The following is a 99,009-nucleotide window of genomic DNA, read 5'->3' as shown; positions in this document are numbered from 1 at the left end:
TTTCTGCTTGCCGCGGCGCGGCAGCCGGGGCGCTGCCCCGGACCCCGGGATATTTCGGCAAGAAAGAAGCAAGGCAAAGCGGACGCGCGGGAGAGGGGCCGGAAGGGGGCAGGCTCGCCGTGACTTTCGTCGAAGCCGCTCCTGGAGGCTGCCGTGACGTGAAACCCGCCCGAGGGCGGGTTTTCGCGTCTTCATTCCGTCAGGTCGGGAAAGCCCGATTGGGCGAATGGGGTAAGGATGCTTTCGACTGCCTCCGATGATAGCGGCGTGCCGAAGGCACGACCTGGATGCCGCGAAAGACCAGCCCTGCCGGCACGGGGATGCCGGGCCGTGCCTTGCGCAGGCGCCGGGCGCGTCATTCGGCCCGGGGGGATTGGCGTGGGAAACCTCGGTGGACGGGACGGCGCCTTTCAGGGGCGGATAGTGTCGCGAGAATTGCGGCAGCAGAGCCTTCACGACATTCGCCAGTAAGACGGAGCTTGAGCGGGCACGTTCGGCTTAAACCGCGCCGCCGGCAGCTGCTTTCATGATGGCGCGGGCCGGGCCGGGTGCTTGACCGCCGCCGCGGAAACCGCTAGACGGGCGCATCGCTGCCGGTTCCTGTTCTTGCGAAAAGAATCGGTTGCCTTGCGCCGGGCCGTCCGCTATGGGGGCGGCCTGCTCTTGTTTATACGGTTCGACGCTGGCGGTGCGTGGTGTGTCGTCAGCCTCTCAACTTGAACTCCCCGCAAGAGGGATGAGAATGCAAAGCCAGAATATCCGCATCCGGTTGAAGGCGTTCGATTACCGCGTCCTGGATGCCAGCACGCAGGAAATCGTGAACACCGCCAAGCGCACCGGCGCGCAGGTCCGCGGCCCGATTCCGCTGCCCAACAAGATCGAGAAATTCACCGTTCTGCGCGGCCCGCATATCGACAAGAAATCCCGCGACCAGTGGGAAATCCGCACGCATAAGCGCCTGCTGGACATCGTCGACCCGACCCCCCAGACCGTGGACGCCCTGATGAAGCTCGACCTCGCCGCCGGCGTGGATGTCGAGATCAAGGTGTAAGGAGGCCATCATGCTGCGGACTGGTGTTATCGCCAAGAAGCTGGGCATGACCCGGCTGTTCCTGGAAGACGGGCGTCAGGTGCCCGTCACCGTACTGCACGTGGACAACGTGCAGGTCATCGCTCAGCGCACCGCCGAGAAAGACGGCTACGTGGCGCTGCAGCTCGGCGCGGGCGAGGCCAAGGCCAAGCGCACGACCGCCGCGCTGCGCGGCCATTTCGCCAAGGCGAATGTCGCGCCCAAGCGCAAGATCGCGGAATTCCGCGTCTCGCCCGAGAACCTGGTCGAGGTGGGCGAGGAGATCGTCGCCGACCATTACTTCGAAGGCCAGTATGTCGACATCGCCGGCACCTCGATCGGCAAGGGCTTTGCCGGCGCGATGAAGCGGCACAATTTCGGCGGTCTGCGCGCCTCGCACGGCGTGTCGATCAGCCACCGCTCGCATGGCTCGACCGGCCAGTGCCAGGATCCGGGCAAGGTGTTCAAGGGCAAGAAGATGGCCGGTCATCTGGGTGCCGTGCGCGTCACCACCCAGAACCTGCAGGTCGTCAAGACCGATGCCGAGCGTGGCCTGATCATGGTCAAGGGCTCGGTGCCGGGTTCCAAGGGTGGCTGGGTCACGATCAAGGACGCCGTGAAGAAGCCGCTGGCCGAAAACACCGTTTTCCCGGCCGCGACCCGTTCGAAAGCTGCCCAGGCGGAGGCTGCCGCCCCTGCCGAGGCCGCCGCGCCCGAAGGAGACAACTGATGAAACTCGACGTTATCACGCTCGATGCCGGCAAGGCCGGGGACATCGACCTGAGCGATGACATCTTCGGGCTTGAACCGCGTGCGGACATCCTGCACCGCGTCGTGCGCTGGCAGCGTGCGAAGGCGCAGGCGGGCACCCATTCGGTGCTGGGCAAGTCGGATGTCAGCTACTCGACCAAGAAGATCTACCGCCAGAAGGGTACCGGCGGCGCCCGTCACGGTTCCCGCAAGGCGCCGATCTTCCGTCACGGCGGCGTCTACAAGGGCCCGACCCCGCGCAGCCACGCGTTCGACCTGCCCAAGAAGGTCCGCGCGCTTGGCCTGAAGCACGCCCTGTCGGCCAAGGCCGCCGCGGGCGAGCTGGTGGTCGTGGACAGCCTGAACATCGGGGAAGCCAAGACCGCGGCCGTCGCCAAGGCGGTCAAGGAAAACGGCTGGAAGCGCGTCCTGGTGATCGACGGTGCCGAGGTGAACGAGAATTTCGCCCGCGCCGCCCGCAACCTGGAAGGCGTCGATGTGCTGCCCTCGATGGGTGCCAATGTCTATGACATCCTGCGCCGCGATACGCTCGTGCTGACGCGCGCCGGTGTCGAAGCTCTGGAGGCTCGCCTGAAATGAGCGTGAAACCCGAACATTACGACGTGATCGTCAAGCCGGTCATCACCGAAAAGGCCACCCTGGTGGGCGATGCCAACGCCTATGTCTTCCAGGTGGCCAAGGAATCGACCAAGCCGGCGATCAAGCAGGCCGTCGAGGCTCTGTTCAACGTCAAGGTGAAGGCCGTGAACACGACCATCACCAAGGGCAAGACCAAGCGTTTTCGTGGCCGCCCCGGCGTGCGCTCGGACGTGAAGAAGGCCTATGTGACGCTGGAAGCTGGCAACAGCATCGACGTCTCGACCGGCCTCTGATAAGAAGCCTGCGAATCGACGGCCCCGGCAGCGGGGCCGTCGGCATTTGACTGAAACGGACCAGCAACGGTCCAAAGCAACGGAAGACAGAAAGCATGGCACTCAAGTCGTATAAGCCGACGACGCCTGGCCAGCGTGGGCTGGTTCTGATCGACCGTTCGGAGCTTTGGAAAGGGCGCCCGGTCAAATCCCTCACCGAGGGGTTGACCAAGAACGGCGGCCGGAACAACACCGGACGGATCACGATGCGCCGCAAGGGCGGCGGGGCGAAGCGTCTCTATCGCATCGTCGATTTCAAGCGCACCAAGTTCGATGTCCCGGCGACCGTCGAGCGGATCGAATACGACCCGAACCGCACCGCCTTCATCGCGCTGATCAAATATGAAGACGGCGAGCAGGCCTATATCATCGCGCCCCAGCGTCTGGCTGTCGGCGACAAGGTGGTGGCCGGCGCCAAGGTGGACGTGAAGCCCGGCAACGCCATGCCCTTCAGCGGCATGCCGATCGGCACCATCGTCCACAACGTCGAGCTGAAGCCCGGCAAGGGCGGCCAGATCGCCCGTTCGGCGGGCACCTATGCCCAGTTCGTCGGCCGCGACGGCGGCTATGCCCAGATCCGCCTGTCCTCGGGCGAGCTGCGCATGGTGCGCCAGGAATGCATGGCGACGATCGGCGCCGTGTCGAATGCCGACCATTCGAACCAGAACCTCGGCAAGGCCGGCCGCAACCGGCACCTGGGCATCCGCCCGAGCGTGCGCGGCGTGGCCATGAACCCGATCGACCACCCGCATGGTGGCGGTGAAGGCCGGACTTCGGGCGGTCGTCACCCGGTTACTCCCTGGGGCAAGGGCACCAAGGGCAACCGCACCCGCACGAACAAATCGACCGACAAGTATATCCTGCGGTCGCGTCACGCGAAGAAGGGGCGTTAATCCATGGCACGTTCTGTTTGGAAGGGCCCCTTTGTCGATGCTTATGTGCTTCGCAAGGCCGAGAAAGCCCGCGAGTCCGGCAAGTCGGACGTCATCAAGATCTGGTCGCGTCGTTCGACCATTCTGCCGCAATTCGTCGGTCTGACCTTTGGCGTCTACAACGGCCAGAAGCACATCCCGGTCTCGGTGACCGAAGAGATGATCGGCCAGAAGTTCGGTGAATACTCGCCGACGCGGACCTATTACGGTCACGCCGCCGACAAGAAAGCGAAAAGGAAGTAAGCGTCATGGGTAAGGAACAAAATCCGCGCCGCGTGGCGGAGAACGAGGCGTTTGCGAAGACCAAGATGCTTCGCACCTCGCCGCAGAAGCTGAACCTGGTTGCGGCGATGATCCGCGGCAAGAAGGTGGACAAGGCCCTGGCCGACCTGACCTTCTCGTCCAAGCGTATCGCCGGCGATGTCAAGAAATGCCTGCAATCGGCCATCGCCAACGCCGAGAACAACCATAACCTGGACGTCGATAACCTGATCGTCGCCGAGGCCTGGGTCGGCAAGAACCTGGTCATGAAGCGTGGCCGTCCGCGCGCCCGTGGTCGTTACGGCAAGATCATGAAGCCGTTTTCGGAAATCACCATCAAGGTCCGTCAGGTCGAGGCCATCGAAGCCGGGGAGCGCGCGTAATGGGTCAGAAGGTAAACCCCATCGGGATGCGTCTCCAGGTCAACCGCACCTGGGACAGCCGCTGGTATGCGGATGACAAGGATTACGGCAATCTGCTGCTGGAAGACCTGAAGATCCGCGACTTCATCCACAAGGAAGCCAAGCAGGCCGGCGTCAGCCGCGTCATCATCGAGCGCCCGCACAAGAAATGCCGCGTGACGATCTATGCCGCGCGTCCGGGTGTCATCATCGGCAAGAAAGGCGCCGATATCGAGACCCTGCGCAAGAAGCTGGCGAACTACACCGCCTCGGAACTGCACCTCAACATCGTCGAGGTCCGCAAGCCCGAGCTGGATGCCCAGCTGGTGGCCGAATCGATCGCCCAGCAGCTCGAGCGCCGGGTGTCGTTCCGCCGCGCCATGAAGCGCGCGGTGCAGAACGCCATGCGCATGGGCGCCCTGGGCATCCGGGTGAACGTGTCGGGCCGCCTGGGCGGCGCCGAGATCGCCCGGACCGAATGGTACCGCGAAGGCCGGGTGCCGTTGCACACGCTGCGCGCCGATATCGACTATGCGCTGTCGGAAGCCTCGACCCCCTACGGGATCATCGGCGTGAAGGTCTGGATCTTCAAGGGCGAGATCATGGAGCATGATCCGCAGGCCCGCGACCGTCGCGCCACCGAAGCGCAGGACGGCCCCTCGCCCCGCGGCCCGCGCCGTGATCGCGACCGCGACGCGCGCTAAGGAGAAGAAGCAATGCTGCAACCGAAACGGACCAAGTTCCGCAAACAGCACAAGGGCCGCATCCACGGCGAGGCCAAGGGCGGGTTCAACCTGAACTTCGGCTCCTATGCGCTGAAGGCCATCGAGCCCGAGCGCGTCACCGCGCGCCAGATCGAGGCGGCCCGCCGCGCGATCACCCGCCACATGAAGCGTCAGGGCCGGGTCTGGATCCGGATCTTCCCGGACGTGCCGGTTTCCTCGAAACCGACCGAAGTGCGGATGGGTAAGGGCAAGGGCTCGGTGGATTACTGGGCTGCCCGCGTCCATCCCGGCCGGATCATGTTCGAGATCGACGGCGTGAACGACGCCATCGCCCGCGAAGCCCTGCGCCTGGGCGCGCAGAAGCTGCCGGTGCTGACCCGCATCGTCGCGCGCGAAGACTGGTAATTCGCCGCCGCTTCCAGATTGCGCCCCGCCGCGACAGTGGCGGGGCGCTGCATTTCTGGCTTCCTGGGGACAATCGGGGTTGCCAAAATCCGGCCAAGCCTGTATGGGCAGGCCTTCATCATGAAACTCCACCGGAATCAGGGTGGCCCTGCATGGCAGGGGCTCGCCGGTGATGTTGAAAGGAAAAGGCGCATGAAAGCGCAGGAATTGAAAGACAAGACGCCTGACCAGCTGAAGGAACAGCTGCTCGCGCTGAAGAAGGAAGCGTTCAACCTGCGCTTCCAGCAGGCCACCGGCCAGCTCGAATCGACCGCCCGCATGCGCGCCGTCCGCCGCGACGTCGCCCGTGTGAAAACCATTCTGAACCAGAAAGCGGCGCAAGCCGCGGCGTCGAACTAAGGAGCCCGGTCCATGCCCAAACGCATCCTGCAAGGCAAGGTCGTCAGCGACAAGAACGAACAGACCGTGACCGTCCTGGTCGAGCGTCGCTTCAAGCATCCGCTGCTGCACAAGACCGTGCGGTCGTCCAAGAAATACCGCGCGCATGACGCGCAGAACCAGTTCAAGGTCGGTGACATCGTTCGCATCGTCGAATGCGCGCCGATCTCGAAGACCAAGCGCTGGACCGTCCTGACCGAAGCCACCGAAGCTTCGGCCTGAGCGCCAGTTTAATCGATACCCTGGGGCCGGTGCCGCCGGTCCCCAAAGGTCGGGAGTAACCAAATGATCCAGATGCAGACCAATCTGGATGTCGCTGACAACTCCGGCGCACGCCGGGTGCAGTGCATCAAGGTTCTGGGTGGTTCGCACCGTCGCTATGCGTCGGTGGGCGACATCATCGTCGTCTCCGTCAAGGAAGCCATTCCGCGCGGCCGCGTGAAGAAGGGCGATGTCCGCAAGGCCGTCGTCGTACGCACCGCGAAAGAAGTGAAGCGCGAGGACGGCACCTCGATCCGCTTCGACCGCAATGCTGCCGTCATCCTGAACAACCAGGGCGAACCGGTCGGCACCCGTATCTTCGGGCCGGTCGTGCGCGAGCTGCGGGCCAAGAACTTCATGAAGATCATCTCGCTTGCGCCGGAGGTGCTGTGATGGCTGCGAAGCTCAAGAAGGGCGACAAGGTCGTCGTGCTGACCGGCAAGGACAAGGGCAAGCAGGGCGAGATCTCCGCGGTGTTCCCGAAAGAGAACAAGGCGGTCGTTGACGGCGTCAACATCGCGATCCGTCACCAGCGCCAGACCCAGACGAGCCAGGGCGGCCGCGTGGCCAAGGCCATGCCGATCGACCTGTCGAACCTGGCGCTGCTGGACAAGAACGGCAAAGCGACCCGCGTCGGCTTCCGCGTGGAAGACGGCAAGAAGGTCCGTTTCGCCAAGACCACGGGAGACGTGATCTGATGCTGGACCAAGCCAATTACACCCCGCGCCTCAAGTCGCTCTACAAGGACCAGATCCGCGCCACGCTCAAGGAAGAGTTTGGCTACAAGAACGACATGCAGATCCCGCGCCTGGACAAGATCGTCCTGAACATGGGCATCGGCGAGGCCGTCAAGGACACCAAGAAGGTCAAGCAGGGCGCCGAAGAGCTGTCGCTGATCGCTGGTCAGAAGGCCGTCATCACCAAGGCCAAGAAGTCGATCGCCGGCTTCCGCGTCCGGGAAGAGATGCCGCTGGGCTGCAAGGTCACGCTGCGCGGCGACCGGATGTATGAATTCCTGGATCGCCTGATCAACATCGCGCTGCCCCGCGTCCGCGACTTCCGCGGCGTCAAGGGCACGGCTTTCGACGGCCGCGGCAACTATGCCATGGGCCTGAAGGAGCATATCGTGTTCCCGGAAATCAACTTCGACAAGGTCGACGAAGTTCTGGGGATGGACATCATCATCTGCACCACCGCGCGGACCGACGCGGAAGCGAAGTCGCTGCTCAAGGCATTCAACATGCCTTTCAACAGCTGATCGCGGAGGGAAGAAGATATGGCAAAGAAATCCATGGTCGAGCGCGAGAAGAAGCGCGAGCGTCTGGTTCAGAAATACGCCGCCAAGCGCGCCGCGCTGAACGAGATCGTCCACGATCAGTCCCGCCCGATGGAAGAGCGCTTCAAGGCCAGCCTGAAACTGGCTGAACTGCCGCGCAACTCCTCGGCCACGCGTCTGCACAACCGGTGCCAACTGACCGGCCGTCCGCATGCGTATTACCGTAAACTGAAACTGTCGCGGATCATGCTGCGCGAGCTCGGCTCGTTCGGCCAGATCCCCGGCATGGTCAAATCCAGCTGGTAAGGGGGCAATATGTCGATGAACGATCCTCTCGGCGATATGCTGACCCGCATCCGCAACGCGCAGATGCGCGGCAAATCGACCGTCCGCACGCCCGCCTCCAAGCTGCGCGCCTGGGTGCTGGATGTGCTGAAAGCCGAAGGCTACATCCGCGGCTATGAAAAGGTTGAAACCCCCTCGGGCCATACCGAGCTGGAAATCAGCCTGAAATACTACGAAGGCACCCCGGTGATCCGGGAACTGGCGCGGGTGTCCAAGCCCGGCCGCCGGGTCTACGCCTCGGTCAAGGAATTGCCGCAGGTCCGCAACGGCCTGGGCGTCTCCATCGTCTCGACGCCCAAGGGCGTCATGTCTGATGCAGCGGCTCGCAGCGCCAATGTCGGCGGCGAAGTCCTCTGCACCGTGTTCTAAGGAGGGCAGAGATGTCTCGGATTGGTAAGAAGCCGGTCGCCCTCCCCAAGGGCGTGACCGCAGAGATCAAGGGCCAGACCATCGAGGTCAAGGGCCCGAAAGGCAGCCGCAGCTTCACCGCGACCGACGACGTGACGCTGGCCGTCGAGGAGGGCGCCGTCAAGGTGACCCCCCGCGGCCAGTCGAAGCGCGCCCGCCAGCAGTGGGGCATGACCCGCTCGATGGTCGAGAACCTGACCGTCGGCGTCAGCGAAGGCTTCAAGAAAGAGCTGGAAATCCAGGGCGTCGGCTACCGCGCCCAGATGCAGGGCAAGACGCTGAAGCTCTCGCTGGGCTATTCGCATGACGTGAACTTCGAAACGCCGGAAGGCGTGACCATCTCGGCTCCGAAACAGACCGAGATCGTGGTGGAAGGCATCGACCAGCAGCTGGTCGGCCAGGTCGCCGCGAACATCCGCGAGTGGCGTCGCCCCGAGCCCTACAAGGGTAAGGGCATCCGCTACAAGGGTGAGGTCGTCTTCCGCAAGGAAGGCAAGAAGAAGTAAGGGGCGCAAAAATGGCACTGACGAAAAGAGAGCTGTTCCAGAAGCGCCGCCTGCGCGTGCGGAACAAGTTGCGGAAGATCTCGGACGGCCGTCCGCGGCTGTCCGTTCATCGTTCTTCCAAGAACATCAGCGTCCAGGTGATCGACGACGTGAAGGGGGTCACCCTGGCCGCCGCCTCGTCGCTCGAGAAGGATCTGGGCGTGGTCGGCAAGAACAATGTCGAAGCGGCGGCCAAGATCGGCGCCGCGATTGCGGAACGCGCGAAGAAGGCCGGTGTCGAAGAGGTGATCTTCGACCGCGGCGGCTTCCTGTTCCACGGCAAGATCAAGGCGCTTGCCGATGCGGCCCGCGAAGGCGGCCTGAAGTTCTGACGAATGCGGGTGGCGGCTGCGCCACCCCGATGATCCGGGGGCCGTCCGATCCGTCGGCGGCCCACCAGGATTGGCCTCAACGGCGCGGGACGCGCGCCAGCGTAGAAGGAATGCCTTATGGCAGAACGTGAAAACCGTCGGGGTCGCCGCGAAGAGCGCGAGGAAACCCCGGAATTTGCCGACCGTCTGGTCGCGATCAACCGCGTGTCGAAAACCGTCAAGGGCGGTAAGCGTTTCGGCTTCGCCGCCCTGGTGGTCGTCGGCGACCAGCGTGGCCGCGTCGGCTTCGGCAAGGGCAAGGCCAAGGAAGTCCCCGAGGCGATCCGCAAGGCGACCGAACAGGCGAAGCGTTCGCTGGTTCGCGTGCCGCTGCGCGACGGTCGCACCCTGCATCATGACATCGAAGGGCGTCACGGCGCCGGCCGGGTGGTGATGCGGACCGCGGTTCCGGGCACCGGCATCATCGCCGGCGGTCCGATGCGCGCCGTGTTCGAGATGCTGGGCGTCCAGGACGTCGTGGCGAAATCGCTGGGGTCGCAGAACCCCTACAACATGATTCGCGCCACCATCGACGGTCTCAAGAAGGAAGCCTCGCCCCGCAATGTCGCGCAGCGCCGCGGCAAGAAGGTGGCCGAGATCCTGCCGTCCAGCGACAAGCCGGCCGAAGCCGCCGTCGAAGCGTAAGGAGACAGGCATATGGCTAAAACCATCGTCGTCAAGCAGATCGGCTCGCCGATCCGCCGTCCGGCCATCCAGCGCGAAACGCTGAAGGGCCTGGGCCTGAACAAGATGAACCGCACCCGCGAGCTGGAGGATACCCCGGCCGTGCGCGGCATGGTCGCCAAGATCCCGCATCTGGTCACCATCGTGGAAGAGCGCGGCTGATCCCGCCCGCGCCACATTGCATCGCAAACGCCCCGGAGCTTCTCCGGGGCGTTTTGTTTGGCGCATTAACCTTTTGCTAACCGATTTCCCTTAGCCTCCGGCGAAGCAATCCTCGCAGGAATGAGCCCGCCGTGCCGCCGCTGTTTCGCTGCCTGATCTTGGCCTGCATGGTCTTGGCCGATCCTGCGCTCGCAAGCCCTTGGCCGCGCCAGGTGAAAGAGATCTTCCTGGCGCTCTCGGCCGAGCGTGATGCCCGGGGCAACGGCTATGCCGGGCTTTATGGCGAATACGGATTGCGGCGGCGGACGCTGGGATTCGAACTGGGCCGTTCCAGCGCGGGAGAGACCAGCGCGATGATCTGGCTGCAACGCCCGCTTGGCCGGGGCCGCGGGGCGGATCGCTGGGCGCTTTCGCTGGGCAGCGGCGTGATCGAGCGCAACGGGATCTACATGCCGGTCGGGCAGGTCGGCGCGGGCTGGGGCAGGGGATTTGACGCGGTGCCGCTGCTCGACCGGATTCCCGGCGGCGGCTGGCTGGCGGTCGAGGCGCGGGTCAAGGTCGCCGGCAAGCTGAGGGACGAGGCCGAGATCGCCCAGCTGGCCGCCAGCGGTGCCGGGCGGCTGGCCTATCTTACGCCCGAAACCTCGGTCAAGGCCGAGGTGACGCTGGGCTGGCATGCGACCGAGCGGCTGATGCTGATCGGCCAGCTTCGCCTCGAGGATCGCCAGGACAGCGGCTTTTCCAGCAGGCTGGCGGCTTCGGCGGTGCGCGAGCTGTTCGGGCCGGTCAAGCTGGAGCTTGGCGCGATCGGGCCGTTGTCGGGGCAGGGAGAGGCGGCGGTAAAGCTGGGATTCTGGGTCGGCTTCTGATCCCGCGATGGCCGGGATGCGCGGCTCGCCGACGCATGACTGCCGTTGCGGACAATGCGGGCGGGGGCGTCGGATCCGCATGGCTCCCGGTTGGATACGGCTTTCGCACGGCGCCCGCGATAGCGGTCCAGGTGCTTGTGCTGCGGGGCCGGCGCCAGCGCGGATGCGCGGAAAACTTGACCCTTCGCCGACGAGGGGCTAGAAGCCGCCGGTGCCCTAGGGCATCCGACTCAACAAGCAAGAAAAGCCGCGTTCGCCCCCTTTCGCTTCATGGGGCGTTTCCGGCCAGGAGAAGCGACATGAAACTGCATGAACTGCACGACAATCCCGGCGCCAACCGCAAGAAAAAGCGCGTGGCGCGCGGCCCCGGCTCGGGCAAGGGCAAGACTGCCGGCCGCGGCATCAAGGGCCAGACCTCGCGTTCGGGCGTGGCGCTGAACGGCTATGAAGGCGGCCAGATGCCGCTGTATCGCCGCCTGCCCAAGCGCGGCTTCAGCAAGCCGAATCGCTTGGAATTCGCGGTGGTGAACCTGGGCCAGCTGCAAGCCTTCGTCGATGCGGGCAAGCTGGACGCGAAAGCCGCCGTGACCGAGGATGCGCTGGTCGCTGCCGGTGTCATCCGCCGCAAGCTGGACGGTGTGCGCGTGCTGGCCAAGGGCGAAATCAAGGCCGCGCTGGACCTGACCGTCGCCGGCGCGTCGAAAGCCGCCGTCGAGGCCATCGAGAAGGCCGGTGGCAAGATCACCGTCACCCGTCCGGCGAAAGAAGCAGCCACCGAGACTTCTGCGGCCGAATAAGCTGTTGAAGGGCGCGCCCGCGCCCCATAGATAGCTGTCAAGTTTTCCAGGCGCCGCGGGATCGGGAAACGATCCGGCGGCGCTGCCACGAAGGGGCACGAAGCATGGCGTCAGCCGCAGAACAGATGGCCGCGAACCTTTCCTGGGGCGCGCTCGGCAAGGCGACCGAGCTGCGCCAGAGGATCTGGTTCACGCTCGGACTTCTCATCATCTATCGTCTCGGCACCTATATCCCGGTGCCCGGCATCGACGGCGCCGCGCTGCGCAACTTCATGGAACAGGCCCAGGCCGGCATCGGCGGCATCCTGTCCATGTTCACCGGCGGCGCGCTGGGGCGCATGGGCGTCTTTGCGCTCGGCATCATGCCCTATATCTCGGCCTCGATCATCGTGCAGCTGCTGGCCTCGATGGTCCCCGCCCTCGAGCAGCTCAAGAAAGAGGGCGAGCAGGGCCGCAAGAAGATCAACCAATACACCCGCTACGGTACGGTGGCGCTGGCGCTGTTCCAGGCCTGGGGCCTGGCCGTCAGCCTGGAGCATGGCAACCTGGCGCATGAGCCGGGGATGTTCTTCCGCGCCTCGGTGGTCATCACCCTGGTCGGCGGCACCATGTTCCTGATGTGGCTGGGCGAGCAGATCACCGCCCGCGGCATCGGCAACGGCATCTCGCTGATCATCTTCGTCGGCATCGTGGCCGAGATCCCCGGCAGCCTGGCGCAGTTCCTGGCCCAGGGCCGCTCGGGCGCCATCTCGACCCCGGTGATCCTGGGAGTGATCGTCATGGTCGCCGCGGTCATCGCCTTCGTGGTGTTCATGGAGCGCGCGCTGCGCAAGATCCACATCCAGTATCCGCGCCGCCAGGTCGGGATGAAGGTCTATGACGGCCAATCCTCGCACCTGCCGATCAAGGTGAACCCGGCCGGCGTGATCCCGGCGATCTTCGCCAGTTCGCTCCTGCTGCTGCCGGTGACGATCTCGACCTTCTCGGGCAACCAGACCGGCCCGATCATGTCCACGATCCTGGCCTATTTCGGTCCCGGCCAGCCGCTTTACCTGCTGTTCTTTGCGGCGATGATCGTGTTCTTCACCTATTTCTACACCTTCAACGTCAGCTTCAAGACCGAGGACGTGGCCGAGAATCTGAAGAACCAGGGCGGCTTCATCCCCGGCATCCGTCCCGGCAAGCGCACCGAGGATTACCTGACCTATGTGGTGACGCGGGTGCTGGTGATCGGCTCGGCCTATCTGGCCTTTGTCTGCCTTTTGCCCGAGATCATCCGCGACCAGCTGGCGATCCCGTTCTATTTCGGCGGGACTTCGGTGCTGATCGTGGTCAGCGTCGTCATGGACACGATCAACCAGGTGCAAAGCCACTTGCTCGCCCATCAATACGAAGGTTTGATCGAGAAATCGCAACTGCGCGGCAAGCGGGGCAAGGCCGGGGCGGCCAAGCCGCGCAAGGCGCCGGCGCGCCGTTAAGGGGTAAACCCACCAAAAAGGGTAGGAGAGGGACGACGACATGGCGATCAACATCATTCTGCTGGGCCCGCCCGGCGCAGGCAAAGGCACCCAGGCCCGGCGGCTAATCGAGGAGCGCGGCCTCGTCCAGCTCTCCACCGGCGACATGCTGCGCGAGGCCCGCAGCTCGGGCACCGAGATGGGCAAGCGCGTGGCCGAGGTGATGGACCGCGGCGAGCTGGTGACGGACGAGATCGTCATCGGCCTGATCCGCGAAAAGCTGGGGCGGGGCGGCAAGGGCTTCATCTTCGACGGCTTCCCGCGCACCCTGGCCCAGGCCGACGCGCTGCAGGCGTTGATGGCCGAGATGGACCAGCGCATCGACGCCGTGATCGAGATGCGGGTGGACGATGCGGCGCTGGTCGCGCGCATCTCGGGCCGTTTCACCTGCGGCAATTGCGGCGAGGTCTATCACGACGTGACCAAGCCGACGAAAGAGCCGGGCAAATGCGATGTCTGCGGCTCGACCGACCTGCGCCGCCGCGCCGACGACAACGAGGAAAGCCTCAAGACCCGGCTGATGGAATATTACAAGAAGACCTCGCCCCTGATCGGCTATTACTATGTCAAGGGTAACCTGAACCCGGTCGACGGCCTGGCCGAGATCGACGAGGTGGCCGCCCAGGTCGCGAAGGTGCTGGACAGGATCCCGTCCTAGGCTTGACCTTGGGCGACGAATCCCTTAATTCGCAGCATCTCGCAAGAGAATCACCCGGATGTCCTGGGTGTCGCTTCAAGGCCCGGAGGCATGGCTTTCGGGTCTTTGGTTGTGAAAAAAGGTTCCGGTGCTACGGAACCGCAACATGGAAAAGGAAACACGCGTGGCTCGTATTGCTGGCGTCAACATTCCGACCGGGAAACGCGTCCCGATCGCACTGACCTATATCCACGGGATCGGCTCGAAATTCGCCGAAGAGATCGTCACCGCCGTCGGCATCGAGCCCACGCGCCGCGTCAACGAACTGTCGGATGCCGAAGTTCTGAAGATCCGGGAATACATCGACGCCAACTATACCGTCGAGGGCGACCTGCGCCGCGAGACGCAGATGAACATCAAGCGCCTGATGGACCTGGGCTCCTATCGCGGCCTGCGCCACCGTCGCGGCCTGCCGGTCCGCGGTCAGCGCACCCACACCAATGCCCGCACCCGCAAGGGCCCGGCGAAGCCCATCGCCGGCAAGAAGAAGTAAGGGGGAACGGACATGGCACGCGATAAAACCCGCATCAAGCGCAAGGAACGCAAGAACATCGCCACCGGCGTGGCGCATGTGAACTCGTCCTTCAACAACACCAAGATCCTGATCTCGGACGTGCAGGGCAATGCGATCTCCTGGTCGTCGGCCGGCACCATGGGCTTCAAGGGTTCGCGCAAATCGACCCCCTATGCCGCGCAGATGGCCGCCGAAGACGCTGGCAAGAAGGCGCAGGAACACGGCGTCCGCACGCTGGAGGTCGAGGTTCAGGGCCCCGGCTCGGGTCGCGAATCGGCGCTGCGCGCGCTGGCCGCGGTCGGCTTCAACATCACGGCCATCCGTGACGTGACCCCGATCGCGCATAACGGCTGCCGCCCGCCGAAACGCCGCCGGGTCTGATCAGGCAAGATTTTGACGCGTTCCGCGCGGGATTGTCCCGTGCGGGGCGCGCTTTTCGCATTTCACCTCGGGCGTTTCCGGCCACCGGTCATGGGTCGGAAACTGGTATGGAGGCAAACGCATGATCCACAAGAATTGGGCTGAACTGATCAAGCCGACGCAGCTTGAAATCAAGCCGGGCGCCGATTCGTCCCGCGTGGCCACCGTGGTCGCGGAACCGCTGGAGCGCGGCTTCGGCCTGACGCTGGGCAATGCGCTGCGCCGGGTTCTGCTGTCCTCGCTGCAGGGCGCGGCCATCACCTCGGTGCAGATCGACAACGTGCTGCATGAATTCTCATCCGTCCCCGGCGTGCGCGAGGACGTCACCGACATCGTCCTGAACCTCAAGGGCGTCACGCTGAAGATGGACGTCGACGCGCCCAAGCGCCTGACGCTTTCGGCCAAGGGTCCGGGCGAGGTCAAGGCCGGCGACATCCAGGAATCCGCCGGCATCACCATCCTGAACCGCGACCATGTCATCTGCCATCTCGACGAGGGGGCGGAACTGCACATGGAGCTGACCGTCGCCAACGGCAAGGGCTATGTCGCCGCCGACAAGAACCGTCCCGAGGATGCGCCCATCGGCCTGATCCCGATCGACGCCATCTTCTCGCCTGTCAAGCGCGTCAGCTACGAGGTCACCCCCACCCGCGAGGGGCAGGTGCTGGACTATGACAAGCTGACCATGAAGGTCGAGACCGACGGTTCGCTGACCCCGGAAGACGCCGTGGCCTATGCCGCGCGCATCATCCAGGACCAGCTTTCGGTCTTCGTCAACTTCGACGAGCCGGAAACCGCCACCCGCTCGGATGCCGAGGACGGGCTGGAATTCGACCCGCGCCTGCTGAAGAAGGTGGACGAGCTGGAACTGTCGGTGCGTTCGGCGAACTGCCTCAAGAACGACAACATCGTCTATATCGGCGACCTGATCCAGAAGACCGAGGCCGAGATGCTGCGCACGCCGAACTTCGGCCGCAAGTCGCTGAACGAGATCAAGGAAGTGCTCTCGGGCATGGGCCTGCATCTCGGCATGGACGTCGTGGACTGGCCGCCGGAAAACATCGAGGATCTGGCCAAGCGTTTCGACGACCAGTTCTGAGTTTCGGGGGCGGCGACGCCCCCGCAAGACCGGGCATTCCGCCCCAAGGAGAGCGGCCCGCACGCATGGGCTGCCGGACAAAGCAAAAGACGTGAAGGAGAAACATCATGCGTCACGCCCGCGGCTATCGCCGTCTGAACCGCACCCACGAGCACCGCAAGGCGCTTTTCGCCAACATGGCCGGCTCGCTGATCGAGCATGAGCAGATCAAGACCACCCTGCCCAAGGCCAAGGAACTGCGTCCCATCGTCGAGAAGCTGATCACCCTGGCCAAGCGCGGCGATCTGCACGCTCGCCGGCAGGCCGCTGCCCAGCTGAAGCAGGACAGCCATGTCGCGAAACTGTTCGAGGTGCTCGGTGCCCGCTACAAGGACCGGCAGGGCGGCTATGTCCGCATCATGAAGGCCGGCTTCCGCTATGGCGACATGGCCCCGATGGCGATCATCGAATTCGTCGAGCGCGACACCAGCGCCAAGGGCGCCGCCGACCGTGCCCGCCTGGAAGCCGAATCGGCAGCCGACGAATCGTAAGAAACTTAACCCTTTCTTAGGGTTAAGCGATCATTGACGCCCGCAGCCATCGTCATGGCTGCGGGCTTTTTGCAACAGTGCGCAGCCCTTGGCATGGGGGAAGAACGGGAACGTATCCGCTTATTTTCGTCCGATAGTTGTGCCGGTCGTCAGGAAACGCACGGGAATTGCAAGAGGCGGGACGGCTTGCGCCCGGAGGCAAAAGCCGGTTATGCCTTGTCGTGCCGACGGGCTGACCCTACGGCATTCCGAAAAACGTCGCCCGCAAGCACGGTATTGCTTGAATACACTGAGAACTGTGCCATTTTTCGTTGTAACCCGAAGAAAACGCAATCTGTCCAAAAAGTCATGTCGTCTCGCGCGGAAATCAATGCAGCACTCGCCAAGCTGAAAAAGCTTGCTCCGGCGGGCTATTTCATCGGGCTGCACATTCGTTTCGCTGCACCACTGATGCAGTTCCAGACCTATAACAAGGAATGGGCCCAGCGCTATTCCGAACGCGCCTATGCCCTGCGCGACCCCACGATTGCCTGGGGCTTCTCGACCACCGGCGCCTGCCGCTGGAGCGTGCTGCCCATTCCTGACCCGTTTTCGATCCTCCAGGACGCGGCCGATCACGGGCTGCATTACGGTCTGGTCGTGGCGCATGGGCCGATCAAGTCGCGCACCATCGCGGCATTCGCCCATGACAAGCGGGAATTCACGGATGACGAGATCGACGTGATCTCGGCAACGCTACGACGGCTTCACGAGATCACGGAGCCGCCGGAGAGCCTGACGAAGGCTCAGCAAGAGGCCCTTCGGTGTATCGCAGAGGGGGATCGTCATGCAGCGGCGGCTGCCAAGCTTGGTATAACGGAAAGCGCATTCAAGGCACGTCTCATCTCGGCACGCGAACGACTCATGGCGCGCACGACGGCCGAGGCGCTGCAACGGGCCAAGGATTACCGCTTGCTGTAATACGGTTCGTCCGCCGTTGCGGTTTACACCTGGGGGCCACCACCACCACGAACCCCAGGAGAAGACCATGCAGACCACCACACTTTCCTTCGCCAACCTCCACAACCACGGCGAGCTGTTCGCGAACATCTTCCGCGCCCGCAAGCAAAGCTTCATCGTCCAGAAGCGCTGGAACCTGCCCCAGACCGACGACATGGAGTTCGACCAATACGACACGCCCATGAGCCGCTGGGTGGCGATCCATGAAAACGGCCGGGTTCTGGCCGGCGTGCGGCTGACGCCCACCACGGCGCGCTGCGGCATGTATTCCTACATGATCCGTGATGCCCAGCTGAACCTGCTGGGCGGCTCGATCCCGCAGAACCTGCTGGACGAGCCGGCACCGGTCGAGGCCGGAACCTGGGAAGCCAGCCGCCTGTTCGTCGACCACACCATCCCGCAGCGCGAACGCCGCCGGGTGCATTTCAACCTGGTCGCCGAGATGACCAATTCGGCCCGCGAACTGGGCGCCTCGCGACTGGTGTGCCTGGTCGCCTCGACCTGGCCGCGCTGGCTGGTGCCCTGCGGGCTGGACGCGCAGGCCATGGGCCCGGTGGTCTGGATCGACGACGGCTATTTCCAATGCGTCTCGATCAACCTGGCGGCCAAGATGCACTGATGCGGTGCGTTGGGTGGAGGGCCTTTCGCGCGTGATGCGGGCGGCGTAACATGTTGCCCGCATGGCAGACCTATTCGATACCGCGCCCACCTCGGGCGAAGCTGCGCGCCCGGTGGCGCGTCCCCTGGCCGACCGGATCCGTCCGGCCCGGCTGTCCGATGTCATCGGCCAGGACAAGGTGCTTGGCCCCGACGGTCCGCTGGGCGCCATGCTGGGCGCCGGCAGCCTGTCCTCGCTGATCCTCTGGGGTCCGCCGGGGGTTGGCAAGACCACCATCGCCCGGCTTCTGGCGCAGGAAACGGACCTGGCCTTCGTACAGATATCGGCGATCTTTTCCGGCGTGCCGGAACTGCGCAAGGTGTTCGACGCCGCGCGCCTGCGCCGGAGCCAGAGCCGCGGCACGCTGCTGTTCGTCGACGAAATCCACCGCTTCAACAAGGCGCAGCAGGACAGTTTCCTGCCGCATATGGAGGACGGCACCATCACCCTGGTCGGTGCCACCACCGAGAACCCCAGTTTCGAGCTGAACGCCGCGCTTCTGTCCCGTGCCCAGGTCATCGTGCTGGAGCGGCTGGGCCTGGCGGATCTGGAACGCCTGGCGCAGCGCGCCGAGCAGGAACTGGACCGCGCCCTGCCGCTGACCGCCGAGGCCCGCGACCGGCTGCTGGAAATGGCCGATGGCGACGGCCGCGCTTGCCTGAACCTGATCGAGCAGGTGATGGCCTGGAAGGTCAGGGGCAAGCTCGACCCCGACCAGTTGGCGCAGCGGCTGATGCGGCGGGCGGCGAAATACGACAAGTCCGGCGACGAGCATTACAACCTGATTTCGGCCCTGCACAAATCGGTGCGCGGCAGCGACCCGGACGCGGCGCTTTACTGGCTGTCGCGGATGCTGGAGGGGGGCGAAGACCCCCGCTACCTGGCCCGCCGCCTGACCCGCATGGCGATCGAGGATATCGGCCTGGCCGATCCGGCGGCGCAGCGCCATTGCCTGGACGCCTGGGCGCTTTACGAACGCCTGGGCAGCCCCGAGGGCGAGCTGGCCTTGGCGCAGGCCACGATCTACCTGGCGCTGGCGCCCAAGTCGAATGCCGGCTATGCCGCCTACAAGGCGTCGCGCGACCTGGCGCGGCGTTCGGGCAGCCAGATGCCGCCCAAGCATATCCTGAATGCGCCGACCGGGCTGATGTCGGATCAGGGCTATGGCGCCGGCTATCGCTATGACCACGATGCCGAGGACGCCTTTTCGGGCCAGAACTATTTCCCCGACGGCATGAAGCGCCCGGTCTTCTACCTGCCCGTCGAGCGCGGATTCGAGCGCGAGTTGAAAAAGCGCGTTGAATGGTTCGCCGGGCTGCGTCAGAAGCGGCGGGCAGAGGACAAAGCATGAAACACACTTTCCTTCAGGTCGCGCTGGGTGGGGCGATGGGTTCCGCGGCGCGCTACGGGGTCAATATCCTGGCCGGGCGGCTGAGCCCCGGCTTTCCCTTGGGCACGCTGGCCGTGAACGTCGCCGGCTGCCTGGCGATGGGGCTCTTGGCGGCGGCGCTGGCGCATCGGGGTGGCCAGCACCTGGCGCCCTTTCTGCTGACCGGGGTGCTGGGCGGCTTCACCACTTTTTCCGCCTTCGCGCTGGACAGTCTGACGCTGTGGGAACGCGGCGCTGCCGCCGCCGCGCTCGGCTATGTGCTGGGCTCGGTCCTGCTGTCGCTGGCGGCTGTGGTCGCGGGTCTGGCCATCGGCCGGGGGATCTTCGCATGAGCGGCGTGCAGACCATCCGCGTCGGCGCGGACGAGGCCGAGCAGCGCATCGACCGCTGGCTCAAGAAGCGGTTTCCGCAGCTGACCCAGGGCGCGGTCGAGAAATGGTGCCGCACCGGCCAGCTGCGCGTCGACGGCGGCCGGGTCAGGGCCAATACCCGTATCGAGGCCGGGCAGGAGATTCGCGTGCCGCCGCTGCCCGAGGGCGACGCCCCGGCGCCGGCGGCGAAGCCCCGCGTCAAGCAGTCCGATGCCGAGATGATCCAGTCCTGCGTCCTGTGGCGCGACGAGCATGTCATCGCCCTGAACAAGCCGCCGGGCCTGCCCTCGCAGGGCGGCTCGGGGCAGGGCGACCGGCATGTGGACGGGCTGACCGCGGCGCTGATGTTCGGCTACAAGGACCGGCCGAAGCTGGTGCATCGGCTGGACAAGGACACCTCGGGCGTGCTGCTGCTGGCGCGCACCGACCGCATCGCCCGCGCGCTTTCCGAGGCGTTCCGGCACCGGCTGACCCGCAAGATCTACTGGGCCGCCGTGGCGGGCGTGCCGCATCCGCGCATGGGCTCGATCAAATACGGCCTCGTCAAGGCGCCGGGCCGCGGCCGGGGCGGCGAGGGCGAAAAGATGATGGCCGTGCATCCCTCGGCCATTGCCACGACCGAGGGCGCCAAGCGCGCCCATACCGATTATGCCGTGCTGGATGCCCTGGGCGGCCGGGTCAGCTGGGTGGCCATGGTGCCCGTCACCGGCCGTACCCACCAGCTGCGCGCCCATATGGCCGAGATCGGCCATCCCATCGTCGGCGACGGCAAATACGGCGGCTCGGGGCAAGAGAACCTGGGCGACGGCTGGGGCGCCCAGCTGGGTGGAGAGATCAGCCGCAAGCTGCACCTGCATGCGCGCATGATCCGCTTCGAGCATCCGATCACCAAGAAGCTGATCACCGTGACCGCGCCCTTGCCCGATCACATGAGCCGCACCTGGAAGACGCTGGGCTGGTCGGAAAACGACGTGCCCGAAGACCCCTTTGCCGAGACAGCATAGGACGCCATGAGACTGGTCATCTTCGACATCGACGGCACGCTGGTCGACAGCCAGCTCGAGATCACCCAGGCGATGAACCGCGCCATGCAGGGTGCCGGCCTGCCCGAGATGGAGCCGGCCCGCATTCTTTCCATCGTCGGCCTGTCGCTGCCGGTCGCGGTGGCGCGGCTCTTGCCCGGTGCCGGCCCCGAGTTGCACGGGCGGGTCGTCGCCGGCTATCGCGAATCCTTCATCGCCTCGCGCGCGGCGGGGGCGCTGCCGCCGCTTTATCCGGGCGCGCTGGACTGCCTGGACGCGCTGGCCGCGCGGGACGAGCTGCTGTTGGGCATCGCCACCGGCAAGCCGGCGCGGGGGCTGGCGGCGATCCTGGATGCGCATGGGCTGACCCGGCGCTTCATCACCCGGCAATCGGCGGATGGGCATCCCTCCAAGCCGCATCCGGCCATGCTGGAAAGCGCGCTGTCGGAAACCGGCGTGGGCGCCGGGCGGGCGGTGATGGTGGGCGATTCCACCTTCGACATGGAAATGGCGCGGGCGGCCGGCGTCGCCGGCTTTGGCGTCGGCTGGGGCTTTTGCCCGGTCGAGGAATTGCATGCGGCCGGCGCGCATCTGGTCGCGCCCGACTATCCCGCGCTGACCCGCGCGCTGCTGGAGTGGGCCGATGAGTGAATGGAAGGCGCGCCGTTTCTGGGCATCCGTCGCGATCCACGACGAAGCGGACGGCTGGAGCGTCCTTCTGGACGAGCGCCCGCTGCGCACGCCCGGCAAGCAGCCGCTGCGCCTGCCGACCGAGGCGCTGGCCCTGGCCGTGGCCCAGGAATGGCAGGCGGTGCAGGAGGTGATCGACCCCAATGCCATGCCGCTGACCCGCGCGGCCAATTCCGCCATCGAAAAGGTCGTGCCGCAATTCGACGCGGTGGCGGCGATGCTGGGCGATTATGGCGGCACCGACCTGCTGTCCTATCGCGCCGATGCGCCCGAGGCGCTGGTGCGCGCCCAGGCCGAGGGGTGGGATCCGCTGATCGACTGGGCGGCGACCGAATTGCGGGCGCCGCTGCGCATCACCCATGGCGTGATCCCGGTGCCGCAGGATCCGGTCGCGCTGCTGAAATTGCGCGCAGAGGTCGCGGCCCTGGATCCCTTTGGCCTGACGGCCCTGCACGATCTGGTGACTCTGCCCGGCTCGCTGATCCTGGGGCTGGCGGTGATCCGCGGCCGGATTGACGCCGAGACCGCCCATGCCCTGTCCAGGATTGACGAGGAATTTCAGGCACAACGCTGGGGTCGCGATGCCGAAGCCGACGAGGCGGCGGCAGGCCGACTGGCCGCCATGCGCGATTCTGAGCGGTTCTGGCTGCTCAGCCGCGGCTGAGGGGCGCGTTTTGGTTCTTTCTTGACGCACCCGCCGCCATCGGCACAATGCCGCTTATGGGGGTGACGAATGCCCCTTGCTCAAACGGGCTCGCCAACGACCCTTCAGATGGTGCATCCTTGGGCGAGACCCGGAACAACAGTGGGGAAATCAATGAAGAAATCTGTATTCTTCGGCTCTGTGACGGCGGTCGCGCTGGCGGCCTCGGGTGCTTTGGCCGCAGAGGGTGACACGCTGAAGGAGGTCAAGGCCCGCGGCGTGCTGAACTGTGGGGTGAACACCGGCCTGATCGGCTTTGCCGCCCCTGACGCGAGCGGCAACTGGTCGGGCTTCGACGTTGCCTTCTGCAAGGCCGTGGCCGCGGCGGTGCTGGGCGACGCGACCAAGGTGAAATACGTGCCGACCACCGGCCAGACCCGCTTCACGGCGCTTTCCTCGGGCGAGGTGGACCTGCTGGCCCGCAACTCCACCTGGACCTTCCAGCGCGATACCGACCTCAAGCTGGATTTCATCGGCGTGAACTATTACGACGGCCAAGGCTTCATGGTCCGCAAGGATCTGGGCGTCAGCTCGGCCAAGGAGCTGAACGGCGCCACGATCTGCATCCAGACCGGCACCACGACCGAACTGAACCTGGCCGATTACTTCAAGGCCAACAACATGGATTACCAGCCGGTCAACATCGACAGCAATGCCGAGGGCGAACAGCAATACATGGCCGGCGCCTGCGATGCCTATACGACCGACGCCTCGGGCCTGGCCGCGACCCGCGCCAGCTTCGCCGACCCGGAAAACCACATCATCCTGCCCGAGATCATCTCGAAGGAGCCGCTGGGCCCGGCGGTGCGCCATGGCGATAACAACTGGGGCGACATCACGCGCTGGACGCTCTACGCGCTGATCGCGGCCGAGGAATACGGCGTCACCTCGGCCAATATCGACGAACTGGCGAAAAGCTCGAACAACCCCGAGGTCCAGCGCCTGCTGGGAACCACCGACGAGCTGGGCAAGATGATCGGGCTGGACGCCGAATGGGCCAAGCGCGCCATCAAGGCCGGCGGCAACTATGGCGAGATCTTTGCCGCCACCATCGGCGAGCAGACCCCCATCGGGCTGGCGCGCGGGCTGAACGCGCAATGGACCCAGGGCGGCCTGATGTATGCGATGCCCTTCCGGTAATCGCATCTGAACAAGGGCGCGCGGGGGTGCATGCCCCCGCGCGCCCCCGAACGAAAGCCGGCAAGCCAGAGGCCGAAGGCCCGTCATTCAAGCCGGATACAGGGGGTTAATACATGGTCACCTATACGGGGGCGGACAATCCGCCGTTCCGGTTATCGATGCTGATCTATGATCGGCGCTATCGCTCGCTGACCCTGCAAGCCATCGTCTTCATCCTGGTGATGCTGGCGGCGAGTTGGCTGATCGACAACACGCTGCGCAACCTGTCCGCCATGGGCAAGACGCTCAGCTTCGATTTCCTGTTCCGGCGCGCCGGATACGACATTCCGCAGCAGCTGATCCCGTACAATTCCGACGACACCCATCTGCGCGCCACGGTGATCGGGCTGCTGAACACGCTGCTGGTCTCGATCATGGGCTGTATCGCGGCGACGATCCTGGGGGTGATCGTGGGCGTGCTGCGGCTGTCCTCGAACTGGCTGATCGCGCGGCTGATGACGGTCTATGTCGAGATCTTCCGCAACATTCCCCTGTTGCTGTGGATCCTGGTCTGCCTTGCGATCTTCACCGAGGTCATGCCGCCGCCCAATGCCTATCGGGGCGAGAACCCGGCCGCGGAGATGATCCTGTTCGACATGATCGCGCCGACCAACCGCTATACCGCCATCCCCTCGATCGGCATGACCAACCCGCCCGGCACCATCTCGCTGGGGCGCGAGGGGATCAGCTGGGCGCTGATCGCCTATGTCGTGGTCATCGCCGCGGCCTGGACCAGCTGGCGGCTGCTGCGGCGCTGGGCGCAACGGGTGCAGGACCAGACCGGCAAGCGGCCGCGGACCTGGTGGATCAGCCTGGCGATGTTCGCCGTGCCGGTGCTGTTTCTGACCTGGTATTTCGGCCTGCACCTGATCCCGCCGGTGCTGCGCGGCTTCAACTTCGCCGATGGCATCAACCTCGACAACGCCTTCGTGGTGCTGTGGCTGGCGCTGACGCTTTATACCGGCGCCTTCATCGCCGAGATCGTGCGCGCCGGCATTCTGGCCGTCAGCCGCGGCCAGACCGAGGCGGCCTTTGCCCTGGGCCTGCGGCCGCGCCGCACCATGTCGCTGGTGGTGCTGCCGCAGGCGCTGCGGGTGATCGTGCCGCCGCTGATCTCGCAATACCTGAACCTGACCAAGAACAGCTCGCTGGCCATCGCGGTCGGCTACATGGACCTGCGCGGCACGCTGGGCGGCACCACGCTGAACCAGACCGGGCGCGAGATGGAATGCATGGTGCTGATGATGGGCATCTATCTGGCGCTCAGCCTGATCATCTCGGCCGGGATGAATGTCTTCAACGCCCGCGTCAAGCTGAAGGAGCGGTGAGATGAGCGACACGCATTCCGAAACCGTCGCCTATGTCCGCGAGACAATGCTGCCGCCCGAGCCGCCGCCTCTGGCCGAATCCGGCGCGATCAAATGGCTGCGCGAGAACCTGTTCTCGGGGCCGCTGAACATCGCGCTGACCTTTGTCGGGCTGGGCATCGTCTGGCTGGTGGTCAGCACCGTCGGTCCCTGGTTGTCGCATTCGGTCTGGAACGCCGGCAGCATGGCCGAATGCCGCCAGGTCATCGCCGAGACCTGGGGGCAGGGCGCCACCGGCGCCTGTTTCGCCCTGATCAAGCATCGCTGGAACCAGTTCATGTTCGGCTTCTATCCGCAGGCGCTGTACTGGCGTCCGGTGCTGGCTTTCGGTCTGCTGTTCCTGGCGCTGGCGCCGGTGCTGTTTTCCGAAAGCGCCAGGGCGCGGCGCATCGTGCTGGGCCTGTCGATGGCGCTGACCTTCGTCATCGCCATGGTGCTGGGCGCCCCCATGGCGGCGCTGATGGGAATGGCCGTGCTGATGCTGGCCTGGGCCGCGCTGATCGAGACGCGCCCGCAATGGTCGCTGCTGGCCAGCCTGGTCTATCCCTTCATCGCCGTCTGGCTGCTCTGGGGCGGATCGCTGTGGAGCGAGGCGATGGTGCTGGCCGGCTTCGGCCTGGGCTTCGTGGTCTGGCGGCTGCTGGCGGCGCGGTTCGGGTTGCTGGCCTTTGCGCTGGCGGTGGTGGCGGCGGTGGCCTGGTGGCTGCTCTTGGCCGGGCCGCTGGCCTCGATGCTGGCGGGGGTTCTGCCGTTGCGGCTGCGGCCGGTCTCCTCGGACCAGTTCGGCGGCTTCGTGCTGTCGATCACCATCGGCGTCGCCGGCATCGCGCTGTCCTTGCCGCTGGGGGTGATCCTGGCCTTGGCGCGGCGCTCGGACCTGCCGGTGATCAAGCTGTTGGCGGTGATGTTCATCGAGTTCATCCGCGGCGTGCCGCTGATCACGCTCTTGTTCGTGGCCTCGCTGCTGCTGAACTATTTCCTGCCGCCGGGCACGAATTTCGACATCATCCTGCGGGTCATCATCATGGTGACGCTGTTCGCCGCCGCCTATATGGCCGAGGTGATCCGCGGCGGGCTGGCCGCGCTGCCCAAGGGCCAGTACGAGGCAGCCGATGCGCTGGGGCTGGACTACTGGAAGGCGCAGCGGCTGATCGTGCTGCCGCAGGCGCTGAAGATCTCGATCCCCGGCATCGTCTCGACCTTCATCGGCATGTTCAAGGACACCACGCTGGTCGTCTTCGTCGGGCTGTTCGACCCCTTGAAGGCCATGGCCGACACCATCCGCGCAAGCTTTGAATGGAAAGGCGCCTATTGGGAGCCCTATATCTTCGTCGGCGCGATCTTCTTCATCCTCTGCTTCGGCATGTCGCGCTATTCCATGTATCTGGAACGCCGGCTGAAGCGCGACCACCGCTGAGGAGGCGTTCATGACCAGGCAAACCACCGCGATCCCCGCCGCAGGCGACGAGGCCGCCATCGAGATCGTCAAGCTGAACAAATGGTACGGCACCTTCCACGTGCTGCGCGACATCGACCTGGTCGTCAGTCGCGGCGAGCGTATCGTGATCGCCGGGCCTTCGGGTTCGGGCAAATCCACGCTGATCCGCTGCATCAACCGGCTGGAGGAACACCAGGCCGGCAAGATCATCGTCGACGGGACCGAGCTGACCCACGACCTGAAGAATATCGACAAGGTGCGTTCCGAGGTCGGGATGGTGTTTCAGCATTTCAACCTGTTCCCGCATCTGACCATCCTGGAGAACTGCACCCTGGCGCCGATCTGGGTGCGCAAGATCCCCAAGCGCGAGGCCGAGGAGACGGCCATGCATTTCCTGACCAAGGTCAAAATCCCCGAACAGGCGCATAAATATCCCGGCCAGCTGTCGGGCGGCCAGCAACAGCGGGTGGCGATCGCGCGGGCGCTGTGCATGCGGCCGCGGATCATGCTGTTCGACGAGCCGACCTCGGCGCTGGATCCCGAGATGATCAAGGAGGTCTTGGACACGATGATCGAGCTGGCCGAGGACGGCATGACCATGCTCTGCGTCACCCACGAGATGGGCTTTGCCCAGGCGGTGGCGCATCGGGTGATCTTCATGGACCAGGGCCAGATCGTCGAGCAGAACACGCCCAGGGAGTTCTTCAACAATCCCCGCTCGGAGCGCACCAAGCTGTTCCTGTCCCAGATCCTGGGGCACTGAGCGGCGGCACCGCCGCCGCAGGGGGACTTCGCGTCCCCCGTCCGCCGCGGGCGCGGCGGACTCCCCCTGCGGGATATTTCTCCAAGGAAGAATGCGCAGGCGGGGGCCGGTCAGACAGCCGACTTGCGCGACTCCTCGAGATAGATTTCGCGCAGGCGGGTCGCCACCGGGCCGGGGCGGCCGCTGCCCAGCGCCACGCCGTCGACCTCGACCACCGGCATCACGAAGGCCGAGGCCGAGGTGAGGAAGGCCTCGTCCGCGGCCTGCGCCTCGGCGATGGTGAAGGGGCGTTCCTCGATCTGCATCTGCGCCTCGGCGGCATAGCGCAAGAGCGAGGCGCGGGTGATGCCGTGCAGGATGTCGTTGGACAGCGGGCGGGTCACGATCCTGCCGTCCTTGACGATATAGGTGTTGTTCGAGGTGCCTTCGGTCACGAAGCCGTCCTCGGTGAACCAGGCATCGTCGACGCCGCGATGCTTGGCCTCCATCTTGGCCATCGAGGGGTAAAGCAGCTGCACCGTCTTGATGTCGCGCCGGTGCCAGCGCAGGTCGGGGATCGAGATCACCCGGATGCCGGTCTTTGCCTGCGGATTGTCGGCCAGGCCGGGCTTGGACTGGGTGAACATGACCACGGTCTGCGGCGTATCCTCGGGCGGATAGGCGAAGTCGCGGTCGCCGGGATTGCCGCGGGTCACTTGCAGATAGACCATGCCCTCGGTCACGTCGTTCAGCGTCACCAGCTGGCGATGCGCGTGAAGCCATTCGTCGTCGGTCAGCGGATTGCCCATGCCGAGTTCGGCCAGCGAACGGGTCAGCCGCCGCATGTGGCCGGCAAAGTCCAGCAGCCTGCCATCCAGCACGCTGGTCACCTCGTAGACGCCGTCGCCCATCACGAAGCCGCGGTCGAAGATCGACACCTTGGCTTCGGCTTCCGGCAGATAGTCGCCATTCAGATAGACGGTGCGGGTCATGTCGTTTCTCCTGTCCCAGGGCCTGCTAGCGCGGTCCTGCGCCGAAAGCGGCAGGGCGTCAAGATGCGCGGGTTTTCGCAGATGCAAAATCAGCTTGATGCAGTCGCAGCAATTATCTATCAGTTTTGCAGCGCCGCTTGAAACATCCTTACTTGAAAGGCAAGCCATGTCCTTCCGCACGCAACCCGCTGCGCCCGCCCGCCTGAACCGCTGCCAGCTTTTCGGCCCCGGTTCGCGCGAGGCGCTGTTCGAAAAGATGGCCGGTTCGGCCGCCGATGTCATCAACCTGGACCTGGAGGATTCGGTCGCGCCCGACGACAAGGCGCAGGCACGCAGGAACGTGATCCAGGCCATCGGCGACATCGACTGGGGAAGCAAGACCCTGTCGGTCCGCATCAACGGGCTGGACACGCCCTGGTGGTACCGCGACGTGGTGGACCTGCTGGAACAGGCCGGCGAGCGGCTGGACCTGATCATGATCCCCAAGGTCGGCAATGCCGCCGACATTTATGCCGTGGACGCGCTGGTCACCGCCATCGAGGCGGCCAAGGGCCGGCAAAAGCGCATCGGGCTGGAGGTCATCATCGAATCCGCTGCCGGCATCGCCCATGTCGAGGAGATCGCGGCATCCTCGCCCCGCCTGCAGGCGATGAGCCTGGGCGCGGCGGATTTCGCCGCCAGCATGGGCATGGCCACCACCGGCATCGGCGGCACCCAGGAAAACTACTACATGCTGCACGAGGGGGCGAAATACTGGTCCGACCCCTGGCATTGGGCGCAGACCGCCATCGTCGCCGCCTGCCGCACCCATGGCGTGCTGCCGGTGGACGGCCCCTTCGGCGATTTCAGCGATGACGAGGGCTTCCGGGCGCAGGCCCGCCGCTCGGCCACGCTGGGCATGGTCGGGAAATGGGCGATCCATCCCAAGCAGGTGGCGCTGGCCAACGAGGTGTTCTCGCCCAGCGAAAAGGCGGTGACCGAGGCGCGCGAGATCCTGGCCGCGATGGAGGAGGCCAAGCGGACCGGCGCCGGCGCGACGGTATACAAGGGTAGACTGGTTGACATCGCGTCCATCCGTCAGGCACAAGTGATCGTGCGTCAGGCAGAATTGATCGACGCCTGATCGGCAAGGGATACCTGGGCGGCTACGCGGGGAGGCTGGCCGCCATGACAGGGGAGGAGCAACAGGCCCTGCGGCTGCGCGGGGCCTGTTGTCATTCGGGCCGCTCGCCTGATCCTTCGCGGATTGTCATGGAAATCCAATGTCGTCGTCACTGCGTTCCGCGCGGGTTGGCCGGGGTTCAGGCTTGGGCGCCATCCCTGGCCGGGCGCGGTTGCCACGGGATCGGGCGTGCGGTTGTGCCGGGCCGGGTCGGGGGCAGGTCGGGAAGCGGTGATTCGGGCCTGGTCGGAAGGCTGCCGCCCACCAGGGACAGAAGGCGGGCTTACCTGTGGAAGCCGGGCGATTCCCGCGGCCGGCGGCGGGGCCTTTGCCGGGAGCAAGCCCGCAGCAGCTACGGAGCCGGCGGCGCAAGCGCAAGGCCGTCGACCGGAACGTGAGCCTGCCACGCGGCCGGAATGCGCGGCGTCGCGGCCAGCAGGCTTTGCGTATAGGGATGCTGCGGCTGCCCGAGCACCTGGTGGGTCGGGCCGGCCTCGACGATGCGGCCCTTTTCCATCACCAGCACCCGGTCGGTGATCCGGCGCACCACCGACAGGTCGTGGCTGATGAACAGGTAGGACAGGCCGTGGCTGACCCGCAGCCGCGCCAGCAGGTCCAGCACCTGCGCCCGCACCCGCACGTCCAGCGCGCTGACCGCCTCGTCCAGCACGATCAGCCGCGGCCTGATGATCAATGCGCGGGCGATGGCGATGCGCTGGCGCTGGCCGCCGGAAAATTCGTGGATATGCCGGCGCATGGCGTCTCCGGCGATGCCGACCTCGTAAAGCGCCTCGGCCACCTGTTCGCGCCAGTCGCGGGGCAGGCCGGTCAGGTGAAAGGGCTCGGCCACCAGCTGCTCGACCCGCCAGCGCGGATCGAAGCTGCCGAAGGGATCCTGGAACACCGCCTGCATCCGGGCGCGCAGCTCCGGGGCCATGGCGCGGCCGGTGCGGATTTCCTGCCCGTCCAGCAGGATGCGGCCGCCCTGCAGCGGGTCGAGCCCCAGGATGGCCCGCGTCAGCGTGGATTTCCCGCAGCCGGATTCGCCGACCAGCCCGACCGATTCCCCGGCGTCGATGCGGAAACTGACCCCGTCCACCGCCCGCAGGGTTTCGCGCGGCGCGGCCAGGCCGCGGCGGGGCAGGGGATATGCGCGCGCCGCCCCCTCGACCTGCAAGAGCGGCCGCGGCTGCGCCGCGGGCAGCACCAGACGCGGCTGATGGGTCGAGGCGGCGAACAGCGCGCGGGTATAGGGGTGGGCCTGCTCGCGAAACACCGTCTCGGTCGGGCCTTCCTCGACGATCCGGCCCTGCTGCATGACCGTCACGCGGTCGGCGATGCCCGCGACCACCGCAAGGTCGTGGGTGATCAGCAGCAGCGCCATCCCCTCGTCCCGGACCAGCCCCTTGAGCAGGTCGAGGATGCGGGCCTGCGTGGTCACGTCCAGCGCCGTCGTCGGCTCGTCGGCGATCAGCAGGTCGGGGCGCAGCGCGATGGCCAGCGCGATGGCGACGCGCTGGCGCTGGCCGCCCGACAGCTCGTGCGGGTAAAGCGTCAGCGGAAAGCGCGGCGCGGCCAGGCCGACGCGGTCCAGCCGGTCGCGGGCACGCTCCAGCGCCGTCTTGCGGTCCAGGCCCTGGTGGATGCGCAGCACCTCGGCCACCTGGTCGCCGATGGTCATCAGCGGGTTCAGCGCCGTCATCGGCTCCTGGAAGATCATGCCGATGCGCTTGCCGCGGATGCGGCACAGCTCGCGCTCGGGCAGGTCCAGCAGGTTGCGGCCGTCCAGATCCACCCGGCCCTCGGCCCGCATGCCCTCGGGCAGCAGGCCCATGATCGCCAGCGCCGCCATGGACTTGCCCGAGCCGCTTTCGCCGACCAGCCCGGTGATCCGGCCGGGCGGCAGTTGCAGGTCGAGGCCGCGCAGGATCTCATGCGCACCGATCTCGACCGAAAGGCGGCTGGTCTGGATCATGGCGACCTGCGCAATCTGGGGTCCAGCGCGTCGCGCAAGCCGTCGCCCAAGAGGTTCAGCCCCAGCACGGTGACGACGATGGCAAGGCCGGGGATGATGGCGACATGCGGGGCCAGCGCCACCATGGTCTGCGCCTCGGCCAGCATCCGGCCCCAGCTGGGCGTGGGTGGCTGCGCGCCAAGGCCGACATAGGAAAGGCCCGCCTCGGCCAGGATGCCCAGGCTGAACTGGATGGTGCCCTGCACGATCAGCAGGTTGGCGATATTGGGCAGGATGTGCTGGACGCTGATCCGGCTTGCGCCCTTGCCCGCGACCTGCGCGGCGCGAATATAGTCCAGCGTCCAGATCGGCAGCGCCGCGCCGCGGGTGACGCGGGCAAAGACCGGGATGTTGAAGATGCCGATGGCGATGATCGCGTTCAGCGCCGAAGGCCCCAGCGCCGCGGTGATCAGGATGGCGATGACCAGGCTCGGGAAGGCAAAGACCAGGTCGTTGCCGCGCATGACCGCCTCGTCGATCCAGCCGCCGCTGCGTGCCGCGGCCAGCAGACCCAGCGGCACGCCCAGGCCCATGCCGATCCCTACCGCCACCAGCGCCACCGCGATCGAGGTGCGCGCGCCGACCATGATCATCGACAGCATGTCGCGGCCGAAATGGTCGGTGCCCAGCCAATGTTGGCCCGAGGGCGGCAGCAGCTTCTGCGCGATGGCAAGCTGCGTCACGTCCGCCGGCGTCCAGAGGAACGAGACCAGCGCCGCGACCAGCGCCAGCCCGGAAAGCAGCGCGCCCAGGATCAGCGACCACCTCATCGCCGCAGCCTCGGGTCGACCAGCGCATAGGACAGGTCCACCAGGAAGGTGACCAGGATCACCGCCGCGACCAGCACCAGCACCGCGCCCTGCACCACGATCAGGTCGCGCTGGGTGATGGCCTGGAAGATCAGCCGGCCAAGGCCCGGCAGGTAGAAGACATTCTCGATGATGATCGCGCCTGCCAGCAGAAAGGAAAACTGCATGCCCAGGATGGTCAGCACCGGGATCAGCGCATTGCGCAGCGCATGGCGCGACAATGCCTGCCCGGCGCTCAGCCCCTTGGCGCGGGCGGTGCGGATGTAGTCCTGGCCCAGCGTCTCGACCAGGGCCGAGCGCAGCACGCGCGCCAGGATCGCCGCTTGCGGCAGGGCCAGCGCGATGGCGGGCAGCAGCAGCGATTTCAGCGCCGCGGCGGGATGGTCCCAGCCGGGAAAGCCGCCGGCGGGCAGCCATCGCAGCCTGACCGCGAACAGCAGCACCAGCAGCATGGCGAACCAGAAATTCGGCAGCGCGATGCCGACCTGCGTCGCCGCCATGACCGCCGTGTCGCCCGCCCGGCCGCGCCTTGCAGCGGCGAACATGCCGATGGGCAGGGCGATCAGCGCCGCCAGCGCCAGCGCCAGCAGCGCCAGCGGCAGCGAGACCTGCATCCGGTCGAGGATCATCCCGGCCACCGGCGTCTTGTAGGTGAAGCTGTGGCCCAGATCGCCCGTCAGCACCCCGCCCAGCCAGTGCAGGTAGCGCAGCGGCAAGGGCAGATCCAGGCCCATCTGCTGGCGCAGCGCCGCCACCGTCTCGGGCTGGGCGCCGGTGCCCAGCATGAAGCTGGCCGGATCGCCCGGCACCAGCTCGACCACCGAAAAGATCAGCGCCGAGGCCACGAGCAGGCTCAGGCCAAGCGAGATCAGGCGGCGGGTCACATAGCGCAACATGGGGAAACGCTAGTGCGGCGCCGGGGCGCGGTAAAGCGGCCTTTGCGCTCAGGGCACCTCCAGCTTGCCGATCAGCGGCACGTCGTCGTCCAGGCTGACGGTGTGGCGCTCGATCATGCGGTGGACGACGGGCGGCTCCTTGCCGCGATGCAGCTTGTGCAGATCCTCGTAGGTCTGGAAATCGGCCTTGGTGCGGCGCAGGTTGTGGCGCACGTATTCGTCCCAGGTGGCGATGTGATAGCTTTCGGTCCAGCGCTCGGGGTGTTCCAGGTCGCGCAAGAGCGCCCAGTTGCGCGCGCCGTCGCGGCGGCGGATGTTGCGGCGCAAGGCCATCAGCCGCAGGAACTCGGGCACGTCGAGCTGGTCGATCTCGTAGTCGATCATCACCATGATCGGGCCCGAGCGGCCGCGCAGGTCCAGCGCCAGTTCCGGTTCGCGAAAGCGGTTCACCGGGTCCAGGTCCAGCGTGCCGAATTCCGGGATGCGCAGCCAATGGCCCAGCACCGCGCCCAGGAACAGCGGCGCCGAGGCGGCGATCAGCGCCGTCTCCACGTCGTAATTGTTGGCAACCGAGCCCCAGGTCCACGCCCCCGCCGCCATGCCGCCGAAGACCGCGGTCTGGTAAAGCGCCAGCGCGCGGGCCACCACCCAGCGCGGCGTCGAAAGCTGTACGGTGACGTTGAACAGCGACAGCGCCAGCACCCAGCTGGCCCCGGCGGGCAGCATGGCCAGCGCGTGCAGCCAGGTGCTTTCGGTCAGCGCCAGCAGCAGCGCCGAGGCGCCGAAGGCGGCAAAGGCGACGCGGACCACGTTCTCGTTATCCAGCCGCTCGCGCACATGCGGGTTGATCAGCGCCCCGGCGATGGCGCCCAGGCCGAAGCAACCCAAGAGCAGGCCGAACAGCAGCGAGCCGCCCGCGGGGTTCTGCTTGGCCACCAGCGGCAACAGCGCCATGACCACGATGGCCGAAAAGCCGAACAGCGCCCCGCGCGACAGCACCCGCATCAGGTTCGGCGACAGCGCCACATAGCGCAGCCCCGCGCCCACGGCGGCGACGAAGGGCTCGGGCGTGGTGATGCGCGGCGGCGTCACCGGATGCCAGCGCATCAGCGCGCCGAGCAGCGGGATATAGCTTGCCGCATTGACCGCGAAGGCCGCCGCCGCGCCGAAGGCGGCGGTGATGATCCCGCCCACCGCCGGCCCGACCGAGCGCATCAAGTTGAAGCCGACCGAGTTCAGCGACACCGCCGCCGGCAGGTCGTCGCGCGGCACCAGATCCTGCATGCTGGCCTGCCAGGGCGGGTTGTAGATCGCCTGCCCGACCCCGATCAGGAAGGTCAGCGACAAGAGCAGCAGCGGCGTCATCCAGCCCTGCCAGGTCAGCACCGCCAGCAGCACCGAGACCGAGGCCATGAAGACCTGCGCCCCCAGAAGCAGCGTGCGGCGGTCGAAAATGTCGGCCAGCGCCCCCGAAAGCAGCGCAAACAGCATGATCGGCAGCGTATTCGATGCCTGCACCAGCGCGATCAGCGTCGCCGAATCGGTCAGCTGCGTCATCATCCAGGCCGCGCCCACCGCCTGCACCAGCCCGCCGAAGTTCGAGATCAGCGTCGCCGACCACAGCAGCCGGAAATCGCGGTGACGGAACGGGGCAAAGGGGCTTTTGCGGGCTGTTGCTGGCATGATCCGGAAAACCTGGGGCAATGCGGCAAGCTTAGGCAGAGCCCCGCCGGGCCGCAATCCGGCCGGCCGATTCTTGCCGCACCGCTCTGTTATTTCGCCAAACCGCTATATATTCGAATAATCTTCGACAAAATTACATAAACATGAAGAATATATGGCGTGATTGGCCGATTTTTCGCCGGAATCGGGATTTCATTTCTGCACCGGCTGCTATCCTTGCCCTCAACTCGGATTTGGGGGGTGCGCGACGATGAAGATCATTATTCTTGGAGCCGGTGTCCTGGGCGTCACCTCGGCCTGGTATCTGGCCAAGGCCGGGCACGAGGTCACGGTGATCGACCGGCAGGACGGCCCGGCGCTGGAAACCAGCTTTGCCAATGCCGGCGAGATCTCGCCCGGCTATTCCTCGCCCTGGGCGGCGCCGGGCGTGCCGCTGAAGGCGCTGAAATGGATGTTCCAGCGCCATGCGCCGCTGGTGGTCCAGCCCCGGCTGGACTGGCAGCGTGTCTCCTGGATGGCGCGGATGCTGGCGAACTGCACCTCCTCCGCCTATGCCGTCAACAAGAGCCGCATGGTCCGGCTGGCCGAATACAGCCGCGACTGCCTGGGCGAGCTGCGCGCCGAAACCGGCATCCGCTATGACGAGCGCACGCAGGGCACCCTGCAGGTGTTCCGCAAGCAGCAGCAGCTGGACGCCGCCGGCAAGGACATCGAGGTGCTGCGCGCCGATGGCGTGCCCTTCGAGGTTCTGGACCGCGACGGCTGCGTCGCCGCCGAGCCGGGGCTGGCCGGTTCGGCCGAGCGGATCGTCGGCGGGCTGCGCCTGCCGGGCGACGAGACCGGCGATTGCTTCCTTTTCACCAACCGCCTGGCCGAGATGGCGGCGGCGGCGGGCGTCACCTTCCGCTGGGGCGTCGGCATCGAGGCGCTGGAGGCCGAGGGCGGCCGCATCAGCGCCGTGCGCACCGACCAGGGCCGGCTGACCGCGGATCGCTATGTGCTGGCGCTGGGCTCCTATTCGCCGCGCATGGTGCGGCATCTGGGGCTGAAGCTGCCGGTCTATCCGCTCAAGGGCTATTCGCTGACCATCGACATCCAGGACGAAAGCCGCGCCCCGGTCTCGACGGTGATGGACGAGACCTATAAGGTCGCGATCACCCGCCTGGGCGAGCGCATCCGCGTCGGCGGCCTGGCCGAGATCGCCGGCTACGACCTGAGCCTGAACCCGCGGCGCAAGGAAACGCTGGCGAAATCGGTGGGCGAGCTGTTCGGCGGTGCGGGCGATGCGGACAAGGCGCTGTTCTGGACCGGGCTGCGCCCGATGACGCCTGACGGCACGCCCATCGTCGGCGCGACGCCGATCCCGAACCTTTACCTGAACACCGGACATGGCACGCTGGGCTGGACCATGTCGGCGGGCTCGGGGCGGCTGCTGGCCGACCTGATCTCGGGGCGCAAGCCCGACATCGCGGCCGAGGATCTGGGCTATGCCCGCTATCTGCGCGGCGCCAAGGCCGCCGGCCGGCCGGCGCTGCAACCCGCCCGCGCCTGAAAATCGTGGCAAGCATGGAAAAAGGGGGCCTTCCAAAGGCCCCCTTTCTTGCCGTCCGGCGCGGTGTCAGGCCCGCTTGACGAGGCGCAGCACCACCAGCAGGATCACCGCGCCCAGGGTGGCGAAGATGATCGTGCCGAGGATCGGGGCCGAGGCGCTCATGCCCAGGCCGAGCATCGGGAACAGCCAGCCGGCGATCACGGCGCCCAGGATGCCGATGACGATGTTCATCAGCAGCCCCTCGCCGTGGCCCTTGACGATCAGCCCGGCCAGCCAGCCGGCGATCGCGCCGATGATGAGGGTGATAAGCAAGGCGGTCAGGGTCATGAAAGCGTCCTTTCCTTGCGGGTTTGCGGCGCTTGGCCGATCCGTCAAGCCAACGCCCCCGGCCCCGCTGCGGTTCCGAAACCTGCGGATTCGGCCCTGCAAGCGCGGAAAACCGCGCGTTTGGGCAACAGTTCGGTAACGATTGCGCATATCCGCCGGGTCCAAGGCTTGACGGCGCAGAACCGGAAGGGCTGATAGGGGGTTGCAACTCTTGCCCGCCCTCTGCTCGGGTCGGGCGCGTCATCCGACGCAATCTCACAGCTGCCACGGCCGCGTCCCCGGGCGCGGTGCGCTACGAAGGGAAAAACGATGCGCCTTGCTCCGCTTTTGCTGGTGGTGGGCCTTGGCCTTGCCGCCTGTGCGCCTGCCGCCGAAACCCCGGCCGAACCGCCGCCCGATCACGGCGTCTATGGCGCACGGACCGATACCGGCCCCAACGGCGAACCGATCGAGATCAACGCCGTCCGCCCCGCCTATCTGACCGAGCGCAACCGCCGCCAGCGCGTGCCCTATAACGGCCCCGAGGCCGCCGGCACCATCGTCGTCGATCCCTATGCGCGCTTCCTTTATCATGTGCTGGGCAATGGCGAGGCCATGCGCTATGGCGTCGCGGTCGGCCAGGCGGGCAAGAATTTCCAGGGCAGCGCGACCATCGGCCGCAAGCATGCCTGGCCCAGCTGGACCCCCACCGCCAACATGGTCCGCACCCAGCCCGAGCTTTACGGCCCGCTCCGGCACGGGCTGGCCGGCGGGGTGGACAACCCGCTGGGCTCGCGCGCGCTCTATCTCTACAAGGGCGGCCGCGACACCATGTATCGCATCCATGGCACGATGGACCCGTCCTCGATCGGCAAGGCCACTTCGGCCGGCTGCATCCGCCTGTTCAACCAGGACATCATGGACCTGTTCAACGAGATCCCCCGCGGCACCGCGGTCAAGGTCCGCACCCGCGCCGAAAGTCTGGCGCTGGAAGGGCCGCTGGTCGAGCTGCCCAACGGCTACCTGGCCCCGGCAGGCGAGGTGCAGACCGCCGAGGTCCGGGCCGCGCAATAACAGCCGCGTTTGCCGGTCCCGATCCCTGTCCCGCCCCGGCCCGTCCAAGGCCGGGGCATTCTTTTTCTGGCCAGGACCAGCCCGACGTGGCAGATTCCGCCCTGATCCGCCCCGCCTGAAAGGAGAGAGCCCATGGCCAGGCCCGCCGATCCGACCGCCTCCGCCTCGCGCGACCTGGATGCGATTGCCGAGCAGACCCAGACCGCGGCGCTGCGCCTGCTGGACCTGTCCGCGCTGGCCGCCTTGCAGCGCGACTTGCGCGCCATGAAGGCAAGCGAACAGGACGAGGCGGTGCGAAAGGCGCTGGCCCAGGCCATGCGCCGTGCCGCCGCCGAAAAGCGCCGCCGCGCCGAACAGGCCGGGCCGGCCGCGGATGTGACTGCCGAGCCTGCCGCCCCGGAGCCTGCCTCTACGGCGCCGTCCAAGCCCCCGCGCCCGGTGCGGCCGCTGCCCGACAAGGCCGAGAGGAAGCGCATCAAGGAGGCCGAGAGGGCCGAACGCAAGCGGGTGAAGGAGGCCGAGAAGGCCGAGCGCAAGGCCGCGAAACAGGCGGCCAAGGCGGCCGAGAAAGAGGCCGCCCGCGCCGCGCGCAAATCGGCCAAGGCCGAAGCCGACCGGGCGGGAAAGGCCGCCGGTCAGGGCGGCAAGGGCAAGGGCGGCAAGGCCGGAAAAGCCCGGTGAGATTGCAGGCGCGGTTTCCAAGCCGCGCCTTGCCTGCTATTGGAGATCCGACCATTCCATCCGGGTTCACCATGCGCCCTCCGGTTCTGGCCCTTGTCGCCGCCGTATCCGCCGCTTGCCTTGCCGCGCCGGCTTCCGTCCGGGCGGCGGAGGACGCGTTCCACGGTCCGCCGCCGCCCGCGGACCGGATGCGCTGCACGGATGACGGGGCATTTTGCATTTCCGTTGCCAGCTATGTGCCCGATGTCTGCTCTGCCATCGAGCGGACGGCGGGGAAGAACGGGCTCGACCCGCATTTCTTCGCCCGGCTCCTGTGGAAGGAAAGCCTGTTCGAGCCGGGCGCGATCAGCCCGGTCGGCGCTATGGGCATCGCGCAATTCATGCCCGGCACCGCCGAGATGGTCGGGCTGGACGATCCCTTCAACCCGGCCAAGGCCATCGAGGCCTCGGCGCGCTACCTGGCGGCGCTGACTGCGAGCTTCGGCAATGTCGGCCTGGCCGCGGTGGCCTATAACGGCGGCGAGAACCGCGCCGCGCGCTTCGTCTCCCAGGGCGGCGGCCTGCCCTGGGAGACGCAGGATTATGTCCAGGCGATCACCGGCCAGACCGCCTGGATCTGGCGCGACGATCCGCCCCAGCGGCTGGACGTGCGACTGGACAAGGAGCGGCCCTTTCGCGAGGCCTGCATCGAGCTGGCCAGCGCGCGCAAGCTGCGCGAGTTCCAGACCCCCGACCATCCCTGGCCCTGGGGCGTCATCGTCGCCACCCATCCCAGCCAGGCGGGGGCCAGCGCGCAGGTCGCGCGGCTGAACCGGCAGTTGCGGCCGATCCTGGGCGGCAAGCGCGTGAGCTACGTGCACCGCAAGATCTCGGGCGGGCCGAGAAAGCTTTTCACCGCGCAGATCGGCTATTCCTCGAAGTCCGAGGCGTATGCCTTTTGCAACCGCTTGCGCGGCCTGGGCGGGCGCTGCCTGGTGCTGAAGAACTGAAACGCCGCACGGGCGGCGGCGTTTCATGGGTATTTGGGGAACGAAGAAGGCGGGCGCGCAAGGAAGGGGCGGCTATTCCTTCCAATGCACCCGGGTCAGGTCGTTCGCCGGCATGGGGGTATTTTCCCAGAGCCCCTCGATTTCCGCCTTGGCGACGCCGGTCTTGGCCATCTGGAACAGGAAGGCGTTGGCATAGTCGTCGGCCAGGATCTCCTGCGCCCGTTTCAGCAGCGCCGAGCGTTCGGCCGGGTCGGTGGCGGCGTCGAGTTTCGCCATCGTCTCGTCGAAGGCGGGGTTATGGTAGTTGAAGTAATAGTCCTTGCGGGCGTAAATGCCGATGTCCATGGGCTCGACATGGCTGATGACGGTCAGGTCGTAATCGGCGTTCTTGAACACCTGTTCCAGCCATTGCGCCCATTCCATGTTGGTGATCTGCGTCTGGATGCCTATGGCGCGCAGCTTGGCCGCGATGATCTCGCCGCCGCGGCGGGCATAGGGCGTCGGCGGCAGGGCGAGGCGCAGGGTCAGGCCCTCGCCCCCCGCCTCGGCCAGCAGGTTCTTTGCCAGTTCGGGATCGTGTTGCGATTTCCCGGCCAGGTCGACGTAATCGGGATGGTGGGGGGCGAAATGCGTGCCGATCGGCGTGCCATAGCCGAACATGGCGCCGTCGATGATTTCCTGGCGGTCGATGGCATGGGCGATGGCCTTGCGCACCTTGATGTCGGCCAGCGCCGGGTGCTTGTGGTTCATGGCCAGGATCGTCTCGCCCTCGGTGGTGCCGACCAGCACCTTGAAGCGCGGATCGGCCTGCAGCTGCGCCAGGGTTTCCGGGGCGGGATAGATCGGGAAGGCGTCGATATCGCCCGCCATCATCGCCGCGAAGGCGGCGCTGGGATCGGCGATGAAGCGGAAGGTGGCGGTCTTCAGCGCCGGCTTCTCGCCCCAGTAGCCGTCGAAGGCGTCGAGCCGGATATGGTCGCCCTGTCGCCATTCCCCGAACCTGAACGGGCCGGTGCCGACGGGTTTCGTGGCGATGTCGCCGATGCTGGTAGGGTCCACCATCACCGCGTCGCCCCAGGCCATCTTGAAGGGAAAGCCGCCGTCCGGGGCCTTGAGCGTGACGCGGACGGTCAGCGGGTCCAGCGCCTCGACGGTCTCGATGCCCGCGAACAAGGCCTTCTGGGCATTGGTGCTGTCGGGCGCGCGGGCGCGGTCGAGCGAGAAGACCACGTCCTGCGCATCGAAAACGCTGCCGTCGTGGAAGGTCACGCCGGGGCGCAGGTGGAAGGTATAGGTCTGGCCGTCGGCGCTGTCCCAGCTTTCGGCCAGGCCGGGCTTGACGCTGCCGTCGGGCGCGACGCGGGTCAGGCCCTCGAAGACATTGGCATAGACCACCTCGTCGATGGCGGCGGCGGCGCCCCCGGTCGGGTCCAGGTTCGGCGGCTCCAGCACCATGGCCAGCGTGATCCGATCCTGGGCCGCCAGCGCCGGCGTGGCCAGAACAGCCGCCGCGGCGGCGGCCTGCATGAGTTTCGCGAACATCCCTGTCCCCCTTTGGGCTGATCCCTGGGCGCAGCTTCCCGGCAAAACGCCCGGCGATCAAGCCCGCCGCTCGGTCAATTGCTGGGCGAGCCCCGCGAACATCAGCCAGAGCGAACTGAGCAGCAGCCCCCAGCGGGCAAAGCTTTCGGGGTGGAAATCCACCAGCACCGCCCAGACCGAGAATCCCACCCAGGCCGCGGTCACGGGCAGCGAGACCAGCCGCCAGCGTTCGGTCCTGACCGGGTGGATGAACTTGAGATTGGTGAACATGGCGATGGCCAGCGCCACCACCACGGCCAGCGTCAGCCAGAAATCCGGCTTGATGGCGAACAGCACCAGCACCACCATGTTCCAGCAGGCCGGGAAGCCGGCAAAGGAATTGTCGCGGGTCTTCATCCGGGTGTCGGCGAAATAGATCACGCTGCCATAGGTGATGGCGATGATCGCGATCCAGCCGGTCCAGCCGGGCAAGAGCCCCGACATGAACAGCGCATAGGCGGGGATGAAGACATAGGTCAGGTAGTCGATGATCAGGTCCATCAACACGCCGTCATAGGTCGGCCAGTTGGTCTTGACGTGATAGCGCCGCGCCAGGGGGCCGTCGACGCCGTCCACGATCAGCGCGACGACCAGCCAGAAGAACATCTGCGACCACTCGCCCCGGACGGCGGCCAGCAGGGCAAGCATGGACAGGACCGCTCCGGTCGCGGTCAGCAGGTGGACGGCAAGGGCTTTGAGGCGTGGATTCATCCCCTGCTTCTGTCACCGAACGGTCATGACCGCAAGTTCGCGCCGGGTTGCGCCCCGCGCTTTGCCGTGGGGTGATGCAGCGATCTCGGCCGACCTATCCGGCAAATTCCTCGGCCGCGTAGCCTTGCAGGTAAAGCAGCGCGGTCAGGTCGCCGTGGTTGATTCGCAAGCCGACCTGGGCCGCGACCACCGGCTTGGCATGCAGCGCCACGCCCATGCCGGCCAGCTTGAGCATGTCGAGGTCATTGGCGCCGTCGCCCACCGCCAGCACCTCGGCGGGGGTCAGGCCGCGGGCGGCGGTGATGTCGCGCAGCGCCTCGACCTTGGCCTCGCGGCCCAGGATCGGCAGGGCGACATGGCCGGTCAGCACGCCTTCCTCGGCCAGCAGCGTGTTGGCGCGATGTTCGTCGAAGCCGAGGGCGCGGGCGACCGGGCCGGTGAAATCGGTGAACCCGCCCGAGACCAGCGCGGCATAGGCGCCCTGCGCATGCATGGTCGCCACCAGCTGCCGGCCGCCGGGGGCCAGCGTGATGCGATTGTCCAGAACCTCGGCGATGGCCGATTCGCGCAGGCCGGCCAGCAGGCCGACGCGGGCCAGCAGGGCCTCGTGGAAGTTCAGCTCTCCGTTCATGGCGCGGGCGGTGATCTCGGCCACGCGCTCGCCCACGCCGGCGACATCCGCCAGCTCGTCGATGCATTCCTGCTGGATCATGGTCGAATCCATGTCGGCAAGCAGCACCGCCTTGCGGCGGCCGCGGGTGGGCTGGATCGCCAGGTCGAAGCCCTCGGCCTGGAGCCGTTCCCAGATTTGCCAGAAATCCGCCGGCTCGGCGGCGAGGGGAAATTCGGCGGCGATGCCCTGGGCCAGCCAGATGACATGCCCGCCATCCCAGGCGCCGCGGAGCTCGTCGACCAGCGCGGCGGGCAGGTCCGCGCGGCTGGGCGCGGCAAGGATGGTGACGGTGAACATGCTGGCCCCCTTGGCGGTTGTTTCCGCAGCACTAGCCAAAGCGGTGCGGGGGATCAATCAGTCGGATTCATGCCGAAAAACTGTCGCATGCGGGGCTTGCAGTTTTTTCTTGCGGGAATCCTTCGGCGGCGCTAAGCCCATCCGCGGGACACGCCGCCCCAACGCGGCGCTTATAGCTGGAAGGCTAACATCATGGGCAAGACTGCTCCGGCCGCGCGGCCGGCCAATCCGCGCTTTTCCTCGGGCCCCTGCGCCAAGATCCCCCATTTCTCGCTGGACATGCTTGCCGACGCGCCGCTGGGCCGTTCGCATCGTGCCGCCGTGGGCAAGGCCAAGCTGGCCGAGGCCATCGACCTGACCCGCGAGGTGCTGGGCGTGCCGGCGGATTACCGCATCGGCATCGTTCCTGCCTCGGACACCGGCGCCGTCGAGATGGCGCTGTGGTCGCTGCTGGGCGCGCGCAAGGTCGAGATGCTGGCCTGGGAAAGCTTCGGCGAGGGCTGGGTCACCGATGTCGTCAAGCAACTCAAGCTGGATGCGGTGGTCCGCAAGGCCGATTACGGCAAGATCGTGGACTTCGCCGAGGTCGATTTCGACAATGACGTGGTCTTTACCTGGAACGGCACCACCTCGGGCGTGCGGGTGCCGAACGGCGATGCGATCCCCGCGGACCGCGCCGGGCTGACCATCTGCGACGCCACCTCGGCCGCCTTCGCGATGGACCTGCCTTTCGACAAGCTGGATGTGGTGACCTTCAGCTGGCAGAAGGTGCTGGGCGGCGAGGGTGCGCATGGCGTGCTGATCCTGAGCCCGCGCGCCGTCGAGCGGCTGGAAAGCCATACCCCCGCCTGGCCGCTGCCGAAGATCTTCCGCATGACCAAGGGCGGCAAGCTGATCGAGGGCATCTTCAAGGGCGAGACCATCAACACGCCCTCGATGCTTTGCGTCGAGGATTACCTGGTGGCGCTGAAATGGGCGCAATCCATCGGCGGCCGCAAGGCGCTGGTCGCCCGCGCCGAGGCCAATGCCAAGGCCGTGCGCGACTTCATTGCCGGCAAGGATTGGATCGCCGACCTGGCCGAGGATCCGGCCACGGCCTCGACCACCTCGGTCTGCCTGAAATTCACCGATCCGCGTATCAAGGACGGCGCCGCCTTCGCCAAGGCCGTCGCCAAGCGGCTGGAGAAGGAAGGCGTGGCGCTGGATGCCGGCGCCTATCGCGACGCGCCCCCCGGCCTGCGGATCTGGTGCGGTTCGACCGTCGAGACCGGTGATGTCGCGGCGCTGATGCCCTGGATCGAATATGCCTTCGAGGCCGAGATCGAGGCGCAGGCCGTCGAGGCTTGATCTGCCGGACCGGGGCTCTGCCCCGGACCCCGGGATATTTTGACAAGAAAGAAGCCGAGTTGCAGCGCGTGCGGTGCGCTGCCGGCCCCTGCATATCCAGAGGATAGAGAAATGCCCAAGGTTCTTGTTTCGGACAAGCTGTCGGAAACCGCCGTCCAGATCTTTCGCGACCGCGGCGTCGAGGTGGATTACCTGCCGGATGTCGGCAAGGACAAGGAAAAGCTTGCCGAGATCATCGGTCAGTATGACGGGCTCGCGATCCGCTCGGCCACCAAGGTGACGGCGAAGCTCTTGGAGAGCGCCACCAAGCTGAAGGTGATCGGCCGCGCCGGGATCGGGGTCGACAATGTCGATATTCCGGCGGCCTCGAAGAAGGGCGTGATCGTGATGAACACGCCCTTCGGGAACTCGGTCACGACGGCCGAGCATGCCATCGCGCTGATGTTCGCCGTGGCGCGGCAATTGCCCGAGGCCAGCGTCTCGACCCATGAGGGCAAGTGGGAGAAGAACCGCTTCATGGGGGTCGAGGTCTTCAACAAGGTGCTGGGCGTCATCGGGGCGGGCAATATCGGCTCGATCGTCATCGACCGGGCGCTGGGGCTGAAGATGAAGGTGCTGGCCTATGACCCCTTCCTGTCCGAGGAGCGGGCCAAGGAACTGGGCGTGAAGAAGGTCGAGCTGGACGAGTTGCTGGCAAAGGCCGATTTCATCACCCTGCATGTGCCGCTGACCGAGAAGACCAGGAACATCCTGTCGCGCGAGAACCTGGAAAAGACCAAGCAGGGTGTGCGCATCGTCAATGCCGCCCGCGGCGGGTTGATCGACGAGGCGGCGCTGGCCGAGCTGCTGAAATCGGGCCATGTCGCCGGCGCGGCGCTGGACGTCTTCGCCACCGAGCCCGCGACCGAGAGCCCGCTGTTCGGCCTGCCCAATGTGGTGGTGACGCCGCATCTGGGCGCCTCGACCACCGAGGCGCAGGAGAATGTCGCCCTGCAGGTGGCCGAGCAGATGTCGGATTACCTGCTGACCGGCGCGGTGCAGAATGCGCTGAACATGCCCTCGGTCACCGCCGAGGAGGCGGCGGTGATGGGGCCCTGGCTGAAGCTGGCCGGGCATCTGGGCGCCTTCATCGGCCAGATGACCGACGAGCCGATCCAGGCGATCAACGTGCTTTACGACGGCGTCGCCTCCGAGATGAACCTCAAGGCGCTGAACGCCGCGGTGATCGCCGGGGTGATGCAGGCGACGAACCCGGACGTGAACATGGTCTCGGCCCCGGTCATGGCGGCCGAGCGCGGCGTGCAGGTGGCGACCACGACGCAGGGCAAGTCGGGCGTCTTCGACGGCTATATCAAGGCCACCGTGGTCACCGACACCCGCGAGCGGTCCATCGCCGGCACCGTGTTCAGCGACGGCAAGCCGCGCTTCATCCAGATCCGCGGCATCAATGTCGATGCCGAGATCGGCGAGCACATGCTTTATACCCGCAACCGCGACGTGCCGGGCGTCATCGGCGCGCTGGGCATGACGCTGGGCGATCTGGGCGTGAACATCGCGAACTTCACCCTTGGCCGCACCAAGACCGGGGACGATGCCATCGCCATCCTCTATCTCGATGAGCCGCTGAAGCCCGAGGCGCTGGAGGCCCTGCGCGCCACCGGCAAGTTCCTGCAGGTGCGACCGCTGCAATTCGAGGTTTGAACCTGGCAAGCCCCCGGATTAGGTTCCGGGGGTTTCCATTTGCGGGGGCGGCATGCGGACCTATGCCATCGGTGACATTCACGGCCACCTGGAACTGCTGCGCGCCGCGCATGAGCTGATCGCGCGCGACGACGCGGCACATGGCGGCGGCGGCAGGCTGGTCCATGTCGGCGACCTGCAGGACCGCGGCCCGGATTCGCGCGGCGTGGTCGATTACCTGATGCGCGGCCAAGCCGAAGGGTTGCCCTGGATCGTGCTCAAGGGCAATCACGACCGCTTCCTGCCGCGCTTTGCCTGGCAGCCGGAATGGATCGACCCCGGCCTGGCCTCGGGGCGGCACTGGCTGGAGCATCCCTCGCTGGGCGCAGCCGAGACGCTGGCCTCCTATGGCGTCGAGATCCGCGACCATGCCCGCACCCATGCCGATGTGCTGCGCGCCGTGCCCGAGGCGCATCTGCGCTGGCTGGCGGCGCTGCCGCTGTGGCACCTGACCCCGCGGGCGCTTTTCGTCCATGCCGGCATCCGCCCCGGCGTCGACCTGGCCCGGCAGACCGAGCATGACCTGGTCTGGATCCGCAAGGGCTTTCTGGACGATGCCAGCAATCACGGCCTGCTGGTGGTACATGGCCACAGCCCGGTCAAGCGGGTGACGCATTTCGGCAACCGCCTGGCCATCGACACCGGCGCGGCCTATGGCGGGCCGCTGAGCGTGGTGGTCTTCGACGAAACCGGGCTGCATCTGCTGACCGATTCCGGGCGCGAGCCGATTCCCGCCCCCTGAGCCTGGCCCCTGAGCCCGGCCCTGTGGCAGGCCTGCCATTGCGCCGGCGGGAAATGTCTCAAATCCCCGGCATCCATTGACCGCCTGGCGGGAGGGGCCAAATATCAGCCTATGCGCCATGCGTGGCGCGTCAGGAGGTGCGGCGCCGTGCAGTCCCTTTCCGTCATGTTCCAGCTGGCCGGCGCCGTGGCGCTGCTGCTTTTCGGGCTTGGCCTGGTCCGCGACGGGATGGTGCGCGCCTTTGGCGTCCGGCTCAAGATGGCGCTGGGGCGGGGCACGCGCACCGGGTTGCGGGCCTTTGTCTCCGGGCTGGTGGCGACACTGGGCTTGCAAAGCTCGACCGCGACGGCGCTGATGACGGCCTCATTCGTGGATCGCGGCATGATCCGGCCGCGCATGGCCCAGATCGTGCTGCTGGGCGCCAACCTGGGCACGGCGCTGACCGCCTGGATCGTCGCCTCGGGGATCGAGGCGCTGGTGCCGGTGCTGCTGCTGGCCGGCTATGCCATGCGCGGCCAGTCCCGGCGCGGCTGGTCGGGCGGCGGGCTGGCGCTGATCGGCATCGCGCTGATGCTGCTGTCGTTGGGCCTGCTGGGCCATGCGACCGAGCCCCTGCGCGAATCCGCGGCCATGGCAGCCTTTCTGGCCATGCTGGGCAATGCCTGGCCGGTGGCGCTGGCCATCGCGGCGGGGCTGGCGGTGATCTGCTCGTCTTCGCTGGCGGTGGTGATGCTGGTCCTGTCGCTGGCCATGGATCCGGCCCTGACCGTGGTACTGGTGCTGGGCGCCAATCTGGGCGGGGCGATCCCGCCGGTGCTGGCCACGGCCGGACAGGGCATCGCGGCCCGCCGCGTCGCCCTGGGCAACCTGGTCGTGCGCGCCGTCGGCTGCCTTGTCGCGCTGCCCCTGGCGGGCCAAGCGGCGCAGGTGCTGACCGCCGTACCTCTGCCGGAAACCGGGCTGGCGGTCGAGGCGCATCTGGCCTTCAACCTGGCGCTCGCCGCGGCGATCTGGCCTTTTTCGGCGCTGGTCACGCGGCTGACCGGGCTGATCCTGCGTGAAGACGAGACCCCGCCGCCGATCGAGGCGCAGCTGCTGGACGGGCAGGCGCTGGACACCCCGGCCGTGGCTCTGGCTCGCGCCAGCCGGGCGGCGCTGGCCATCGGCGACGTGGTCGAACGGATGCTGCAACAGGCCCGCACCGCCTTTGCCCGTGGCGACGATGCGCCCCTGGCCGAGGTTTCGGTGCTGGAGGAGCGGGTGGACCGCATGCAGCAGGAGGTGAAAAGCTTTCTCTCCCGCCTGGGCCGCGAGGCGGGCGAGGATGAACGGCGCCAGGCCATCACCATCCTGGATTATGTCATCAACCTGGAACATGTCGGCGACATCATCGACAAGGGGCTCGGCCCCGAGATCCGCAAGAAGGCGGCGCTGGCCCTGCGCTTTTCCGACGAGGGCTATCGCGAACTGGACGGGCTGTTCCTGATGACCATAGAGAACCTGCGGCTGGCCCAGACCGTCTTCATGACCCGCGACCGCGACCTGGCGCGGCAGCTGATGGAGGAGAAGGTCGAGATCCGGCGGCTGGAGCGCATGTCCGCGCAGCGCCACCTGATGCGGCTGCGCGAGGGGCGGGCGGACAGCCAGCAGACCTCATCGCTGCACCTGGACATCCTGCGCGACCTGAAGCGGGTGAACGCGCATATCGTCTCGGTCGCGCATCCGATCCTGGACGAGGCCGACCTGCTGATCGAAAGCCGGCTCAAGCGGGGCTGAAGGCCGGATCGGGCGGCGCCATCGCGGTGACGCCGCCGGACCAATCGCGGGCCGCGGTCCTGGCGGAATCCGCCAAGCAATCCGGGGGCCCGGATCGGGTGCATGGCCCGCCGGGCCGGGCGGCGATCATGCATCGCTCCGGCGCGGAAACCATTTCTCCGGCCGGGCGGGCGCAGCGGCGCAAGGCATAGCCCTGGCCCCGGCGTGGCGGGTCTCCAGCGATCCATACGGCCGGCCGGCACCGGTGACGTGCAGGATTCTTCGCCCCGCCCCGCCCCGCCTCGCCGGGTCCGGGGCAGCGGCGCAAGGCCTGGCCGACCCTCGCGCCGCCGTTTCCGGGGGCGGATGCCGTTGGCCTGCCCCCGGCATGGTCCGGCCGCGGCGGCAAGCGGCAGGGCGATCTTGCCGCCAGCGGCGCCTCGGCCGCTTCCACGCCTGGTCGCCGCCCGCCGCAGCCTCGGCTTTCCGCACCCTGCGGGGCTTTGGCGCGCGATGCAGCCGCAAGCTCTTGCAGCGGCTCGGCGGGCTTGCCATGTTCTGTCCGGTTGCGCTGCCCGGAGGACGAGATGAGGACATGGATTGCCGCCCTGGCGCTGATGGCTGCGCCCGTTTCGGCCGAGGTGGTGGGCAAGGTCGGCGTGGACTGGGTCGGCAACGACATCATCATCGAGGCCATCCCCGATCCTCAGGTGCAGGGCGTGACCTGCCACCTGGCCTATTTCGACCGCTCGGTGATCGACCGGCTGAGCCAGGGCAACTGGTTCGAGGATCCGTCGAACTCGGCCATCGAATGCAGCCGGACCGGCCCGGTCACGATCGGCGACATCCGCCGCGGGCCGAAGGGCGAGGACGTGTTCAGCGCCTCGCGCTCGCTGATCTTCAAGTCGCTGCGGATCAAGCGGATCTATGACGAGGAAAACCAGGTGCTGGTCTATCTTGCCCATGCCGACCAGGTGAAGGAAGGCTCGGCCAAGATGTCGATCTCGACCGTGGCGCTGGAGCCGGGCGAGGCATTGCCGGCCCATTGAAGCTGCCGCCTGCCGCGGGGCCGGCGCGGTATCCGCGGAGGCTGTGCGGAAACTCGGAATCCATGAATGTGTCAAGAATGCTTTCCCTCGGGGGGCGCCCGGCGCATCCCCGAGGGGAACGTTTTCACGTCAACCATACCGTAGTAGAATATTGTCCCGAGGCGCTTACCGCCCAACCGAGTTTTCACACAGCCTCCGCGGCAGGCGGCCAGGTGCGCGGGGGGCGTGCGCTCCCGGATCGGCCGCCCCGTTCGTCCGCGCCAAAGATCAGGGTCGCTTTTGCGGAACGCCTGCCGGCTTGGCCGTTCGGATGCCTGGATCGGGCCGGCTGGCTGCGGGCGCGGATGGGCGCTGCCGCGCATGCCCCGGCCCTGGGGCGTCGCGACCCCGGAGCCGCTGCGGACCATGTCCCGGTTTCCGCGCAAGCTTCCGGCCGCCTTGCGGTTTGCGGCCCCACAGGTGGACAGCGCCGTGCGGTGGTTGTAAGAGCCGCGCCAAACAGGAACGGTGAGATGCGGATTCCGTCCAAGAGCGCAAAATACAATCTGGGCCAGGTGGTGCGCCATCGCGAACATCCGTTCCGCGGCGTGGTGTTCGACGTGGACCCGGAATTTTCCAATACCGAGGAATGGTACGAATCCATCCCCGAGGATTCGCGGCCGTCGCGCAACCAGCCCTTTTATCACCTCTATGCCGAAACCGAGGCGACCTATTACGTTGCCTATGTCTCCGAGCAGAACCTGGTCCCGGATCATTCGGGCGAGCCTCTGGAACATCCCGAGGTGACGGAGATGTTCGGCGAGTTTCAGGACGGCCGCTATCCGCTGCAATTCGGGCTGAACTGATTCAGGCCCCCCCGGCGGCAGGAGCGACTTGCGCCGGCGGCTCGGCCACCGGGACGACGAAGGCCAGGAAATTCCGCCGCCCCTCGCGGAAATAGCACAGCGAGGCGGTCAGTTCCTGGATCAGGAACCAGCCGAAGCCGCCCTCGGGCAGCAGCAGGATCGCCTCGGCATCCTGGGGTGCCGGGCCGGTCCAGGGCAGGTCGTGCATGTCGAGGCACGAGGCCGGCAGCGGCCGGCCGTCATCCGTCACCGCGCAGGCGATGCCGCCGACATGGCGCGCGACGCAAAGATGGATCAGCGGCGCATGCGGCCGGCCGCCCAGCCGCACCGCCTCGTATCGGGTGCCGTGTTCGCAGATATTGTTCAGCACCTCGGCCAGCGCCAGCTCCAGCTTGGCGATCACCTCGTCCCCGGCGCTGCCGTCGAATCTTTCGCGCAGAAACAGCAGCGCGGCGCGCACGGTTGCCGGATCGGCGCGAAAGATGCGGTGGAGCATCGGCCGGCGGGGTGGCGGGGGCTGGCGAAGCCGCTTTCCGGCCGGTTCGGGAGACAGGTTCATCTTTCGGGGCCTTCGGGGCGCGCGGCGGGAATGTCTGCGGTCCTGCGGATGGTCAGCACCGTGTCCATCCGCGTCAGGTGAAACACCCGCTCGACATTCGGCGTCAGCCTGGTCAGCGTCAGCTTTCGCCCCGCGGGCATGGCCTTGTAGATGGCGATCACCGCGCCAAGTCCGGAACTGTCCATGAATTCGACCCCGCCCAGGTCCAGCGTCACCTGCGCGCCGCCGCCGGCGATCATGCCGCGCACCCGGTCCTTGAAGGCGGTGGCAATGGTGGCGTCGAGGCGTTTTTCATCGACGCGAATCGTTAGCCCGTCCGGCTGGGGCAGCAATGTCAGTTGCATTCTCGGTTCCGCTGTTTTCCGTGTGCTTGCCCCTGTTCTAGACCGGCAATCGTTACCGGCAGGTAAGCGTCTCACGGATTTCCGTGCAGGAAGACGCGAAAATAGCGCGAAATTTCATAAACCTTGCAGCGGACGCCGGACCAGCCCGAAAACCCGAGGAAGCGGGCTGGTCCCGCCGGTCCAGCCTCTACCGCTGCGCGAAGCCTAGGCCTCGCCTTCCAGCATCCCGTGCAGTTCATAGATCAGGTCCAGCGCCTCGCGGGCGCTGATCGTGTCGGGATTGAGGCTGCGCAGGCGCTCCTCCACCGCCGAGGGCCTGGCCTTGGCCGCCGGCGCGGGCGCCGGGGCGGCGCGGAACAGTGGCAGGTCGTCGAGCAGCGCGGCGGGCTTGCCCGTCCCCTGGCGCTCGCCGCTTTCCAACTGGTGCAGGATGTCGCGGGCGCGTTCCACCACCGCGGGCGGCAGCCCCGCCAGCCGCGCCACCTGCACGCCATAGGAGCGGTCGGCGGCGCCCTTCCTGACCTCGTGCAGGAAGATCACCTCGCCTTCCCATTCGCGCACCGCGACGGTGGCGTTCTCCAAGCCGGGCAGGCGGGCCGAGAGGCTGGTCATCTCGTGGTAATGGGTGGCAAACAGCGCCCGGCAGCGGTTCGTGGCATGCAGGTGCTCCATCACCGCCCAGGCGATCGAAAGCCCGTCCCAGGTCGCGGTGCCGCGCCCGATCTCGTCCAGGATCACCAGCGCATGATCGTCGGCCTGGTTCAGGATCGCCGCCGTTTCGACCATCTCGACCATGAAGGTCGAGCGGCCGCGCGCCAGGTCGTCCGCCGCGCCGACCCGGCTGAAGAGCTGGCTGACCAGGCCGATATGGGCACGGCGGGCGGGCACGAAGCCACCCGCCTGCGCCAGGATGGCGATCAGCGCGTTCTGGCGCAGGAAGGTTGACTTGCCGGCCATGTTCGGGCCGGTCAACAGCCAGATCGCCGGGGTCTCACCCTCGGTCAGGGCGCAGTCGTTGGCGACGAAAGCCTCGCCCTTGCGCTTGAGCGCGCGTTCCACCACCGGATGCCGGCCGCCCTCGATCACGAAGGCGCGGCTGGCATCGACCTCGGGGCGCACCCAGCCCTCGCCCGAGGCGAGATCGGCCAAAGCGGCGGTCAGGTCGATCTCGGCCAGCGCGCGGGCTGCCTGCCCGATGGGGCCGGCCCGGTCCAGGACGGCGCGCGCCAGGCGGGCGAAGATCTCGCGCTCGATCTCCAGCGCCCGGTCGCGGGCGTTGAGGATGCGGGTTTCCAGTTCCGACAGTTCGACCGTGGTGAAGCGGATCTGGTTCGCCGTGGTCTGGCGGTGGATGAAACGCTCGTTCAGCGGCGGGGCCAGCATCCGCTCGGCATGGGTCGAAGTGGTCTCGATAAAGTAGCCCAGCACGTTGTTATGCTTGATCTTGAGGCTCTGGACGCCGGTCTCGGCGATGTAATCGGCCTGCATCCGGGCGATGACGCCGCGGCCCTCGTCGCGCAACCGGCGGGTCTCGTCCAGATCCTCGTCATGGCCCGTCGCGACGAAGCCGCCGTCGCGGGCCAGCAAGGGGGGCTCGGCCACCAGTGCGTCGTCGAGCAGGTCGATCAGGGCGTCATGGCCGGTCAGGTCGTGCGTCGCCTCTGCCAGCACGGTGATCTCGTCGCAGCCCAGCATGGCGGCGATGGCCGCGCCCTGCGTCAGCCCGGCGCGGATCGCGGCCAGGTCGCGCGGCCCGCCGCGCTCCAGCGCCAGCCGCGACAGGGCGCGGTCCATGTCGGGCGCGCGCGACAGCGCCTCGCGCAGGTCGGCGGTCAGGCGCGGGTCGTCCACCAGATATGCGACGGCGGCCTGGCGGGCGTGGATTTCGTCCAGGTCGCGCGACGGCGCGCTGATGCGGCGCTCCAGCAGGCGCGCGCCGCCCGCCGTCACCGTGCGGTCGATGGCGGTCAGCAGCGAGCCCTCGCGCCCGCCCGACAGCGCCTGCGTCAGTTCCAGGTTGCGCCGGGTGGCGGCGTCGATCTGCATGGCGCCGCCAGGCGCCTCGCGCACCGGCGGGCGGATCAGCGGCATCCGGCCCTTTTGCGTCAGCTCCAGGTAATCGGCGATGGCGCCCATGGCGGCCAGTTCCGCGCGGGAGAAGCTGCCGAACCCGTCCAGCGTCTCGACTTGGAACAGCGCGCAAAGCCGGCGCGTGGCGGCGCTGCTGTCGAAGCTGCCGGCGGGCAGTTCGGTCAGCGCCGCACCGGCCTCGGCGGCGATCTCGTCGAGGTTCGAGCCCTCGGCGGCCAGCAATTCGCGCGGGGCGTGGCGGGCGAGTTCGGGGGCCAGCCGTGCCGGCGGACATGGCACGACGCGGAAGGCGCCGGTCGAGATGTCCACCCAGGCCAGCGCCGAATCCTCGCGCACGGTGGCGAAGCTCGCCAGGAAATTGTGCCGCCGCGCCTCCAAGAGCGATTCCTCGGTCAGCGTGCCGGGCGTCACCAGCCGCACCACGTCGCGGGCCACGACCGATTTCGAGCCGCGCTTCCTGGCCTCGGCCGGATCTTCCATCTGCTCGGCGATGGCGACGCGGAAACCCTTGCGGATCAGCGTCAGCAGGTAGGACTCAGCCGCATGGACCGGCACGCCGCACATCGGGATCGGTTCGCCCAGATGCGTGCCGCGCTTGGTCAGCGCGATGTCCAGCGCCGCGGCTGCGGCCACCGCGTCCTCGAAGAACATCTCGTAGAAATCGCCCATGCGATAGAACAGCAGCGCGCCGGGATTGGCCTCGCGGATCGCAAGATACTGCGCCATCATCGGGGTGGGTTGATCGCTCATGTCCAGCCTTGTCGCCTGCGGTCCCGTTCTTCTAGGGGATGCGCGGGCCGATGCAAACAGGATGCAGGCAGGTTGCCGAGGGAGCGCAAGAATCCCGGTGACAGCGGTCCCGTGTTGCGGCATCGTCTGCCGGGAATGCATTCGTGAGGCCGGGCGATGAAATCGTTGATTCTGGGCGCAATCATGCTGCCGTTCGCGGGCGTGGCCGTCGCAGCCTGCCCGGATGTCTCGTTGATGCAGAACGCCGCGCGCGGCTGGATCGCCGGCCAGCGCCTGCCCGACCCGCTGGTGCGCACGCTCGAGGACGGGGCCTGCGCCTATGCCACCTTCCGCAGCGTGCTGGAGGCGGAACTGGGCGCGCCGGTGGGGGTGAAGGTCGGCTTCACCTCGCGCCAGGTGCAGGAACGCTTCGGCGTGACCGAGCCGGTGGCCGGCGCGCTGTTCGCGCCGATGCTGCTGCCGGACGGGGCGCGGCTCAGCCTTGCGGGCAGCCGCGAGCCGTTCTTCGAGGCCGATCTGGTCGTGACCGTGGGCAGTTCCGCGATCATGCAGGCCCGCACCCGCGAAGAGGTGGCGGCGGCGCTGAAGGACGTGCGGCCTTTCATCGAACTGCCCGACCTGGCGCTGCAAAAGGACGTGGTGCCGACCGGACCCCTGATGGTGGCCTATGGCGTGACGCCCTGGCGCGGCGTGCTGGGCCGCGGCATCCCGATTTCCGAATTGCGCGATCCGGTCGCCGATCTGGCGGCGCTGACGGTGAACCTGAAGCTTGACGGCAAGAGCATCGGCACCGGCTCGGGCGAGATGCTGCTGGGCCATCCGCTCGACGTGGTGCTGTGGCTGGTCCAGCAGGGCCGTTACGAGCTGAAGCCGGGCTCGGTGATCTCGCTGGGCTCGCTGGGCGCGCTGCATCCGGCGCAGCCGGGCCACCGGGTCGAGGCCGAATACCGCATCGGCGGCAGGGCCATGAAGGTGGGCCTGGTGCTGGTGCCCTGAGCGGTCGGGGCCGGTCGCGGTTCCCTTGGGTCAACCGCGATAAAAACCTTTGCCAACAGGGGTGTTCCGTCGCAAGACTGTCACGGGGGGCCGCTAGGTGGCATCCAGCCGCCGATGGGGCGTGTTCTGGAACGGAGTTGACCGATGACCATTCAATCGACCGCGGCGGGACTGGCCGCGCTGAGCCTGTTGGCAGGTTCGGGGGCGGCCATGGCGCAGGATCTGGCGGCGCTGGAAGAGGCCGCCAAGGCCGAGGGCATGCTGACCACCATCGCGCTGCCGCATGACTGGTGCAACTATGGCGGCGTGATCGAGGGCTTCAAGGCGAAATACCCCGAGATCCGGTTCAACGAGCTGAACCCCGACGCGGGCTCGGCCGACGAGCTGGAGGCGATCCGCGCCAACAAGGACAACAAGGGACCGCAGGCGCCCGACGTGATCGACGTGGGCCTGTCCTTCGGCCCGCAGGCCAAGGCCGAGGGGCTGATCCAGCCCTACAAGGTCGCCACCTGGGACACGATCCCGGACGATGCCAAGGATGCCGAAGGCTATTGGTATGGCGATTATTACGGCGTGATGGCCTTTGGCGTGAACAGCGACCTGATCGACGAGGTGCCGAAAAGCTGGAAGGATCTGGCCAAGCCGGAATACGCGAATGCCTTCGCGCTGGCGGGCGATCCGCGCGCCTCGGCCCAGGCGATCATCTCGGTCATGGCGGCGGGCATCGCCAATGGCGGCGAGCCGGGCGAGGCATCCGGCCAGAAGGGCATGGAACTGATGGCCGAGGTGCACAAGGCCGGCAATTTCGTGCCCGTCATCGGCAAGTCGGCGACCATTGCCCAGGGCGCGACGCCCATCGTCACTGCCTGGGACTACAACCTGCTTTCCTGGCGCGACAGCCTGAACGGCAACCCGCCGGTCGAGGTGATCATCCCCGAGGACGGCGTGGTCGCGGGCGTCTATGTCCAGGCGATCTCGGCCTATGCGCCGCATCCGAACGCGGCCAAGCTGTGGATGGAATACCTGTATTCGGACGAGGGCCAGCTGGGCTGGCTGAAAGGTTATTGCCACCCGATCCGCTTCAACGACCTGGTCCAGAACGGCAAGGTGCCGCAGGAGCTGCTGGACGCGCTGCCCCCGGCCGAAGCCTATGAGAAAGCGATCTTCCCGACGCTGGAGCAACAGGAGGCCAACAAGAAGGTCGTGACCGAGGGCTGGGACAGCGTCGTCGGCGCGGCGGTTCAGGAATAAGGCGCGGCGGCCCCGCCCGCACCGGCGGGGCCGTCCAGAACGGGCGAGGCGGAATGAGACAGATCGGCTGGAACTGGCTGGGCGTCCTGCCCTTTTTCGCCTTTGCGCTGCTGTTTCTGGTGCTGCCGACGATGAACATCGTCATCGGCGCCTTTCAGAACCCGCAGGGCGAGTTCACGCTGGCCAACCTGGCTGGGCTCGCCTCGCCGCGGATCGTGTCGAGCTTTGCCATCTCGATCAAGATCTCGCTGGCCTCGGCGCTTTTGGGCTGCCTGATCGGCTTTGCCATGGCAGCGGCGGTGGTCATGGGCGGCGTGCCGCGCTGGATCAAGGGGCCGCTGATGACCTTTTCCGGCGTCGCCTCGAACTTCGCCGGCGTGCCGCTGGCCTTTGCCTTCATCGCCACGCTGGGGCGGGTGGGGCTGGTCACGATACTGCTGCGGCAATGGTTCGGCATCAACATCTATGCCATGGGCTTCAACCTGCTCAGCTTCTGGGGCCTGACGCTGACCTACCTTTTCTTCCAGATCCCGTTGATGATCCTGATCATCACCCCGGCGCTGGAGGGCTTGAGGCGCGAATGGCGCGAGGCGGCCGAGGTGCTGGGCGCCTCGACCGGGCAATATTGGCGCATGGTGGCGCTGCCGATCCTGTTCCCGTCGCTTCTGGGCACTTTCGCGCTGCTGTTCGCCAACAGTTTCGGGGCGGTGGCGACGGCCTATGCGCTGACCGGCTCGTCGCTGTCCATCGTGCCGATCATGCTGTTCGCGCAGATCCGCGGCGACGTGCTGCAGGATCCGCATCTGGGCTATGCCATGGCCTTCGGCATGATCGTCGTCACCGGGCTTGCGAACCTGGCCTATGTCGTGATGCGCACCCGCGCCGAAAGGTGGATGCGATGAAACGGGTCTGGTCCTGGGCGGCGCTGGTGGTCGGCGGGCTGTATTTCCTGCTGCCGCTGATCGGCACCATCGAGTTCTCGCTGCGGATGCGGCGCGGGGAATATTCGCTGGACGCCTATCGTTCCGTGCTGTCGGACCCGAATTTCCGCGCCACCTTCAGCTATTCGGTGGCCATGGCGCTGCTGACCATCCTGCTGGGGGTGCTGATCGTGGTGCCGACCGCCTATTGGGTGCGGCTGCGCCTGCCGCGCCTACGCCCGGTGATCGAGTTCATCACCCTGCTGCCGCTGGTCATCCCGGCCATCGTCGTGGTCTTCGGCTATATCCGGCTTTACAACACCAGTTCGGTGCTGCCGCTGACCGGCACGGCGTCGGGCACCAACCTGCTGCTGCTCTGCGGCTATGCCACGCTGGCGCTGCCCTATATGTATCGCGCCGTCGATACCGGGCTGTCCACGCTGGACGTGCGCTCGCTGACCGAGGCCGCGCAATCGCTGGGCGCCGGCTGGGTGCGGATCATCGGCCGGCTGATCCTGCCCAACGTGCTGGGCGCGGTGATGTCGGGCGCCTTTTTGTCCTTCGCCATCGTCATCGGCGAATTCACCATGGCGGCGCTGCTGAACCGCCCGGCCTTCGGCCCCTACATGCAGCTTTTGGGCGCCAACCGCGCCTATGAGCCGGCGGCGCTGGCGGTGATCGCCTTTGCCGTGACCTGGGGTTGCATGGGGGTGATGCAGCTGATCTCCCGCCTGTTCGGCACACGGATTCAACCGACATGAGCTTCCTGACCCTCGACCATCTGCAGAAATCCTTCGGACCGACCCGCGTCGTGCATGACTTCGACCTCGGCGTCGAAAAGGGCGAGTTCGTGTCCTTCCTCGGCCCCTCGGGCTGCGGCAAGACCACGGTGCTGCGCATGGTCGCGGGGTTCGAGACGCCAACGGCGGGCCGGGTGGTGATCGACGGGCGGGACGTGACGCGCCTGCGCCCGAACCAGCGCCAGATCGGCATGGTGTTCCAGTCCTATGCGCTGTTTCCGAACCTGACCGTGGCCGAGAACGTGGGCTTCGGCCTGCGCACCGCCGGCGTGGCGCGCGCCGAACGCGCCGGGCGCGTGGCCGAGATGCTGGCGCTGATCGGCCTGCCCGACCTGGGCGGCCGCTATCCCTGGCAGCTTTCGGGCGGCCAGCAGCAGCGGGTGGCGCTGGCCCGCGCGCTGGCGCCGCGCCCGCGCGTCCTGCTGCTGGACGAGCCCTTGTCGGCGCTGGACGCCAAGATCCGCGTGTCCTTGCGCAACCAGATCCGCGAGATCCAGCAGCAATTGGCCATCACCACCATCTTCGTCACCCATGACCAGGAGGAGGCGCTGTCGATTTCCGACCGCATCGTGGTCATGCACAAGGGCGTGGCCGACCAGACCGGCACGCCGGCGCAGATCTACAACCAACCCGCCACCGATTTCGTCGCCGGCTTCGTCGGCACGCTGAACCGCTTCCCGGCCGAGGTGCTGGACCCCGCCCGCGGCCTCGTCCGCGTCGAGGGGGCCGAGATCGCGCTGGACCGTTCCTTGCCCGCCGGTCCCATCACCCTGGCGGCGCGGCCCGAAAGCCTGCGCATCGCCCCCGAGGGCATCCCGGCCGAGATCGCCGGCGTCGAATTCCTGGGCTCGGTCCAGCGGCTGCGGGCACGGGTGGCGGGACGCGAGGTGGTGCTGGATCGATTCAACGAACCGGGGTCCGAACTGCCCCGGCCGGGCGCGCGGGTGTGCCTGGCGGCATCGCAGGCCGGATGGCTGGTTCTGCCGGGCTGAAGGGCGGGGCCTATTTCCGGTTCTTGCCGCGCATGGCCAGCGCCCGGCGCAGGTGGCCGGGCAGGATGGCGAAGCCCCTGGCATAGCGCAGGAACAGCCGGCGCGGATTGGACAGCATCCGCCACAGCCATTCCAGCTTGATCCGGCGCACCCATCGCGGCGCTCGGCGCTGGTGGCCCGACAGGAAGTCGAGCCCGGCCCCGATCGAGGCGAAGCCCACATCGCCAAGCGCGTCGCGGGCGCGGATGGCGAATATCTCTTGCCGCGGGGCGCCGAGCGCCAGGAAGCACAGCCGCGCGCCCGAGGCGCGGATGCGGACGATGATCCCGGCCGCTTCCTCGCCCATCGGGTCGAAGGGAAAGCCCGGCGCATGGGTCAGCGCCACGCGCAGCCCCGGCACCGCCGCCTGCATGCTGCGCGCGGCCAGTGCCAGCGATTCGTCGTTGCTGCCGATCAGCGCCACCGGCAGGCCGGCCCGCGCCGCCTCGGCGGCCAAGGGCAGCACCAGGTCCGAGCCGGGCGCCAGCGCCACCGGCCGCCCGGCGATGCGCGACAGCCAGACGATGGGGTTGCCGTCGGCGCAGACCAGGTCATGCGCGCCATAGGCGCGGCGAAAGCGGATGTCCTCGCCCAGCCTTTGCAGGTGATCGACGTTGATCGTGGCGATGGCGAAGCCGCGCCCCTCGGCCAGCCGCCGCCGCACCTCGGCCAGCAGTGCGGAAGAATCCCGGCAATTGACGCGGACGGCATTGCCGTCGGGAAAGCTGAAATGCATGATAAGCCCTCGGGTCCGGCCGGAATCGACGGCAGGATGTGTTGGCGGCGAGGGGATTGCAACGTCCTTCGCAGAGCCGGTCGACAAGGCGCGGGACGGGAGTCGGGCCATGCCCATATTCGCCTTCATGGTGCTGGTGACCTGGCCGGTGGTGGTGGCGGTGCTGTTTCAGCGCATGGAACGGGCGCAGGCGGTGATCTGGTCGATCTTTGCCGGCTACCTGCTGCTGCCGCAGCTGATCGAGATCGACCTGCCCGCCTTTCCCGGCCTGAACAAGCACATGGTCCCGGCGCTGGCCGCCGCCGTCATGGTCTATTTCGTCACCAAGGAGCGCGCCCGGAGCGAGCCCCCGCCGCCGCCCATGGGGGCTTGGGTCGTGCTGCTCCTGGCGATGAACTTCGCCTCGCCGATCCTGACGGCGTTGACCAATCCCGACCCGCTGATCGACGGCGTGACCTATCGGCCGGCCATGTCGATCAGCCAGGGCGTGGCCGACCTGATCGTGCAGACGCTGCTGCTGCTGCCCTTCTTCCTGGGCTACAAGCTGCTCTGGAATGCCAGGGGCGCCCAGCTCTGGGCGCGCAGCCTGCTGCTGGGCGTCCTGTGCTATACCGTGCCCATGCTGATCGAACTGCGGATGAGCCCGCAGATCAACGTCTGGGTGTATGGCTTTTTCCAGCACGATTTCGTCCAGACCATCCGCTATGGCGGCTACCGCCCCATCGTCTTCCTGGAACATCCGCTATGGGTGGCGCTGATGACGATGACCGCCTTTCTGGCCGCCATCGCCTTTGCCCGCAACGAACCGACGCGGCGCAACATCCTGATCGCGGTCTACCTGGCCTGCATCGTCTTCCTGTGCAAATCGGCAGGCGCGCTGGTGCAGTCGCTGATGGCGGCGCCGCTGGTGGCTCTGGCGCGGCCGCGCATGATGGTGCTGGCGGCGGCGCTGGTGGCCACCGCCGCCGTCTCCTATCCGACGCTGCGCACCACCCCCTGGATGCCGCTGCAGGGTATCGTCAACCTGGCCATGTCCATCTCGCCCGAGCGGGGGCGCTCGCTCGAGTTCCGGCTAATGAACGAGGAGGAACTGCTGGAGCGCGCGATGGAGCGGCCGGCTTTCGGCTGGGGCGGCTGGGGGCGGTCGCTGTTCTATGACCCCTATAACGGCCGGCTGACCTCGGTGCCGGACGGGCAATGGGTGATCCTGATCGGCGCGCGGGGCATCTTCGGCTACCTGGCGCAGCTTCTGCTGCTGCTGACGCCGATCCTGGCGTTGCTGCGGGCGATGCCGGGCGGCCGGCATCCGCCCCGCAAGGCCGAGATGGTGGTGCTGGGCGCGATCTCGCTGATGCTGGCGATGAACATGCTGGACCTGATTCCCAATGCGACCATGACGCCGCTGACCTGGCTGACCGCCGGGGCGCTGCTGGGCAATGCACGCCGGCTGCGGCAGGGGGTCTCCGATCCGGCCGATCTGCCGGCGGCCCAGCGGATTCTGCCTAAAAAGGCAGGCCTGCGGACGGTTTTATAGGTTGGTCCGAAGCGCCGGATTCGCTATGCCGGATACGCGCGCCAGTTGTTAAGTCATTGCTGCCCGCCGGGGCATTCCACGAGTTCAATGAGGCACCGCATGGTCTTTGACAAACCCGCCGTCGAAGACGGTGATATCGCTATCATCGGCATGGCCGCCCAGTTGCCGGGCGCCGCGGGGGTCGCCGAATACTGGGACAACCTGTGCCGCGGGGTCGAGTCGATCCGGCGCATCCCCGACGCCGAGCTGATCGCGCGGGGCGAGTCGCGGGCGCGGCTGTCGGATCCGAACTATGTGCCTTCGGCCGGCATCCTCGGGCAGTTCGACGAATTCGATGCCGAGTTCTTCGGGCTTTCGCCCAAGGAAGCGGCGATCATGGACCCGCAGCACCGCAAGTTCCTGGAAACCTGCTGGCACGCGCTGGAGGATGCCGCCCACCCGCCCGAGCGTTTCGCCGGCAATATCGGCGTCTGGGCCGGTTGCGGCATGGGCAGCTATTACTATTGGAACGTCTGCTCGAACCGCGACCTGGTCGATGGCGTGGGCCATTTCCTGCTGCGCCATACCGGCAACGACAAGGATTTCCTGTCCACCCGCGTCAGCCATGTCTTCGACCTCAAGGGGCCCAGCATCAGCGTGCAGACCGCCTGTTCCAGCTCGCTGGTGGCGATCCACATGGCCTGCCAGTCGCTCAACTCGGGCGAATGCGACATGGCGCTGGCCGGCGGCGTGACCATCGAGCTGCCGCATGGCCTGGGCTATCTCTACAAGGAGAACGAGATCCTGTCGCCCGACGGCCATTGCCATGCCTTCGACCATCGCGCGCAGGGCACCGTCTTCGGCAGCGGTGCGGCGGTGGTGGCGCTGCGCCGGCTGCGTGATGCGCTGGCCGACGGCGATCACATCTGGGCGGTGATCAAGGGCTCGGCCATCAACAACGACGGCGCCGCCAAGGCGGGCTATCTGGCCCCCAGCGTCGAGGGCCAGGCGCAGGCGGTGGCCGAGGCGCTGGTCATGGCCGGGGTTTCCTCGGACAGCATCGGCTATGTCGAATGCCACGGCACCGGCACGGCGCTGGGCGACCCGATCGAGGTGGCGGCGCTGAACCAGGCCTATGCGCGGGTCTCGGACGGCACGCGGCAGGGGCCGTGCCGCATCGGCTCGGTCAAGACCAATATCGGCCATCTGGATACGGCGGCGGGCAGCGCGGGCCTCATCAAGTCGGCGCTGGCGGTGCATCACGGCAAGATCCCGGCCAGCCTGAACTACGAGGCGCCCAACCCCGCCATCGACTTTGAGGGCGGACCGTTCCAGGTCAACGACCGGCTCAGCGACTGGCCGGTGCCGGGACCGCGCCGGGCCGGGGTGAACTCGCTGGGCGTCGGCGGCACCAATGCGCATGTGATCGTGCAGGAACCGCCGCTGGCCGAGGCTTCGGACGAATCCGACTGGCCCTTCCACATCATCGCCGTCTCGGGCCGCAGCAAGGCGGCGCTGGATGCCAATTCGGCCGCGCTGGCGGGCTGGCTGCAGGCCAATCCGGGCGTGGACATGGCCGACCTGTGCTTTACCCTGACGCAGGGCCGGCGGCAGTTCGACCGCCGGCGCGTGCTGGTCGCGCATGATGCGGCCGAGGCGGCGCGGCTTCTGGCCGATCCCGATCCGCTGCTGGTCTTCGATCACCAGCAGGCGGGCGATCCGGCCGAGGCGGTGTTCATGCTGCCCGGCGGCGGCGCGCAATATGCCGGCATGGCGCGCGGACTCTACCAGACCGAGCCGGTGTTCCGCGAATGGATGGACCGCGGCCTCGACCATATGGCGGCCACGCATGGCACCGACCTGCGCGCGCTCTGGCTGCCCGAGCCGGGCGCCGAGGCCGAGGCGGACCGCCGGCTTCTGCAGCCCTCGCTGCAACTGCCGCTGCTGATGATCACCGAATACGCGCTGGCGCAGCTGTGGATCAGCTGGGGCGTGACGCCGGCGGCGCTGATCGGCCATTCCATGGGCGAGAACACCGCTGCCTGCATCGCCGGCGTGATGAGCTTTCAGGATTGCATCGGCCTGGTGCGCCTGCGCGGGCTGCTGATGGACCGGGTGCCGGCGGGCGGCATGCTGTCGGTGCCGCTTGCGCCCGAGGATTTCGCCGCCGAGCTGGCCGAACTGGAACTGGACCTCGCGGCGGTGAACGGGCCGGGCCTGTCGGTGGTCTCCGGCCCTGACGCGGCGCTGGACCGCTTTGCCGAGCGCATGGCGGCGCGCGAGGTGGAATGCCAGCGCATTGCCATCTCCATCGCCGCGCATTCGCGGCTGCTGGAGCCGGTGCTGGGCGAATTCCGCGCCTATCTCGCCTCGATCCCGCTGAATGCGCCGCAGATCCCGATCATCTCGAACCGCTCGGGCCTGCCGCTGACGGCGGCCGAGGCGACCAGCCCCGACTATTGGGTCGCGCATCTGCGCGGCACCGTGCGCTTTGCCGACGGCATCGCGCATCTGGCGCAGGTGCCGGGGCGGGTGTTCGTCGAGGTCGGGCCGGGCCGGGCCATGCAGGCCATGACCAAGGCGCATCCGGCGGTCGCCGCCAACCAGGTGATCTCGACCCTGCGCCACCGCGACCACGCCACCGGCGACGACAGCTATTTCATGGCTGCGCTGGCGCGGTTCTGGGCCTGCGGCGGGCAGATCGACTGGGATCAGGTCTGGGGCGGTGCCCGGCGCCGGCGCCTGTCGCTGCCGGGCTATGCCTTCCAGCGCAGGCGCTATTTCATCGAGCGTTCGGCCAATGCCGCGGCGGAGACCGCCGAGGAACTGGCCCGGATCGAGGAACCGGCGGACTGGGGCTGGCGCCCGGCCTGGAAGCTGGCATCGCCGAATATCGAGATCGGGCCGCAGGGGCCGGTCGCGCAGGGGCAGCGGAACTGGCTGGTCTTTGCCGACGATCTGGGCCTTGCCGAGCGTGTGATCGATGCGCTGCGGTCCCGCGGCCAGCGCGTCGCGGCGGTCGAGGTGGGCGATACCTTCGCCGATAAGGGCCAAGACCGCTTCACCCTTCCGGTCGAATCCGACCGCGAGGGCTATGAGATGCTGCTGGCCGCGCTGGCCGGGCAGGACATGGTGCCCGACCGCATCCTGCATCTGTGGTCGGTGACGCAGGGGGCGAAGTTCCGTCCCGGCTCCAGCCTGCTCAACAGCCAGTTGGAGCGCGGCTTCTTCGGCCTTTTGCATCTGGCCCAGGCCATCGGCGCCGAACTGCCGGATGCGAAGCTGGAGGTGATCGCCATCTGCAACGACGCGCTGCGCGTCGCCGACGAACCGGCGCCGGTGCCGGAAAAGGCCACCGCCGCCGGGCCGATCCGCGTCATGCCGCATGAGATGCCGAACGTCTCGGGCCGTCTGGTGGATGTGCGTCTGCCGGCGAAGGGGGGCCTGGAGGCGCTGGCCGCCAACCTGCTGGAGGAGGCGCTGGCCCCCTCGGGCGCCGCCGTCGCCGCATGGCGCGACGGGCGCCGCTTTGAGCAAAGCCTTGAAAAGGTCGCGCTGGAGGATGACGGCATGGCCGCCATCCCGCAGGGCGCGGCCTGCCTGATCACCGGCGGCTTCGGCGGCATCGGCCAGGCCATCGCCCGTGAGCTGGCGCAGCGCGGCGGCGCGAAACTGGCGTTGACCACGCGCGGCCGGGTGGATTCGCCGGCCGTCATGGCCTCGGTCCGGCAGTTGGAATCGCTGGGCGCCGAGGTGCTGGCGATCCGCGCCGACGTGACCAGCCCCGAGGACATGGCCCGCGCCGTGGCCGAGACCAAGGCGCGCTTCGGCAGCCTCGACGTGGTGCTGCACGCCGCGGGCGTGATCCGCGACAGCCTGATCGCCGCCAAGACCGACGACGAGGCCTGGGACGTGCTGGCGCCGAAGCTGCTGGGCACCCGCGCGCTGATCGAGGCGCTGGCGGACAATCCCGCCAAGCTGACGGTGCTGTTCTCCTCGACCTCCTCGGTGATCGCGCCGGCGGGGCAGGCGGATTACGTCGCCGCCAACGAATATCTGAACGCGGTGGCACGCTTGGCGCCCGCGGCGCTGGGCCGGGTGGTGGCGGTCAACTGGGGCGTCTGGGCCGATGCCGGCATGGCGGCGCGGGCCATGGGGCTCGACACCGCCTCGGCCGTCGCTGTGCCGCAGGGCCGGCCGCTCTTGGACGAAAGCCTGCCCATGCCGGGCGGGCGCGAGTTCCGCACCGCGCTGAAGATGCAGGACTGGATCATCGGCGGCCACAAGACCGCCCAGGGCCAGGCGCTGATGCCCGGCACCGGCTGGATCGAGCTGATCTCGGAAGCCGCGCTGGAATGCGGGCTGGCCCTGCCGCTGGCGATCCGCGAGTTGGAATTCCGCCGCCCGGTGCTGGTTTTCGATACCGCGCTGGTCAGCACCCGCGTCCTGCCCGAGGGCGATGCCATGCGCGTCGAGATCCTGGACGATCCGCAGGGCGAGCCGAATGTCTCGGCGCTGGTTTTCGGATTGCACGAGGCGGCGCCCGAGCCGCTGGCCGTCGGCGGGCCGTGGGATCGGGACGGGCAGGGCGCGGCGCTGCCTTCGGCGCAGGAAGGCCGGATGGATTTCGGCCCGCGCTGGCAGGTGCTGCGCCGCTATCGCATTGTCGGCGACGAGGGCGTGGCGGAGCTGTCGCTTGCGCCCGAATACGCTGCCGAGGCCGGGGAATGGCTGGCGCATCCGGCGCTTCTGGACATCGCCACCGGCTGGGCCATGCCGCTTATCAAGGGCTGGACGCCCGAGCATCTCTGGGTGCCGATGGGCTATGGTTCGATCCGGCTTTACGCGCCCTTGCCGGCGCAGGTCATCAGCCGCATCCGCAATGCCGGCGAGAACATCGACGCGCAGGGCATGGCGCAATTCGACATCACCCTGGCGGCGGCGGACGGCACGGTCTGCGCCGAGATCAAGGGTTTTGCCCTGCGCAAGCTGGCGGCGGCGATTGCCGCCACGCCGCAGGCACGGGTGCAGCCGCCGTGCAGCCTGTCCCCTGCCGAGCGGCGCTTGCATCACAATATCAGCCAGGGCATCCCGGCCGCCATCGGCCCGGCCATGCTCAGCCGGGCGATCTCGACCGGGCTTTCTCAGGTCTATGTCTCGTCGCTGGACCTGCCGGCGCTGATCGCCGAGGCGGGGGTGGTCGAGGATGCCGCGCCCGCCGAGGGCGGCTTCGAGCGCCCCGACCTCGACAGCGATTTCGTCGAACCGTCGCCGGGCATCCAGGCCGAACTGGCGGCGATCTGGTCCGAACTCCTGGGCATCGCCCAGGTCGGCGCCGCCGACAGCTTCTTCGACCTGGGCGGCCATTCGCTGATCGCGGTGCGCATGTTCGGCCAGCTGCGCAAGGCCTTCGGCGTGGACCTGCCGATCTCGACCCTGTTCGAGGCGCCGACCATCGCCGAATTGGCCGCCCTGGTCGAGGAGCGCACCGGCCCGCGCGAGCTGGTCTCGCCCGACAACGTGCGCGAGCTGCCGGTTTCGGCCCGGCCGCGCTTCCGCTTCCTCGTCGATATGGGCGGGCGGGGCGAGGGCACGCCCTTCTTCATGGTCGCCGGCATGTTCGGCAATATCATGAACCTGCGGCAGCTGGCGCAGCGGCTGGGGCCGGACCGCCGTTTCTGGGGCATCCAGGCGCGCGGCCTCTTGGGCGACGACAAGCCGCATGAGGATTTCACCGAAGCCGCCCGCGACTATATCGAGGAACTGCGCCAGATTCAGCCGGCCGGCCCCTATCTGATCGGCGGTTTCTCGGGTGGCGGGCTGACCGCCTATGAGATGGCGCGGCAGTTGCGCGCGGCGGGCGAGGAGGTGGCGATGCTGGTCATGCTCGACACGCCCTTGCCGCTGCGCGAGCCGGTCAGCCGCAAGGACCGGCTGGCGATCCGCCTGGGCGAATTGCGCGAGGGGGGCGCGGGCTTTCTCTGGAAATGGCTGCGCGACCGCGTCGCCTACGAGTTCCAGCGCCGCAGCAAGGCCAGGGCGGTCGAGGCCGAGGTCGGCTCGGAGGCGACCGGCACCTTCCACGACCTCGCCATCGAGGCGGCTTTCCTGGCGGCGCTGCCCAAGATGCGGCTTTCGGTCTGGGCCGGACCGGTGGCGATGTTCCGCCCGCCGCTCGACCGGCGTTGGAAGGTGACGGGCGGGCGCTGGATCAATTCCGGCCGCGACTATGTGGTCGAGGACAATGGCTGGACGCCCTGGATGCCCGACCTGCGGGTGATCGAGGTGCCGGGCGACCACGATTCCATGGTGCTGGAGCCGAACGTGCGCCGCCTTGCCTCGGTTCTGCGCGAGATCCTGCGCGATGCCGATGCGGACGCCCCGGCAAGGGTCAAGGCGGCGGAGTGACCATGGACCAGGCCGCCACCCCGCCCAGCGTCCATGTCATCGTGCTGAACTGGCGCACGCCAGAGATGTCCTTGCAGGCCGCCGAGGCCGCGTTGCGCGAAATGCAGGGCATCGACGGCGGGCTGACCATCGTGGACAACGATTCCGGCGATGGCAGCTACGAGGCGATGCTGGCCGGGGTGCAGGTGCGCGGCTGGCCTTCGGATCGCGTCGCGGTGGTGCAGTCGGGCTGGAACGGCGGCTTCGGCGCCGGCAACAATCACGGCATCCGGCAGGGTCTGCCGGACGGGCGCCGCGCCGACCTGGTCTATCTGCTGAATTCCGACGCGATTCCGCAGCCCGGCGCGATCCGGGCGCTGGTCGACTATCTGGCTGCGCATCCGCGGGCCGGGATCGCCTGCTCGCGCTTGCGCGGCACCGATGACGTGCCGCATACCACCGCCTTCCGCTTTCCCAGCGCCCTGAGCGAGTTCGAGGCGATGAGCCGCACCGGGCCGATCTCGCGCCTGCTCAGCCGCAAGGTCGTCTCGCTGCCCCAGCCCTTGGTCTCGGGGCGGGTGGACTGGTCGGCGGGGGCGTCGATGATGATCCGCATGGAGGTGCTGGACCGCATCGGGCTCTTCGACGAGGGGTTCTTTCTTTACTACGAGGAAACCGACTTGTGCCGTCGCGCCGCGCTGGCGGGCTGGCAGACCCATTACGTCGTCGAAAGCCTGGTGCTGCATATCGGTTCGGTCAGCACCGGCATGAAGGAATGGCGGCGCGCGCCGGATTACTGGTACGACTCGCGCCGGCGCTATTTCGAGAAACATCATGGGCGGCTGGGTGCGCTTTGGGCCACGGCCGCCCATCTGGGGGGCGCGGGGGTGTTCCGCCTGCGCTGCCTGTTGTCGGGGCGCAAGCCGGACGGGCCGCCGGGCCATCTGGCGCAGCTGATGCGTCACGCCTTTCGTCCGCAACCAAAGCCCGTTCATGTTGAAAAGGGTAAGCCATGACGCAATTTTCCGCGATTCTGGTGGGTAACGAATCCCTCTTGCGCCACGCGGCCGAGACGCTGCTGGCGCGCGGGCATCGCATCCATGCGGTGGTGACGCGCAATCCCGACCTGCGCGACTGGGCGCAGGGCGCCGGTCTTGCGGTCGAGGATCAGGACGCGCCGATGGCCCCCGATGCGCCGCCTGCCGACTGGCTGTTCAGCGTCGCCAACCTGTCGATCCTGCGCCCCGAGATGCTGGCGCGCGGCCGGCTGGGCGCGATCAACTTCCACGACGGGCCGCTGCCGCGGCTGGCGGGGCTGAACGCCCCGGTCTGGGCGATCATCGGTGGCGAGGCGCAGCACGGCGTCACCTGGCACATGATCGAAGGCGGCGTGGACGAGGGCGACATCCTCACCCAGACCCTGTTCGAGATCCGCCCCGACGACACCGCGCTGACCCTGAACGCCCGCTGCTTCGCCCGCGGGGCCGAAAGCTTTGCCGAGGTGGTGGCGCAGCTGGAAGGGGCCGGCCCGCAGCGGGTGAAGCAGGACCTGTCGCAGCGCAGCTATGTCGGCCGCGACAAGCGCCCCGAGGCCGCGGGCGTGATCGATTTTGCCCAGCCGGCGGGGCGCATCTGCGCGCTGGTGCGCGGGCTCGATCATGGCGGCTACTGGAACCCGCTGGCCGAGGCCAAGGTCCGGCTGGCCGATGGCCGGGTGCTGGCAGTCACCGCCTCGGCCGGGACCGAGCCGGCCAGCGCCGCGCCGGGCACCGTGCTGGCCCTTCACGGCGATATCGCCACCATCGCCGCCGCCGATGCGGCGATCCGGCTGGTCTTTCGCGGCGAGCTGCCTCCGGTCGGCACGGTGATCCCGGCGCTGGCCGCCGAGGAGCGCGCGCGGCTGGCCGATCTGGCCGCGCAGGCCGCCAAGCATGACGGCTTCTGGCGCGCGCGGCTGACGCGGATGAACCCGGCGGTGCTGCCGGGCGAGGGCTCGGGCGCGACGCAGCGCCTGCCCCTACTGCCCGGCGCCGGACCCGAGCGCATCGCGCTGGCCGCGGCGCTGCTGGCGCGGCTGGCCGGACAGGCCCAGTTCGACCTGGCGCTGCGGCCGCAGGGCCAGCCCGAGGCGGCGGGCATCGTTGCCGACTGGCAGCCGCTGGCGGTCGAGGCGCCGGGCGAGCGCACGCTGGCCGATCTGGGACAGGCGCTGGCGGCAGAGATCGCCGATCAGGCGAAGCGCGGCTTCTTCATGGCCGACCTGCTGCACCGCGCGCCCGAGCTGCGCGACATGGCCACGCCGGATCTGGCGATCAGCCTGCATGCCGGCGGCCCGGTCAATGGCGCGGCGCTGACCGTGACCCTGGCCGGGGACGGCGCATGGCTGGACCACGACCCGGCCCGCGTCACGCCGGCGCAGGCGCAGCGGCTGGCCCGGGCGCTGGACGGCGGGCTGGCGCTGCCCGGCTCCACGGCGCTGCGCGACATCCCCCTGATGGACGCGGCCGAGCGCGAGGAGCTGCTGGTCGGCCGCAATGCCACGCAGCTGGATGTGCGGCTGGCCTGCATTCACGAGCTGATCGCGGAAAAGGCCGCCGAGAACCCCGATGCGGTGGCGCTGGCTTTCGAGGATCACAGCCTGACCCGCAGCCAGCTGGATCGCGCCGCCAACGCGCTGGCCGAAAAGCTGGTGGCGATGGGCGTCGGCCCGGACCAGCCGGTGGGCCTGTTCGCGAAACGCTCGCCCGAGCTGGTGATCGGCGCGCTGGCGATCTGGAAGGCGGGCGGCGCCTATGTGCCGCTCGACCCGGACTACCCCGCCGACCGCATCGAGCTGTACATCGAGGATTCCGGCGCGCGGGTGGTGTTGGTCCAGGACGGTCTGGCCGAGAGGCTGCCCGCGCATGGCGCGCAGGTGGTGGCCATTCCGACCGACCTGCCGCATGGTCTGGTGGCGGCGCCGGTCAACCAGGCCGGGCCGGAAAACCTGGCCTATCTGATCTACACCTCGGGCTCGACCGGCCGGCCCAAGGGGGTGATGGTCGAGCATCGCAACGTGGCGAACTTCTTCGCCGGCATGGATGTGGTGATCCCGCACCAGCCGGGCGATGCCTGGCTGGCGGTCACGAGCCTGTCCTTCGACATCTCGGTGCTGGAGATCTTCTGGTCGCTGGCGCGGGGGCTGAAACTGGTGATCGCGGGCGAGGAATCGCGGCTCGCCGTCTCCTCGACGCCGGCGCAGCCGCGCCGCGAGCCATCCGGCGGCATGGATTTCAGCCTGTTCTACTGGGGCAATGACGACGGCCCCGGCCCGAAGAAATACCAGCTTTTGCTGGAGGGCGCGCGCTTTGCCGACCAGAACGGCTTCGTCGCGGTCTACACCCCCGAGCGGCATTTCCACGCCTTCGGCGGCCCCTATCCGAACCCGGCGGTTTCCGGCGCGGCGGTGGCGGCGGTGACGAAAAACGTCGCCGTGCGCGCCGGCAGCTGCGTGCTGCCGCTGCATCATCCGGCCCGCGTGGCCGAGGAATGGGCGGTGATCGACAACCTGACCTCGGGCCGGGCGGGGCTGGCCATCGCCTCGGGCTGGCAGCCGGACGATTTCGTGCTGCGCCCGGAAAACGCGCCGCCGAACAACAAGACCGCACTGGCCCAGGGGATCGACCAGCTGCGCCGGCTGTGGCGCGGCGAGGCGGTCGAGTTCCCGCGCAAGGACGGCAGCCTGTTCGGCGTGGTGACGCAGCCGCGTCCGGTGCAAAAGGAACTGCCGCTGTGGATGACCGTCGCCGGCAACCCGGAAACCTGGGTCGAGGCCGGGCGGCTGGGCATGAACGTGCTGACCCATCTGCTGGGGCAAAGTATCGACACGGTCGCGGCGCGGATCAAGGATTACCACGCGGCGCTGCGCGAGGCCGGCCATGACCCGGCGCGCTTTACCGTCACGCTGATGCTGCATACCTGCCTGGCCGAGGATCGCGAGACGGCGCGCGAGATCGCCCGCGAGCCGATGAAGAACTACCTGAAAAGCGCCGCGGCGCTGGTCAAGCAATATGCCTGGGATTTCCCGGCCTTCCGCCGCCCGGCGGGCATGACCAACCCGATGGCCATCGACCTCGGCTCGCTCTCCGAGGAAGAGCTGGACGGCATCCTGGAATTCGCTTTCCTGCGCTATTTCGAGGATTCCGGCCTTTTCGGCTCCATCGAGGACGGCATCGCGCGGGTCGAGCAGCTGAAGGCCATCGGCGTGGGCGAGATCGCCTGCCTGATCGACTATGGCATCGCGCCCGAGCAGGTCATGGCCGGCTTCCCGCTGCTGGCGCGGCTGCGGGCCGAGGTGAACCCGCATGGCGCCGAACCCGAGGACGGCGATTTCTCGATCGCGGCGCAGATCCGGCGCTGGAAGGTGACGCATCTGCAATGCACGCCCAGCATGGCGCGCATCCTGGTCTCGGACCCGCAGGTGGCGGCGGCGATGGCCGGGCTGACATGCGTGATGGTCGGCGGCGAGGCGCTGCCACCCTCGCTGCTGGCCGAGATCAGGGCGGCGACGCGGGCGCGGGTGCTGAACATGTATGGCCCGACCGAGACGACGATCTGGTCCACGGTGGCCGACCTGACCGATGCGGCCGAGGTGACGCTGGGCGGGCCCATCGCCAATACCCAGCTTTACGTGCTGGACGCGGACGGCGTGCCGGTCCCTCCCGGCGCGCAGGGCGAGCTTTGGATCGGCGGCCATGGTGTGACCCGCGGCTATTGGCGGCGCGAGGATCTGACTGCGGCGGCTTTCCGGCCCGATCCCTTCGTGCCCGCGGATCGCGGCGCGCCTTGGGGCGCGCGCATGTATCGCACAGGCGATCTGGTGCGCTGGCGCGAGGATGGCGGCCTCGACTATATCGGCCGGGCCGACCACCAGGTGAAGCTGCGCGGCTTCCGCATCGAGCTGGGCGAGATCGAGGCGCAGCTGGCCGCCCAGCCCGGCGTGCGCGAGGCGGTGGCGCTGGTGCGCGAGGATGCCCCCGGCGACAAGCGGCTGGTGGCCTATGTCACCGGCGCGGGCGAGCTGTGCGAGAAGGGGCTGCGCGAGGCGCTGCTGGCGCATCTGCCGGCGCATATGGTGCCGGGGCGGATCGTGCGGCTGGAAAAGATGCCGCTGACCCCGAACCGCAAGCTCGACCGCAAGCATCTGCCGGTGCCGGGTGCCGTCGCCTCCGCTCCGGTGGCGCCGCCGACCGTCGAGGCCACCACTGCTGTCGCCGCCAACGCCCCGACCGAGGATCTGGCGCAGGCGGTGCAGGCGCTGTGGTCCGAGGTGCTGGGCGTCGAGCAGATCGGCCCGCGCGACAACTTCTTCGCGCTCGGCGGGCATTCGTTGCTGGCGATCCAGCTGCACCGGACCATGCGCGACCGGCTGGCGCTGCCGCGGCTGGGGGTGACGGATATCTTCCGCTTCCCGGTCATGGCGGATTTCCTGAAGCACGTCGCCTCGCTGGCGCCGGCTAGCACGGCTGCCGCCCCGGCGGTGCCCGCGCCTGCACCTGCGCCCACGCCCAAGCCTACGCCGCCAGCGGTGCCCGAGCCGGTTCTGGCGGCCGAGGATGCCATGGCCCGGCGCCGGGCCCTGCGGGCGCAGCTGCGCGGTGGGCGGTGAGCGGGGCGGCGGCGCTCGACGCGCTGGCACGGCGCCTGCTGCCCGCGGGTCATGGCTGCGCGGTGCTGCCGCTGACGGCCGAGCCGGCGCCGCTTTTGCCCGAGGAGGCGGGGGCCATCGCCCGCGCTGTCCCGAAGCGGCGGCGAGAGTTCGCCTTGGGGCGCATGGCGCTGCGCGCGGCGATCCGGCAGGCCGGGCATGACCTGCCGGCGGATCGACCCATCCCGGCGCGTTCCGACCGCCGGCCGGACCTGCCGCCGGGCATCCGCGCCAGTCTGTCGCATGGCGGCGATTACTGCATCGCCATCGCTGCCCCACCCGGCGGGGCCAGCGTCGGGGTCGATCTTGAGCCTTGCGGCCGCGCCCTTCCGGAAGGTCTGGCCGAGACCATCATGCCCTTTCGCCTGAAGGGGGCCGGGGATGCCTTGCTGGCCTTTTGCGCCAAGGAGGCGATGTTCAAGGCGCAATATCCGCTGACAGGTCGAATGCTGGACTTCCGCGCGGTCCCGGTGGTGATCGATGCGCTGCGGTTCCGCGCCTGCATGGGCGACCGGCTGATCGGCGGGCGCTGGGGGCAGGCGGCGGGCTATTGGCTGGCGCTCAGCCTGTGGCGCGGCTGAACAGCGCCGCCAGACGCCGGGCGGATTCGCGGATATCGTGGCGTTCCGTGACGCGGGCGCGGGCCGCGGCGCCCATGCGTTCCAGCGTGGCGTGGTCGGTTTCGGCGGCTTGCAGCATGGTTTCGGCTAGGGCCTCGGCATCGCCGGCGGGGACCAGCCAGCCCTCTTGTCCGGGGCGGACCAGTTCGGGGATGCCGGCGATATAGGTGGCGATCACCGGGCGGGCGCAGGCCATGGCCTCCATGATGACCACCGGCAGGCCCTCGGCGAAGCTGGGCGCGACCAGCGCATGCGCGGCCTCCATGGCGGCGCGCACGCCCGCCTCGTCCTGCCAGCCAAGCAGGCGGACGGCCTGGCCCATGCCCTCGGCGGCGACCAGCGCCTCGATCTGCGGGCGCAATTCGCCATCGCCGACCAGCGACAGGCGCAAGCCGGGGGCGCGGCGCCAGGCCAGGGCGAAGGCGCGGATCAGCAGGCCGAAGCCCTTCTGCTCGGCAAAGCGGCCGACGGCGACCATGTGGAACGGGCCGGGCGGCAGGGGCCGCGGCTGGGTCCAGCGGTCCAGGTCCAGGCCGCAATGCACGACATGGACCTTGTCCCAGTCGCCGGGCCCTGCCCAGCGGCAAAGCTGCGAGCGGCCATAGCTGCTGACGGCGACGCAGAACGCGGCCAGGGCCAGCTTTCCGCCCAGGTCCAGCGCCTGGATGTTGTCGAACTCCTCGGGGCCGTGGACGGTGAAGCTGAAGCGCGGACCGTCCAGCAGGCGCGCATAGGCGGCGACCCTGGCCGAATTGGTGCCAAAATGCGCATGGATATGCGCAAGCCCCAGTTCCCGTGCCCGGCCGGCCACCCGCGCCCCTTCGGCCATATAGATCAGCTGCCGGGCAAGGCTGCTTTCCCCGGCCCGTGCCCGGCGCCGCGCCAGCCGCATGGCGGCGGCGAACTGCGCCGGATTTGCCGCGCCCCGGCCGGCGAGATCGGCCAGAAGCCGGCCGGCCCCGGCCTCCAGCACCCGCTCGGTGCGGGCATGTTCGGCCAGGTCGGCGGGGTCGCTCAGAGCGCCGCTGTCGCCCCGCATGGCGAATCGGTGGATTTCAAGCCCCTGGGCCTCAAGCGCCGCGATTTCCCGCCGGATGAAGCTGTGCGAGGGGCGGGGGTAGGTATTGATCAAATAACCGATTCGCAAGGCGGCGATCCCTTTCCCAAGAAAAAAAGCCCTCGGGCCGCGTTATTGGCCGAGGTTTTCGGCTGGTTGGCGCTTATTTTTGCTGAACAATGGGCGGATATGCCGTATTACCGCAAGACGCACCAAAGTTTGTCTAGCGATTTCCGGTTTCTTTGGCACTATTGACCCGAGGATTTGTACATTTGAGGAGAAAACCTCTGACTGGCATCCTGACCCTTGGTGTCGCAATTGCCTTGGCCAGCGCGCTGATCGGGTTTGCCGCCTTCGATCTGCCGTTCTGGGCCGCGCTGCTGATCTATATCGTCAGCGGAACGGCCGCTATCCTTTTCATCGCCTGGCGGCGTTTCAGGTGCGTCGAGCGGCACGAGATGCAGGCCGAACGCGGCCGCACCGTTCAATAGCCGGTGCAGCGCAGCACCACGCCCACGGTCCTGGCGATGATGGCGACATCGCTGCTGAAGCTCAACTCGGCTGCATAGCGCGCGTCGAAAGTCGCGCGGGCGGCGAAGGTGCTGTCATTGCGGTCCGAGATCTGCCACAGCCCGGTGACACCCGGCCGCAGATGATAGTAATCCGCCCCCGGATAAAGCGGTGCCTGTTCGATCATCATCGGCCGCGGGCCGACGATGCTCATGTCGCCGCGCAGCACGTTCCACAGCTGCGGCAACTCGTCCAGAGAAGTCTTGCGCAAGAAGCGGCCAGTCGAGGTGATGCGCGGATCGTTCTTCAGCTTCTGCGTCAGATCCCATTCCGCCCTGGCCTCGGGATTGGCGGCCAGGTATTCCGCCAGCCGCCGATCTGCATCCTCGACCATGGTGCGCAGCTTCCACAACCGGAAGCTGCGGCCGGACCGGCCGACCCGCAACTGGGTGTAGAAAGGCTTCTCGCCATGCCACAGGATCACCAGCGCCAGGATCAGAACCACCGGCACTACAATCGGCACCGCCAGAAGCACGGCGGTAATGTCCAGCGGCCGCTTGATAAAGCGCGAGTAAAGGGAGCGGGCCCCCAGGGGTTGATTGGTGTTTCCGTTTGCGGCCGTTTGCAGCACCGGGTCGATTGTCTCGATATCGAAATCCGTGGTGTGCCGCATTTCAAAACCCGCCCTCATCACTACACTCGCAGTATAGCTGTGCGTTTGAATAAAACTAGAACGAATTTGGACACTGCCGAAAAGTATAGGTTCGTTTAAAAACAATTGGTTGCAAATGATTTTTGATCGGGAGGGGCCGCCTCTTCCCTGGGTAATCATATTGAGCAAAACCCGAGGATTTTACTGAACGGGCGGCATTCCGGTTGTTGCGGCTTTATATTGGCAACTATCGGTTGAATTGAGTGGATTTCGCCATGCCGGAATGCGATGCTGGGCAAAGGCAATTCGCAATCGAAGGTTGTTGATATGGCGGGTGTGATGCAATTTTTAATTGAAAGCGTCTCGGCTTTCTACATCGGCCACAGCCTGGTCGGCACGACGCTGCCGGGCATGATGCAGGGCCTGCTGGAAGAGCCGGTGGAAATGCAGATCCTCAACGGCGCCCCGCTCGAATGGCAGTGGAAGGAGGCGCATCACGCGCAGGGGGTGAACGGGCGCGAATGGCTGCCCGACCATGCCGTGGACGCCCTGGTCATTACCGAGCGCGTGCCGCTGGCCCCGGCGATGGAATATCACGACAGCCTTGGCTATGCCGCGAAATGGGTCGAACTGGCGCGGCAGTCCAATCCCGGGGTCAAGCCCTATCTCTACCAGACCTGGGATTATATCGACCCGGATTCGACACGGCCGTGGCGCGACCGCATCCTGGCGGACCTGCCGCAATGGCAGTCGATCGCCGATCACGTGAACCTCGACCTGCCCGAGGGGGCCGAGCCGATGCGGCTGGTTCCGGTGGGGCTGGGCATGGTGCGGCTGCACGATGCCGCCGAAGCGGGCAAGGTTCCTGGCGCGACCTCGATCCGCGACTTTTTCGGCGACGACATCCATCCGACCGAGCAGGGCGGGTCTTACTACATCGCCATGATCCATTACGCGACCCTGACCGGCAAAAGCCCGGTCGGGCTGACCAACCGTATTCCCGGCGGCAGCGGTCCCTATCCCCTCGTGCCCAAGGAGCAGGCCGCCGTGCTTCAGGAACTTGCCTGGCAGGTGGTGCAGGAGTTCGCCGCCGACTAGCGGCCGCGCGCCCATTCCTGGCGGTTGCGGCCCAGCCGCACCGCCAGCGCCACGGCGGCATAGGCGGCGAAACCCGGCGGATCGGCGGCGGCCAGCCGGGCGAGTTCCGCCCTGCCGGGGCGGACATGGCCCTGGCGCGGGGGCAGGTCGGGAAACAGCCGGGCGATCTCGGCCACGCCGGCGTCCTGGCGGCGCCGGACCCGGACCAGCGGCCCGAACCCCTCGGCCAGCGGCCATTCATAGGGCTCGTCCACCAGGAAACGCTCGGTTTCCGCGAATTGCAGCCGGGCGAAGGTGTCGTCCGAGATGACCTGCGGGAATGCCCCCCAGCGCGCGCGTCCTGCTTCGTTCACCGCGAAAAGCCCCGCGCCGGTGACGCCTTGGGCCACGAAGGGCAGCTTCTGCCAGAACCGGGCATAGGCGCGCGACACGGCGCTGCGCGCCGGTGCGACCACCAGCCGCCCGCCGGCATAGCGCGGCACGTCCGCGTCCAGCACGCGCATGATTCCCGACAGAAGGCGCGGTCCCATGCGGATGTCGGCGTCCAGATACAGCCGCACGCCCGGCCCGGCGCAGCCGTCGCCGTGGTTCAGCGCGCCGATCTTGCCGCCCTGCGCCAGTTCCTCGACCCGCAGCCGCCAGCCGCGCGCGGCAAAGGCCGACACATGGGCGCGGGCGCGCGCGGCGGTGTCATCGCGGCAGCCGTTGGCGACCAGGATCAGCTCGACCGGGCCGCCATGGTCCTGGCCCAGGACATGATCGAGGCAGGCGTCGATATAGGCGGCCTCGTCATGGGCGGGCAGGATGATGGTGCAGGGGGTCATCGGGTCGGCGCCGGGCTTTCGGACGGGCCGCGGCCGAATCGAGCGGCCCGGCAATCGGGGGCCGCGAATTGCGCGCCGGGGCCGACGGCCGGCGGCAACAGGGGCAAATGGCCGCGCGACGCCGGGAAATGCCGGGCATTGTCGGGATCGGGCCGGTTTTGGGTTGTCGCATTCATGGCCCCGACGCTACCATGCCGCTGCCGGGAAAGTCACCGGCAGGCCGCCGGCCTTGGGACGGCGCCGTTTCACCAGAGGCAGAGGGGCAACAGGTTTGACGCCCGCGAAAGGGAACGACCCGGACAGGATGCCGGTTGGGCAGGCTGCGCGCGATGCGGCGCAGGGCCATGTCTCCAGCAAGTTCATCCGGCGCGAGGCGGCCCTGACCGCCATGGACGCGAAACATGCCAAGATCAGCGCGCAGCGGTTTTCGCTGTTGCGCACCCGCATCCTGCGCGAGATGCGCAGCCGCGGCTGGAGCAAGCTTGCCGTGGTGCCGGTGACGCAGGGTGCTGGCGGCACCTTCGTCGCGGTGAACCTGGCCCTGGCGCTGGCCCGCCAGCCGCATACGCAGGTGACGCTGATCGACCTGGATCTGGGCAGCCCCAGCGTGGCCGGCCAGCTGGGCATTCCGGGCTGCAGCGCGGTTTCGGCCGCGCTGGCCGGGGGCGGCGATCTGGACGCGCTGGTCTCGCGCGTGGACGAGGCGCCGAACCTGTCGGTCCTGGCCCCGGACCGGGCCGAGCCGGACGCGGCCGAGCTTTTGCAGGACGAGGCGCTGGCCCAGGCCATGCGGCGGCTGCACGACCGCCACCCCGCCCGGATCGCGGTCATCGACACCGCCGCCCTTTTGGGCGAGGATGCGGCGCTGGCCGCCCTGCCGCTGGCCGATGCGCTGCTGCTGGTCGCCGACGGGCGCCGCGGCACCGCCTCGGACATGGCGGAATGCGAAAGGCTGCTGGTCGGCATGCCGCCGGTGATGGGCGTGGTCCTGAACAAGTCGGAAGACTGAACAACGAATAGACAGGGTTCAAGATTTGGGACCGATTCAATCCTTGCAGGATCTGATCTCGATGATCTGGCGGCGCTTGCCGCTGGTGCTGACGATCGTGGTCCTGGGCGTGCTGACCTCGTTCTACCTGATCGTTTCCTCGCCCCGCGTCTACGAGGCCTCGGCGGTGATCCAGCTGGACATGCCGGCCGCCATCGACCAGGGCAGCGACAGTTCGCTGCCTGCCTCGCGCCGGGTGCAGCTGATCGAACAGCGCCTGATGGCGCGCGCCAACCTGCGCGAGGTGATCGAGCGGCTGGGGCTGTTCGCCGGCACCCCGTTGAGCGAGTCGGAAAAGCTGGTGGCGCTGCGCAACTCGACCCGGATCGAAAGCATCGCCGCCCCCGGCGTTTCGGTCGATTCCCGCATGTCGCTGGCCGCCATCGTCATCACCGCCCAGGCCGAGACGCCGACGACCGCGGCCGCCATCGCCAATGACTTCGCCAACAGCGTGGTCAACCGCGACCGCGAGAACCGCCAGGCCCGCATCCTGGAGGCGCAGGAATACCTGCGCAGCGAGGAAAGCCGTCTGAACGAGCAGTTGTCCGAACAGGAGCGCAAGCTGATCGAGTTCAGCGCCCGCAACGAGGATGCGCTGCCCAGTTCGCAGGAATTCCTGCAGACCCAGCTGGCCCAGCTGACCGAGACCGAGACGGCGCTGGACCGCGACATCATGACCTTGCAGCGCGAGCGGTTGTCGCTGGAGGCGGGGGGGCTTGCGGCCGAGGCCCGGCCCTCGGCCTCGCTGGTGCAGCAGATCCGTACCGCCGAGATCGAACTGGCGCAGGCGCGCCGGACGCTGGCGCCCGACCATCCCGAGATCCGGCGGCTGGAGGAAAACCTGAAGCTGCTCAACAGCGGCACCGGCAGCGGCGGACCGGACGTGGTTCGCCGCCAGGCCGAGCTGATCGAGGCCCAGCTGGCCAGGCTGAACGAACAGAAGGCCGGGATCGCGTTGCGCCGCACCGAGATCGACCGGGCCCGCGCCCGCGCCCCCGAGGTCAGCCGCGAGCTTGAGGCGATGACCCGCCAGCAGCGCCGGTTGCAGGACCGCTATAACGAGATCTCGCGCCAGCTGGCCCAGGTCGAAACCCAGCAGATGCTGATGCAAAACGACCAGGCCGAGCGTTTCGTGCTGCTGGAGCGTGCCTTGCCGCCGGAATATCCCGCCATGTCGAACCGCAAGAAAAGCGCGGTGATGGGGGCAGGGGTCAGCGTCGGGCTGGCGCTGGCCGCGGCCTTTGTCCTGGAGTTGCTGAACCCGGTCTTGCGGCGCAGCGAGCAATTCGCCCGTGCCACCGGAACCCGGCCGGTGATTTCCTTGCCCTATCGGCAGACGGCGGCCGACCTGCGCCGGCGCCGGCTGCGCAACATCTATATGGTCCTGCTTCTGGTGCTGGGCGTCCTGGTCGCGCTATGGATGATCGGCAAGGTGCCCGGCCTGCCTTCGCCCGGCGTCGTGCCGATGCCGACCGACGGGATGGGCTGATGAGCGGGCAGGGCGGAAGCGAAACCGCCGCCGCGCCGGGCCGCAGCTTCGCCTCGCGGGCCCTGGGCAGCGGGGCCTGGTCCATGGCCAATTTCGGCCTGGGCCAGATCATGCGCCTGGGCTCGAACCTGATCCTGACCCGCATCCTCAGCCCCGACGATTTCGGCCTGATGGCGCTGGTCACCAGTTTCCTGATCGGCCTGACCATGTTCAGCGACATGGGCTTCGGCCCCTCGATCATGCAGAGCAAGCGCGGCGACGAGCCGGATTTCCTCGACACGATCTGGACGCTGAAGATCATCCGGGGCTTCCTGATCTTCGGCGCGGCCATGGTCATGGCCTGGCCGTTGGCGGTCTTTTACGACGCGCCGCTGTTCGGCTGGGTGTTTCCGGCTGCGGCCTGCTCGATGATCGTCGGCGGCCTCCTTCCGACCCGCATCGACACGGCCGCGCGCCATTTGCAGCTGGGCCGGCTGACGGTGATCGAGCTGTGCAACCAGCTGATCGGCATCCTGCTGACCGTCGCCGCGGCGCTGATCCTGCAATCGGTCTGGGCGCTGGTCTGGGGCAATGTGCTGGGCGCGCTGGTCCAGCTGCTGATGTTCCGGCTGTTCCTGCCCGGACACCGCAACCGGCTGCGGATGGAGCCCGAGGCCCGCGCCGAGGTGATGAAATTCGGCAAGTGGATCTTTTTCAGCACTATCTGCGGCTTCCTGCTGTTTCAGGGCGACCGGATCATCCTGGGGCGGGTGCTGACGCTGAACCAGCTGGGCATCTACAATATCGGCCTGTTCCTGGCCACGGTGCCGGCCATGCTGGGGTCGTCGATCGCCGGGCGGCTGTTCATCCCGATGTATCGCCAGCATCCGCCGGCCGAAAGCGCCGAGAACGCCCGCATCCTGGCCCGTACCCGCGCCGGGCTGACGGCGCTGCTGCTGGCGGTGGCGGTGGCGCTGGCCTGGGCCGGCCCGCCCCTGGTCGAGCTGCTCTATGACCCGCGCTATGCCGCGGCGGGGGGCATCCTGGTCGCCATCGCCTGCATCCAGATGCTGCAGGTCATCCCGCTGAGCTATGAATCGGCGGCGCTGGCGGCCGGGGATTCACGCGGCTTCTTCGTCGTGCAATCCACCCGCGCGGCGATCTATTTCGCGCTGGTCGCGGGGGGGGCGGTGCTTTACGGCCTGCCGGGGCTGTTGATCGGGCAGGCGCTGGCGCAGCTGTTGTGCTATCCGGCGACGGTCTGGCTGGCGCGGCGGCATGGTTGCTGGGATCCGCGCCACGACCTGATCGCCGCCGCACTCGCCCTTGTCGCGGCGGCGACGGCGCTGAGCGGCCATCGCGATGCAGTGCTGGCCGCGATGTCCCCCTGAGGCGTGCCGGCCGGCATTTTACCCCTTCCGGTTCCGCGTGGCCTGGCGCTATTGCTGCCGGAACGTCACGAGGAGGAGGCACCGGATGAGCGACGACAACACCCCGCGCAAGTCCCGCATCACGCGGGAAGAGGCTCTGGCCTATCACCTGGAACCCCGTCCGGGCAAATACGACATCGTGGCCTCGACCCCGATGGCGACGCAGCGCGACCTGTCGCTGGCCTATTCCCCCGGCGTGGCGGTCCCGGTCGAGGCCATCGCCGAGCGGCCCGAGACCGCCTATGACTATACCGTCAAGGGCAACATGGTCGCGGTGATCTCGAACGGCACCGCCATCCTGGGGCTGGGGAACCTGGGCGCGCTGGCCTCGAAGCCGGTGATGGAGGGCAAGGCGGTCCTGTTCAAGCGTTTCGCCGATGTGAACGCGATCGACATCGAGCTGGATACCGAGGATCCGGACGAGATCATCAATGCGGTGCGGCTGATGGGCCCGACCTTCGGCGGCATCAACCTCGAGGACATCAAGGCGCCGGAATGCTTCATCATCGAGCAGCGGCTGAAAGAGGTCATGGACATCCCGGTCTTCCATGACGACCAGCACGGCACGGCGGTGATCTGCGCGGCGGGGCTGATCAACGCGCTGGAACTGTCGGGCAAGAAGATCGAGGACGTGAAGATCGTGCTGAACGGCGCCGGCGCCGCCGGCATCGCCTGCCTGGAGCTGCTGAAATCCATGGGCGCGCGGCATGAGAACTGTATCATGTGCGACACCAAGGGCGTGATCTGGCAGGGCCGCACCGAAGGCATGAACCAGTGGAAATCCGCCCATGCCGTCGTGACCGAGGCGCGCACGCTGGACGAGGCGATGCAGGGCGCCGACGTGTTCCTGGGCGTCTCGGCCAAGGGAGCGGTGACGCAGGACATGGTGCTGTCCATGGCCGAGAACCCGGTCATCTTCGCCATGGCCAACCCCGATCCCGAGATCACCCCCGAGGAGGCGCATGCCGTCCGCCCCGACGCCATCGTCGCCACCGGCCGCTCGGACTATCCGAACCAGGTCAACAACGTCCTGGGCTTTCCCTATCTGTTCCGCGGCGCGCTGGACATCCATGCCCGCGCCATCAATGACGAGATGAAGATCGCCTGCGCCCGCGCGCTGGCGGAACTGGCGCGCGAGGACGTGCCGGACGAGGTCGCCGTCGCCTACGGCCGCAAGCTGCAATTCGGCCGCGACTACATCATCCCGACGCCCTTCGACCCGCGGCTGATCCATGTCGTGCCGCCGGCGGTGGCGCGCGCGGGGATGGATACCGGCGTCGCCCGCCGCCCGATCATCGACATGGAGGGCTATGTCCAGTCGCTCAAGGCGCGCATGGACCCGACCGCGGCGATCCTGCAGGGCATCCATGCCCGCGCCCGCCAGGCCCAGGCCCGGATGATCTTTGCCGAGGGGGACGACCTGCGGGTGCTGCGCGCCGCCGTGGCCTGGCAGCGCGGCGGCATGGGCCAGTCCATCGTCGTCGGCCGGGAAAGCGACGTGCGTGAAAAGCTGGAGGCCGCCGGCCTGGGCGACGCCGCGCGCGAGATCACCGTGGTCAATGCCGGCAATTCCCGCCATCTCGAGCAATATCACGAGACGCTTTATGCCCGCCTGCAGCGCAAGGGCCATGACCGCGAGGACGCGGTCAAGCTGGCCAATCGCGACCGCCATGTCTTTGCCTCGCTGATGCTGGCGCATGGCCATGGCGACGGGTTGGTGACGGGGGCCACGCGCAAGAACGCGCATGTGCTGGCCCAGATCGGCACGGTCTTCGACGTGACCCCGGCCGACGGCGCGGTGGGCATCACCGCGGTCCTGCACAATGGCCGGGTGATCCTGATGGGCGACACGCTGGTCCATGAATGGCCCGAGGCCGAGGATCTGGCCGACATCGCCACCCGCGGCGCCCATGTCGCGCGCGGCCTGGGGCTGGAGCCGCGCGTGGCCTTTCTGTCGTTTTCGAACTTCGGCTACCCGATCAGCGAGCGCGCGGTGAAGATGGCCCATGCGACCGAGGTGCTGGACGCCCGCCGCGTCGATTTCGAATATGAGGGCGAGATGACCGTGGACGTGGCGTTGAACCCGTCGCAGGCGGCGAAATACCCGTTCTCGCGGCTCAAGGGGCCGGCCAATGTGCTGGTGGTGCCGGCGCGGCACTCGGCCTCGATCTCGGTGAAGCTCTTGCAGGAAATGGCCGGGGCGACGGTGATCGGGCCGATCCTGACCGGGGTGCCGCAGCCGATCCAGATCTGCTCGACCGGTTCGACGGTGAACGACATCCTGAACATGGCCGCCATCGCCGCGGGGCGGCTGGGACAGGTGAAGTAACCCGCCCCAAACCAAAGGCGCCCCCGGATCGGGGGCGCCTTGCCTGTTGCGTCGGGATCAGAACCGATACGAGGCGCGCAGCTGCACCAGATCGGTGTCCAGGTCGCGGCCGCTGATGCCGGTTTCGTCCTCCAGCACGTCCTTGAAGTCGCTGCGGCTGTATTCCGCGCCGACGGTGAAGCGCTCGGTGACCTTGAAATCGGCGCCGAGACCATAGGTCAGCCCGGTTTCCGAGAAATCATCGACCGAGATCCTGGCCGCGCCCAGCGTGACATAGGGCAGGAAGCGGCCCATGTCGGCACCGGCACGCAGCCGCAGCCGGGTCAGGTCGCCGTCGTCATAGTTCTCGTCGGGCGAGATCTTGTTGTAGTCCAGTTCGCCGCCCAGCACGAAGCGGCCCAGGTCGTGCTGATAGCCCGCATGCAGGCCATAGCCGTCGTAATCGCCGAAATCGGCCAGCGCGCCGCGATTGCTCAGGTCGCCGCTGCCCTTGCCGTATTGCAGACCGGCATAGAAGCCCGTCCAGTCGCTGTCCGAAACGGTCGTCACGGGCGCCGGTGCCACGACCGGCTGCTCGACCACGGGGGCGACATAGCCACCCGCATAGGCGCCACCGGCGATCAGCGAAACCAAAGCTGCGTATCCGACTTTCTTCATGGTGTTCTCCATTTAACTCGGACCGTCTGCCTACCACCCGGGGCCGGGATTGGAAGGCTTGGCGGGGTCGTGGCACGGACAAGTGACGGCCCGTTAGCCGCAGAGATGAAAGGCGATGAAAAAAGCCTGCCGATACAGGGGCTTCGCGCTCAAGCCGGCGTGATTGGGCGTGATGCGCGGTCAGAGATTTTGTCTAACAAATTGATAATGAACGAGTTTCAGCTTCCGGTTTCGTCGATCTGCCCAAAGCATTCGCCGCGCTCGGCCTGGCGCTGGCGTTCCCGGAAACGGGCGCGGTCGGCCTCGCTATATTCGCCCACGCAGCGATGGCAGCAGACGCCGGGCTCATATTCCGGGCGGGTGCGGTCCTCGGGCGCCAGCGGGCGGCGGCAGGCGTGGCACAGGTCGTAGCGGCCCTGCCGCAGCCCGTGGCCCAGGCTCACCCGCTTGTCGAAGACGAAGCATTCGCCGCGCCACAGGCTTTCCTCCTCGGGCACCTCCTCCAGGTATTTCAGGATGCCGCCCTTGAGGTGAAAGACCTCTGCCACGCCCTCGCCCAGCAGGAAATTGGTGGATTTCTCGCAGCGGATGCCGCCGGTGCAGAACATGGCGATGCGCTTGTTGTGGAAGCGATGCGCATTCTCGCGCCACCAGGCGGGAAAGTCGCGGAAGCTGCGGGTGCCGGGATCGACGGCGCCGGCGAAGGAGCCGATCTCGACCTCGTAATCGTTGCGGGTGTCGATCACCGCCACGTCGGGGGCGCTGATCAGCGCATTCCAGTCCTGCGGCGCGACATAGCGCCCGACCGCGGCGGTGGGGTCCACCTCGGGCTGGCCCATGGTGACGATCTCGCGCTTCAGGCGGACCTTCATGCGGCCGAAGGGCATGGCCTCGGCGGTGCTTTCCTTCCATTCCAGCCCCGCGCAGCCGGGCAGGGCGCGGATATGCGCCAGCACCGCGTCGATGCCTTCGCGGGTGCCGGCGATGGTGCCGTTGATCCCCTCGGGCGCCAGCAGCAAGGTGCCCCTGACCCCGTTCGTGCAGGCGCATTTGGCCAGCGGCGGCTTCAGCGCCTGGGGGTCCGGAAAGCGGGTGAAATGGTAAAGCGCGGCGACGATCAGCATGGGCTGGCCATAGCGCCGCAAGGATGTGCAATCAAGTTGCCGCATTGACGCCCCCGCCGCCTGCGCCTACCAATTTTCCTGGGAAACAGGAGAGGCGCCATGGCACGGGCCCTGATCGTCATCGACATGCAGCTGGATTTCTGTCCCGGCGGCCGGCTGGCGGTCGCCGGCGGGGACGAGATCGTGGCAGGGGTCAACGACCTGATGGCCGATTTCGACACCGTGGTGCTGACCCAGGACTGGCATCCGCAGGACCATGCCAGCTTTGCCGACAACCATCCCGGCGCAGCGGCATTTTCGCAAGTCGAGATGCCCTACGGCCCGCAGGTGCTGTGGCCGGCGCATTGCGTGATCGGCTCGGCGGGGGCGGGGTTTCATCCGACGCTGGCCGTCGATTGCGCCGATCTGGTGATCCGCAAGGGGTTCCGGCCGCAGATCGACAGCTATTCCGCGTTCTTCGAGAACGACCATCGCACCCCCACCGGCCTGGCCGGATATTTGCGCGACCGCGGCATGGACGACCTGGCCTTCGTGGGCCTCGCGCATGACTTCTGTGTCGCCTGGTCGGCCATCGACGCCGCCAAGCTGGGCTTTCGCGCCACCGTGATCGAGGAGGCCACCCGCGCCATCGACCTGAACGGCTCGCGCGAGGCGGCGCGCGAGGCGATGCGCAAGGCGGGGGTGGTGCTGGCATGATGATCCCGACGGTCGATATCGCCACCCGCGTCTATAACCACAAGTGGAAGATCGACCCCATCGTCCGCTCGCTGATCGACGACGATTTCTACAAGCTGCTGATGTGCCAGTCGGTGTTCCGCAACCGGCCCGACACGCAGGTCACCTTCAGCCTGATCAACCGCACCAGCCGCATCCGCCTGGCCGAGCTGATCGACGAGGGCGAGCTGCGCGAGCAGTTGGACCATGTCCGCGGCCTGTCGCTGACGCGGGGCGAAAGCACCTGGCTGCGCGGCAATACCTTCTACGGCAAGCGGCAGATGTTCCGCCCGGATTTCATGGAGTTCCTGGAGAAGCTGCGCCTGCCCGCCTATCACCTGGAAAAGCGCGACGGCCAGTATGAGCTGGTCTTCGAGGGCCGCTGGCCCGAGGTCATGCTGTGGGAGATCCCGGCGCTGGCGATCATCATGGAGCTGCGCTCGCGCGCCGTCCTCAAGGACATGGGCCGGTTCGAATTGCAGGTGCTCTATGCCCGCGCCATGGCCCGGCTTTGGGAAAAGATCGAGGAATTGCGCAAGCTCGGCCCGGACCTGCGCATCGCCGATTTCGGCACGCGGCGGCGGCACAGCTTCCTGTGGCAGGACTGGTGCGTGCAGGCCATGGTCGAGGGGCTGGGCGACGAGCGGTTTATCGGCACCTCGAACTGCCTGATCGCCATGCGCCGCGACATCGAGGCCATCGGCACCAATGCCCATGAACTGCCCATGGTCTATGCCGCGCTGGCCGACAGCGACGCGGAACTGCGCCAGGCCCCCTATCGCGTCCTCGCCGACTGGCACGAGGAGCATGACGGGATGCTGCGCATCATCCTGCCCGATACCTATGGCACCCAGGGGTTCCTGGAGCACGCGCCCGACTGGCTGGCCGGCTGGACCGGCATCCGCGTCGACAGCGGCGACCCGGCCGTGGGCGCCGAGACCGCGATCCGCTGGTGGCAGGAGCGCGGCGAGGATCCGCGCGACAAGCTGATCATCTTTTCCGACGGGCTGGACGTGGACAAGATCAAGGATCTGTTCCGGCGCTTCCACGGCCGGGCCAAGATCAGCTTCGGCTGGGGCACGCTCTTGACCAACGACTTCCGCGGGCTGGTGCCGGGCGACGGGCTGGCGCCGTTCTCGCTGGTCTGCAAGGCGGTGGCGGCCGAGGGGCGGCCGACCGTCAAGCTTTCCGACAACCCCGAAAAGGCCACCGGTCCCGAGGAGGAGATCGCGCGCTACAAGCGCGTCTTCGGCGTCGGCCAGCAGCAGCGCATGGCGGTCGTGGTCTGATCCGCCGGCTCGGTCGGTGCCTTGCCGCTGCCGTGGCATATTCCTTGCCGGAGGCGCCGGATGGCCGTCGAACGAGATCGCGCCGTCGTTACCGTCGTCTTGCAGCAAGACCCGGCTAATCGCGCGTCCGGCAGCGCCTGCCGCCGGCTTTGGCGGCTGGGACAGGGTGTCCCGCCGCGCGACGGCCGCGCCGCGCTAGAGCCGGTCGCGCCAGCGGTTCACCAGCGGATAGCGGCGGTCGAGCCAGAAGGCCTTGGTCGAGATGCGCGGCCCCGGTGCAGCCTGGTAACGCTTCCACTCGCTGCCATAAAGCAGGGTCTCGACCTTCTTGACCGTCTCGGGCTCGAAGCCCTGCGCGACCAGATCCTTCAGCGCCAGATCCTTCTCGACCAGCCCCTCCAGGATCGCGTCCAGCACCTCATAGGGCGGCAGGCTGTCCTGGTCCTTCTGGTTCGGGCGCAGCTCGGCCGAGGGGGGCTTCGAGATGATCTGCGGCGGGATCACCTCGCCCGCGCGGCCCAGCATCCAGTCGCGGTGGTTTTCATTGCGCCAGCGGCAGGTCTGAAAGACGCGGGTCTTGTAGAGATCCTTGATCGGATTGTAGCCGCCGGCCATGTCGCCATAGATCGTGGCATAGCCGACCGCGACCTCGGACTTGTTGCCGGTGGTCAAGAGCAGCTCGCCGAACTTGTTCGACAGCGCCATCAGCATCACGCCGCGCAGCCGGGACTGGATGTTTTCCTCGGTCGCGTCGGGCTGGGTGCCCGCCATCAGATGCGCCAGCGCCTCGCCGACCGCGTCGCGGGCGCCCTCGATATGCACGGTGTCCAGCCGCGTGCCCAGCCGGGCCGCGCAATCGGCGGCATCGTCGAGGCTGGCTTGCGAGGTGTATTCGCTGGGCAGCATGACGCAGCGGACGTTCTCGGGGCCGATGGCGTCGGCGGCGATGGTCGCGACCAGCGCCGAGTCGATGCCGCCCGACAGCCCCAGCACCGCCTTGCGGAACCCCGACTTGCGCATGTAGTCGCGCAGGCCCAGCGTCATGGCGCGGTAGTCCTGTTCCCATTCGTCGGGCTGGTGGTCCATCCGGCCCGGCACCGCGCGCCAGCCCTGCGGCGTGCGGGTGAAATCGACATGCGCCAGCATCTCGTCGAAGGGGGCCAGCTGCATGACCTTGACCGCACCGCCATCCTCGCCGGGGTTCAGCACGAAGCTGCCGCCGTCATAGATCTGGTCGTCCTGCCCGCCGACCGAGTTCAGGTAGATCAGCGGCAGGCCGGTCTCGACCACGCGGGCGACCATATGGCCCATGCGCAGGTCCAGCTTGCCCCGATGATAGGGGCTGCCGTTCGGGACCAGCAGGATCTCGGCCCCGGTCTCGGCCAGGGTTTCGCAGACCTCGGGCCACCAGGCGTCCTCGCAGATCGGGCTGCCGATGCGCAGCCCGTCCAGGCTGTAGGGCCCCGAGATCGGCCCGACATTGAACAGCCGCCATTCGTCGAACAGCTGCTTGTGCGGCAATTCATGCTTGAGCACCCGCGCCGCCACCCGGCCGCCCTTGAGGATCCAATAGGCGTTGTAGAGCCGGTCCTCCTCGGCATAGGGGCCGCCGATGCCGATGGCGGGGCCGTCGGCGCAGTCGCGCGCCAGATCGACGATATGCGCCATCGCTTCCTGCGTGAAGCCGGGCTTCAGAACCAGGTCCTGGGTCTGGTAGCCGGTGATGAACATCTCGGGCAGGGCCAGCAGGTTGGCGCCGGCCTCGCGCGCCCTGGCCCATGCCTCGCGCGCCTGGGCGGCATTGCCGGGCAAATCGCCCACGGTCGGGTTCAGCTGTCCAAGGGTGATGCGGAACGTGTCGGTCATGGCGCTTCCTTACCGGATCTCGGCCCGTTGATAGGCGACGGCGCGGCAAAGGAAAAGTCGGGCTTTGCGCCGGTGCGCCCCTTGCGATAAACCGATGGCAAAAGCAGCAACGAGGCGGAGTGCAGCACCCATGAAGGCAGCCCTTGTCGCCTGCGCGGTGATCCTGGCCGGCGCGGGCATGGCCGGCGCGCAGGCGGTCATCACCAAGCAATATGACGACGGCGGCGTCTATGAGGGCACCTTCCGCAACGGCAAGCAGCACGGCCGCGGCACCTACAGGCTGCCCTCGGGCTACGAATATACCGGTGACTGGGTCGAGGGCGAGATCCTGGGCCAGGGCGTGGCGAAATTCCCCAACGGCTCAGTCTACGAGGGCGCTTTCGCCGGCGGCAAGCCGCATGGCAAGGGCAAGATCACCTATGCCGACGGCGGCAGCTACGAGGGCGACTGGCAGGACGGCCAGATCGTCGGGCAGGGCGTGGCGCATTACGCCAACGGCTCGGTCTACGAAGGCGGCTTCCTGAACGCGCTGCATGACGGCAAGGGCGTGCTGACCCAGCCCAACGGCTATCGCTACGAGGGCGACTGGAAGGCCGGCGTCAAGGAGGGCCTCGGCAAGATCACCTATCCCGACGGCGCCAGCTACGAAGGCGAGATGCGGGCCAACCAGCGTTCCGGCCAGGGCAAGCTGAGGATGCCGGACGGGCTGGTCTACGAGGGCAGCTGGTCGGCGGGGCAGATGGCCGGGCAGGGCAAGCTGACCCAGCCCTCGGGCGACGGCTATGAGGGCCGCTTCGCCAATGGCAAGCGCGAGGGCAAGGGCGTCGCCACCTATGCCAATGGCGACCGCTACGAGGGCGATTTCCGCGCCGACAAGCGCTGGGGCACCGGCACCTTCACCGGCACCGACGGCTATGTCTATTCCGGCGACTGGGTCGAGGGCCGCATGGAAGGGCTGGGCCGCATCACCTATCCCGACGGCTCGATCTATGAAGGGGCGCTGATGGCCGACCTGCCGCATGGCCGCGGCCTGATCACCTATCCGGACGGCGCCAGCTATGACGGCGAATGGGTCGCCGGCGTGATCGAGGGGCAGGGCGTCGCCAAATACGCCAACGGCCTGGTCTACGAGGGCGGCTTCAAGCGCGGCCGCAACGAGGGGCAGGGCCGCATGACCTATCCGGACGGCTATGTCTATAACGGCGCCTGGCGCGACGGGCAGCGGCACGGGCAGGGGCAGGCGACCTATCCCGACGGCACCACCTATGACGGCTCCTTCGTGGACGGGCTGCGCCATGGCAAGGGCCGGCTGATCGCGCCGGACGGTTTCCGCTACGAGGGCAGCTGGAAGCAGGGCGAGATCGACGGCGAGGGCGTCGCGACCTATGCCAATGGCGATGTCTATAGCGGCCATTTCGTCATGGGCAAGCGCCAGGGCGCGGGGGTGATGCGCTATGCCACCGGCCAGGTCGCCTCGGGCGAATGGGAGGACAACCGCCTGGCCGTGCCCGCCGAGGGCGCGGCAGTGCCCGAGGGCGCCGAGACGCCAGATGGGGCGGTGCCGCAGGAGCCTGCCGTGGCAGAATAGGCCAGGGTTCGGGGCGACCGTCCGCCTTCGCCTTGTTCGTGTCGGATGCTGCGGGCGGCTCTCCCATCATGGGATCAGAAGAGCGAGGCGGTCCAATCTGATTCGCGGCCTGACAACATGTGCTGTCGGAACTGGACCCATTGCGAACTCGTTTCGCCCGTCGTCCCGCGAAGGACACCTTCCCACCAGCGGTGGAGCTCTTGCTTCTTGCCTACACGATTATGCTGCCGTGACTCCCTCCCGCGACCAGCGGAAATCGCTGCCATCAATCCACATTCTGTGCATGATCACGGCAAGGCGTCGGGCCAGAGCCACAACCGCCTTCTTGAGGCCGGCTCGCTTTGCCAGGCTCATGGCCCAGGCTTTCAGCCATGACCATTTCTTGACCCTGCATGCTCTTGCGCTTTTCGGCACCCGATTGCGCCAAGATTCCGCACCCAGTCGCGTGATCCTTCGGCGCCTGCCCGCCGCCAAAACAATAGTGATTCACGAAATCCAGGTTTTCACGGCGAACGGCGCTTGGCGTGAATACACGGATGTAAACTCGTGAAACGCGAGCTCTGTCTCGCCGGGCATATAGGGCACGGCCTCGCTAGCGGTAGTTGTAAACCTCGCCCGGATGGCCGGTGTCAGGCGGATCGTTCCATGAAAACACCCGGCCATCGTTCGCGCGATGGTTCGCCCGCACCTGATCGTCGTTCTAGCAGCGCCAGACGTATTGGTCTGGCGACCCTGCCTGCTTCAAGGTCAGCCGAAGCGGAATGCCCTTGCACAGATAAGCATCGAACGTCGTCCGATACGCTTCCGTGTAAATCATGTTCATGTCAGAGAACCCCCGTGTCGCCGAGGATTCTCCAACAGAAACTGCCAAGATTCGGTTACAAGATTCGGTTAATGGTGCGGGCGTTGCGGCCCGTTCTAATCCACCAGTCGCACCGCCGCACTCTCGGGCCAATGCGCGAAGGGCAGCACCCGCCCGTTCCGCCGGCTTTCGGCCACCAGGTCCAGGTCCAGCTCGGCCTTGACCCAGCCTGGCACGTCCATCAGCCCCTCGGCCAGCACGCCGCTTTCCGGCCAGAGCCCGTCGGGGGGCGCATAGATCGCCGCGGCGCCGCGGTTCTCGTCGATGGCGGGGTTCCAGTCCACGCAGCCCACCGTCGGTGCCTGCACCACGACGCATTGGCTTTCCAGCGCGCGGGCCATGGCGCCGATGCGGACCCGGTTGAACCCCGCCACCGTGTCCGTGCAGGAGGGTACCAGCACCACCTCGACCCCCGCCTCGGCCAGCGCGCGGCCCAGCAGCGGAAACTCGCTGTCATAGCAGATCAGCACGCCCAGCCGCCCGACGGGCGTGTCAAAGACCCGCAGGCCGGGGGCGCCGACCACGTTCCAGTCCTCGCGCTCGAACCGGGTCATCACCTGCTTGTCCTGATGGCCGATCCGTCCCCGCGGCCCGAACAGCACCGCCCGGTTGACCGGGCGCGGCCCGTCGAAACAGGGCCCCGAGGCGGCCAGGATATGCAGCCGATGCCGCGCCGCGAGTTCCGCATGCAGCGCGTCGCGCGCGGCCTCGTGCCGGGCGACCTCGTGCAGCGAGGCCTCCAGGTCGCCCGCCACCTCGCGCCCGCCCAGCGAGGCCAGCTCCATCGCGCCATATTCGGGAAAGACCAGCAGATCGCAATCGGCGGCCTTCTCGACCCAGGCGCCGATCTTGGCGCGATAAGCGTCCAGATCCGCCAGCCAGTCGAAGGGATAGGCGGCGGCGGCGATTTTCACGATCCGGCTCACAGGGGTTTCATCCAGAATTGCAGGGATTTGCGGGTCGACCGGCTCTCGCCGATGTCCTTCCAGTCGAAACCGGCGACCACGCCCGGCAAGGGCGCATAGCCGCGCTTCAGCCAGAACCCGTCCAGCGGGCGATAGGCGGGGGGCCGCAGTGGGTGGTCCTCGGGGCGAATCACGCTGCAAAAGGCGCTGTAGCGGCGGCCAAGCGCCCGGGCCTGCGCCTCGCGCCCGTCGAAGAAGGCATGGCCCAGGCCATGGCCGCGATAGTCCGGCAGCAGCACCGATTCGGCGCAATAGAAGATCTCGTCCAGCCGCTCGGGCCGGTTGGCGAAGGCGGCGGCGAAATCGCCGGCATGGTCCTCCATCGGCGCGCCGGTCGCGGCGCCGACCATGCGGTCGCCGTCCCAGGCCGCGACCACCACCGCGCCGGGCGACTGATAGGCATGCAGGTAATCGCGCTCATAACCCAGGTCGCCGTCATAGAGATAGGGCCAGTCGCGGAATACCGCGATGCGCAGCCGCGCCAGGTCGTCCAGCACGGCGGCAACCGCATCCCCGGTCAGGCATTCGGTGCGGATCACGCCGAGACCTGCCCCGAGACCTGCCCCGAGACCTGCCGCGTCCAGTCGGCGAGGTTGTAATAGGTCGTCACCCGCGCGATCTTGCCGTCGCGGATGGTGAAGAAGGCACCGGCGGGCAGGACATAGGTCTGGCCCTTCGCCTCGGGCAGGCCCTCGTCGGTGGCCAGGTAGGTGCCGTTGACCACGAATTCCGCCGCCGCCCGGTCGCCGGCCTCATTGGCGAAGATCACCATGCCGGTCAGTTCCTCGCGATAGCTGCGGGTCATGTGGGCGTTGAACGCGGCGAAGGCCGCCTTGCCGCGGCGGATGCCGCCCTCGTTGACGTGATGCTCGACCTCGTCATGCAGATAGCCCAGCATCTCGTCGGTGCGGCCGGCGTTGAAGGCGTCGTAATAGGCGGCGATCAGGGCCTTGGTATCCATGGCGGTCTCCTTCTTTGGTCCCCCTCTAGCNTCGCGTTCGGGATCGGCCTTGAACCGGTGGCGGCTTCGATCCCTCGTCACTGGCCGGTCCAGGGCCTGGGCTTTCCGGACAGGAAGCGTTGGCGCCGGCCGGCTTCCCGATCCGGGCGTGCAGCGACCGCATCGTGGCCTCATCGATCCCAGCCTTCTTCCCGCCGCGTTCGAAGATGTCCGATGCCCCTTCGAGCAGCGCCTTCTTCCATTGATGGATCATCGTCGGGCGCACGCGGTATTCCGCGGCCAGCTCCGGCACGGTGCGCCCGCCCTTCGCGGCCTCCGGCGCCACCCGAGCCTTGAAGCCCGCGTCATGGTTCCTGCCTTTCGGCATCGTCCGATCCCCTCGTCCCTGGAGACCAGAAGACGGCGGATCGCAGCTTGCCGCACTGGCCGATTCTCGGCGGATANGTTGACGTGATGCTCGACCTCGTCATGCAGATAGCCCAGCATCTCGTCGGTGCGGCCGGCGTTGAAGGCGTCGTAATAGGCGGCGATCAGGGCCTTGGTATCCATGGCGGTCTCCTTCTTTGGTCCCCCTCTAGCGCGCCTGTTTGGCTGCGTCACCTCCGCCCTTTGGCGGATGCTTTTTTATTTTGTCTGTGGGAGTCTGAGGATTTCCTCGTGTTTTTTGATGGCCTGGTCGATGTTGTCGAAGATTGTGAGGCTTGCGTTGTGCAGGACGGCGCCCATGGTGCACATGTTGCGGATCATGGGCATGGAATGGCTGACGACGATGGCGGATGATCGGGCCATGCGCTCGGCGAAGACGCGCTGGGACTTGGCGCGGAAATTGGCGTCGCCGACGCTGGTGACCTCGTCGACCAGATAGGTGTCGAAATGGATGCCCATCGAGGTGCCCATGGCCAGCCGCGAGCGCATGCCCGAGGAATAGCTGCCGAAGGGCTGGTGGTAATGCTGGCCCAGCTCGGCGAAATCGGCGACGTAATCGACCAGCTCGTCGGTGTCCACGCCGTAGATGCGGGCCACGAATCGCACGTTCTGCGCCCCGGTCAGATCGGGGTGGAAACTGCCCGAGAACCCCACCGGCCAGGAAATCGTGCCGTCCGACAGCACCCGGCCGGCCGTGGGCAGCACGGTGCCGGCGATGATGCGCAGGAGCGTCGACTTGCCGGCGCCGTTGCGGCCCAGAAGCGCCACCGAGGCCCCAGTCGGGAACTCGGCGTTCAGATTGTCCGCCACCAGGGTCTCGCGGCCGTTGAGCCGGTAGATCTTGGTCAGGTTCTCGAGCCGGATCATGGCGCTAGCGGCGGTCGCGGACGCTGTAATAGACCAGCACCAGGATCGACCAGCCGGCCAGCAGCATGCCGGTGATCATCGCCCAGAGCCAGGGCCGGTCCGGCTCGGTCGGGCTTTGCGCCACCTTGGGCTCGATATGGGCGGCCAGGTAGCGGGCCTGGCGCTGCGCCTCGGCCAGCGCCGTCTCATGGGCGATGCGGGCCGAGCGATAGGCGCCCTCGGCGAATTCGCGGTCCACGGCGAGCTTTTCGTATTCCGCCATCAGCTGGGCATAGCTTTCGCCGGCCGGGCCCTGGCCCTCGGCGCCGAACTTGGCGCGCTCTGCCTCGATCAGCCGGCGCAGCGCGTCGATCTTCTGCTGGGACTGGGTGACGCGGTGGTCGGTGGGCTGGGCATTGTCCAAAAGCAGGTCATGGGCGACCAGCGCCTCGGCCAGCTGCGCCTGCAGCCCGCTCAGCACCCCCATCTGCCCGGCGAGATCGGCCTCGGGATCGACGATCTGCGAGCGCATGCGGAAGGCGGTCATGGCCTGGCGGGTCTCGGTCAGCTCGGCGCGGGCCTTGTCGAGCTCGGCCTTGGCCAGGCGGGTGGCGTCGTCCTGGGCGATGGTCGAGAGCTGGTTGATCTTGTCCGAGCTTTCCTGGAACACCGCCGCGGCGATCTGCTGGGCGTCCTCGGGGGTGAAGGCGCTGACCTTGAGGGTGATCAGCTGGGTGGTGCTGTCGTAGAGCACCTTGACCTGGCGCTGCCAGTAATCGGTCAGATCCTCGACATGGCCCTCGGGGTCGAAGGCGAAGACGAAGTCATGCGGCCAGGCGCGCGAGAAGCGGGCGCGCAGGTCGAGGCTGGCATCGATCCTTTCGACCATGTCCTGGCTGCGGATGTATTCGTAGAGGATGTCGGTATCCGAGGCGCTGCCGCCGGCGCCGGTCAGCGGCGCCAGCCCGCCCAGGAGATCGATCGAGGAGGTGGACTGTTCCTTGCGCACCGAGAAGCCGACGGTCGAGACATATTGGTCCTCGGCGCGCAGCCAGAGATAGCCGGCCCAGGCGAGGCTGGGCAGCACCACCAGCGCCAGGAAGGAGCCCAGGATCAGCCAGTGCCGGCGCCGGGGCTCGGCCATGCGGGCCGGCGGGCGCAGGGGCTGGGCCGGAGCGGGGGCGGGGGCCGGAGCGGGGGCCGGAGCGGGGGCCGGCGCGGGCGGCCGGGAGGCAGGGGGCGCGGCAGGGGGCGCGGCAGGCGGCATGGGCCGGACCGGGATCGGCTGGCCTTGCGGGCGCAGCGCCGGCGGCCTGGCCTGGGCTTGCGGCTGGGGGCCGGCCTGGGATGGAGCCTGGGATGGGGCCCTGGATTGGGGCTGCGCCTGGGAGGCGGCCGGGGCCGGCTGGCGATCCTGCGCCGCCGGCCCGCCTTGCCCCGATGGCTGGCCCGATGGCTGGCCCGATGGTTGGCCTTGTTGCGGGCCTTGTTGCGGGCCGGCCGGGGCGGCGGGCGGCTTCTGCGCCGCCTGGCCCGATCCTGGGCCCTGCTGCCGGCCGGCCGGGCCGGCGGGTTCCTGGGAAGGCCGGTCCTGGTCCATCGTCGCGCTCCGGGATTCGGGGGTATGGGATTCGGGGATCTGGGCTTGCGGGCCGGGTTTCGGGCCGGGTTGCGGGCCGGATGGCCGGGCGGGGCTGCCGCTCGGCGGCTTTCCGCCCGAGCCCCGCCGATCCTGCGGCCGCTCCTGCGGCCCATCCTGTTGCGGGCCTTGTTGCGGGCCGGCCGGGGCGGCGGGCGGCCGGCCCGGCCTGCTGCCTGCCGCCGGCCTTGGCGGCGGCTCTTGCGGCCGCGCCTGCGGCTGCGTCCCCGCCGCCGCGGCGTCGCCCGGCCCCTGGCCCCGCGATTGGGCCTGTGCCTGTGGCTGGGCCTGGGCCTGGATATGCGCCTGGATCCGTGCCTGGGCGCCCAGGCCCTGCTGGCCCTGGAAGGGGCGGGGGGCCGGGCCGGGCCGGGGCCGGGCGCCTGGGGCGGGCTGGGAGGCGGGCTGGATTGCAGGCTGGGATGCGGCCGGGGTTGTGGATTGCGATGCGGGTGCGGCCGGCCGGGGCGCGGCGGCCTCGACCGGCCGCGGGGCGGCGCCCGGCGCCCGGCTGGCCGGCTCGGCCGGCTGGCCGGCCTGGTCGCCGGCCGGTATGGAGGGGGTGGTCACGGGCAGCTGCGCTTTCGCTGGTTTACCTTTCGGCCGCAGTTGTTACATATTGCCGCCCGTCCAGGCCAGTGTTTGCGTTCACATGTCCGATACCGCCCCAGAAATCCGCCGCCCCCAGGGCCAGGCCGGCGCAGCCCGCCCGCCGCGGGTCCGCCGGCCGCAGCACCCGTCGCGCAACGGGCCGCGCTTTCGCATGCCGCGCACCGTGGTGGCGCTGATGCTGCGCGAGATGGCCACCAGCTATGGCCGCTCGGCCGGCGGCTATGTCTGGGCGGTGCTCGAGCCGGTGCTGGGCGTGGCGCTTCTGTCGGTGCTGTTCAGCATGGCGCTGCGCAGCCCCGGCCTCGGCTCGAACTTCCCGCTGTTCTATGCCACCGGCTACCTGCCCTTTGCCATGTTCACCGACCTGGCCAACAAGACTGCCGCCTCGATCCGCTTCTCGCGGCCCTTGCTGGCCTATCCCAGCGTGACCTTCCTCGATGCGCTGCTGGCGCGGGTGGTGCTGAACGCGCTGACCCATGTCGCGGTGATCGCCATCGTGATCGGCGGCATCTTCCTGGCCTATCAGCTGCCGGGGCCGGTGGACATGCCCTCGGTCTTCGAGGCGCTGCTGCTGGTGGCGCTGCTGGGCACCGGGGTGGGGGTGCTGAACTGCTACCTGATGAACGCCTTCCCGGTCTGGGAGCGGGTCTGGCACATCCTGACCCGGCCGCTGTTCCTGATCTCGGGGGTGATCTTCCTTTACGACATGATGCCGGTCCAGGCGCAGAACCTGCTGTGGTACAACCCGCTGATCCATTGCACCGGGCTGATGCGGCGCGGCTTCTATCCCACCTACGAGGCCGGCTATCTCAGCCAGGCCTATGTCGTCGCCCTCGCCCTCGCCCTCATGCTGGCGGGCCTCGCCCTGCTCGAGAGAAACCACCGCAAGCTCCTCGAAAGGTGAAGCCCCAAGCGGACGGGGCGGCCGGAACAGAAGGCCAGGACAGAAGGACGGATCCCCGGCATGCCAAGGCAAACGGGAAGGGGGCTCGTCCCTATGGTCAGGCCTCACAACCAATAGATGACGGTCGCGGCGAGGGCGCAGGCCGAGAGAAACAGGATGGGGCAGCGATCGTAGCGGGTTGCGCTGCGCCGCCAGTCCTTCAGTCTGGCGAACATGTTCTCAATCCTGCGGCGTTGGCGGTAGAGGCCGGCGTTGTGCGGGATTGGTATCTTGCGACCGGTGCGGGAGGGGATGCAGGGTGAAATGCCCGTCTCGATCAGCGCGTTGCGGAACCCGTCGGCATCCTAGCCCCGCTCCCCGAGCAGCGCCCCGGCCCGTGGGATAGACGACAGGAGCGCCCGCGCCCCGATATAGTCGGAGGTCTGGTCTGCCGAGAGGAACATCCGGATCGGGCGGACCTTCGCCTCGGCCAAGGCTAGAGAAGCAGGTCCGAGGCGTTCAACTGCTCCAGCCCGCCCAGCTCGATCGTCAGCTCGGCCGTGCCATCGCCGTCCAGGTCGACCAGAAGCCGATGCGCGCCGGCCTGCGACC

General features: G+C 67.7%; 95 protein-coding genes and 2 pseudogenes. 71 read left to right on the top strand and 26 right to left on the bottom strand.

Features of this window, described 5'->3' with window-relative positions; translation table 11 throughout:
- The first annotated feature begins 742 nt into the window (after positions 1-742).
- The 39 genes from rpsJ (at position 743) to ACDP63_RS11645 (ending at position 26,988) form a co-directional block, all read left to right on the top strand.
- On the top strand, positions 743-1,051 hold the full coding sequence (gene rpsJ, locus ACDP63_RS11835; RefSeq protein WP_010400227.1) for a 30S ribosomal protein S10: 309 nt from the start codon (positions 743-745) through the stop codon (positions 1,049-1,051).
- Positions 1,052-1,061: 10 nt separating this feature from the next.
- Positions 1,062-1,799 (top strand): 50S ribosomal protein L3, encoded by a 738-nt coding sequence (gene rplC, locus ACDP63_RS11830; RefSeq protein ID WP_036747352.1) that lies wholly within the window; start codon positions 1,062-1,064, stop codon positions 1,797-1,799.
- Entirely contained in the window at positions 1,799-2,419 is a 621-nt protein-coding gene (gene rplD, locus ACDP63_RS11825) for a 50S ribosomal protein L4 (protein WP_024844052.1), read from the top strand. Before rplC ends, rplD begins: the two co-directional genes overlap by 1 nt.
- On the top strand, positions 2,416-2,712 hold the full coding sequence (locus tag ACDP63_RS11820; RefSeq protein ID WP_024844053.1) for a 50S ribosomal protein L23: 297 nt from the start codon (positions 2,416-2,418) through the stop codon (positions 2,710-2,712). Before rplD ends, ACDP63_RS11820 begins: the two co-directional genes overlap by 4 nt.
- Positions 2,713-2,807: 95 nt before the next feature.
- Positions 2,808-3,644 carry a 50S ribosomal protein L2 gene (gene rplB, locus ACDP63_RS11815; protein WP_024844054.1) on the top strand — a complete coding sequence of 279 codons (837 nt, stop codon included), beginning with the start codon at positions 2,808-2,810 and terminating at the stop codon, positions 3,642-3,644.
- Between the two features lie 3 nt (positions 3,645-3,647).
- A complete protein-coding gene (rpsS, locus tag ACDP63_RS11810) occupies positions 3,648-3,926 on the top strand; it encodes a 30S ribosomal protein S19 (protein WP_010400236.1) in 279 nt (92 codons plus the stop codon).
- 5 nt (positions 3,927-3,931) lie between these two features.
- The gene (gene rplV / locus ACDP63_RS11805) at positions 3,932-4,327 is read left to right on the top strand and encodes a 50S ribosomal protein L22 (protein ID WP_024844055.1); all 396 of its coding nucleotides are present in this window, start codon (positions 3,932-3,934) and stop codon (positions 4,325-4,327) included.
- Positions 4,327-5,049 (top strand): 30S ribosomal protein S3, encoded by a 723-nt coding sequence (gene rpsC, locus ACDP63_RS11800; protein WP_024844056.1) that lies wholly within the window; start codon positions 4,327-4,329, stop codon positions 5,047-5,049. Before rplV ends, rpsC begins: the two co-directional genes overlap by 1 nt.
- A gap of 12 nt (positions 5,050-5,061) precedes the next feature.
- The gene (rplP, locus tag ACDP63_RS11795; protein ID WP_024844057.1) at positions 5,062-5,475 is read left to right on the top strand and encodes a 50S ribosomal protein L16; all 414 of its coding nucleotides are present in this window, start codon (positions 5,062-5,064) and stop codon (positions 5,473-5,475) included.
- A 192-nt stretch (positions 5,476-5,667) separates the two neighbouring features.
- Positions 5,668-5,874, top strand: a complete 207-nt coding sequence (gene rpmC, locus ACDP63_RS11790) for a 50S ribosomal protein L29 (RefSeq protein WP_024844058.1) — start codon at positions 5,668-5,670, stop codon at positions 5,872-5,874.
- A 12-nt stretch (positions 5,875-5,886) separates the two neighbouring features.
- Complete coding sequence (rpsQ, locus tag ACDP63_RS11785; protein ID WP_024844059.1) at positions 5,887-6,135, top strand: 30S ribosomal protein S17; 249 nt, start codon at positions 5,887-5,889, stop codon at positions 6,133-6,135.
- A gap of 63 nt (positions 6,136-6,198) precedes the next feature.
- Positions 6,199-6,567: a 50S ribosomal protein L14 gene (rplN, locus tag ACDP63_RS11780; protein WP_010400243.1), complete on the top strand. Its 369-nt coding sequence runs from the start codon at positions 6,199-6,201 to the stop codon at positions 6,565-6,567.
- Positions 6,567-6,872, top strand: coding sequence for a 50S ribosomal protein L24 (gene rplX, locus ACDP63_RS11775; protein WP_024844060.1), 306 nt, complete (start codon positions 6,567-6,569; stop codon positions 6,870-6,872). The genes rplN and rplX overlap by 1 nt, the downstream gene beginning before the upstream one ends.
- Entirely contained in the window at positions 6,872-7,432 is a 561-nt protein-coding gene (rplE, locus tag ACDP63_RS11770; protein ID WP_036747353.1) for a 50S ribosomal protein L5, read from the top strand. The genes rplX and rplE overlap by 1 nt, the downstream gene beginning before the upstream one ends.
- A gap of 18 nt (positions 7,433-7,450) precedes the next feature.
- On the top strand, positions 7,451-7,756 hold the full coding sequence (rpsN, locus tag ACDP63_RS11765; protein ID WP_024844062.1) for a 30S ribosomal protein S14: 306 nt from the start codon (positions 7,451-7,453) through the stop codon (positions 7,754-7,756).
- Between the two features lie 9 nt (positions 7,757-7,765).
- Positions 7,766-8,164: a 30S ribosomal protein S8 gene (rpsH, locus tag ACDP63_RS11760; protein WP_024844063.1), complete on the top strand. Its 399-nt coding sequence runs from the start codon at positions 7,766-7,768 to the stop codon at positions 8,162-8,164.
- Between the two features lie 11 nt (positions 8,165-8,175).
- Positions 8,176-8,709, top strand: coding sequence for a 50S ribosomal protein L6 (gene rplF / locus ACDP63_RS11755; protein WP_024844064.1), 534 nt, complete (start codon positions 8,176-8,178; stop codon positions 8,707-8,709).
- 11 nt (positions 8,710-8,720) lie between these two features.
- Entirely contained in the window at positions 8,721-9,080 is a 360-nt protein-coding gene (gene rplR, locus ACDP63_RS11750; protein ID WP_036747354.1) for a 50S ribosomal protein L18, read from the top strand.
- Between the two features lie 117 nt (positions 9,081-9,197).
- On the top strand, positions 9,198-9,764 hold the full coding sequence (rpsE, locus tag ACDP63_RS11745) for a 30S ribosomal protein S5 (protein WP_024844066.1): 567 nt from the start codon (positions 9,198-9,200) through the stop codon (positions 9,762-9,764).
- A 12-nt stretch (positions 9,765-9,776) separates the two neighbouring features.
- Positions 9,777-9,965, top strand: coding sequence for a 50S ribosomal protein L30 (rpmD, locus tag ACDP63_RS11740; RefSeq protein ID WP_024844067.1), 189 nt, complete (start codon positions 9,777-9,779; stop codon positions 9,963-9,965).
- 131 nt (positions 9,966-10,096) lie between these two features.
- Positions 10,097-10,834, top strand: a complete 738-nt coding sequence (locus ACDP63_RS11735) for a hypothetical protein (protein WP_024844068.1) — start codon at positions 10,097-10,099, stop codon at positions 10,832-10,834.
- Positions 10,835-11,133: 299 nt separating this feature from the next.
- The gene (gene rplO / locus ACDP63_RS11730; RefSeq protein WP_024844069.1) at positions 11,134-11,631 is read left to right on the top strand and encodes a 50S ribosomal protein L15; all 498 of its coding nucleotides are present in this window, start codon (positions 11,134-11,136) and stop codon (positions 11,629-11,631) included.
- Between the two features lie 104 nt (positions 11,632-11,735).
- Positions 11,736-13,109 (top strand): preprotein translocase subunit SecY, encoded by a 1,374-nt coding sequence (gene secY / locus ACDP63_RS11725; protein ID WP_024844070.1) that lies wholly within the window; start codon positions 11,736-11,738, stop codon positions 13,107-13,109.
- A gap of 40 nt (positions 13,110-13,149) precedes the next feature.
- Positions 13,150-13,806, top strand: coding sequence for an adenylate kinase (locus ACDP63_RS11720; protein ID WP_024844071.1), 657 nt, complete (start codon positions 13,150-13,152; stop codon positions 13,804-13,806).
- Positions 13,807-13,969: 163 nt separating this feature from the next.
- Positions 13,970-14,338: a 30S ribosomal protein S13 gene (gene rpsM, locus ACDP63_RS11715; protein ID WP_024844072.1), complete on the top strand. Its 369-nt coding sequence runs from the start codon at positions 13,970-13,972 to the stop codon at positions 14,336-14,338.
- Between the two features lie 12 nt (positions 14,339-14,350).
- A complete protein-coding gene (rpsK, locus tag ACDP63_RS11710) occupies positions 14,351-14,740 on the top strand; it encodes a 30S ribosomal protein S11 (RefSeq protein WP_011747123.1) in 390 nt (129 codons plus the stop codon).
- A 121-nt stretch (positions 14,741-14,861) separates the two neighbouring features.
- The gene (locus ACDP63_RS11705) at positions 14,862-15,878 is read left to right on the top strand and encodes a DNA-directed RNA polymerase subunit alpha (RefSeq protein WP_024844073.1); all 1,017 of its coding nucleotides are present in this window, start codon (positions 14,862-14,864) and stop codon (positions 15,876-15,878) included.
- 107 nt (positions 15,879-15,985) lie between these two features.
- Complete coding sequence (gene rplQ, locus ACDP63_RS11700; RefSeq protein ID WP_024844074.1) at positions 15,986-16,408, top strand: 50S ribosomal protein L17; 423 nt, start codon at positions 15,986-15,988, stop codon at positions 16,406-16,408.
- A gap of 348 nt (positions 16,409-16,756) precedes the next feature.
- Positions 16,757-17,368: an autoinducer binding domain-containing protein gene (locus ACDP63_RS11695; RefSeq protein WP_011747126.1), complete on the top strand. Its 612-nt coding sequence runs from the start codon at positions 16,757-16,759 to the stop codon at positions 17,366-17,368.
- A gap of 67 nt (positions 17,369-17,435) precedes the next feature.
- Positions 17,436-18,026: an acyl-homoserine-lactone synthase gene (locus ACDP63_RS11690; RefSeq protein WP_024844075.1), complete on the top strand. Its 591-nt coding sequence runs from the start codon at positions 17,436-17,438 to the stop codon at positions 18,024-18,026.
- A 61-nt stretch (positions 18,027-18,087) separates the two neighbouring features.
- Positions 18,088-19,416, top strand: coding sequence for a replication-associated recombination protein A (locus ACDP63_RS11685; RefSeq protein WP_024844076.1), 1,329 nt, complete (start codon positions 18,088-18,090; stop codon positions 19,414-19,416).
- The gene (gene crcB / locus ACDP63_RS11680) at positions 19,413-19,787 is read left to right on the top strand and encodes a fluoride efflux transporter CrcB (protein WP_024844077.1); all 375 of its coding nucleotides are present in this window, start codon (positions 19,413-19,415) and stop codon (positions 19,785-19,787) included. Before ACDP63_RS11685 ends, crcB begins: the two co-directional genes overlap by 4 nt.
- On the top strand, positions 19,784-20,830 hold the full coding sequence (locus tag ACDP63_RS11675; RefSeq protein WP_024844078.1) for an RluA family pseudouridine synthase: 1,047 nt from the start codon (positions 19,784-19,786) through the stop codon (positions 20,828-20,830). Before crcB ends, ACDP63_RS11675 begins: the two co-directional genes overlap by 4 nt.
- A 6-nt stretch (positions 20,831-20,836) precedes the next feature.
- A complete protein-coding gene (locus tag ACDP63_RS11670; protein WP_024844079.1) occupies positions 20,837-21,499 on the top strand; it encodes an HAD-IA family hydrolase in 663 nt (220 codons plus the stop codon).
- On the top strand, positions 21,492-22,202 hold the full coding sequence (locus tag ACDP63_RS11665) for an ATP12 family chaperone protein (protein ID WP_024844080.1): 711 nt from the start codon (positions 21,492-21,494) through the stop codon (positions 22,200-22,202). The genes ACDP63_RS11670 and ACDP63_RS11665 overlap by 8 nt, the downstream gene beginning before the upstream one ends.
- A 153-nt stretch (positions 22,203-22,355) precedes the next feature.
- Positions 22,356-23,381, top strand: a complete 1,026-nt coding sequence (locus tag ACDP63_RS11660; RefSeq protein ID WP_024844081.1) for an amino acid ABC transporter substrate-binding protein — start codon at positions 22,356-22,358, stop codon at positions 23,379-23,381.
- A gap of 113 nt (positions 23,382-23,494) precedes the next feature.
- Positions 23,495-24,748: an amino acid ABC transporter permease gene (locus ACDP63_RS11655; RefSeq protein WP_024844082.1), complete on the top strand. Its 1,254-nt coding sequence runs from the start codon at positions 23,495-23,497 to the stop codon at positions 24,746-24,748.
- Between the two features lies 1 nt (position 24,749).
- Positions 24,750-26,204 (top strand): amino acid ABC transporter permease, encoded by a 1,455-nt coding sequence (locus tag ACDP63_RS11650; protein WP_024844083.1) that lies wholly within the window; start codon positions 24,750-24,752, stop codon positions 26,202-26,204.
- A 10-nt stretch (positions 26,205-26,214) separates the two neighbouring features.
- Positions 26,215-26,988, top strand: coding sequence for an amino acid ABC transporter ATP-binding protein (locus tag ACDP63_RS11645; protein ID WP_024844084.1), 774 nt, complete (start codon positions 26,215-26,217; stop codon positions 26,986-26,988).
- Between the two features lie 110 nt (positions 26,989-27,098).
- On the opposite strand, the gene ACDP63_RS11640 is transcribed toward ACDP63_RS11645, so the two are convergent.
- Positions 27,099-27,959, bottom strand: a complete 861-nt coding sequence (locus tag ACDP63_RS11640) for a D-amino-acid transaminase (protein ID WP_024844085.1) — start codon at positions 27,957-27,959, stop codon at positions 27,099-27,101.
- A 166-nt stretch (positions 27,960-28,125) separates the two neighbouring features.
- Here ACDP63_RS11640 and ACDP63_RS11635 point away from each other — a divergent pair, with 166 nt between their 5' ends.
- Positions 28,126-29,082, top strand: a complete 957-nt coding sequence (locus tag ACDP63_RS11635) for an L-malyl-CoA/beta-methylmalyl-CoA lyase (RefSeq protein WP_024844086.1) — start codon at positions 28,126-28,128, stop codon at positions 29,080-29,082.
- Between the two features lie 391 nt (positions 29,083-29,473).
- Here ACDP63_RS11635 and ACDP63_RS11630 read toward each other — a convergent pair whose 3' ends face one another.
- Genes ACDP63_RS11630 through ACDP63_RS11615 form a run of 4 tightly spaced genes read right to left on the bottom strand, consistent with a single transcriptional unit; the run spans position 29,474 to position 34,523 of the window.
- Positions 29,474-31,096 carry an ABC transporter ATP-binding protein gene (locus ACDP63_RS11630; RefSeq protein ID WP_409928083.1) on the bottom strand — a complete coding sequence of 541 codons (1,623 nt, stop codon included), beginning with the start codon at positions 31,094-31,096 and terminating at the stop codon, positions 29,474-29,476.
- Positions 31,093-31,905, bottom strand: a complete 813-nt coding sequence (locus ACDP63_RS11625; RefSeq protein WP_024844088.1) for an ABC transporter permease — start codon at positions 31,903-31,905, stop codon at positions 31,093-31,095. The genes ACDP63_RS11630 and ACDP63_RS11625 overlap by 4 nt, the downstream gene beginning before the upstream one ends.
- The gene (locus tag ACDP63_RS11620; protein WP_024844089.1) at positions 31,902-32,840 is read right to left on the bottom strand and encodes an ABC transporter permease; all 939 of its coding nucleotides are present in this window, start codon (positions 32,838-32,840) and stop codon (positions 31,902-31,904) included. The genes ACDP63_RS11625 and ACDP63_RS11620 overlap by 4 nt, the downstream gene beginning before the upstream one ends.
- 48 nt (positions 32,841-32,888) lie before the next feature.
- The gene (locus ACDP63_RS11615; protein WP_024844090.1) at positions 32,889-34,523 is read right to left on the bottom strand and encodes an MFS transporter; all 1,635 of its coding nucleotides are present in this window, start codon (positions 34,521-34,523) and stop codon (positions 32,889-32,891) included.
- A 250-nt stretch (positions 34,524-34,773) separates the two neighbouring features.
- On the opposite strand from ACDP63_RS11615, the gene ACDP63_RS11610 reads away from it, so the two are divergent.
- The gene (locus tag ACDP63_RS11610) at positions 34,774-36,075 is read left to right on the top strand and encodes a D-amino acid dehydrogenase (protein ID WP_024844091.1); all 1,302 of its coding nucleotides are present in this window, start codon (positions 34,774-34,776) and stop codon (positions 36,073-36,075) included.
- Positions 36,076-36,141: 66 nt separating this feature from the next.
- Here ACDP63_RS11610 and ACDP63_RS11605 read toward each other — a convergent pair whose 3' ends face one another.
- On the bottom strand, positions 36,142-36,402 hold the full coding sequence (locus ACDP63_RS11605; protein WP_024844092.1) for a GlsB/YeaQ/YmgE family stress response membrane protein: 261 nt from the start codon (positions 36,400-36,402) through the stop codon (positions 36,142-36,144).
- A 309-nt stretch (positions 36,403-36,711) separates the two neighbouring features.
- Here ACDP63_RS11605 and ACDP63_RS11600 point away from each other — a divergent pair, with 309 nt between their 5' ends.
- The 3 genes from ACDP63_RS11600 to ACDP63_RS11590 all read left to right on the top strand — a co-directional run bounded on the left by ACDP63_RS11600 (position 36,712) and on the right by ACDP63_RS11590 (position 39,125).
- Positions 36,712-37,455 (top strand): L,D-transpeptidase, encoded by a 744-nt coding sequence (locus ACDP63_RS11600; RefSeq protein ID WP_024844093.1) that lies wholly within the window; start codon positions 36,712-36,714, stop codon positions 37,453-37,455.
- Between the two features lie 132 nt (positions 37,456-37,587).
- On the top strand, positions 37,588-38,136 hold the full coding sequence (locus ACDP63_RS11595; RefSeq protein ID WP_024844094.1) for a hypothetical protein: 549 nt from the start codon (positions 37,588-37,590) through the stop codon (positions 38,134-38,136).
- Between the two features lie 188 nt (positions 38,137-38,324).
- Positions 38,325-39,125, top strand: a complete 801-nt coding sequence (locus ACDP63_RS11590) for a lytic transglycosylase domain-containing protein (protein WP_231486671.1) — start codon at positions 38,325-38,327, stop codon at positions 39,123-39,125.
- Between the two features lie 72 nt (positions 39,126-39,197).
- On the opposite strand, the gene ACDP63_RS11585 is transcribed toward ACDP63_RS11590, so the two are convergent.
- The 3 genes from ACDP63_RS11585 to serB form a co-directional block, all read right to left on the bottom strand.
- Complete coding sequence (locus ACDP63_RS11585) at positions 39,198-40,667, bottom strand: ABC transporter substrate-binding protein (RefSeq protein WP_024844096.1); 1,470 nt, start codon at positions 40,665-40,667, stop codon at positions 39,198-39,200.
- A gap of 57 nt (positions 40,668-40,724) precedes the next feature.
- A complete protein-coding gene (locus ACDP63_RS11580; RefSeq protein WP_028710167.1) occupies positions 40,725-41,417 on the bottom strand; it encodes a CDP-alcohol phosphatidyltransferase family protein in 693 nt (230 codons plus the stop codon).
- Between the two features lie 94 nt (positions 41,418-41,511).
- Positions 41,512-42,387, bottom strand: coding sequence for a phosphoserine phosphatase SerB (gene serB, locus ACDP63_RS11575; RefSeq protein WP_024844098.1), 876 nt, complete (start codon positions 42,385-42,387; stop codon positions 41,512-41,514).
- A 192-nt stretch (positions 42,388-42,579) separates the two neighbouring features.
- On the opposite strand from serB, the gene ACDP63_RS11570 reads away from it, so the two are divergent.
- The 6 genes from ACDP63_RS11570 to hspQ all read left to right on the top strand — a co-directional run bounded on the left by ACDP63_RS11570 (position 42,580) and on the right by hspQ (position 49,865).
- Complete coding sequence (locus tag ACDP63_RS11570) at positions 42,580-43,734, top strand: phosphoserine transaminase (RefSeq protein ID WP_024844099.1); 1,155 nt, start codon at positions 42,580-42,582, stop codon at positions 43,732-43,734.
- Between the two features lie 111 nt (positions 43,735-43,845).
- Positions 43,846-45,435 (top strand): phosphoglycerate dehydrogenase, encoded by a 1,590-nt coding sequence (serA, locus tag ACDP63_RS11565; RefSeq protein ID WP_024844100.1) that lies wholly within the window; start codon positions 43,846-43,848, stop codon positions 45,433-45,435.
- Positions 45,436-45,487: 52 nt separating this feature from the next.
- Entirely contained in the window at positions 45,488-46,216 is a 729-nt protein-coding gene (locus tag ACDP63_RS11560; RefSeq protein ID WP_024844101.1) for a metallophosphoesterase, read from the top strand.
- Positions 46,217-46,363: 147 nt separating this feature from the next.
- Positions 46,364-47,992 (top strand): Na/Pi cotransporter family protein, encoded by a 1,629-nt coding sequence (locus ACDP63_RS11555; protein ID WP_024844102.1) that lies wholly within the window; start codon positions 46,364-46,366, stop codon positions 47,990-47,992.
- Between the two features lie 566 nt (positions 47,993-48,558).
- On the top strand, positions 48,559-49,020 hold the full coding sequence (locus ACDP63_RS11550) for a CreA family protein (RefSeq protein ID WP_024844103.1): 462 nt from the start codon (positions 48,559-48,561) through the stop codon (positions 49,018-49,020).
- Between the two features lie 512 nt (positions 49,021-49,532).
- Entirely contained in the window at positions 49,533-49,865 is a 333-nt protein-coding gene (hspQ, locus tag ACDP63_RS11545; protein WP_028710168.1) for a heat shock protein HspQ, read from the top strand.
- A gap of 1 nt (position 49,866) precedes the next feature.
- Here hspQ and ACDP63_RS11540 read toward each other — a convergent pair whose 3' ends face one another.
- The 3 genes from ACDP63_RS11540 to mutS all read right to left on the bottom strand — a co-directional run bounded on the left by ACDP63_RS11540 (position 49,867) and on the right by mutS (position 53,609).
- Entirely contained in the window at positions 49,867-50,361 is a 495-nt protein-coding gene (locus tag ACDP63_RS11540) for an ATP-binding protein (protein WP_258553417.1), read from the bottom strand.
- 59 nt (positions 50,362-50,420) lie between these two features.
- Entirely contained in the window at positions 50,421-50,768 is a 348-nt protein-coding gene (locus ACDP63_RS11535) for an STAS domain-containing protein (protein ID WP_024844106.1), read from the bottom strand.
- 204 nt (positions 50,769-50,972) lie between these two features.
- Positions 50,973-53,609: a DNA mismatch repair protein MutS gene (mutS, locus tag ACDP63_RS11530; RefSeq protein ID WP_024844107.1), complete on the bottom strand. Its 2,637-nt coding sequence runs from the start codon at positions 53,607-53,609 to the stop codon at positions 50,973-50,975.
- Between the two features lie 156 nt (positions 53,610-53,765).
- Between mutS and ACDP63_RS11525 the strand changes: the two genes are divergently transcribed.
- The 5 genes from ACDP63_RS11525 to ACDP63_RS11505 all read left to right on the top strand — a co-directional run bounded on the left by ACDP63_RS11525 (position 53,766) and on the right by ACDP63_RS11505 (position 58,568).
- On the top strand, positions 53,766-54,605 hold the full coding sequence (locus ACDP63_RS11525; protein WP_024844108.1) for a 2-keto-4-pentenoate hydratase: 840 nt from the start codon (positions 53,766-53,768) through the stop codon (positions 54,603-54,605).
- 144 nt (positions 54,606-54,749) lie between these two features.
- On the top strand, positions 54,750-55,856 hold the full coding sequence (locus tag ACDP63_RS11520) for an ABC transporter substrate-binding protein (RefSeq protein ID WP_409928082.1): 1,107 nt from the start codon (positions 54,750-54,752) through the stop codon (positions 55,854-55,856).
- Positions 55,857-55,909: 53 nt separating this feature from the next.
- Positions 55,910-56,758: an ABC transporter permease gene (locus ACDP63_RS11515; protein WP_024844110.1), complete on the top strand. Its 849-nt coding sequence runs from the start codon at positions 55,910-55,912 to the stop codon at positions 56,756-56,758.
- Positions 56,755-57,537, top strand: a complete 783-nt coding sequence (locus tag ACDP63_RS11510; protein ID WP_024844111.1) for an ABC transporter permease — start codon at positions 56,755-56,757, stop codon at positions 57,535-57,537. Before ACDP63_RS11515 ends, ACDP63_RS11510 begins: the two co-directional genes overlap by 4 nt.
- Positions 57,534-58,568, top strand: a complete 1,035-nt coding sequence (locus tag ACDP63_RS11505; RefSeq protein WP_024844112.1) for an ABC transporter ATP-binding protein — start codon at positions 57,534-57,536, stop codon at positions 58,566-58,568. Before ACDP63_RS11510 ends, ACDP63_RS11505 begins: the two co-directional genes overlap by 4 nt.
- 10 nt (positions 58,569-58,578) lie before the next feature.
- On the opposite strand, the gene ACDP63_RS11500 is transcribed toward ACDP63_RS11505, so the two are convergent.
- The gene (locus ACDP63_RS11500; RefSeq protein WP_024844113.1) at positions 58,579-59,343 is read right to left on the bottom strand and encodes a WecB/TagA/CpsF family glycosyltransferase; all 765 of its coding nucleotides are present in this window, start codon (positions 59,341-59,343) and stop codon (positions 58,579-58,581) included.
- A gap of 109 nt (positions 59,344-59,452) precedes the next feature.
- Here ACDP63_RS11500 and ACDP63_RS11495 point away from each other — a divergent pair, with 109 nt between their 5' ends.
- The 5 genes from ACDP63_RS11495 to ACDP63_RS11475 all read left to right on the top strand — a co-directional run bounded on the left by ACDP63_RS11495 (position 59,453) and on the right by ACDP63_RS11475 (position 73,510).
- Positions 59,453-60,877 carry a hypothetical protein gene (locus ACDP63_RS11495; protein WP_024844114.1) on the top strand — a complete coding sequence of 475 codons (1,425 nt, stop codon included), beginning with the start codon at positions 59,453-59,455 and terminating at the stop codon, positions 60,875-60,877.
- A 99-nt stretch (positions 60,878-60,976) separates the two neighbouring features.
- Complete coding sequence (locus tag ACDP63_RS11490; protein ID WP_409928081.1) at positions 60,977-67,264, top strand: type I polyketide synthase; 6,288 nt, start codon at positions 60,977-60,979, stop codon at positions 67,262-67,264.
- A 2-nt stretch (positions 67,265-67,266) separates the two neighbouring features.
- On the top strand, positions 67,267-68,259 hold the full coding sequence (locus tag ACDP63_RS11485; protein ID WP_024844116.1) for a glycosyltransferase family 2 protein: 993 nt from the start codon (positions 67,267-67,269) through the stop codon (positions 68,257-68,259).
- On the top strand, positions 68,256-72,890 hold the full coding sequence (locus ACDP63_RS11480) for a MupA/Atu3671 family FMN-dependent luciferase-like monooxygenase (protein WP_409928080.1): 4,635 nt from the start codon (positions 68,256-68,258) through the stop codon (positions 72,888-72,890). Before ACDP63_RS11485 ends, ACDP63_RS11480 begins: the two co-directional genes overlap by 4 nt.
- Entirely contained in the window at positions 72,887-73,510 is a 624-nt protein-coding gene (locus tag ACDP63_RS11475; protein WP_024844118.1) for a 4'-phosphopantetheinyl transferase, read from the top strand. Before ACDP63_RS11480 ends, ACDP63_RS11475 begins: the two co-directional genes overlap by 4 nt.
- Here the strand turns inward: ACDP63_RS11475 and ACDP63_RS11470 are convergent.
- Positions 73,491-74,696 (bottom strand): glycosyltransferase, encoded by a 1,206-nt coding sequence (locus ACDP63_RS11470; protein WP_024844119.1) that lies wholly within the window; start codon positions 74,694-74,696, stop codon positions 73,491-73,493. The genes ACDP63_RS11475 and ACDP63_RS11470 overlap by 20 nt on opposite strands.
- Between ACDP63_RS11470 and ACDP63_RS11465 the strand changes: the two genes are divergently transcribed.
- Positions 74,598-74,861 carry a hypothetical protein gene (locus ACDP63_RS11465; protein ID WP_167521756.1) on the top strand — a complete coding sequence of 88 codons (264 nt, stop codon included), beginning with the start codon at positions 74,598-74,600 and terminating at the stop codon, positions 74,859-74,861. The two genes, ACDP63_RS11470 and ACDP63_RS11465, sit on opposite strands and share 99 nt — an antisense overlap.
- A 68-nt stretch (positions 74,862-74,929) precedes the next feature.
- Positions 74,930-75,097: a hypothetical protein gene (locus ACDP63_RS11460; RefSeq protein WP_231486675.1), complete on the top strand. Its 168-nt coding sequence runs from the start codon at positions 74,930-74,932 to the stop codon at positions 75,095-75,097.
- On the opposite strand, the gene ACDP63_RS11455 is transcribed toward ACDP63_RS11460, so the two are convergent.
- A complete protein-coding gene (locus tag ACDP63_RS11455; protein ID WP_024844121.1) occupies positions 75,091-75,789 on the bottom strand; it encodes a sugar transferase in 699 nt (232 codons plus the stop codon). The genes ACDP63_RS11460 and ACDP63_RS11455 overlap by 7 nt on opposite strands.
- A gap of 318 nt (positions 75,790-76,107) precedes the next feature.
- Between ACDP63_RS11455 and ACDP63_RS11450 the strand changes: the two genes are divergently transcribed.
- Positions 76,108-76,866: a hypothetical protein gene (locus tag ACDP63_RS11450; protein WP_231486677.1), complete on the top strand. Its 759-nt coding sequence runs from the start codon at positions 76,108-76,110 to the stop codon at positions 76,864-76,866.
- Here the strand turns inward: ACDP63_RS11450 and ACDP63_RS11445 are convergent.
- Positions 76,863-77,690: a glycosyltransferase gene (locus tag ACDP63_RS11445; protein WP_024844123.1), complete on the bottom strand. Its 828-nt coding sequence runs from the start codon at positions 77,688-77,690 to the stop codon at positions 76,863-76,865. The genes ACDP63_RS11450 and ACDP63_RS11445 overlap by 4 nt on opposite strands.
- Before the next feature lie 304 nt (positions 77,691-77,994).
- On the opposite strand from ACDP63_RS11445, the gene ACDP63_RS11440 reads away from it, so the two are divergent.
- The 4 genes from ACDP63_RS11440 (at position 77,995) to ACDP63_RS11425 (ending at position 83,965) form a co-directional block, all read left to right on the top strand.
- Positions 77,995-78,699 (top strand): chromosome partitioning protein, encoded by a 705-nt coding sequence (locus tag ACDP63_RS11440; protein ID WP_024844124.1) that lies wholly within the window; start codon positions 77,995-77,997, stop codon positions 78,697-78,699.
- Between the two features lie 43 nt (positions 78,700-78,742).
- Positions 78,743-80,227, top strand: a complete 1,485-nt coding sequence (locus ACDP63_RS11435) for a GumC family protein (RefSeq protein WP_409928079.1) — start codon at positions 78,743-78,745, stop codon at positions 80,225-80,227.
- Positions 80,227-81,597 (top strand): oligosaccharide flippase family protein, encoded by a 1,371-nt coding sequence (locus ACDP63_RS11430; RefSeq protein ID WP_024844126.1) that lies wholly within the window; start codon positions 80,227-80,229, stop codon positions 81,595-81,597. Before ACDP63_RS11435 ends, ACDP63_RS11430 begins: the two co-directional genes overlap by 1 nt.
- A gap of 85 nt (positions 81,598-81,682) precedes the next feature.
- On the top strand, positions 81,683-83,965 hold the full coding sequence (locus ACDP63_RS11425; RefSeq protein ID WP_024844127.1) for an NADP-dependent malic enzyme: 2,283 nt from the start codon (positions 81,683-81,685) through the stop codon (positions 83,963-83,965).
- A 57-nt stretch (positions 83,966-84,022) separates the two neighbouring features.
- Here the strand turns inward: ACDP63_RS11425 and ACDP63_RS11420 are convergent, their stop codons facing one another.
- On the bottom strand, positions 84,023-84,622 hold the full coding sequence (locus ACDP63_RS11420; protein WP_024844128.1) for an outer membrane protein: 600 nt from the start codon (positions 84,620-84,622) through the stop codon (positions 84,023-84,025).
- A gap of 218 nt (positions 84,623-84,840) precedes the next feature.
- Positions 84,841-85,746: a rhodanese-related sulfurtransferase gene (locus ACDP63_RS11415; RefSeq protein ID WP_024844129.1), complete on the bottom strand. Its 906-nt coding sequence runs from the start codon at positions 85,744-85,746 to the stop codon at positions 84,841-84,843.
- Positions 85,747-85,845: 99 nt separating this feature from the next.
- Between ACDP63_RS11415 and pncA the strand changes: the two genes are divergently transcribed.
- Both pncA and pncB read left to right on the top strand, forming a co-directional pair.
- On the top strand, positions 85,846-86,442 hold the full coding sequence (gene pncA / locus ACDP63_RS11410; protein ID WP_024844130.1) for a bifunctional nicotinamidase/pyrazinamidase: 597 nt from the start codon (positions 85,846-85,848) through the stop codon (positions 86,440-86,442).
- Positions 86,439-87,749 (top strand): nicotinate phosphoribosyltransferase, encoded by a 1,311-nt coding sequence (gene pncB / locus ACDP63_RS11405; RefSeq protein ID WP_024844131.1) that lies wholly within the window; start codon positions 86,439-86,441, stop codon positions 87,747-87,749. The genes pncA and pncB overlap by 4 nt, the downstream gene beginning before the upstream one ends.
- A gap of 195 nt (positions 87,750-87,944) precedes the next feature.
- Here the strand turns inward: pncB and ACDP63_RS11400 are convergent, their stop codons facing one another.
- A complete protein-coding gene (locus ACDP63_RS11400) occupies positions 87,945-89,615 on the bottom strand; it encodes an NAD+ synthase (RefSeq protein ID WP_024844132.1) in 1,671 nt (556 codons plus the stop codon).
- Between the two features lie 130 nt (positions 89,616-89,745).
- Between ACDP63_RS11400 and ACDP63_RS11395 the strand changes: the two genes are divergently transcribed.
- Positions 89,746-91,203, top strand: coding sequence for an MORN repeat-containing protein (locus ACDP63_RS11395; RefSeq protein WP_024844133.1), 1,458 nt, complete (start codon positions 89,746-89,748; stop codon positions 91,201-91,203).
- Between the two features lie 219 nt (positions 91,204-91,422).
- Here the strand turns inward: ACDP63_RS11395 and ACDP63_RS11390 are convergent.
- The 6 genes and pseudogenes from ACDP63_RS11390 to ACDP63_RS11365 form a co-directional block, all read right to left on the bottom strand.
- A pseudogene (locus tag ACDP63_RS11390) lies at positions 91,423-91,572 on the bottom strand (IS110 family transposase); the annotation flags it as partial.
- A 549-nt stretch (positions 91,573-92,121) separates the two neighbouring features.
- Positions 92,122-92,979: a carbon-nitrogen hydrolase family protein gene (locus ACDP63_RS11385; RefSeq protein WP_024844134.1), complete on the bottom strand. Its 858-nt coding sequence runs from the start codon at positions 92,977-92,979 to the stop codon at positions 92,122-92,124.
- Positions 92,980-92,987: 8 nt separating this feature from the next.
- Positions 92,988-93,569, bottom strand: coding sequence for a GNAT family N-acetyltransferase (locus tag ACDP63_RS11380; RefSeq protein WP_024844135.1), 582 nt, complete (start codon positions 93,567-93,569; stop codon positions 92,988-92,990).
- The gene (locus tag ACDP63_RS11375) at positions 93,566-93,991 is read right to left on the bottom strand and encodes a ketosteroid isomerase-related protein (protein WP_024844136.1); all 426 of its coding nucleotides are present in this window, start codon (positions 93,989-93,991) and stop codon (positions 93,566-93,568) included. Before ACDP63_RS11375 ends, ACDP63_RS11380 begins: the two co-directional genes overlap by 4 nt.
- A 624-nt stretch (positions 93,992-94,615) precedes the next feature.
- On the bottom strand, positions 94,616-95,284 hold the full coding sequence (locus tag ACDP63_RS11370) for an ABC transporter ATP-binding protein (protein ID WP_024844137.1): 669 nt from the start codon (positions 95,282-95,284) through the stop codon (positions 94,616-94,618).
- Positions 95,285-95,288: 4 nt separating this feature from the next.
- Positions 95,289-96,407 carry a capsule biosynthesis protein gene (locus tag ACDP63_RS11365; protein ID WP_036764947.1) on the bottom strand — a complete coding sequence of 373 codons (1,119 nt, stop codon included), beginning with the start codon at positions 96,405-96,407 and terminating at the stop codon, positions 95,289-95,291.
- Positions 96,408-97,665: 1,258 nt separating this feature from the next.
- Here ACDP63_RS11365 and ACDP63_RS11360 point away from each other — a divergent pair.
- A complete protein-coding gene (locus ACDP63_RS11360) occupies positions 97,666-98,418 on the top strand; it encodes an ABC transporter permease (protein ID WP_024845634.1) in 753 nt (250 codons plus the stop codon).
- A gap of 104 nt (positions 98,419-98,522) precedes the next feature.
- Here the strand turns inward: ACDP63_RS11360 and ACDP63_RS11355 are convergent.
- Positions 98,523-98,876: pseudogene (locus tag ACDP63_RS11355) on the bottom strand (IS5/IS1182 family transposase); the annotation flags it as partial.
- Positions 98,877-99,009: the final 133 nt, after the last annotated feature.

It is taken from the genome of Paracoccus sp. P2 (genome assembly GCF_046335115.1).
Taxonomy (GTDB): Bacteria; Pseudomonadota; Alphaproteobacteria; order Rhodobacterales; family Rhodobacteraceae; genus Paracoccus; species Paracoccus pantotrophus.
Note: the sequence above shows the minus strand (reverse complement) of the source record. Positions and strands in the feature narration are given on the sequence as shown.

Coding starts and splice junctions, on each gene's coding strand:
- rpsJ (WP_010400227.1), top strand. CDS start 743: ATGCAAAGCCAGAATATCCGCATCCGGTTGAAGGCGTTCGATTACCGC.
- rplC (WP_036747352.1), top strand. CDS start 1,062: ATGCTGCGGACTGGTGTTATCGCCAAGAAGCTGGGCATGACCCGGCTG.
- rplD (WP_024844052.1), top strand. CDS start 1,799: ATGAAACTCGACGTTATCACGCTCGATGCCGGCAAGGCCGGGGACATC.
- ACDP63_RS11820 (WP_024844053.1), top strand. CDS start 2,416: ATGAGCGTGAAACCCGAACATTACGACGTGATCGTCAAGCCGGTCATC.
- rplB (WP_024844054.1), top strand. CDS start 2,808: ATGGCACTCAAGTCGTATAAGCCGACGACGCCTGGCCAGCGTGGGCTG.
- rpsS (WP_010400236.1), top strand. CDS start 3,648: ATGGCACGTTCTGTTTGGAAGGGCCCCTTTGTCGATGCTTATGTGCTT.
- rplV (WP_024844055.1), top strand. CDS start 3,932: ATGGGTAAGGAACAAAATCCGCGCCGCGTGGCGGAGAACGAGGCGTTT.
- rpsC (WP_024844056.1), top strand. CDS start 4,327: ATGGGTCAGAAGGTAAACCCCATCGGGATGCGTCTCCAGGTCAACCGC.
- rplP (WP_024844057.1), top strand. CDS start 5,062: ATGCTGCAACCGAAACGGACCAAGTTCCGCAAACAGCACAAGGGCCGC.
- rpmC (WP_024844058.1), top strand. CDS start 5,668: ATGAAAGCGCAGGAATTGAAAGACAAGACGCCTGACCAGCTGAAGGAA.
- rpsQ (WP_024844059.1), top strand. CDS start 5,887: ATGCCCAAACGCATCCTGCAAGGCAAGGTCGTCAGCGACAAGAACGAA.
- rplN (WP_010400243.1), top strand. CDS start 6,199: ATGATCCAGATGCAGACCAATCTGGATGTCGCTGACAACTCCGGCGCA.
- rplX (WP_024844060.1), top strand. CDS start 6,567: ATGGCTGCGAAGCTCAAGAAGGGCGACAAGGTCGTCGTGCTGACCGGC.
- rplE (WP_036747353.1), top strand. CDS start 6,872: ATGCTGGACCAAGCCAATTACACCCCGCGCCTCAAGTCGCTCTACAAG.
- rpsN (WP_024844062.1), top strand. CDS start 7,451: ATGGCAAAGAAATCCATGGTCGAGCGCGAGAAGAAGCGCGAGCGTCTG.
- rpsH (WP_024844063.1), top strand. CDS start 7,766: ATGTCGATGAACGATCCTCTCGGCGATATGCTGACCCGCATCCGCAAC.
- rplF (WP_024844064.1), top strand. CDS start 8,176: ATGTCTCGGATTGGTAAGAAGCCGGTCGCCCTCCCCAAGGGCGTGACC.
- rplR (WP_036747354.1), top strand. CDS start 8,721: ATGGCACTGACGAAAAGAGAGCTGTTCCAGAAGCGCCGCCTGCGCGTG.
- rpsE (WP_024844066.1), top strand. CDS start 9,198: ATGGCAGAACGTGAAAACCGTCGGGGTCGCCGCGAAGAGCGCGAGGAA.
- rpmD (WP_024844067.1), top strand. CDS start 9,777: ATGGCTAAAACCATCGTCGTCAAGCAGATCGGCTCGCCGATCCGCCGT.
- rplO (WP_024844069.1), top strand. CDS start 11,134: ATGAAACTGCATGAACTGCACGACAATCCCGGCGCCAACCGCAAGAAA.
- secY (WP_024844070.1), top strand. CDS start 11,736: ATGGCGTCAGCCGCAGAACAGATGGCCGCGAACCTTTCCTGGGGCGCG.
- ACDP63_RS11720 (WP_024844071.1), top strand. CDS start 13,150: ATGGCGATCAACATCATTCTGCTGGGCCCGCCCGGCGCAGGCAAAGGC.
- rpsK (WP_011747123.1), top strand. CDS start 14,351: ATGGCACGCGATAAAACCCGCATCAAGCGCAAGGAACGCAAGAACATC.
- ACDP63_RS11705 (WP_024844073.1), top strand. CDS start 14,862: ATGATCCACAAGAATTGGGCTGAACTGATCAAGCCGACGCAGCTTGAA.
- rplQ (WP_024844074.1), top strand. CDS start 15,986: ATGCGTCACGCCCGCGGCTATCGCCGTCTGAACCGCACCCACGAGCAC.
- ACDP63_RS11695 (WP_011747126.1), top strand. CDS start 16,757: ATGTCGTCTCGCGCGGAAATCAATGCAGCACTCGCCAAGCTGAAAAAG.
- ACDP63_RS11690 (WP_024844075.1), top strand. CDS start 17,436: ATGCAGACCACCACACTTTCCTTCGCCAACCTCCACAACCACGGCGAG.
- ACDP63_RS11685 (WP_024844076.1), top strand. CDS start 18,088: ATGGCAGACCTATTCGATACCGCGCCCACCTCGGGCGAAGCTGCGCGC.
- crcB (WP_024844077.1), top strand. CDS start 19,413: ATGAAACACACTTTCCTTCAGGTCGCGCTGGGTGGGGCGATGGGTTCC.
- ACDP63_RS11675 (WP_024844078.1), top strand. CDS start 19,784: ATGAGCGGCGTGCAGACCATCCGCGTCGGCGCGGACGAGGCCGAGCAG.
- ACDP63_RS11670 (WP_024844079.1), top strand. CDS start 20,837: ATGAGACTGGTCATCTTCGACATCGACGGCACGCTGGTCGACAGCCAG.
- ACDP63_RS11665 (WP_024844080.1), top strand. CDS start 21,492: ATGAGTGAATGGAAGGCGCGCCGTTTCTGGGCATCCGTCGCGATCCAC.
- ACDP63_RS11660 (WP_024844081.1), top strand. CDS start 22,356: ATGAAGAAATCTGTATTCTTCGGCTCTGTGACGGCGGTCGCGCTGGCG.
- ACDP63_RS11655 (WP_024844082.1), top strand. CDS start 23,495: ATGGTCACCTATACGGGGGCGGACAATCCGCCGTTCCGGTTATCGATG.
- ACDP63_RS11650 (WP_024844083.1), top strand. CDS start 24,750: ATGAGCGACACGCATTCCGAAACCGTCGCCTATGTCCGCGAGACAATG.
- ACDP63_RS11645 (WP_024844084.1), top strand. CDS start 26,215: ATGACCAGGCAAACCACCGCGATCCCCGCCGCAGGCGACGAGGCCGCC.
- ACDP63_RS11640 (WP_024844085.1), bottom strand. CDS start 27,959: ATGACCCGCACCGTCTATCTGAATGGCGACTATCTGCCGGAAGCCGAA.
- ACDP63_RS11635 (WP_024844086.1), top strand. CDS start 28,126: ATGTCCTTCCGCACGCAACCCGCTGCGCCCGCCCGCCTGAACCGCTGC.
- ACDP63_RS11630 (WP_409928083.1), bottom strand. CDS start 31,096: ATGATCCAGACCAGCCGCCTTTCGGTCGAGATCGGTGCGCATGAGATC.
- ACDP63_RS11625 (WP_024844088.1), bottom strand. CDS start 31,905: ATGAGGTGGTCGCTGATCCTGGGCGCGCTGCTTTCCGGGCTGGCGCTG.
- ACDP63_RS11620 (WP_024844089.1), bottom strand. CDS start 32,840: ATGTTGCGCTATGTGACCCGCCGCCTGATCTCGCTTGGCCTGAGCCTG.
- ACDP63_RS11615 (WP_024844090.1), bottom strand. CDS start 34,523: ATGCCAGCAACAGCCCGCAAAAGCCCCTTTGCCCCGTTCCGTCACCGC.
- ACDP63_RS11610 (WP_024844091.1), top strand. CDS start 34,774: ATGAAGATCATTATTCTTGGAGCCGGTGTCCTGGGCGTCACCTCGGCC.
- ACDP63_RS11605 (WP_024844092.1), bottom strand. CDS start 36,402: ATGACCCTGACCGCCTTGCTTATCACCCTCATCATCGGCGCGATCGCC.
- ACDP63_RS11600 (WP_024844093.1), top strand. CDS start 36,712: ATGCGCCTTGCTCCGCTTTTGCTGGTGGTGGGCCTTGGCCTTGCCGCC.
- ACDP63_RS11595 (WP_024844094.1), top strand. CDS start 37,588: ATGGCCAGGCCCGCCGATCCGACCGCCTCCGCCTCGCGCGACCTGGAT.
- ACDP63_RS11590 (WP_231486671.1), top strand. CDS start 38,325: ATGCGCTGCACGGATGACGGGGCATTTTGCATTTCCGTTGCCAGCTAT.
- ACDP63_RS11585 (WP_024844096.1), bottom strand. CDS start 40,667: ATGTTCGCGAAACTCATGCAGGCCGCCGCCGCGGCGGCTGTTCTGGCC.
- ACDP63_RS11580 (WP_028710167.1), bottom strand. CDS start 41,417: ATGAATCCACGCCTCAAAGCCCTTGCCGTCCACCTGCTGACCGCGACC.
- serB (WP_024844098.1), bottom strand. CDS start 42,387: ATGTTCACCGTCACCATCCTTGCCGCGCCCAGCCGCGCGGACCTGCCC.
- ACDP63_RS11570 (WP_024844099.1), top strand. CDS start 42,580: ATGGGCAAGACTGCTCCGGCCGCGCGGCCGGCCAATCCGCGCTTTTCC.
- serA (WP_024844100.1), top strand. CDS start 43,846: ATGCCCAAGGTTCTTGTTTCGGACAAGCTGTCGGAAACCGCCGTCCAG.
- ACDP63_RS11560 (WP_024844101.1), top strand. CDS start 45,488: ATGCGGACCTATGCCATCGGTGACATTCACGGCCACCTGGAACTGCTG.
- ACDP63_RS11550 (WP_024844103.1), top strand. CDS start 48,559: ATGAGGACATGGATTGCCGCCCTGGCGCTGATGGCTGCGCCCGTTTCG.
- hspQ (WP_028710168.1), top strand. CDS start 49,533: ATGCGGATTCCGTCCAAGAGCGCAAAATACAATCTGGGCCAGGTGGTG.
- ACDP63_RS11540 (WP_258553417.1), bottom strand. CDS start 50,361: ATGCTCCACCGCATCTTTCGCGCCGATCCGGCAACCGTGCGCGCCGCG.
- ACDP63_RS11535 (WP_024844106.1), bottom strand. CDS start 50,768: ATGCAACTGACATTGCTGCCCCAGCCGGACGGGCTAACGATTCGCGTC.
- mutS (WP_024844107.1), bottom strand. CDS start 53,609: ATGAGCGATCAACCCACCCCGATGATGGCGCAGTATCTTGCGATCCGC.
- ACDP63_RS11525 (WP_024844108.1), top strand. CDS start 53,766: ATGAAATCGTTGATTCTGGGCGCAATCATGCTGCCGTTCGCGGGCGTG.
- ACDP63_RS11520 (WP_409928082.1), top strand. CDS start 54,750: ATGACCATTCAATCGACCGCGGCGGGACTGGCCGCGCTGAGCCTGTTG.
- ACDP63_RS11515 (WP_024844110.1), top strand. CDS start 55,910: ATGAGACAGATCGGCTGGAACTGGCTGGGCGTCCTGCCCTTTTTCGCC.
- ACDP63_RS11510 (WP_024844111.1), top strand. CDS start 56,755: ATGAAACGGGTCTGGTCCTGGGCGGCGCTGGTGGTCGGCGGGCTGTAT.
- ACDP63_RS11505 (WP_024844112.1), top strand. CDS start 57,534: ATGAGCTTCCTGACCCTCGACCATCTGCAGAAATCCTTCGGACCGACC.
- ACDP63_RS11500 (WP_024844113.1), bottom strand. CDS start 59,343: ATGCATTTCAGCTTTCCCGACGGCAATGCCGTCCGCGTCAATTGCCGG.
- ACDP63_RS11495 (WP_024844114.1), top strand. CDS start 59,453: ATGCCCATATTCGCCTTCATGGTGCTGGTGACCTGGCCGGTGGTGGTG.
- ACDP63_RS11490 (WP_409928081.1), top strand. CDS start 60,977: ATGGTCTTTGACAAACCCGCCGTCGAAGACGGTGATATCGCTATCATC.
- ACDP63_RS11485 (WP_024844116.1), top strand. CDS start 67,267: ATGGACCAGGCCGCCACCCCGCCCAGCGTCCATGTCATCGTGCTGAAC.
- ACDP63_RS11480 (WP_409928080.1), top strand. CDS start 68,256: ATGACGCAATTTTCCGCGATTCTGGTGGGTAACGAATCCCTCTTGCGC.
- ACDP63_RS11455 (WP_024844121.1), bottom strand. CDS start 75,789: ATGCGGCACACCACGGATTTCGATATCGAGACAATCGACCCGGTGCTG.
- ACDP63_RS11450 (WP_231486677.1), top strand. CDS start 76,108: ATGCAATTTTTAATTGAAAGCGTCTCGGCTTTCTACATCGGCCACAGC.
- ACDP63_RS11445 (WP_024844123.1), bottom strand. CDS start 77,690: ATGACCCCCTGCACCATCATCCTGCCCGCCCATGACGAGGCCGCCTAT.
- ACDP63_RS11440 (WP_024844124.1), top strand. CDS start 77,995: ATGCCGGTTGGGCAGGCTGCGCGCGATGCGGCGCAGGGCCATGTCTCC.
- ACDP63_RS11430 (WP_024844126.1), top strand. CDS start 80,227: ATGAGCGGGCAGGGCGGAAGCGAAACCGCCGCCGCGCCGGGCCGCAGC.
- ACDP63_RS11425 (WP_024844127.1), top strand. CDS start 81,683: ATGAGCGACGACAACACCCCGCGCAAGTCCCGCATCACGCGGGAAGAG.
- ACDP63_RS11420 (WP_024844128.1), bottom strand. CDS start 84,622: ATGAAGAAAGTCGGATACGCAGCTTTGGTTTCGCTGATCGCCGGTGGC.
- ACDP63_RS11415 (WP_024844129.1), bottom strand. CDS start 85,746: ATGCTGATCGTCGCCGCGCTTTACCATTTCACCCGCTTTCCGGACCCC.
- pncA (WP_024844130.1), top strand. CDS start 85,846: ATGGCACGGGCCCTGATCGTCATCGACATGCAGCTGGATTTCTGTCCC.
- pncB (WP_024844131.1), top strand. CDS start 86,439: ATGATGATCCCGACGGTCGATATCGCCACCCGCGTCTATAACCACAAG.
- ACDP63_RS11400 (WP_024844132.1), bottom strand. CDS start 89,615: ATGACCGACACGTTCCGCATCACCCTTGGACAGCTGAACCCGACCGTG.
- ACDP63_RS11395 (WP_024844133.1), top strand. CDS start 89,746: ATGAAGGCAGCCCTTGTCGCCTGCGCGGTGATCCTGGCCGGCGCGGGC.
- ACDP63_RS11375 (WP_024844136.1), bottom strand. CDS start 93,991: ATGGATACCAAGGCCCTGATCGCCGCCTATTACGACGCCTTCAACGCC.
- ACDP63_RS11370 (WP_024844137.1), bottom strand. CDS start 95,284: ATGATCCGGCTCGAGAACCTGACCAAGATCTACCGGCTCAACGGCCGC.
- ACDP63_RS11365 (WP_036764947.1), bottom strand. CDS start 96,407: ATGGCCGAGCCCCGGCGCCGGCACTGGCTGATCCTGGGCTCCTTCCTG.
- ACDP63_RS11360 (WP_024845634.1), top strand. CDS start 97,666: ATGCCGCGCACCGTGGTGGCGCTGATGCTGCGCGAGATGGCCACCAGC.